At 73.4% G+C, this 115343-nt stretch carries 116 protein-coding genes and 3 tRNA genes (1 of these 119 running past the window's edge); 78 read left to right on the plus strand and 41 right to left on the minus strand.

The window, feature by feature from the left end; translation table 11 throughout:
* The 6 genes from NF338_RS18480 to NF338_RS18505 all read right to left on the minus strand — a co-directional run.
* The coding region (locus NF338_RS18480; RefSeq protein WP_318783152.1) for a ClpX C4-type zinc finger protein at positions 1-396 on the minus strand (396 nt) is incomplete at its 3' end.
* 212 nt (positions 397-608) lie between these two features.
* Complete coding sequence (locus NF338_RS18485) at positions 609-1325, minus strand: ATP-dependent Clp protease proteolytic subunit (RefSeq protein ID WP_087471689.1); 717 nt, start codon at positions 1323-1325, stop codon at positions 609-611.
* Between the two features lie 37 nt (positions 1326-1362).
* Complete coding sequence (locus NF338_RS18490) at positions 1363-2010, minus strand: ATP-dependent Clp protease proteolytic subunit (protein ID WP_087471688.1); 648 nt, start codon at positions 2008-2010, stop codon at positions 1363-1365.
* Between the two features lie 258 nt (positions 2011-2268).
* Entirely contained in the window at positions 2269-3678 is a 1410-nt protein-coding gene (tig, locus tag NF338_RS18495; protein ID WP_264032276.1) for a trigger factor, read from the minus strand.
* Positions 3679-3787: 109 nt separating this feature from the next.
* Complete coding sequence (locus tag NF338_RS18500; protein ID WP_264032101.1) at positions 3788-4741, minus strand: DMT family transporter; 954 nt, start codon at positions 4739-4741, stop codon at positions 3788-3790.
* An 85-nt stretch (positions 4742-4826) separates the two neighbouring features.
* Positions 4827-4900 (minus strand) — tRNA-Pro (locus NF338_RS18505).
* Between the two features lie 193 nt (positions 4901-5093).
* On the opposite strand from NF338_RS18505, the gene NF338_RS18510 reads away from it, so the two are divergent.
* From NF338_RS18510 to NF338_RS18535, 6 genes are all read left to right on the plus strand, one after another.
* Positions 5094-5164: transfer RNA gene (locus NF338_RS18510), tRNA-Gly, on the plus strand.
* A gap of 526 nt (positions 5165-5690) precedes the next feature.
* Positions 5691-6626 carry a cysteine synthase A gene (gene cysK, locus NF338_RS18515; protein ID WP_047232611.1) on the plus strand — a complete coding sequence of 312 codons (936 nt, stop codon included), beginning with the start codon at positions 5691-5693 and terminating at the stop codon, positions 6624-6626.
* Position 6627: 1 nt separating this feature from the next.
* A complete protein-coding gene (gene epsC, locus NF338_RS18520; RefSeq protein ID WP_264032102.1) occupies positions 6628-7257 on the plus strand; it encodes a serine O-acetyltransferase EpsC in 630 nt (209 codons plus the stop codon).
* Between the two features lie 93 nt (positions 7258-7350).
* Positions 7351-7704, plus strand: coding sequence for a GntR family transcriptional regulator (locus NF338_RS18525; protein ID WP_264032103.1), 354 nt, complete (start codon positions 7351-7353; stop codon positions 7702-7704).
* A complete protein-coding gene (locus tag NF338_RS18530) occupies positions 7701-8723 on the plus strand; it encodes a DUF1648 domain-containing protein (RefSeq protein ID WP_264032105.1) in 1023 nt (340 codons plus the stop codon). Before NF338_RS18525 ends, NF338_RS18530 begins: the two co-directional genes overlap by 4 nt.
* A 164-nt stretch (positions 8724-8887) precedes the next feature.
* On the plus strand, positions 8888-9931 hold the full coding sequence (locus NF338_RS18535) for an LLM class F420-dependent oxidoreductase (RefSeq protein WP_264032106.1): 1044 nt from the start codon (positions 8888-8890) through the stop codon (positions 9929-9931).
* A 52-nt stretch (positions 9932-9983) separates the two neighbouring features.
* Here NF338_RS18535 and NF338_RS18540 read toward each other — a convergent pair whose 3' ends face one another.
* Positions 9984-10400: an MGMT family protein gene (locus NF338_RS18540; protein ID WP_264032107.1), complete on the minus strand. Its 417-nt coding sequence runs from the start codon at positions 10398-10400 to the stop codon at positions 9984-9986.
* A gap of 66 nt (positions 10401-10466) precedes the next feature.
* Here NF338_RS18540 and eis point away from each other — a divergent pair, with 66 nt between their 5' ends.
* Entirely contained in the window at positions 10467-11807 is a 1341-nt protein-coding gene (eis, locus tag NF338_RS18545; protein WP_264032108.1) for an enhanced intracellular survival protein Eis, read from the plus strand.
* A gap of 3 nt (positions 11808-11810) precedes the next feature.
* Here eis and NF338_RS18550 read toward each other — a convergent pair whose 3' ends face one another.
* Positions 11811-12782 carry an Fpg/Nei family DNA glycosylase gene (locus tag NF338_RS18550; protein ID WP_318783155.1) on the minus strand — a complete coding sequence of 324 codons (972 nt, stop codon included), beginning with the start codon at positions 12780-12782 and terminating at the stop codon, positions 11811-11813.
* Between the two features lie 73 nt (positions 12783-12855).
* Positions 12856-13317, minus strand: coding sequence for a ribose-5-phosphate isomerase (locus NF338_RS18555; protein WP_087471678.1), 462 nt, complete (start codon positions 13315-13317; stop codon positions 12856-12858).
* A 60-nt stretch (positions 13318-13377) separates the two neighbouring features.
* Between NF338_RS18555 and NF338_RS18560 the strand changes: the two genes are divergently transcribed.
* Positions 13378-15441, plus strand: coding sequence for a M13 family metallopeptidase (locus NF338_RS18560; RefSeq protein WP_264032110.1), 2064 nt, complete (start codon positions 13378-13380; stop codon positions 15439-15441).
* A gap of 98 nt (positions 15442-15539) precedes the next feature.
* Here NF338_RS18560 and NF338_RS18565 read toward each other — a convergent pair whose 3' ends face one another.
* Both NF338_RS18565 and NF338_RS18570 read right to left on the minus strand, forming a co-directional pair.
* Positions 15540-16724, minus strand: coding sequence for a hypothetical protein (locus tag NF338_RS18565; protein WP_264032111.1), 1185 nt, complete (start codon positions 16722-16724; stop codon positions 15540-15542).
* A gap of 163 nt (positions 16725-16887) precedes the next feature.
* Positions 16888-17532 carry a DsbA family protein gene (locus tag NF338_RS18570; RefSeq protein WP_374059016.1) on the minus strand — a complete coding sequence of 215 codons (645 nt, stop codon included), beginning with the start codon at positions 17530-17532 and terminating at the stop codon, positions 16888-16890.
* 233 nt (positions 17533-17765) lie between these two features.
* Here NF338_RS18570 and pepN point away from each other — a divergent pair, with 233 nt between their 5' ends.
* Positions 17766-20345: an aminopeptidase N gene (gene pepN, locus NF338_RS18575; protein ID WP_264032112.1), complete on the plus strand. Its 2580-nt coding sequence runs from the start codon at positions 17766-17768 to the stop codon at positions 20343-20345.
* Between the two features lie 261 nt (positions 20346-20606).
* Here the strand turns inward: pepN and malQ are convergent, their stop codons facing one another.
* Positions 20607-22790: a 4-alpha-glucanotransferase gene (malQ, locus tag NF338_RS18580; protein WP_264032113.1), complete on the minus strand. Its 2184-nt coding sequence runs from the start codon at positions 22788-22790 to the stop codon at positions 20607-20609.
* A gap of 90 nt (positions 22791-22880) precedes the next feature.
* On the opposite strand from malQ, the gene NF338_RS18585 reads away from it, so the two are divergent.
* Positions 22881-24017: a mechanosensitive ion channel family protein gene (locus NF338_RS18585; RefSeq protein WP_264032114.1), complete on the plus strand. Its 1137-nt coding sequence runs from the start codon at positions 22881-22883 to the stop codon at positions 24015-24017.
* 69 nt (positions 24018-24086) lie between these two features.
* Here the strand turns inward: NF338_RS18585 and NF338_RS18590 are convergent, their stop codons facing one another.
* Positions 24087-24368 (minus strand): PTS glucose/sucrose transporter subunit IIB, encoded by a 282-nt coding sequence (locus NF338_RS18590; protein ID WP_264032277.1) that lies wholly within the window; start codon positions 24366-24368, stop codon positions 24087-24089.
* A 209-nt stretch (positions 24369-24577) separates the two neighbouring features.
* Here NF338_RS18590 and ptsP point away from each other — a divergent pair, with 209 nt between their 5' ends.
* From ptsP to NF338_RS18605, 3 genes are all read left to right on the plus strand, one after another.
* A complete protein-coding gene (gene ptsP / locus NF338_RS18595; protein WP_264032115.1) occupies positions 24578-26281 on the plus strand; it encodes a phosphoenolpyruvate--protein phosphotransferase in 1704 nt (567 codons plus the stop codon).
* 185 nt (positions 26282-26466) lie between these two features.
* Positions 26467-26853 carry a globin gene (locus NF338_RS18600; protein WP_087472887.1) on the plus strand — a complete coding sequence of 129 codons (387 nt, stop codon included), beginning with the start codon at positions 26467-26469 and terminating at the stop codon, positions 26851-26853.
* A 145-nt stretch (positions 26854-26998) separates the two neighbouring features.
* Positions 26999-27844 (plus strand): acyl-CoA thioesterase, encoded by an 846-nt coding sequence (locus NF338_RS18605; RefSeq protein WP_244286426.1) that lies wholly within the window; start codon positions 26999-27001, stop codon positions 27842-27844.
* A 43-nt stretch (positions 27845-27887) separates the two neighbouring features.
* Here NF338_RS18605 and NF338_RS18610 read toward each other — a convergent pair whose 3' ends face one another.
* Both NF338_RS18610 and NF338_RS18615 read right to left on the minus strand, forming a co-directional pair.
* Positions 27888-30611 (minus strand): glycoside hydrolase family 48 protein, encoded by a 2724-nt coding sequence (locus tag NF338_RS18610; RefSeq protein WP_264032116.1) that lies wholly within the window; start codon positions 30609-30611, stop codon positions 27888-27890.
* Positions 30612-30717: 106 nt separating this feature from the next.
* Positions 30718-33486 (minus strand): substrate-binding domain-containing protein, encoded by a 2769-nt coding sequence (locus NF338_RS18615; RefSeq protein WP_264032117.1) that lies wholly within the window; start codon positions 33484-33486, stop codon positions 30718-30720.
* A gap of 80 nt (positions 33487-33566) precedes the next feature.
* On the opposite strand from NF338_RS18615, the gene NF338_RS18620 reads away from it, so the two are divergent.
* From NF338_RS18620 to NF338_RS18630, 3 genes are all read left to right on the plus strand, one after another.
* On the plus strand, positions 33567-34673 hold the full coding sequence (locus NF338_RS18620) for a LacI family DNA-binding transcriptional regulator (RefSeq protein ID WP_264032118.1): 1107 nt from the start codon (positions 33567-33569) through the stop codon (positions 34671-34673).
* 109 nt (positions 34674-34782) lie between these two features.
* Positions 34783-37086, plus strand: a complete 2304-nt coding sequence (locus NF338_RS18625; protein WP_264032119.1) for a glycoside hydrolase family 6 protein — start codon at positions 34783-34785, stop codon at positions 37084-37086.
* A gap of 88 nt (positions 37087-37174) precedes the next feature.
* Complete coding sequence (locus NF338_RS18630; RefSeq protein WP_264032120.1) at positions 37175-38845, plus strand: endo-1,4-beta-xylanase; 1671 nt, start codon at positions 37175-37177, stop codon at positions 38843-38845.
* A 103-nt stretch (positions 38846-38948) separates the two neighbouring features.
* On the opposite strand, the gene NF338_RS18635 is transcribed toward NF338_RS18630, so the two are convergent.
* The gene (locus tag NF338_RS18635) at positions 38949-40319 is read right to left on the minus strand and encodes a hypothetical protein (RefSeq protein ID WP_264032121.1); all 1371 of its coding nucleotides are present in this window, start codon (positions 40317-40319) and stop codon (positions 38949-38951) included.
* A 144-nt stretch (positions 40320-40463) separates the two neighbouring features.
* Between NF338_RS18635 and NF338_RS18640 the strand changes: the two genes are divergently transcribed.
* From NF338_RS18640 to NF338_RS18650, 3 genes are all read left to right on the plus strand, one after another.
* Positions 40464-41450, plus strand: a complete 987-nt coding sequence (locus tag NF338_RS18640; RefSeq protein WP_264032122.1) for a DNA topoisomerase IB — start codon at positions 40464-40466, stop codon at positions 41448-41450.
* The gene (locus tag NF338_RS18645; protein WP_264032123.1) at positions 41447-43012 is read left to right on the plus strand and encodes an SDR family oxidoreductase; all 1566 of its coding nucleotides are present in this window, start codon (positions 41447-41449) and stop codon (positions 43010-43012) included. The genes NF338_RS18640 and NF338_RS18645 overlap by 4 nt, the downstream gene beginning before the upstream one ends.
* A 73-nt stretch (positions 43013-43085) precedes the next feature.
* Positions 43086-45686, plus strand: coding sequence for a glycoside hydrolase family 9 protein (locus tag NF338_RS18650; RefSeq protein WP_264032124.1), 2601 nt, complete (start codon positions 43086-43088; stop codon positions 45684-45686).
* Positions 45687-45743: 57 nt separating this feature from the next.
* On the opposite strand, the gene NF338_RS18655 is transcribed toward NF338_RS18650, so the two are convergent.
* From NF338_RS18655 to NF338_RS18690, 8 genes are all read right to left on the minus strand, one after another.
* On the minus strand, positions 45744-46241 hold the full coding sequence (locus NF338_RS18655) for an acyl-CoA thioesterase (protein WP_264032125.1): 498 nt from the start codon (positions 46239-46241) through the stop codon (positions 45744-45746).
* A 142-nt stretch (positions 46242-46383) separates the two neighbouring features.
* Positions 46384-48171 carry a dynamin family protein gene (locus NF338_RS18660; protein ID WP_264032126.1) on the minus strand — a complete coding sequence of 596 codons (1788 nt, stop codon included), beginning with the start codon at positions 48169-48171 and terminating at the stop codon, positions 46384-46386.
* The gene (locus NF338_RS18665) at positions 48168-50210 is read right to left on the minus strand and encodes a dynamin family protein (RefSeq protein ID WP_264032127.1); all 2043 of its coding nucleotides are present in this window, start codon (positions 50208-50210) and stop codon (positions 48168-48170) included. Before NF338_RS18665 ends, NF338_RS18660 begins: the two co-directional genes overlap by 4 nt.
* A 147-nt stretch (positions 50211-50357) precedes the next feature.
* Positions 50358-51359, minus strand: coding sequence for a phosphotransferase family protein (locus tag NF338_RS18670; RefSeq protein WP_264032128.1), 1002 nt, complete (start codon positions 51357-51359; stop codon positions 50358-50360).
* Between the two features lie 186 nt (positions 51360-51545).
* A complete protein-coding gene (gene ettA, locus NF338_RS18675) occupies positions 51546-53228 on the minus strand; it encodes an energy-dependent translational throttle protein EttA (RefSeq protein WP_087471658.1) in 1683 nt (560 codons plus the stop codon).
* A 135-nt stretch (positions 53229-53363) separates the two neighbouring features.
* Positions 53364-54062 carry a single-stranded DNA-binding protein gene (locus NF338_RS18680; protein ID WP_264032129.1) on the minus strand — a complete coding sequence of 233 codons (699 nt, stop codon included), beginning with the start codon at positions 54060-54062 and terminating at the stop codon, positions 53364-53366.
* 44 nt (positions 54063-54106) lie between these two features.
* Positions 54107-55693, minus strand: coding sequence for an ABC transporter (locus NF338_RS18685; RefSeq protein WP_264032130.1), 1587 nt, complete (start codon positions 55691-55693; stop codon positions 54107-54109).
* Entirely contained in the window at positions 55690-57372 is a 1683-nt protein-coding gene (locus tag NF338_RS18690) for a GTPase (RefSeq protein WP_264032131.1), read from the minus strand. Before NF338_RS18690 ends, NF338_RS18685 begins: the two co-directional genes overlap by 4 nt.
* 133 nt (positions 57373-57505) lie before the next feature.
* Between NF338_RS18690 and NF338_RS18695 the strand changes: the two genes are divergently transcribed.
* A tRNA-Arg gene (locus tag NF338_RS18695) sits at positions 57506-57578 on the plus strand.
* Positions 57579-57680: 102 nt separating this feature from the next.
* On the opposite strand, the gene NF338_RS18700 is transcribed toward NF338_RS18695, so the two are convergent.
* From NF338_RS18700 to NF338_RS18715, 4 genes are read right to left on the minus strand one after another with little or no spacing between them, the layout of a single operon-like run.
* A complete protein-coding gene (locus NF338_RS18700) occupies positions 57681-57854 on the minus strand; it encodes a hypothetical protein (RefSeq protein ID WP_264032132.1) in 174 nt (57 codons plus the stop codon).
* An 11-nt stretch (positions 57855-57865) separates the two neighbouring features.
* Positions 57866-58144, minus strand: coding sequence for a DUF6221 family protein (locus tag NF338_RS18705; protein ID WP_264032133.1), 279 nt, complete (start codon positions 58142-58144; stop codon positions 57866-57868).
* Positions 58141-59313, minus strand: a complete 1173-nt coding sequence (locus tag NF338_RS18710) for a tyrosine-type recombinase/integrase (protein WP_264032134.1) — start codon at positions 59311-59313, stop codon at positions 58141-58143. The genes NF338_RS18705 and NF338_RS18710 overlap by 4 nt, the downstream gene beginning before the upstream one ends.
* A 37-nt stretch (positions 59314-59350) precedes the next feature.
* Entirely contained in the window at positions 59351-59740 is a 390-nt protein-coding gene (locus tag NF338_RS18715) for a helix-turn-helix domain-containing protein (RefSeq protein ID WP_264032135.1), read from the minus strand.
* A gap of 138 nt (positions 59741-59878) precedes the next feature.
* Here NF338_RS18715 and NF338_RS18720 point away from each other — a divergent pair, with 138 nt between their 5' ends.
* From NF338_RS18720 to NF338_RS18755, 8 genes are all read left to right on the plus strand, one after another.
* Positions 59879-60139: a helix-turn-helix domain-containing protein gene (locus NF338_RS18720; protein WP_186810365.1), complete on the plus strand. Its 261-nt coding sequence runs from the start codon at positions 59879-59881 to the stop codon at positions 60137-60139.
* Complete coding sequence (locus NF338_RS18725; protein WP_264032138.1) at positions 60136-60303, plus strand: hypothetical protein; 168 nt, start codon at positions 60136-60138, stop codon at positions 60301-60303. Before NF338_RS18720 ends, NF338_RS18725 begins: the two co-directional genes overlap by 4 nt.
* The gene (locus NF338_RS18730) at positions 60284-61216 is read left to right on the plus strand and encodes a YqaJ viral recombinase family protein (protein WP_264032139.1); all 933 of its coding nucleotides are present in this window, start codon (positions 60284-60286) and stop codon (positions 61214-61216) included. The genes NF338_RS18725 and NF338_RS18730 overlap by 20 nt, the downstream gene beginning before the upstream one ends.
* A 2-nt stretch (positions 61217-61218) precedes the next feature.
* Positions 61219-61989, plus strand: coding sequence for an ATP-binding protein (locus NF338_RS18735; protein WP_264032141.1), 771 nt, complete (start codon positions 61219-61221; stop codon positions 61987-61989).
* On the plus strand, positions 61986-62177 hold the full coding sequence (locus tag NF338_RS18740) for a hypothetical protein (RefSeq protein ID WP_264032142.1): 192 nt from the start codon (positions 61986-61988) through the stop codon (positions 62175-62177). The genes NF338_RS18735 and NF338_RS18740 overlap by 4 nt, the downstream gene beginning before the upstream one ends.
* An 83-nt stretch (positions 62178-62260) precedes the next feature.
* On the plus strand, positions 62261-62599 hold the full coding sequence (locus tag NF338_RS18745) for an HNH endonuclease (RefSeq protein WP_264032143.1): 339 nt from the start codon (positions 62261-62263) through the stop codon (positions 62597-62599).
* Positions 62596-62919: a hypothetical protein gene (locus NF338_RS18750; protein ID WP_264032144.1), complete on the plus strand. Its 324-nt coding sequence runs from the start codon at positions 62596-62598 to the stop codon at positions 62917-62919. The genes NF338_RS18745 and NF338_RS18750 overlap by 4 nt, the downstream gene beginning before the upstream one ends.
* Positions 62920-62943: 24 nt before the next feature.
* Positions 62944-64590 (plus strand): DNA cytosine methyltransferase, encoded by a 1647-nt coding sequence (locus tag NF338_RS18755; RefSeq protein WP_264032145.1) that lies wholly within the window; start codon positions 62944-62946, stop codon positions 64588-64590.
* A gap of 132 nt (positions 64591-64722) precedes the next feature.
* On the opposite strand, the gene NF338_RS18760 is transcribed toward NF338_RS18755, so the two are convergent.
* Positions 64723-65355, minus strand: coding sequence for a hypothetical protein (locus NF338_RS18760; RefSeq protein ID WP_264032146.1), 633 nt, complete (start codon positions 65353-65355; stop codon positions 64723-64725).
* 39 nt (positions 65356-65394) lie between these two features.
* Between NF338_RS18760 and NF338_RS18765 the strand changes: the two genes are divergently transcribed.
* The 12 genes from NF338_RS18765 (at position 65395) to NF338_RS18820 (ending at position 71647) form a co-directional block, all read left to right on the plus strand.
* Positions 65395-65826: a hypothetical protein gene (locus NF338_RS18765; RefSeq protein ID WP_264032147.1), complete on the plus strand. Its 432-nt coding sequence runs from the start codon at positions 65395-65397 to the stop codon at positions 65824-65826.
* Positions 65823-66773 (plus strand): helix-turn-helix domain-containing protein, encoded by a 951-nt coding sequence (locus tag NF338_RS18770; RefSeq protein ID WP_264032149.1) that lies wholly within the window; start codon positions 65823-65825, stop codon positions 66771-66773. The genes NF338_RS18765 and NF338_RS18770 overlap by 4 nt, the downstream gene beginning before the upstream one ends.
* Positions 66770-67366: a hypothetical protein gene (locus NF338_RS18775; protein WP_264032150.1), complete on the plus strand. Its 597-nt coding sequence runs from the start codon at positions 66770-66772 to the stop codon at positions 67364-67366. Before NF338_RS18770 ends, NF338_RS18775 begins: the two co-directional genes overlap by 4 nt.
* A 164-nt stretch (positions 67367-67530) precedes the next feature.
* Positions 67531-67797, plus strand: coding sequence for a hypothetical protein (locus NF338_RS18780; protein ID WP_264032151.1), 267 nt, complete (start codon positions 67531-67533; stop codon positions 67795-67797).
* Between the two features lie 87 nt (positions 67798-67884).
* The gene (locus NF338_RS18785; protein WP_264032152.1) at positions 67885-68100 is read left to right on the plus strand and encodes a hypothetical protein; all 216 of its coding nucleotides are present in this window, start codon (positions 67885-67887) and stop codon (positions 68098-68100) included.
* The gene (locus NF338_RS18790) at positions 68097-68261 is read left to right on the plus strand and encodes a hypothetical protein (RefSeq protein ID WP_264032153.1); all 165 of its coding nucleotides are present in this window, start codon (positions 68097-68099) and stop codon (positions 68259-68261) included. The genes NF338_RS18785 and NF338_RS18790 overlap by 4 nt, the downstream gene beginning before the upstream one ends.
* Positions 68262-68302: 41 nt before the next feature.
* Complete coding sequence (locus NF338_RS18795) at positions 68303-69064, plus strand: hypothetical protein (protein ID WP_264032154.1); 762 nt, start codon at positions 68303-68305, stop codon at positions 69062-69064.
* On the plus strand, positions 69061-69387 hold the full coding sequence (locus NF338_RS18800; protein WP_264032155.1) for a hypothetical protein: 327 nt from the start codon (positions 69061-69063) through the stop codon (positions 69385-69387). The genes NF338_RS18795 and NF338_RS18800 overlap by 4 nt, the downstream gene beginning before the upstream one ends.
* Positions 69384-69647, plus strand: coding sequence for a hypothetical protein (locus NF338_RS18805; protein ID WP_264032156.1), 264 nt, complete (start codon positions 69384-69386; stop codon positions 69645-69647). The genes NF338_RS18800 and NF338_RS18805 overlap by 4 nt, the downstream gene beginning before the upstream one ends.
* Before the next feature lie 89 nt (positions 69648-69736).
* Complete coding sequence (locus NF338_RS18810; protein ID WP_264032157.1) at positions 69737-70450, plus strand: DUF2637 domain-containing protein; 714 nt, start codon at positions 69737-69739, stop codon at positions 70448-70450.
* Positions 70447-71061, plus strand: a complete 615-nt coding sequence (locus tag NF338_RS18815) for a hypothetical protein (RefSeq protein WP_264032158.1) — start codon at positions 70447-70449, stop codon at positions 71059-71061. The genes NF338_RS18810 and NF338_RS18815 overlap by 4 nt, the downstream gene beginning before the upstream one ends.
* A 40-nt stretch (positions 71062-71101) precedes the next feature.
* Positions 71102-71647 carry a GNAT family N-acetyltransferase gene (locus NF338_RS18820; RefSeq protein WP_264032159.1) on the plus strand — a complete coding sequence of 182 codons (546 nt, stop codon included), beginning with the start codon at positions 71102-71104 and terminating at the stop codon, positions 71645-71647.
* Between the two features lie 2 nt (positions 71648-71649).
* On the opposite strand, the gene NF338_RS18825 is transcribed toward NF338_RS18820, so the two are convergent.
* From NF338_RS18825 to NF338_RS18835, 3 genes are all read right to left on the minus strand, one after another.
* Entirely contained in the window at positions 71650-72465 is an 816-nt protein-coding gene (locus tag NF338_RS18825; RefSeq protein WP_264032160.1) for a hypothetical protein, read from the minus strand.
* 47 nt (positions 72466-72512) lie between these two features.
* The gene (locus tag NF338_RS18830) at positions 72513-73388 is read right to left on the minus strand and encodes a hypothetical protein (protein ID WP_264032161.1); all 876 of its coding nucleotides are present in this window, start codon (positions 73386-73388) and stop codon (positions 72513-72515) included.
* 461 nt (positions 73389-73849) lie between these two features.
* On the minus strand, positions 73850-74281 hold the full coding sequence (locus tag NF338_RS18835) for a DUF4429 domain-containing protein (protein ID WP_264032162.1): 432 nt from the start codon (positions 74279-74281) through the stop codon (positions 73850-73852).
* Between the two features lie 251 nt (positions 74282-74532).
* Here NF338_RS18835 and NF338_RS21060 point away from each other — a divergent pair, with 251 nt between their 5' ends.
* The 3 genes from NF338_RS21060 to NF338_RS18845 all read left to right on the plus strand — a co-directional run bounded on the left by NF338_RS21060 (position 74533) and on the right by NF338_RS18845 (position 75576).
* A complete protein-coding gene (locus tag NF338_RS21060) occupies positions 74533-74739 on the plus strand; it encodes an HNH endonuclease (RefSeq protein WP_412847305.1) in 207 nt (68 codons plus the stop codon).
* Positions 74736-75062: a hypothetical protein gene (locus NF338_RS18840; protein ID WP_264032163.1), complete on the plus strand. Its 327-nt coding sequence runs from the start codon at positions 74736-74738 to the stop codon at positions 75060-75062. Before NF338_RS21060 ends, NF338_RS18840 begins: the two co-directional genes overlap by 4 nt.
* Positions 75063-75147: 85 nt before the next feature.
* On the plus strand, positions 75148-75576 hold the full coding sequence (locus NF338_RS18845) for a hypothetical protein (protein WP_264032164.1): 429 nt from the start codon (positions 75148-75150) through the stop codon (positions 75574-75576).
* Between the two features lie 99 nt (positions 75577-75675).
* Here the strand turns inward: NF338_RS18845 and NF338_RS18850 are convergent, their stop codons facing one another.
* Positions 75676-76578 (minus strand): hypothetical protein, encoded by a 903-nt coding sequence (locus NF338_RS18850; protein WP_264032165.1) that lies wholly within the window; start codon positions 76576-76578, stop codon positions 75676-75678.
* Positions 76579-76630: 52 nt separating this feature from the next.
* Between NF338_RS18850 and NF338_RS18855 the strand changes: the two genes are divergently transcribed.
* The 22 genes from NF338_RS18855 to NF338_RS18960 all read left to right on the plus strand — a co-directional run bounded on the left by NF338_RS18855 (position 76631) and on the right by NF338_RS18960 (position 94854).
* Positions 76631-77086 carry a phage terminase small subunit P27 family gene (locus NF338_RS18855; RefSeq protein ID WP_264032166.1) on the plus strand — a complete coding sequence of 152 codons (456 nt, stop codon included), beginning with the start codon at positions 76631-76633 and terminating at the stop codon, positions 77084-77086.
* Positions 77055-78869, plus strand: a complete 1815-nt coding sequence (locus NF338_RS18860) for a terminase large subunit (RefSeq protein ID WP_264032167.1) — start codon at positions 77055-77057, stop codon at positions 78867-78869. The genes NF338_RS18855 and NF338_RS18860 overlap by 32 nt, the downstream gene beginning before the upstream one ends.
* Before the next feature lie 35 nt (positions 78870-78904).
* Positions 78905-79084 carry a hypothetical protein gene (locus NF338_RS18865; protein ID WP_211933820.1) on the plus strand — a complete coding sequence of 60 codons (180 nt, stop codon included), beginning with the start codon at positions 78905-78907 and terminating at the stop codon, positions 79082-79084.
* The gene (locus NF338_RS18870; protein WP_264032168.1) at positions 79084-80316 is read left to right on the plus strand and encodes a phage portal protein; all 1233 of its coding nucleotides are present in this window, start codon (positions 79084-79086) and stop codon (positions 80314-80316) included. The genes NF338_RS18865 and NF338_RS18870 overlap by 1 nt, the downstream gene beginning before the upstream one ends.
* An 8-nt stretch (positions 80317-80324) precedes the next feature.
* Complete coding sequence (locus NF338_RS18875) at positions 80325-81080, plus strand: HK97 family phage prohead protease (protein WP_264032169.1); 756 nt, start codon at positions 80325-80327, stop codon at positions 81078-81080.
* A 1-nt stretch (position 81081) separates the two neighbouring features.
* Positions 81082-82302, plus strand: coding sequence for a phage major capsid protein (locus NF338_RS18880; protein WP_264032170.1), 1221 nt, complete (start codon positions 81082-81084; stop codon positions 82300-82302).
* A gap of 108 nt (positions 82303-82410) precedes the next feature.
* A complete protein-coding gene (locus NF338_RS18885; RefSeq protein WP_264032171.1) occupies positions 82411-82944 on the plus strand; it encodes a hypothetical protein in 534 nt (177 codons plus the stop codon).
* Entirely contained in the window at positions 82941-83276 is a 336-nt protein-coding gene (locus NF338_RS18890) for a hypothetical protein (protein WP_264032172.1), read from the plus strand. Before NF338_RS18885 ends, NF338_RS18890 begins: the two co-directional genes overlap by 4 nt.
* 14 nt (positions 83277-83290) lie before the next feature.
* Positions 83291-83593 (plus strand): hypothetical protein, encoded by a 303-nt coding sequence (locus tag NF338_RS18895; RefSeq protein WP_264032173.1) that lies wholly within the window; start codon positions 83291-83293, stop codon positions 83591-83593.
* Positions 83586-83978 (plus strand): hypothetical protein, encoded by a 393-nt coding sequence (locus tag NF338_RS18900; RefSeq protein WP_264032174.1) that lies wholly within the window; start codon positions 83586-83588, stop codon positions 83976-83978. The genes NF338_RS18895 and NF338_RS18900 overlap by 8 nt, the downstream gene beginning before the upstream one ends.
* Before the next feature lie 93 nt (positions 83979-84071).
* Positions 84072-84704 carry a hypothetical protein gene (locus tag NF338_RS18905; RefSeq protein WP_264032175.1) on the plus strand — a complete coding sequence of 211 codons (633 nt, stop codon included), beginning with the start codon at positions 84072-84074 and terminating at the stop codon, positions 84702-84704.
* Between the two features lie 92 nt (positions 84705-84796).
* On the plus strand, positions 84797-85162 hold the full coding sequence (locus NF338_RS18910; RefSeq protein WP_264032176.1) for a hypothetical protein: 366 nt from the start codon (positions 84797-84799) through the stop codon (positions 85160-85162).
* A gap of 29 nt (positions 85163-85191) precedes the next feature.
* The gene (locus tag NF338_RS18915) at positions 85192-85590 is read left to right on the plus strand and encodes a hypothetical protein (protein ID WP_264032177.1); all 399 of its coding nucleotides are present in this window, start codon (positions 85192-85194) and stop codon (positions 85588-85590) included.
* A 9-nt stretch (positions 85591-85599) separates the two neighbouring features.
* Positions 85600-89307, plus strand: a complete 3708-nt coding sequence (locus NF338_RS18920; RefSeq protein WP_264032178.1) for a phage tail tape measure protein — start codon at positions 85600-85602, stop codon at positions 89305-89307.
* Positions 89304-90152, plus strand: a complete 849-nt coding sequence (locus NF338_RS18925; protein ID WP_264032179.1) for a hypothetical protein — start codon at positions 89304-89306, stop codon at positions 90150-90152. Before NF338_RS18920 ends, NF338_RS18925 begins: the two co-directional genes overlap by 4 nt.
* Positions 90153-90162: 10 nt before the next feature.
* Positions 90163-91341 carry a hypothetical protein gene (locus NF338_RS18930; protein WP_264032180.1) on the plus strand — a complete coding sequence of 393 codons (1179 nt, stop codon included), beginning with the start codon at positions 90163-90165 and terminating at the stop codon, positions 91339-91341.
* A complete protein-coding gene (locus NF338_RS18935) occupies positions 91331-92284 on the plus strand; it encodes a hypothetical protein (protein ID WP_264032181.1) in 954 nt (317 codons plus the stop codon). The genes NF338_RS18930 and NF338_RS18935 overlap by 11 nt, the downstream gene beginning before the upstream one ends.
* Before the next feature lie 48 nt (positions 92285-92332).
* Positions 92333-92953: a hypothetical protein gene (locus tag NF338_RS18940; RefSeq protein ID WP_264032182.1), complete on the plus strand. Its 621-nt coding sequence runs from the start codon at positions 92333-92335 to the stop codon at positions 92951-92953.
* Positions 92950-93387, plus strand: coding sequence for a hypothetical protein (locus NF338_RS18945; RefSeq protein ID WP_264032183.1), 438 nt, complete (start codon positions 92950-92952; stop codon positions 93385-93387). The genes NF338_RS18940 and NF338_RS18945 overlap by 4 nt, the downstream gene beginning before the upstream one ends.
* Positions 93388-93396: 9 nt before the next feature.
* Positions 93397-93711 carry a hypothetical protein gene (locus NF338_RS18950; RefSeq protein ID WP_264032184.1) on the plus strand — a complete coding sequence of 105 codons (315 nt, stop codon included), beginning with the start codon at positions 93397-93399 and terminating at the stop codon, positions 93709-93711.
* A 70-nt stretch (positions 93712-93781) separates the two neighbouring features.
* Positions 93782-93910, plus strand: coding sequence for a hypothetical protein (locus tag NF338_RS18955; protein ID WP_264032185.1), 129 nt, complete (start codon positions 93782-93784; stop codon positions 93908-93910).
* The gene (locus NF338_RS18960) at positions 93910-94854 is read left to right on the plus strand and encodes an N-acetylmuramoyl-L-alanine amidase (protein WP_264032186.1); all 945 of its coding nucleotides are present in this window, start codon (positions 93910-93912) and stop codon (positions 94852-94854) included. Before NF338_RS18955 ends, NF338_RS18960 begins: the two co-directional genes overlap by 1 nt.
* A gap of 4 nt (positions 94855-94858) precedes the next feature.
* Here NF338_RS18960 and NF338_RS18965 read toward each other — a convergent pair whose 3' ends face one another.
* Positions 94859-95278, minus strand: coding sequence for a hypothetical protein (locus NF338_RS18965; protein WP_264032187.1), 420 nt, complete (start codon positions 95276-95278; stop codon positions 94859-94861).
* On the opposite strand from NF338_RS18965, the gene NF338_RS18970 reads away from it, so the two are divergent.
* The gene (locus NF338_RS18970; RefSeq protein WP_264032188.1) at positions 95268-95726 is read left to right on the plus strand and encodes a hypothetical protein; all 459 of its coding nucleotides are present in this window, start codon (positions 95268-95270) and stop codon (positions 95724-95726) included. The genes NF338_RS18965 and NF338_RS18970 overlap by 11 nt on opposite strands.
* A gap of 64 nt (positions 95727-95790) precedes the next feature.
* Here NF338_RS18970 and NF338_RS18975 read toward each other — a convergent pair whose 3' ends face one another.
* The 6 genes from NF338_RS18975 to NF338_RS19000 form a co-directional block, all read right to left on the minus strand.
* Entirely contained in the window at positions 95791-96738 is a 948-nt protein-coding gene (locus NF338_RS18975) for a hypothetical protein (protein ID WP_264032189.1), read from the minus strand.
* Entirely contained in the window at positions 96735-97268 is a 534-nt protein-coding gene (locus tag NF338_RS18980; protein ID WP_264032190.1) for a DUF6932 family protein, read from the minus strand. The genes NF338_RS18975 and NF338_RS18980 overlap by 4 nt, the downstream gene beginning before the upstream one ends.
* A 51-nt stretch (positions 97269-97319) precedes the next feature.
* Positions 97320-97697, minus strand: a complete 378-nt coding sequence (locus NF338_RS18985) for a hypothetical protein (protein WP_264032191.1) — start codon at positions 97695-97697, stop codon at positions 97320-97322.
* A gap of 702 nt (positions 97698-98399) precedes the next feature.
* Entirely contained in the window at positions 98400-98681 is a 282-nt protein-coding gene (locus NF338_RS18990) for a hypothetical protein (RefSeq protein ID WP_264032192.1), read from the minus strand.
* A 30-nt stretch (positions 98682-98711) separates the two neighbouring features.
* Complete coding sequence (locus tag NF338_RS18995) at positions 98712-99128, minus strand: PPOX class F420-dependent oxidoreductase (protein ID WP_264032193.1); 417 nt, start codon at positions 99126-99128, stop codon at positions 98712-98714.
* Positions 99125-99865 (minus strand): SDR family NAD(P)-dependent oxidoreductase, encoded by a 741-nt coding sequence (locus NF338_RS19000; RefSeq protein WP_264032194.1) that lies wholly within the window; start codon positions 99863-99865, stop codon positions 99125-99127. Before NF338_RS19000 ends, NF338_RS18995 begins: the two co-directional genes overlap by 4 nt.
* Positions 99866-100170: 305 nt before the next feature.
* Between NF338_RS19000 and NF338_RS19005 the strand changes: the two genes are divergently transcribed.
* The 10 genes from NF338_RS19005 to NF338_RS19050 all read left to right on the plus strand — a co-directional run bounded on the left by NF338_RS19005 (position 100171) and on the right by NF338_RS19050 (position 113168).
* Positions 100171-101388, plus strand: coding sequence for a toxic anion resistance protein (locus tag NF338_RS19005; protein ID WP_087471651.1), 1218 nt, complete (start codon positions 100171-100173; stop codon positions 101386-101388).
* 77 nt (positions 101389-101465) lie between these two features.
* On the plus strand, positions 101466-102038 hold the full coding sequence (locus tag NF338_RS19010; RefSeq protein ID WP_264032195.1) for a hypothetical protein: 573 nt from the start codon (positions 101466-101468) through the stop codon (positions 102036-102038).
* Entirely contained in the window at positions 102035-103765 is a 1731-nt protein-coding gene (locus NF338_RS19015; protein ID WP_264032197.1) for an AAA family ATPase, read from the plus strand. Before NF338_RS19010 ends, NF338_RS19015 begins: the two co-directional genes overlap by 4 nt.
* A complete protein-coding gene (locus tag NF338_RS19020) occupies positions 103762-105120 on the plus strand; it encodes a hypothetical protein (protein ID WP_264032198.1) in 1359 nt (452 codons plus the stop codon). Before NF338_RS19015 ends, NF338_RS19020 begins: the two co-directional genes overlap by 4 nt.
* On the plus strand, positions 105117-106145 hold the full coding sequence (locus tag NF338_RS19025; RefSeq protein WP_264032199.1) for a glutamate ABC transporter substrate-binding protein: 1029 nt from the start codon (positions 105117-105119) through the stop codon (positions 106143-106145). The genes NF338_RS19020 and NF338_RS19025 overlap by 4 nt, the downstream gene beginning before the upstream one ends.
* Complete coding sequence (locus NF338_RS19030) at positions 106142-107248, plus strand: hypothetical protein (RefSeq protein ID WP_264032200.1); 1107 nt, start codon at positions 106142-106144, stop codon at positions 107246-107248. Before NF338_RS19025 ends, NF338_RS19030 begins: the two co-directional genes overlap by 4 nt.
* Entirely contained in the window at positions 107245-109602 is a 2358-nt protein-coding gene (locus tag NF338_RS19035) for a serine/threonine-protein kinase (protein ID WP_204540907.1), read from the plus strand. Before NF338_RS19030 ends, NF338_RS19035 begins: the two co-directional genes overlap by 4 nt.
* Positions 109599-110870 (plus strand): PP2C family serine/threonine-protein phosphatase, encoded by a 1272-nt coding sequence (locus tag NF338_RS19040; protein WP_264032201.1) that lies wholly within the window; start codon positions 109599-109601, stop codon positions 110868-110870. Before NF338_RS19035 ends, NF338_RS19040 begins: the two co-directional genes overlap by 4 nt.
* 94 nt (positions 110871-110964) lie before the next feature.
* Positions 110965-112248 (plus strand): VWA domain-containing protein, encoded by a 1284-nt coding sequence (locus NF338_RS19045; RefSeq protein WP_264032202.1) that lies wholly within the window; start codon positions 110965-110967, stop codon positions 112246-112248.
* Entirely contained in the window at positions 112245-113168 is a 924-nt protein-coding gene (locus tag NF338_RS19050) for an FHA domain-containing protein (protein ID WP_264032204.1), read from the plus strand. The genes NF338_RS19045 and NF338_RS19050 overlap by 4 nt, the downstream gene beginning before the upstream one ends.
* Before the next feature lie 6 nt (positions 113169-113174).
* Here NF338_RS19050 and NF338_RS19055 read toward each other — a convergent pair whose 3' ends face one another.
* Entirely contained in the window at positions 113175-113663 is a 489-nt protein-coding gene (locus NF338_RS19055) for an Hsp20/alpha crystallin family protein (protein ID WP_374614547.1), read from the minus strand.
* A 358-nt stretch (positions 113664-114021) separates the two neighbouring features.
* Between NF338_RS19055 and NF338_RS19060 the strand changes: the two genes are divergently transcribed.
* Positions 114022-114702: a biotin transporter BioY gene (locus tag NF338_RS19060; RefSeq protein WP_264032205.1), complete on the plus strand. Its 681-nt coding sequence runs from the start codon at positions 114022-114024 to the stop codon at positions 114700-114702.
* 19 nt (positions 114703-114721) lie between these two features.
* Positions 114722-115343, plus strand: the 5' end (the start) of a protein-coding gene (locus NF338_RS19065) for a class I adenylate-forming enzyme family protein (protein WP_264032207.1). 845 nt of this gene lie beyond the right edge of the window; only the first 622 of its 1467 coding nucleotides appear in the window; it begins with the start codon at positions 114722-114724; its stop codon lies off the right edge, out of view.

A 115343-nucleotide genomic window follows, 5' to 3' on the forward strand; every position in this document is an offset into this window, starting at 1 on the left:
ATACGTCTTGCCCGTCCCCGTCGGACCGATCAGCAGGATGTTCGACTTCGCCAGCTCCACGTAGTCCGGGTCGTCGGGGCTCGACGGCTTGGACTGCTCGCCCGCCTGGACGCGCTTGTAGTGGTTGTAGACGGCGACGGCCAGGGCCCGCTTGGCGGCGTCCTGGCCGATGACGTACTGCTCGAGGAACTCGAAGATCTCCTTGGGCTTGGGCAGCTCCGTGAGGCCGAGCTCGGTCGCCTCGGCGAGCTCCTCCTCGATGATCTCGTTGCACAGGTCGATGCACTCGTCGCAGATGTACACACCCGGGCCCGCGATGAGCTTCTTGACCTGCTTCTGCGACTTGCCGCAGAACGAGCACTTCAGCAGGTCGGCGCCGTCTGAGATACGAGCCACTACGCGTCTCCTTGTCCCGGTGCCGAGGCCTCCTGCCGTCGGGGTCGACGGCGCGGGGCCCGGGCACGGCCGAGCGAGTCCTGCTCCCCATTCCACACCACGGGGCCCCCGTTGTCAGGTGGGCTCCCCGGACGGGGCGCAACGTGTCGCGCCGCCGGCCCCCGGCGGGGGACGGCGGCGCGGCGTGAGGTCATGCGGGTGAGGCGGTCGGATCAGGGCTTGTTGATCGCGACGGCCTTGCGGCTCTCGAGGACCTGGTCCACGAGGCCGTACTCCTTCGCCTGCGCGGCGGTGAGGATCTTGTCGCGCTCGATGTCCTGACGGACCTGCTCGACCGACTTGCCCGAGTGCAGGGCCAGCGTGTCCTCGAGCCACTCGCGCATGCGGATGAGCTCGTTCGCGTGGATCTCGATGTCGGACGCCTGCGCGTAGCCGCCGCCCTCCATCGCGGGCTGGTGGATGAGCACGCGAGCGTTCGGGAGCGCGAGGCGCTTGCCCGGCTGGCCGGCGGCGAGCAGGACGGCGGCGGCGGACGCCGCCTGGCCCAGGCAGACCGTCTGGATCTGCGGCTTGATGTACTGCATCGTGTCGTAGAGCGCGGTCATCGCGGTGAACGACCCGCCCGGCGAGTTGATGTAGAGGATGACGTCGCGGTCGGGGTCCTGGCTCTCGAGCACGAGGAGCTGGGCCATGACGTCGTCGGCGGACGCGTCGTCGACCTGGACGCCCAGGAAGATGATGCGGTCCTCGAACAGCTTGGTGTAGGGGTCCTGCCGCTTGAAGCCGTACGCGGTGCGCTCCTCGAACTGCGGGAGCACGTAGCGGGCCGACGGCGCGCCGCCCGGCAGCGCGATGCCGCCGGGGCGCGCGCCCGCGCCGGCGAGGCGCTGCGCGGTGGACAGGTACTGGGACTCGGCGCTGAAGCTCACGGGTTCTCCTCGGTGAAGTCTGGTGTCCGGTGCGGGGTCAGGAACCCGTGGTGCCGCCGCCGCCGGTCACGGACGACGCGTTGGTGACGACGTGGTCGATGAAGCCGTACTCCAGCGCCTCCTCGGCCGTGAACCAGCTGTCGCGGTCGTTGTCCTTGAGGATCTGCTCGAGCGGCTTGCCGGTCTGCTCGGCCGTCAGCTCGGAGAGCACCTGCTTCATGTGCATGATGAGCTGCGCGTTGATCCGCACGTCGGTGGCCGTGCCGCCGATGCCGCCGGAGGGCTGGTGCATCATGACGCGCGCGTGCGGCGTCGCGTACCGCTTGCCCTTGGTGCCGGACGAGAGCAGGAACTGCCCCATCGAGGCCGCCATGCCCATGGCGATCGTCGCGACGTCCGGCTGGATGTACTGCATGGTGTCGTAGATCGCCATGCCGGCCGTGATCGACCCGCCGGGCGAGTTGATGTACAGCCAGATGTCCTTCTCCGGGTCCTCCGCGGCGAGCAGCATCATCTGGGCGCAGATGGCGTTCGCGTTCTCGTCGCGCACCTCCGAGCCGAGCCAGATGATGCGCTCCTTGAGGAGCCGGTTGTAGATGGAGTCGTTGAGTCCGAAGCCCGGACCCTCCGCGCGGTTGACCGGGGCCGTCGCGTCGGACGGCAGGTACAGCTCGTTCACTTCCATCTCCTTCGTCGCTCCCGCGGGTCGCCCCCGCCTGCGCTGCCCTGGCCGGTGCCGGGAAGGTGTCCCGGTCCAGCCGTGCTGCAGTGACCCTAACGCGGTCCGTGCCCGGCGTTCGTCCCGATAGCGCGCGTTTTCGCTGACGGCGCACCAGGCGGCCGGTGCACGCCGGCACGGCACGGGCACGACGACGGCCCGCCCCCTCGCGCGAAGGGTGCGGGCCGTCGTGGGACCTGCTCCGGCCGAGCGGCCGGTGCCGTGTCAGGCCTTCGTCGAGTCCTTCTCGTCGTCCTCGACCGGTGCCGCGGCGGCGGCGTCGGCGGAGTCGTCGACGAGCGCCTCCTCGACGGGCTCGGCCGCGACGTCCTCGACCGACTCGTCCGCGGCGGCGTCCTCGTCGTCCGAGCCGATGAACTCGGTCAGGTCGACGACGTTGCCGGCGGAGTCCTTGACCTCGATCTGGCGCAGCGCGACGGCGAGCGACTTCGAGCGCGCGACCTCGCCGACCATCGCGGGGATCTGACCGCCCTGGTCGAGCGACTGGATGAACTGGTTCGGGTCCATCCCGTACTGGCGCGACGCGCTCACGAGGTACTCGAGGAGCTCGTTCTGCGCGACCTTGATCTCGAGCTGCTCGGCGAGGGTGTCGAGCAGGATCTGGTTGCGGATGGCGTCGGTCGCCTCGACGGTGACCTCGGCGCGGTGCGTCTCGTCCTCCAGGCGGCCCTCGGACTCGAGGTGGCGGTGCACCTCGGCCTCGACGACGCCCGCCGGCACGGGGATCTCGACGGCGTCGTTGAGCGCCTTGAGGAGCTCGTCGCGCGCGGCCACGGCCTGGTTGGAGGTCTTGATGCTCGCGACCTGCTCGCGCAGGTCGGCGTTGAGCTCCTCGAGCGTGTCGAACTCGGACGCGAGCTGGGCGAAGTCGTCGTCCGCCTCGGGCAGGTCGCGCTGCTTGACGGAGGTCGCCGTGACGGTGACGGACGCCTCCTTGCCCTCGTGCTCCCCGCCGGCGAGCGGGGCGTTGAACGTGGTCGTCTCGTCGGCCGAGAGGCCGGTCAGCGCCTCGTCGAGGCCCTCGAGCATGTTGCCCGAGCCGATCTGGTAGCTGACGCCGGAGACGGAGTCGACCTCCTCGCCGTCGATCTCGGCCGTGAGGTCGAGCACGACGAAGTCGCCCTCGGCCGCGGGGCGGTCGACGCCGACGAGGGTGCCGAAGCGCTCGCGCAGCGCGTCGAGGCGCTCGGTGACGTCCTCGTCCGTGACCTCGGCGGGCTCGACCGTGATGGCGAGCGAGTCGAGGGAGGGCAGCGAGATCTCGGGGCGGACCTCGACCTCGGCGGTGAAGACCAGCTGGCCCTCGCCGGCCTTCGCCGGGATCTCGGTGACCTCGACCTCGGGCTGGCCGAGCGGGCGCAGGCTCTCCTCGCTCGCGGCCTGGCGGTAGAAGCCGGAGAGGCCGTCGTTGACGGCGTGCTCGATGACGGCGCCCCAGCCGACGCGCTGGTCGATCACGCGCGGCGGGACCTTGCCCTTGCGGAAGCCGGGGATGTTCACCTGCTCCGCGATGTGCTGGTAGGCGTGCTCGATGCTCGGCTTGAGCTCGTCGTACTCCACCTCGACGGTCAGCTTGACCTTGGTGGGGTCCAGGGTCTCGACGGCGCTCTTCACTTCGATGATCTCCAACTGATCGGGGTGGGCCGGCGTCCGGCCAGGGACGGCTCCGCACGCAGGCGTACGGGCAACCGTTCCATCGTACGCGAGCGGTCAAGCGTCGCGGTCAGGCGGACGTGCGCGCGCCCGGGCGCCGGACGACGAGCAGGACCGCCACGCCGACGACGGCGGTCGCGACGACGGTCTGCCACCGCAGCCCCACGACGCCCAGGACGTCGAGCAGCACGGCCATGACCATCTGTCCGCCGACGACCGTCAGCGTGAGGACGAACGTGCCGAGGTGGCGCACCGCGAACGCGGCCGCCACGGTGATGAGCGTCCCCAGCGGGCCGCCCAGGTAGAGCCACCACTGCCCGGGCAGCGTGACGCCGTCGAGCCCGCCGAGGGGCGCGGCCAGCGCGCAGACGACGGAGATGCCCACGAGCCCGCCCGTGACCGAGGTGAGCGTCGCGACGACCGGGTCGCCCGTGAGCTGCGTGACCCGGCCGTTCCCGGCCTGCTGCCCGCAGAGGACGGCGCCGCCGACGAAGAGCGCGACCCCGGCGACGACGGCGCCCCACCCCGCGTCGGTCGTCGCGCCGCCGAGCACCGCGACGCCCAGGCCGACGAGCGCCGCGAGACCCGCGGCGGCGCGGCGAGGCGTGAGCCGCAGCGGCGCGGGGAGGCCGACACCCCGCGCGTCGAGGGCGAGGCCGGCGACCGTCTGGCCCGCGACCGAGCAGACGGACGCGACCGCCACGCCGACGAGCGGGATCCCGGCGGCCATGGCGACGACGATGGGGACGCTGCACAGCCCGACCGCGAACCACCACCAGGACGCGGAGGTGCGCAGGACGTGGAGCGTGGAGCGGACCCGGCGGCGGGCGACCACGACGAGCACGGTCGCGAGGAGGGTCCCGACGTAGGAGAGCCATGCCGCGACCACGGGCCCGGTCCCGGCAGCGGCGAGGTCGCCGTTGAGACGGCCTTGGAGCGACAGCACCGCGCCGCTGCCCGCGGCGACCAGCGCCGCGAGGGTGACGCGGGTCGCAGGTCCGGCCGCGGGCGTGGACAAGGTCACGGGCACCTCTCGAGGACGAGGCCGTCGACGCGGCCCGGACGTCGTCGACGCCCCGCGACGCCCCTGGAGGGGCGCCGCGCGAAGGTCGGGGTGACAGGATTTGAACCTGCGACCTTCCGCTCCCAAAGCGGACGCGCTACCAACCTGCGCCACACCCCGTCGCCCGCCGCGGCGGCGGGCCAGGGCAAGTGTACTGGCGGGAACGGGTCGCTCTCGTCGGCGCGCGACCGCTGCCGCAGGTGGGCGGCGCGTCCACGCCACCGACGTTTGCTAAGGTTGCGGCCGCAGGTCGGCGCCGCGCCGGTCCTCGCTCCTCCTGCCGAGGGGCGCGGGCCCTGGTTCCACGGCCCGCGCGGGCGTAGCTCAATGGTAGAGCCCCAGTCTTCCAAACTGGCTACGCGGGTTCGATTCCCGTCGCCCGCTCCCCCACGCTCGGGCTCCGTCCCGGACGTCGATCCGTACCGTCACGAGGGGCGCCCGCCAGACCGGCCGGGCGCCCCTCGTCGTCTCGCCCGCACACCGGCGGTCCACCGACCGGACGACCGTCTCGTGGACGGCGTTGCAGGGTCCGGACGCGGACCGATAGCCTCGGGGGCACACGCGCCGCCCGCAGGCCCGGACCTCCGGGCCACCGCGGCGCGACCGACCAGGAGGAGCGAGGAATGACCGCGACGATCGCGCGTCCCGCACCGCTGCACCGCGCCGTGTCGCGCGTCTCCTGTTGTCGCTGTCTCGGCTGTCGCTGACGACCCGCCGCCGACCCCGCGCGCGCCGCCGCGCCGCACCAGGCCGCCCCGTCCGCCCGCGCCCGCCCCCGCCGTCGTGCCCGCGCGCCCACCGCGTCCCCGCGAGACGCTGAGCACCGTGGCCGCGGACCGCGACGGACCACGTCCCCTGATCGGTACCCCCACCCCCGGCTCACCCCGAGCCGTCGACAGAAGAGGAAGACATGGCACGCATCTACGACGACGTCACGCAGCTCGTCGGCAACACCCCCCTGGTCCGTCTCAACAAGCTCACGGACGGCCTCGGCGCCACCGTCGTGGGCAAGCTCGAGTTCTACAACCCGGCGAACTCGGTCAAGGACCGCATCGGCGTGGCGATCATCGACGCCGCGGAGGCGTCGGGCGAGCTGAAGCCGGGCGGGACGATCGTCGAGGCCACCTCCGGCAACACCGGCATCGCGCTCGCGATGGTCGGTGCCGCGCGCGGGTACGACGTCGTGCTGACGATGCCCGAGACGATGTCGAAGGAGCGGCGCGCCCTGCTCCGCGCGTTCGGCGCCGAGCTCATCCTCACGCCGGGGTCGGAGGGCATGAAGGGCGCCGTCAACCGGGCGGACGAGATCGTCGCCGAGCGCGAGGGTGCGATCCTCGCCCGTCAGTTCGCGAACGAGGCGAACCCGGAGATCCACCGCCGCACGACGGCGGAGGAGATCTGGGCCGACACGGACGGCGCCGTCGACATCGTCGTCGCGGGGATCGGCACCGGGGGCACGATCACGGGCGTCGGCCAGGTGCTCAAGGAGCGCAAGCCCGGCGTGCAGATCGTCGCGGTCGAGCCCGAGGAGTCCGCCATCCTCAACGGCGGCCAGCCCGGCCCGCACAAGATCCAGGGCATCGGCGCCAACTTCGTGCCCGAGATCCTCGACACCTCGGTCTACGACGAGGTGATCGACGTCAACGCGGAGACCGCGGTCGAGTACGCGCGCCGCGCCGCCAAGGAGGAGGGTCTCCTCGTCGGCATCTCGTCGGGCGCCGCGATCGCCGCCGCGCTCCAGCTCGCCGCACGCCCCGAGAACGCGGGCAAGCTCATCGTGACGATCATCCCGTCCTTCGGCGAGCGCTACCTGTCCTCCGTGCTCTACGCCGACCTGCTGGACTGACGTGACGGACCCGCGTCCCCACCACCGGACGGCCGGCTACCGGCTGCGCCGGTTCGTGCGCGTGCTCGGCGAGGACCTCGAGGCCGCCCGGCGGCGGGACCCCGCCGCCCGCAGCCGCCTCGAGGTCGCGCTGGCGTACCCGGGCGTGCACGCCGTGTGGGCCTACCGGCTCGCGCACCGCATGTGGCGCGAGCCCCTGCTGCGCCTCCCGGCGCGGCTCGTGTCGCAGGTGGCGCGCGCCCTGACCGGCGTGGAGATCCACCCCGGCGCGCGCATCGGCCGGCGCCTGTTCATCGACCACGGCATGGGGGTCGTCGTGGGCGAGACGGCGGTCGTCGGCGACGACGTCGTGCTCTTCCACACGTCGACGCTCGGTGGACGGTCGATGAAGCGGGGCAAGCGGCACCCGACGCTCGGGGACCGCGTCGTCGTCGGGGCGGGAGCGAAGATCCTCGGGCCGGTCTGGATCGGCGACGACGTGCAGGTGGGGGCCAACGCCGTCGTCGTCAAGGACGTGCCCGCAGGGGCGGTCGCGGTCGGGGTCCCGGCGACGATCCGCATGCCCGCCGGCGCGCCCGCGGCACGGGACGCCGTCGAGGACCCCTCGCTCCTCATCGAGTACGTCATCTGAGCGCACGGACGAGAGGGCCGCCGTCGGGCACGACGGCGGCCCTCTCCTCGGCCCTGATTGTTCTAGTTACGCTAGAACAACTAGACTGGACTCGTGATGTTCCGCATCGACCCGCAGGCCGACCAGCCGCTGTTCGCGCAGCTCGTCGCCCAGGTGCGCCTCGGCGTCGTCCAGGGGCGGCTCGCCCCCGGCGAGCGGCTCCCCGCGGCCCGCGAGCTCGCCGAGGCGCTGGACGTCAACGTGCACACCGTGCTGCGCGCCTACCAGGAGCTGCGCGACGAGGGCCTCGTCGACCTCCGCCGCGGGCGCGGCGCCGTCGTCACGGCGCCGCCCGCCGTCGACCTCACGTCGCTGCGGTCCGCCGTCGACCGCGTCGCGGCCGAGGCCCGTGCACTCGCGCTGCCCCCCGAGACCGTCCTGACCCTCGTGAAGGAGGCCCTCCGATGACCCGAGCCGCCCCGCGCCGCTCCCCTGGACGACCGACCGAAGCGGGTCGCCCGCGCCCGGACGACCACCGCACCCTCGCGCTCCTCGTCGGCGCCGCGGGCGCGGCCGTCACCGTGGTCGCGGCGCTCGTCGCGCTGACCTGGTCCGCGGACCTCCCCGACCCCGTGGCGATCCACTGGGGCACGGGCGGCGCCGACGGCTTCGCGTCGCTCGGTGCGGCGGTGGCGGGAAGCACGGCCCTGGGCCTGCTCACCTCCGCGGGGTTCGCCGCGATGACGGCGTTCCTGGGGCGCTCGGCCGCGAACCGGCGGGTCGCCGCGGGGGTCGCCGTCGGCCTCCCGGTCATGCTCGCCGTCCTCACCCTCGGGTCGCTCTGGATCCAGCGTGGCCTCGCCGACGCCCACGACGTCGGCGGCGTGAGCGCCGTCACGGCCGTCGCGCTGGGCGCCGGGCTCCTGGTGGGCGTCGTGGTCGGGGTGCTGGTCCCGGGCGACCGCCCGGACCCGACCGACGCCAAGGTCCCCGACGACGCGCCCCGGGTCACGCTCCGACCGGGCGAACGGGCGGCCTGGGTCGGGCGCGCGAGCGGCGGGCCGACGGTGCTCGTCGCGATGGGCGCGATCGTCCTCACCACGGTCCTGGCGCTCGTCCTGCGCGAGTGGGCGCTCCTCCTCGTGCCGGTGGTCCTGGGGCTGCTGCTCGCCGCGATGATGTCGTGGGTCGTCCGCGTCGACGAGGGCGGGCTCACGGTCCGGTCGACGCTCGGGTTCCCCCGCACGCGCGTCCCGGCGGACGAGGTCGTGCGGGCCGACGTCGCCGACGTCTCGCCGCTGCGCGACTTCGGCGGCTGGGGCTGGCGCGCCGGCCGGGGAGGCGCCGTCGGCATCGTCGTGCGGGCCGGCGAGTCGCTGCGCGTCGAGCGCACCGGCGGTCGCGCGCTCGTCGTCACGGTCGACGACGCCGGGACCGCGGCGGCGCTCCTCAACACCCTCGCCGACCGCGCACGCCGGATCGGCTAGTCTGGAGCCGGGCGGTACCCGAGACTCCGCGTACCGGATACCCCCTGCCCGGCGCGCGACCGGGTACCGCCCGCACCCGTCCCCGCGCACGACGCCCCGGCACGACGCCGGCGCCCGGTGCGCGGGCGCACCCGTACGACGACCCTCGACGAGGAGGAGCCCGCATGCGTCTCGGCATCCACACCGGCTACTGGTCGGCCGGTCCCCCGGCCGGCATCCAGGACGCGATCGTGGCGGCGGACCGCCTCGGCGTCGACTCCGTGTGGACCGCGGAGGCCTACGGCTCCGACGCCTTCACGCCGCTCGCGTGGTGGGGCTCGCGCACGACCCGGATCCGGCTCGGGACCGCCGTCGCGCAGCTCTCCGCCCGCACCCCGACCGCGACGGCGATGGCCGCGCTGACGATGGACCACCTCTCGGGCGGCCGGTTCGTCCTCGGGCTCGGCGTCTCGGGACCGCAGGTCGTCGAGGGCTGGTACGGGCAGCCGTACGCCCGCCCGCTCGCCCGCACGCGCGAGTACGTCCAGGTCGTACGCGACGTGCTGCGCCGGGAGGCGCCCGTGACGTCGTCCGGCCCGCACTACCCGCTCCCCCTGCCCGAGGGCACGGGGACGGGACTCGGCAAGCCGTTGCGCGCGACCGTGCACCCGCTGCGCGCGGACCTGCCGATCCACCTGGCGGCAGAAGGACCCAAGAACATCGCGCTCGCGGCAGAGATCGCCGACGGGTGGCTCCCGCTCTTCTACTCGCCCCGCATGGACGCGACGTTCCGCGAGCTCCTCGCCGACGGCTTCGCGCGCCGCTCTCCCGAGCGCTCCCCCGAGGCCGCGTTCGAGGTGAGCGCGACGGTGCCTGTCGTCGTGCGGGAGCACGTCGAGCAGGCCGCGGACCAGGTGCGCCCGTTCCTCGCGCTGTACGTGGGCGGCATGGGCGCCAAGGGCGCGAACTTCCACCGCGACGCGCTGGACCGGCTCGGGTACGCCGAGGCGTGCGACGAGATCCAGGCGCACTATCTCGCCGGGCGCAAGGACCTCGCGGCCGCCGCCGTCCCGACGGCGATGGTCGAGGACGTCGCGCTCGTCGGCCCTCCGGAGAAGATCGCCCGCGACCTCGCCGCATGGCGCGAGACCGCGGTCACCACGCTCCTCGTCCAGGGCGACGCGACGGCCGTCCAGACGCTCGCCCCGCTCCTCGCGTCCCCGCGCTGAGCTGGTGGGCCTGCGTCGTCCCGCGGTCGCTCGGACGACAGACACCCCGCACTCAACGGTCGGGGGTGTCGTCCTCGGGGAACCAGACGGCGCGGCGCAGGTCGACACGACGGCCGTCGCGCGACAGCGGGCACCCCTCGGCGCGCAGCTCGGTGAGCGCCGCGTCGAGGTGGTGCGCGGGCGGAGAGCCGGCCGCGTTGACGACGCGCCACCACGGGACCGGCGCGCCGTCGTCGTCGACGCCGGACGACCCCGCGAGCACCTGGCCGACCTGGCGCGGTCCGCCCCGGTGCAGCGACTCGGCGACGATCTCCGCGACGAGCCCGTAGGTCATGGCGCGCGCGGCCGGGATCTGCCGGACGAGCGCGAGCACGGAGGTCGCGTACTCCGCCGCGAGCGCCGTGCGGTCGGCCGCCTCCGCACCGCCGTCGGCCGCGCTCGCCGTGGTGCCCCGCATGCGTCCTGCCATGGGTCCCGACCCTAGCCGCCGCATTTGTCCTGGCGCGACGCGTGCCGACCCAGGAGGATCGAGGCCATGAGCGACCACCGCCCCGCGCGCCTCCCCGACGGCTACGAGCTCGTCCCTCTCTCCGCGTCCGACCTCCGCGACGTGCTGGAGCTGGACACCACGACGTTCCCGTCCCCGGTCGAGGTCGACGAGCTCGTCGACCTCCCGTTCCCGCTCACGTGGGAGCGCACGCTCGGCGTGACGGTCGAGCACGAGGACGACGACGCGCCGCCCGTCGACGGCGCGCGTCCCCTGCGTCGCGAGCTCGTCGGGATGCACGCCTCGTACCCGTTCGCGCGGTTCCCCGTCCCCGGGGCGACCGTCCCGGTCGCCGGGCTCACGTGGGTAGGCGTCCACCCCGGGCACCGCCGCCGGGGGATCCTCTCCGCCATGATCGACACGCACCTCGCGCGCTGCGGCGAGCGCGGCGAGCCCCTGTCCGCGCTCTTCGCGGCGGAGGCGGCCATCTACGGGCGCTTCGGCTACGGCAAGGCCGCGGACGACGTCCGGCTCACCGTCCCGCGCGGGGTCGCTCTGCGCGACGTCCCCGGCGCCGACCGCCACACCGTGCGCATCGAGCGCGCCGACCGGGCACGGCACGCAGAGCTCGTCGCGACGCTCCACGAGCTCGCCGGCACGGACCCGACGGGCCAGGGCGCAGGGATCAACCGCCCGGGCTGGGCGACGCGCGAGACGCCCGAGCTCCAGGCCACGTTCTGGGACGACGCGAAGGTGTGGCGCAAGGACCGCGAGCCCACGCGCATCGCGATCGTCGAGCTCGACGGAGAGCCGCGCGGGTACGCGCGGTTCCACCGCAAGCTGTCCTGGGAGGCCACCGGCCCGCGTGGCCCGGTGAGCACGGGCGAGGTCGTCGCGCTCGACGCGGCGGCGGCGCGCGCGCTGTGGGGCGTGCTCACCGACCTCGACCTCACGCACGAGGTCACGCCCTTCATGCTGCCGGTGGACGACGTCGTCACGAGCCTCCTCGTGGACCCGCGCTCGGCGTCGCCGCGCCTCGCGGACAACCTCTGGGTGCGCGTGGTGGACGTGCCGGCCGCGCTGACCGCGCGCCGCTACGCGGCGGACGTGGACGTCGTCCTCCACGTGACGGACGCCCGCCTGCCGGACAACGCGGGCCGCTGGCGGCTGCGCGCCTCGGCGTTCGGCGACGCGGTGGCCGAGCGGACCGTGGACGCGGCGGACGTCTCGCTGGACGTGCGCGAGCTCGGCGCCGTGTACCTCGGCGGGACGTCGCTCGCGGCCCTCGGCGCCGCGGGTCTCGTCACCGAGCACTCGCCCGGCGCGCTCGCCCGCACGAGCGCGGCGTTCGGCTGGCCGGTGGCACCGGTGTGCAGCTGGGTCTTCTGAGCCTCAGGCCTGGCAGACGCCGCACCAGTAGAGGTTGCGACCGGCGAGCTCCTTGAGCAGCACCGGCGTGCCGCACACGCGGCACGGGAGCCCGTCGCGGTGGTAGACGTAGAACGCCTCGTCCGCCGGGACCGCGTCGGGCGCGTCGTCGGTGTTCTGCCGCACGCGGCGGCGCCCGGGTGGTCCGTCCGCGTCGTCCGGCGGCCCGTCGCCGGTGCTGGGGCCGTCGCGGTCCTCCGGCCGGGTCGTGACGATGGCGCCCGTCCGGGTGCCGTCGCGCATGAGCACGACGAGGTCGTCCCACAGCGCGCGCAGGTCCTCGCCGGGCACGTCACGGCCGGGGCGCATCGGGTCGAGCCGCGCGCGGAACAGGGACTCCGCGCGGTAGATGTTGCCCACGCCTGCGACGACGTCCTGGTTCATGAGCAGCAGCCCGACGGGGCTGCGTGAGCGCCGCACGGCGGTCACGAACTCCTCGCGCGGGTCGCCCTCGGCGGGCGCGGCGTCTCGGATCGGGTCGGGACCGAGACGGTTCTCGACGGCCCGCTTCTCCTCGCCGGTGACGACCTCGCACGCCGTGGGCCCGGTGAGGTCCGCGACGGCGTGCGCCCCGACGAGCCGCACCCGCACGGCCCCGCGCGGCGGCGGGGGCGACCACGCGTCGTCGGGCCCGACCGCGGCGGCCGCACCCGGGCCTGCCGGGACGGTCTCGCGCTCGCCGATGCGCCGCCGCGGCGCCCCGATCGCGTGCACGACGGCGGTGCTGCCGTCGCCCGCGAAGGTCCAGGCGCCGTAGAGGCCGAGGTGGACGCGGAGCCAGCGCACGTCGTCGGGCCGCTCGGTGGTCCCGGCCGCAGGGCGCGCCGGGTCGGCGAAGCCGAGGAAGAGCTGCTTGCCCCACGCCTCGCTCGCGACGAGCACGTGCCCGTCGAGCACGGCGGCGCCCGCGGCGAAACGGCCCTGCGGGCTGCTCACCGCGAGCGTCTCACCCGTGAAGAGCTCGCCGAAGGCTCGCGCGAGCCGGTGGACGGTGTGACCCTCCGGCACGTCAGGCGGAGGCGCCGCGCGTCGTCTCGTACGCCGCGAGCTGGTCGATCCGGCGCTGGTGGCGCGGGTCACCGCTGAACGGCTCGGCGAGGAACGCGTCGACGAGCTCGACGGCCTCGTCGACCGAGTGCTGGCGTGCGCCCACCGCGACGACGTTCGCGTCGTTGTGCTGGCGGCCGAGGCGCGCGGTCTCGAGGTTCCACGCGAGGGCGGCGCGCACCCCGACGACCTTGTTCGCCGCGATCTGCTCGCCGTTGCCCGAGCCGCCGATGACGACCCCGAGCGAGCCCGGCTCCGCGGCGACGGCCTCGCCCGCGGCGAAGCAGAACGACGGGTAGTCGTCCTGCGCGTCGTACGTGTGGGCCCCGTGGTCGACGACGTCGTGCCCCGCGGCCTCGAGGTGCTCGACGAGATGGGTCTTGAGCTCGTAGCCCGCGTGGTCCGCGGCGATGTGAACGCGCATGCGCCCATCATGCCCCAGCGGGACGCCTGGGCGTCGGGGGGAGGCCGTAGCCTGAGACGCATGACACAGACCTCCCCGACGTCCACGTCCGCGTCCTCGTCCGGCACCACCGGCACCGTCGGCACCGAGCGCTCCGGCATCGACCTCGGCGCGCTGGACCCCGTCGTCCGGCCGCAGGACGACCTGTACCGCCACGTCAACGGGCGCTGGCTCGCGACGCACGAGATCCCCGCCGACCGCGCCATGGACGGCGCGTTCCGCGCGCTGCACGACCAGGCCGAGGTCCACGTGCGCGAGATCATCACGGACCTCGGCGCGCAGGTGGCCTCGGGTGCCACGGACGTCGGTCCGGACGCCGCGAAGGTCGGTGCGCTCTACGCGAGCTTCATGGACACCGACCGGATCGAGGCCCTCGGCACGGCCCCGCTGCAGGCGGACCTCGCGCTCGTCGCGTCCGCGACGACCCAGGCGGAGCTCACCGGCGTGCTCGGTGCGCTGCAGCGCACCGGTGGCGCGGGCGCCGTCGGCTTCTGGGTCGACAACGACGCCAAGGACCCCGAGCGCTACGTCGCCTACCTCTACCAGTCCGGGCTGGGGCTGCCCGACGAGGCGTACTACCGCGAGGACCAGTACGCCCCGGTGCGCGAGAAGTACGTGCCGCACGTCGCGCGCATGCTCGCCCTCGCGGGCGTCACCGCCGAGACCTGGGGCGCGACCCCTGAGGACGCGGCGGAGCGGGTCCTGGCGCTCGAGACGAGGCTGGCCGCGAAGCACTGGGACGTCGTCCGCGACCGTGACGCCGACCTCACCTACAACCCGCGCACGCTCGCCGCGCTCGTCGACGAGGCCCCCGGCTTCGACTGGCGCGCCTGGGTCCTCGCCCTCGGTGCGCCGGAGGGCTCGCTCGACGACGTCGTCGTGCGCGAGCCCGACTTCGCGGCCGGGTTCGGCGCGCTCTGGGCGAGCGAGCCGCTCGAGGACTGGAAGCTGTGGATGGTGTACCACCTGGTCACCGCCCGCGCGCCGTACCTCACGGACGAGCTCGTCGAGGCGAACTTCGACTTCTACGGCCGCACGCTGTCGGGCGCGCAGGAGGTGCGCGAGCGCTGGAAGCGCGGCGTCTCCGTCGTCGAGGGCGCGCTCGGCGAGGCGGTCGGCGCGCAGTACGTCGCCCGGCACTTCCCGCCCGCGCACAAGGCGCGCATGGAGGAGCTCGTCGCCTACCTCGTCGCCGCGTACCGCGAGTCGATCACGACGCTCGACTGGATGACGGCGGAGACCAAGGAGAAGGCGCTCGCCAAGCTCGAGGCGTTCACGCCCAAGATCGGGTACACCGTGAAGTGGCGCGACTACTCGGCGCTCGTCGTCGAGGCGGACGACCTCGTCGGCAACGTGCGGCGGGCGCACGCGTTCGAGCAGGACCGCGAGCTCGGCAAGATCGGCAAGCCGCTCGACCGCGACGAGTGGTTCATGACGCCGCAGACCGTGAACGCCTATTACAACCCGGGCATGAACGAGATCGTCTTCCCCGCGGCGATCCTGCAGCCCCCGTTCTTCGACCCCGAGGCCGAGGACGCGGTGAACTACGGCGGCATCGGCGCCGTCATCGGCCACGAGATCGGCCACGGCTTCGACGACCAGGGCTCCAAGTACGACGGCGCGGGCCGCCTCGAGGACTGGTGGACGACGACGGACCGCGAGGAGTTCGAGAAGCGCACCAAGGCCCTCATCGCCCAGTACGACGCGTTCCGCCCCGCCCAGCTCGGCGAGGACGGGCCGCACGTCAACGGTGCGCTGACGATCGGTGAGAACATCGGCGACCTCGGCGGGCTGTCGATCGCGCTCAAGGCCTACCGGATCGCGCTCGGTCGCCCGCTCGCCGAGGCTCCCGTCGTCGACGGGCTCACGGGGATCGAGCGCGTGTTCCTCGGCTGGGCGCAGGTCTGGCAGTCGAAGGGCCGTGACGAGGAGGTCGTGCGGCGGATCGCGACCGACCCGCACTCCCCCAACGAGTTCCGCTGCAACGGCGTGGTCCGCAACGTCGACGAGTTCTACGCGGCCTACGACGTGCAGCCGGCCGACGCGCTGTACCTCGCGCCCGAGGAGCGCGTGCGCATCTGGTGACGCGAGAGCGCGAAGGGCCCGCGGCGGTTCGCCCGCCGCGGGCCCTTCGTGCGTGCCGGGTCGATCCCGGCGCCGTGCTCAGCGGTGCTCGGAACCTCTCAGAGGGTCCGGATGCCGGCGCGGGCGATCGTGAAGCCCTTGCCCGTCGCGTCGTCGCGGCACGTCATGCCCGTCTCGGCGCTGTCGCACGTGAACGGACCGACCGTCTTGGAGGTGCCGTAGTCCAGGATCGCGGTGTCGCCGGGCGCGGGCTGCGGCTGCTCGGCCGCCGGGACGCACGGCTGCTCGACGCTGCCGTCGGCGCCGAGGACCACCTTGTACCCGACGGTGCCGTCGCAGCCGTCCACCGGGACCGGCTGGGTCCCGAGCTGGGCGATCACGCACGTCGCGCTGACGTCGGTCACCTCGCACGTGATGTTGCGCGACTCCGACGCGAACGTCTCGGACACGGTGGGCTCGGCCGCGGGCGTCTCCTCGGTACCCTCCGTGGCGGTCGCGGACGGCGGCGTGGTCGCGCCGCCTGCGGGATCGTCGTCGCCACCCCCGAGCAGCGAGATCGCGAAGACGATCGCCCCGATCACGAGCAGCGCGTCGACCACGATGAACGCGATCCACCCGGGGCTCAGCCGGTCAGACCTGCCGCCACCGCCACCGTTGCTCCCGCCGCGTCCGGCCGGGGGTCGGGGCGTCGCGCCCGAGCCGCCCGCACCGGCCCCGGCGCGGGGCGCGGCCGCGGTCGGCGCGACCGCGGCCGGCGGGTGGTAGGCCGGCTGGGGCTGCTGGGGAGCGGCCGAGGCATAGCCCGCCTGCGCCCCGAGGTCGTACGCCGGGGCGCCGGGAGCCGCGTACGCACCCGCCGGCGCGTAGCCGGTCGCCGCGGCGTCCGCCGGCGCGTAGGCCGGTCGGCTCGCGGCCGTCCCCACGGGAGCGGCGACGCCGAACCCGTTCTGCTCGGTCGCGTAGCGCACCCGCTGCGGGGGCACCGGTGCGGGCACCGCGGGCTGGGCCGCGGTCGGGAGCTCCGTGATCGGTGTGACGTGCTGGACGGTCGTCGGCTGGAACGACGACGCGACGACGGTCGGCTGCCCGTCCGCCGGCGTGGACCGGGGCGCCTGGGCGGTCGGCCCGCTCGTGGGCGCGAAGGACGGCGGCGCGGCCGCCACGGCACCCGGTACCGGTCCGGCGAACGCCTGGGTCGGCTGCGCGTCGTCCCGCCCGACCACGGGCCCCGGCACGCCGCCAGGGGGCGGCGGCGGTGGTGGCACGGGTGCGTTCGGGGACATGCGGCTCCTCGCGGGCTCCTCGTCGGACTCACCCGGCACGACCGGGCGGCGGGCGCTCCTGACACCGCCCGCAACCTGACGAAGCATGGCACGAGGCACCCGTGCGGGTCGAACCCCGCCGACGGTCGGACCGTCCCGTCGGCGGGGTCCCGGGCGGCCGGCGTCAGTCGAAGACCGGCCCCTGGGTCCGCGTGCGCTTGATCTCGAAGAAGCCGGGCGTGCTCGCGACGAGCACACACCCGTCCCAGAGCCGACCTGCGGCTTCGCCCTTCGGCGCCGGCGTCACGACGGGGCCGAAGAACGCGGTGCCGCCGAACGCGACGACCGGCGTGCCGACGTCCTCGCCGACGCGCCCGATCCCCTCGGCGTGCGAGGCCCGGAGCTGCTCGTCGTACGCGTCGGACCCCGCGGCGTCGGCCAGCGACGCGGGCAGCCCTACCTCGGCCAGCGCCTCGGCCACGACGGCGTCGTAGTCCGTGCGTCCGCCCGGGTGCAGGCGCGTCCCGATCGCGTCGTAGAGCGGCTTCACGACCCCCTCGCCGTGCTCGACGCGCGCGGCGGTGACCACGCGCACCGGGCCCCACGCCTTCTCCATGAGCTCGCGGTACTCCTCCGGCAGGTCCCGGCCCTCGTTGAGCACCGCCAGGCTCATGACGTGCCAGCGGACCGTGACGTCGCGCACCTGCTCGACCTCCCCCATCCAGCGGCTGGTCATCCACGCCCACGGGCACACGGGGTCGAACCAGAAGTCGGCGACGCGCACGTCGTCGTCGGTCGCGGTGTTCTCGGTCGTCGCGGTGAGGGTCACGGACGTCTCTCCTTCGTGTGGGCGGCGCCCGATGGACCCGGGTCGCCGGAGGGGGCGGGGCGGCGTGCGCGGACGGCCGACGCCGTCGCCCACCCAGTCTCGACACCGGGCGCCCGCAGCGTATTCCCGGGAGGTCATCCCGGGGGCGGGCGCGGGTACGCGTGGGATGATCGTCCGTGGCCCACAGGCCGCCGTCGAGGCCGCCCGGCCCGACCCGAGACCGAGGAGATGCAGTGCCCGGAGAGAACCTCACCCGCGCCGAGGCGAGCGAGCGCGCGGCGACCGTCGACGTCCAGTCCTACGAGGTCGAGCTCGACCTCACGACGGGGGCGACGACGTTCGCGTCGACGACCGTGGTGCGGTTCACCGCGACCGAGGGGGCGAGCACCTTCGTCGACCTCGTCGCCCCGACCGTGCGCGAGGTCGTGCTCAACGGCCGCTCGCTCGACCCTGCGGAGGTCTTCGCGGACTCGCGCATCGCGCTCGACGGCCTCGCGGCCGACAACGAGCTGCGCGTCGTCGCCGACTGCGCGTACACGAACACCGGCGAGGGCCTGCACCGGTTCGTCGACCCCGTCGACGGCGAGGTCTACCTCTACACCCAGTTCGAGGTCCCCGACTCGCGGCGCGTGTTCGCCGTGTTCGAGCAGCCCGACCTCAAGGCGACGTTCGCGTTCACGGTCACGGCCCCCGCGGCGTGGCAGGTCGTGAGCAACCAGCCGACGCCCGCGCCCGAGGCGCTCGGCACCAAGCCCGACCCGACCGGCACCGGCGCGGGCGACGTCGAGGTCGCGCGCTGGGCGTTCGAGCCGACGCCGCGCATCTCGTCGTACATCACCGCGCTCGTCGCGGGCCCGTACGTCGTCGAGCGCAGCGAGCTGACGTCGTCCGACGGCCGCACGATCCCGCTCGGGGTGTTCTGCCGCGCGTCGCTCGCGGACCACATGGACGCGGACTACGTCTTCGACAAGACCCGCGAGGGCTTCGCGTTCTTCGAGTCCGCGTTCGAGCACCCGTACCCGTTCGACAAGTACGACCAGCTCTTCGTGCCCGAGTACAACATGGGCGCGATGGAGAACGCCGGGTGCGTGACGTTCACCGAGACGTACGTGTTCCGGTCCAAGGTCACCGACGCCGTCAAGGAGCGCCGCGTCGTGACGATCCTGCACGAGCTCGCGCACATGTGGTTCGGCGACCTCGTCACCATGAAGTGGTGGAACGACCTGTGGCTCAACGAGTCGTTCGCGGAGTACGCCTCCACGCTCGCGACCGCCGAGGCGACGGAGTGGCACGAGGCGTGGACGACGTTCGCCGCGATGGAGAAGTCGTGGGCGTACCGCCAGGACCAGCTCCCCTCGACGCACCCGATCGTCGCGACGATCAACGACCTCGAGGACGTCTTCGTCAACTTCGACGGCATCACCTACGCCAAGGGCGCGTCCGTGCTCAAGCAGCTCGTCGCGTGGGTGGGCAAGGAGCAGTTCCTCGCGGGCGTCGCCGCGTACTTCCGCAAGCACGCGTGGGGCAACACCGAGCTGCGGGACCTGCTCGTCGAGCTCGAGGCCACGAGCGGCCGCGACCTCTCCCAGTGGTCGGCCCTGTGGCTCGAGACGGCCGGCGTGAACACGCTGCGCCCGGAGTTCGAGCTGGACGCGCACGGCCGCTTCACGACGTTCGCCGTGCTGCAGTCCGCCGCCCCCGACTACCCGACGCTGCGTCCGCACCGCCTCGGCATCGGCCTCTACGACCTCGTCGACGGCGTCCTCACGCGGGTCCACCGCGTCGAGGTGGACGTCGACGGCGCACGCACCGAGATCCCCGAGCTCCTCGGTCTCGACCGGCCCCAGCTCGTGCTGCTCAACGACGACGACCTCGCCTACGCCAAGATCCGCCTCGACGACGCGTCCCTCCAGGTCGCCACCGAGCACCTCGCCGACCTGGCCGACCCGCTCGCACGCTCGCTCGTCTGGGGCTCCGCGTGGGACGCGACGCGCGACGGAGAGACCCCCGCGGGCGACTACGTGCGCCTCGTGCTCGGCAACATCGCCCGCGAGACCGAGTCGACGACGATCCGCACGACGCTCAACCAGCTCGCGCTCGCCGCGAAGACGTACGTCGCGCCGGAGCGTCGCGCCGCCACGCTCGCGCACGCCGGCGACGTCCTCTGGTCGCTCGCGCAGGACGCCGCCCCCGGCTCCGACCTGCAGTTCCAGCTCGTGAAGTTCTTCGCCCACCTCGCGTCGACGACCGAGCACGGGACCGCGCTGCGCGCCCTCCTCGACGGCACGCAGACCCTCGACGGGCTCGAGATCGACACCGACCTGCGCTGGGAGATCCTCGAAGGCCTCGTGCTCCTCGGGCTCGCGGACGACGCCGAGATCGACGCGACCCTCGCCGCCGACTCGACGGCGACCGGCCAGCAGTCCGCCGCGCGCGCCCGCGCGACCGTCCCGACCGCCGAGGCGAAGCGCGCGGCGTTCGACCGCCTCGTCGGCTCGGACGACGCGCCCAACGCGATCGTCCGCGCCACGACGCTCGGCTTCCAGCACGTCAACGACCCCGAGTCGCTCGCCCCCCTCGTGGGCGCGTACTTCGACGCGCTGCTGCCGCTGTGGGACCAGCGGTCGTACCACATCGCCGAGGCACTGGTCACGGGGCTCTACCCGGCGCCGCTCGCGAGCACCGTGCTCCGCGACGCGACGCAGGAGTGGCTCGACGCGAACACCGACGCCGCCCCCGCGCTGCGTCGCCTCGTCGTCGAGAACCTCGCCGGCGTCGAGCGCGCCCTCACCGCCCAGGCCGCCGACGCCTGACCAGCCCAGACGCGCCGAGTCGCTCCCACGTCGGAGCGGCCCGGCGCGTCGGACGGACGTCACCACGCGGGCAGTCATCAGGGGTGAGCACAGACCAGGGTGAGACGACGTCGGGCGGGGTGGGTGCACCACCACCCACCCCGCCACCAAGGCGACGGACCGCCGTCGGACACGCCGACCACACCTCTACCCGGACGAACCACGCCTCTACCTCGGCGGACACGGCTCTACCTCGGCCAACCAGGGTTGTACCTCGGCGGGTCAGAGGGCGTCGTTCATGGCCTTCGCGAGGGAGCGCAGGCGGGCGGAGTCGAAGAGGTCCTCCAGCAGGACGACGTTGCCCGACGAGTCGCCGAGCGGCACCTTCCAGTTGGGGTACTCCTGGTCCGTGCCGGGCTGGTTCTGCGAGCGGCGCTCCCCCACGGCGTCGGCGAGCGAGACGCCGAGCAGGACGGCGGGCGTGCTGCGGACGAGCCGGTGCAGGGCCTCGACGAGCTCGCGCTCGGACGGGTCGTCGCCGACGAGCCCGCGCTCGCGCAGGAACGCGACCATGGCGTCGCGCTCGGCACGGGCTGCGCGGCGCACGTCGGCGACGTCCTCGGTGAGGACGCCGAGACGGTCGCGCAGCTCGACGTGCTCGCCCGCGAGGTACCCGGCGGACGGCGGCAGGTCGTGGGTCGTGACGGTGGCGAGCGCGAGGCGACGGTAGTCCTCGGGCGGCAGCGGCGCGCCGTCGGACGTCTTCTCGAACCAGAGCACGGAGGTACCGAGCACGCCGCGGTCGGCGAGGTAGTCGCGGACCCACGGCTCGAAGACGCCGAGGTCCTCGCCGATGACGATCGCCCCGGCGCGCTGCGCCTCGAGGCAGAGGATGCCGATCAGGGCCTCGTGGTCGTAGCGGACGTAGGCACCGGCGTCGGCACGCGCCCCGCCCGGGATCCACCACAGGCGGAAGAGCCCGATGACGTGGTCGATGCGGATCGCGCCCGCGTGGCGCAGCACGGTCCGCAGCATGTCCCGGTAGGGCGCGTACCCGGCGCGGGCGAGCGCGCGCGGGTGCCAGGGCGGCTGGGACCAGTTCTGGCCCTGCTGGTTGTACATGTCCGGCGGCGCGCCGACGGAGACCCCGGTGGCGAGCACGCCGCGGTGCGCCCAGACGTCGGCGCCCTCCGGGTGCACCCCGACGGCGAGGTCGTGCATGATCCCGACGGACATGCCCGCCTCGCGCGCGGTGCGCTGGGCGGCGCGGAGCTGCTCGTCGGCGACCCACTGGAGCCAGCAGTAGAACTCGACCCGGTCGGCGAGCTGGTCCCGCAGGGCGGCGACGGTCGGCCCGTGCGGGTCGTACGCGCCGGGGGGCCAGTCGCGGTCGCCGTAGTGGTCGGCGAGCGCGCACCACGTCGCGAAGTCCTCGAGGCCCCGCCCCTGCTCGGCACGGAACGCGTCGAGCGACGCCTGACGCGCGGTCGAGCGCGGCGCCGCGAAGACGACCTCGAGCGCGGCCTTCTTGGCGTCCCACGCGGCGTCGCGGTCGATCGGTCCGGGGTCGGTGTCGAAGTCGCGCACGGGGTCGAACGCCCACTCGACGAGCGAGCGGTCCGCCGCGGACAGGTACCCCGTCTCGCGGATGTCCTCGACACGGACGTAGAGCGGGTTGACGAAGCGCCTGCTCGTCGGCAGGTAGGGCGACGGCGTCATCGGCGTGCGCGGCTCGGCGGCGTGCAGCGGGTTGACGAGCACGAAGTCGGCCCCGGCCTCGCGCGCGGACAGCCAGGCGAGGTCGGCGAGGTCGGAGAGGTCACCGACACCCCAGGAGGCGCGCGAGCGCACCGAGTAGAGCTGGGCCATGAAGCCCCAGGCGCGCCGCTCGAGGACCGCGGCGGGGAGCTCGAGGCGCTGCGGCGTCACGACGAGCGTCGCGCGGGCCTGCGTCCCGTCGCTCTCGGCGTGCAGGTCGTGCCACCCGAGGGGCAGGTCGGCGGGCACCTCGAACGTCGCGCGCCCCACGCGCCGGCCGTCGACCGTGCGCGGCTCGACGAACACGTCGAGCTGGCCGAGGTCGCGGCGCCCGCGTGCGGCCCGTGCCGTGTGCTGCCCGGCCGGCCGGGCGCCGTGGCGCGACGGCTCGGCCTCGAGCTCCACCCACACCTCGACGGCGGACCCGTCGGCGACGTGCACGGGGAGCGGGACGGCGTCGCCCTGCCGCACGACGACGGTCGGCGGCAGCATCTGGCGCCACGCGTCGTCGCGCGAGTGCTCGAGGCTCACCGCCACCTTCTCGGGCGACGAGGCGGGGACACCGAGGGCCTCGAGCACGGCGACGAGCGTCGAGGCGCGGACCTGGCGGCGCGACCCGTCGAAGTCCCAGAAGTCGGACGCGACACCGTGGGCGTCGGCCAGCTGCACCAACGGCTCGGGCAGGTCCGTCTGCGGGGGTTCGCTCACGCCTGCATCCTGCCAGAACGCAGGCCCGCGAGCAGCGCGTTCGCCCGGCGCGCCCAGGGGTCGCCCACCCGCCCCGGGTACCCTGCGCTCATGTCTCGACCTGCCCTCCTCCCTCTCGTGCCGCTCCCCGCGGCCCCGGACGACGATCCCCTGGAGCCCTTCGACCCGTCGAGCACCCAGTCGTGGATCGACTGGTTCGTGGGGCTCCCTCTGCGCGTCCTCCTCATCGTCGGGATCGGCTCGGTCGTGCTCGCCCTCGTGCGCCGCGTCATCCGGAAGGTCACCGAGCACATCGCCGAGGGGACCCCGACGCTGCGGAGCAAGCGCCTCAAGGGCATCGGCGAGAGTGCTGCGGGCAGCGTCCTGCTGCGCGCGAACCCGCTCGCGTCGGCGCGGCGGGCCCAGCGCGCCCGCACGGTGGGTTCGGTGCTGCGTTCGACGGCGAACATCGTCATCGGCGCCACGATCGTGCTCATGGTGCTCGCCGAGCTCGGCGTGAACATCGCCCCGTTCCTCGCGTCCGCCGGCATCGTCGGCGTCGCGCTCGGCTTCGGCGCCCAGAGTCTCGTCAAGGACTTCCTGTCCGGGACGTTCATGCTCCTCGAGGACCAGTACGGAGTGGGCGACACGGTCGACCTCGGTGAGGTGTCCGGCACGGTGGAGGAGGTCGCGCTGCGCGTGACCAAGGTCCGCGACGGCAACGGGACGCTGTGGTACATCCGCAACGGGGAGATCCTGCGCACGGGGAACAAGACCCAGGAGTGGGGCCGCGCCGTCGTCGACGTGCGCGTGGCGTACTGGGCGGACGTCGACGCGGTGCGCGCCGCGCTGCTCGCCGCGGCCGAGGACGTCGGCGCCGACCCCGTGCTCGGGACGTACTTCCTGGAGCCCCCGGAGGTCACGGGTATCGAATCGATGACGGCCGAGGCCCTGCAGCTCAAGGTGCAGGTGAAGACGCAGGCCGCGATGCAGTGGGAGGTGGCGCGCGCGCTGCGTGCCCGCGTCCGGCAGGGGCTGTCCGACGCGCGGATCCCGCTGGCGGGAGCGCAGCAGGTGGTGGTCCTCGACCACTCGCCGTCGGTGCCCGACGACCGCCCGGACGACCGGACCGACGACGGTCCGAGCGCGCCGGCGCGGGACGACCAGGCGACGCGCGACCGGCGCGGTGCCGCGGCGGCCGCCGCGGTGCAGGACCGGCCCGGCGGCCCGGCGGGCTCCTCCGCCTGAGCCGGGTGGCGCCGTCGGGCACGTCCGTCCCCGGCGGCGCCGGCCCCCGCGGCGGAGGGCCGGACGGGGTCAGCGCAGGCCGTCGAGCTCCGCGGCGAGGTTGTCGGCCTCCGGGCCGACGATGACCTGGACGACGCGGCCGGAGCGCACGACGCCGAACGCGCCGGTCGCCTTGAGGCGCGCCTCGTCGACGAGCTGCGGGTCGGTCACCTCGACGCGCAGGCGCGTGATGCACGGCTCGAGGTCGACGACGTTGCCCTGGCCCCCGAGGGCCTCGAGGATCTGCTGTGCCTTCTGGTCCGAGGGGGTGCTCATCGAAAGTGTCTCCTGAGGCGAGTCGCGGGTGGGGATCCGCGCGGGGGATCCGGGGTGTCGGGGTGCCGTGCACCTGGCAACAGCCTAGTCTCCTGGCGAGGTTGTCACCGGATCGACGCAGGAGCGCAACGGCACCGCAACAACGCTGTGCCGCGCGCGAGTCCCCTCGTCGGGCGGCGACGGGCACGCGTGCGCACCGGCCCGGGCACCCGGGTCGCACGCCCGAGTCGGACAGGAGCGAGGTCGTGACGGGCGGAACACAGGACGAGGCACGGCAGGTCATCACGGGCATCGGCGTGTGCCCCGGCACGGTGGTCGGACCGGTGGTGCTCATGCCGGAGCCGATCGCGGAGCCGGCACCCGGGCTGCGGATGGGCCCGCGCGAGGACCACGAGGCGCAGGCCCGTCGCGTCGACGCCGCGGCCGCGCAGGTCGCCGCCGACCTCCAGCGTGCCGCTGACGCCGCCGACGGCGAGACGCGCGACGTGCTCGAGGCGACCGCCGCGATGGCCGGGGACCCCACCCTGGCGGCCGACGCGCGGCGCCGCGTCCTCGACGAGCACCTGGTGCCGGAGCGCGCGGTGTGGGAGGCCGCGGAGGAGGTCGTGCGGCAGTTCACCGAGCTCGGCGGGTACTTCGCCGAGCGCGCCCGCGACGTCGCCGACGTGCGCGACCGGCTCGTGGCCGCGCTCACGGACCGCCCCGCGCCCGGGGTCCCCGAGCACGCGGAGCCGTTCGTGCTCGTCGCGCCCGACCTCGCGCCGTCGGCCACCGCTGCCCTCGACCCGGCGCGCGTGCTCGCGATCGTCACCGACGGCGCCGGCCCGACGTCGCACACCGCCATCGTCGCCAACGCCAAGGGCATCCCGGCCGTGGTCGCCGCGACGGGAGCGAGCGCGGCGCTCGCGCCGGAGGACGTCGTCCTCGTCGACGGCGCCGCCGGGACCGTGGTCGTGCACCCGTCCGAGGAGCAGGTCGCCGCGGCGCGGGCGCGCTCGCTGCAGGTACGCACGTTCGACGGCACCGGCCGCACGCGCGACGGGCACCGCGTCCAGCTCCTCGCGAACGTGGGCGACCCCGCGGGCGCGGCGCCGGCCGCCGCCGCGGGCGCCGAGGGCGTCGGGCTGTTCCGCTCGGAGTTCTGCTTCCTCGACCGCGAGCAGCCGCCGACGGTCGAGGAGCAGGTCACCGCCTACCGCACGGTGTTCCGCGAGTTCGGCGGGCGCAAGGTCGTCATCCGCACTCTCGACTCCGGCGCGGACAAGCCGCTCCACTTCCTCACGGTCGACGACGAGGAGAACCCCGCGCTGGGCGTGCGCGGGCTGCGCACCGCCGCGCGGTGGCCCGAGCTGCTCGAGCAGCAGCTCGACGCGATCGCCCAGGCTGCCGCCGCCGAGGAGGCCGAGGTCTGGGTCATGGCGCCCATGGTCTCGACCGTCGGCGAGACGGAGTGGTTCGTCGAGCGCTGCCGTACCCACGGGCTCGACGTCGCGGGCGTCATGGTCGAGGTCCCGAGCGCCGCGCTGCTCGCCGGGCCGATCCTCGCGCGCGCGTCGTTCGCGTCGATCGGCACGAACGACCTCACGCAGTACACGATGGCGGCCGACCGTCTCCTGGGATCGCTCGCCGAGCTGAGCGACCCGTGGCAGCCCGCGGTGCTGCGGCTCGTCGAGGCCACGTGCGCGGGCGGCGCGCAGCAGGGTCGGCCCGTGGGCGTGTGCGGCGAGGCGGCCTCGCAGCCGGTGCTGGCCGTCGTGCTCGTGGGGCTCGGGGTGTCGTCGCTCTCCATGACGGCCCGGGCGATCCCCGACGTCGCCGCGCTCCTGCGCGAGGTCGACGTCGACGAGTGCCGGCGGCTCGCGCGGCTCGCCGTCGAGGCCGAGAGCGCGGCCGAGGCCCGCGCCGTGGTCCGCGAGAACCTTCCGGTGCTCGCCGAGCTCGGCCTCTGACGCGCGCGGACGCGCGCTGTGACGTGCGTCCGGGTCGCCGCGCGCGGCCCGGACGGCGGCGACGCCGGTGCGATGATGGGCCGGTGACGACCGAGCCCAGCCCCCGCACGACGCTGCCCGTCGCCGGCCTGTCGAACGGCCCGACGACCGGCCCGGCATCCGGACCCGCGACCGACGCCGCGCCGGTGCGCCCGAGCCGCACGTTCTACGACGAGGTCGGCGGCCACGAGACGTTCGTGCGCCTCGTCGACGCGTTCTACGAGGGCGTCGCCGACGACCCGGTCATGCGCCCGATGTACCCCGAGGAGGACCTGGGCCCCGCGCGCTGGCGCCTCACGGCGTTCCTGGAGCAGTACTGGGGCGGCCCGACGACGTACAGCGAGCAACGCGGTCACCCCCGCCTGCGGATGCGGCACGCCCCGTTCAAGGTCAACCCCGAGGCGCGGGACCGCTGGCTCGCCCACATGCGCGCCGCCGTCGACACCCTCGACCTCGCGCCGATCCACGAGGCGACGCTGTGGGACTATCTGGAGCGCGCGGCGCACTCGCTCCTCAACACCTTCGAGGACTGACCGACCCGCCGCCCGAGCGAAGGAGCCCCCACCCGTGACCCCCGAGCCCACGCCGCCGTCGACCTCCCCGGCCTCCCCCGGCCCGACGTCGGACGCCGCCCCGCGCGAGCAGGTCCCCAACCCGCTGAACCACCTCCTCGACGTCCTGCGCCTCGAGCGGGTCGGTGACGGCGACGGGTCGGCCGCCGACCCCGAGCACTTCCGCGGCGAGAGCGTCCACCAGCCGACAGGCCGGGTCTACGGGGGCCAGGTGCTCGCGCAGGCCGTGCTCGCCGCGGGCCGCACCGTGCCCGAGGGCCGTCTCCCCCACTCGCTGCACGGGTACTTCCTGCGGCCTGGCGGCCTCGACGTGCCGATCGACTTCGCGGTCGAGCGGCTGCGCGACGGGCGCTCGTTCAGCGCGCGCCGGACGCACGCGATCCAGCACGGCAAGCCGATCCTGTCGATGATCTCCTCGTTCCAGGAGGACCAGGGCGGCATCGAGCACTCGTCGCCGATGCCCGACGCCCCGCCGCCGGAGGACGTGCCGTCCGCGCTCGACGTGCTCGGCGGCATCGACCACCCGATCGCACGCTTCTGGTCGCACCACTCGGCGTTCGAGCTGCGGCACGTCGGCGGCTCGCTCTACCTCGGTCCCGACCACGAGCCCACGGATCACCAGATGGTGTGGATGCGGGCGCGGGGCGACGTCGGCGACGACCAGCTGCTGCACCGTGCGCTCATGGCCTACGCGTGCGACCAGGTGATGCTCGAGCCGATCCTCCGCGAGTCGGGCACGAGCTGGGTCACGCCCGGCATCTCGATCGCGAGCCTCGACCACGCCATGTGGTGGCACCGCGACGCGCGGGTCGACGACTGGCTGCTCTACGTGCAGTCGGCGTCGAGCGCCCAGGGCGGCCGCGGGCTCGGGGCGGCGCGCGTGTTCGCGCAGGACGGGACGCTCGTCGCGTCCATCGCGCAGGAGGGCATGGTCCGCCTCCCGGCGCTGTGAGCACCGGGAGGCGGACCCCTCTCACGACGGTGTCAGCCAGGTGTCAGCCGCACGCGACCGTCGGTGACGACGGCGGCGCGCCCGTGCCGATGAACCCGAAGGACGTCGTCGCGCCGGCGACGAGCGTGCCGTTCCACCCGACGTCCGTCGCGGTCAGGACGCTCCCGCTCAGGCTCGTCGTCGCGTTCCAGGCCTGCGACAGGCCGCCGGGTGCGAGGTCGAGCGACACGGTCCAGCCCGTGACGCCCGACGCTCCGGCCGTCACGGTGACCTCGGCCTGGTACCCGCCCTGCCACGACCCGCGCGTCGCGTAGGTCGCGGTGCAGGCGCCGGGCTCGGGCCCGCCGTCGTCCGCGAGCGTCGTGGCCTGCGCCCCCAGGGACACCGGCGAGAGGTTGCCCGCCGCGTCGCGTGCCCGCACCGTGTACCGGTAGGTGGTCTCGGGCGCGAGGTCCTCGTCCGTGAAGGTCGTGCGCGCCGTGGAGCCCACCACCTCCCCGTCGCGCAGCACGTCGTACGCGACCACGCGGACGTCGTCCGTCGACGCCGTCCACGCCAGCGACGCGGTCGTGGCCGTCGTCCCCGTCACGGCGAGGCCGGCGGGCGTCGTGGGCGCCTCGGTGTCCGGCTCCGTCGGGACGTCCTCGCCGAACAGGCGGTCGTAGTCGGCGAGCGCCGTCGCGACCGCGGTCTGGGCCCAGAACCGGTGGTAGGTGAACTCGGGCGCGGGCCCGCCGTCGAGGTGCGCCTGGACCTTCGACCACTGCGGGTCGTCGAGGTAGAACGACCGCAGGTCGAGGAACGACGCACCGGGCTCGATGACGTCGCCGTTCGGCATGGTCCCCGTCCACCCGGCCGGCACGTACGTCCCGTCGCCCGTGGTCGACGTCAGGACGTCGTCGAAGCGCGCATAGTCGGCGCGCGTCTCGGTCGTCGCGACGCCGACCGGGTCGCTGTTCTGCTCCCAGATCGCGTCGAGCAGGTCGCGCGCGACCTGCTGCGCCGCGTCGTGCTGCAGGCCCTCGCCGCCGGCCGCGTAGTACATGAGCGTGCGCGCGAGCGCGCCGGCGACGCCGACGTCCTGGCCGTAGCCCGTCACCTCGACGCTCAGGCCCGCGTTGTCGCCCGGGTTCTCGGGGTCCCAGTCGTCGGGCTGGCCCGACCACGCGAGGTTGGACGGGATCTGCCAGGAGTCGTCCGTGACCGTGACGTGGTCGATCACCCACGGCACCCACTTGTCGAGGATCGCCTCGGCGCGCTCGTCGCCCGTCTCCTCGTAGAGCTGCGCGATCCGCTCGACCCCCCAGCCCTGCATGCCCATCCACGAGTTGGACGGCGGGTCGTGGTAGACGGGCGCCTCGGTGTACGCCATGCCGTAGAACGTCGCGACGTCGTCGGGGCGGTCGGCGTAGTGGCCGTCCCACGAGTTCGTGCTGCCGCCCGCGATCCCGCCCTCGGGCGACTGGAGCCACTGGAAGAGCTCGATCTGGCGGTCGAGGCTCGTGCCCCAGTCGTCGCTCGCCGTGGGCGAGGCCGGCTGGAGCGCGGGGTCGTTCGCGAGCGCCCAGGCCGCCATCGGGTTCTGGTACCCGAAGTGCGCGTGGCTCGACCCGATGCGCCAGGCCCACGGGCCGGACGTGTCGAGCGCCCCGCCCCACGCGTAGTACCAGGACAGCAGGTAGTGCGCGCTGCTCCGGCCCGACCCCGCGGCGCACGACGTGGACTCGCAGCCCGGCGTCTTGAAGTACTTGTCGAACAGCGCGTAGCGCAGGTAGTCGCCCATCTTCGAGGCCTTGCCGACCGTGTCGGCGACGGCCTCGGGCTGGCCCTGCTCGGTCGCGAACTTGTTCGCCCAGTAGGCCGCCTCGACCGCGCGCGCATCGGCGTCGGGCGCGTTGGTGTACTTCCACTGCTTCGCGTACGACGCGTCGCCCGTGAAGAGGTCGAGGTAGCCGTTCTCGCCGCCGTAGCTGAAGTCGTCGATCGACGGCTGGGGCACCGTCTCCCAGACGGACTCCTGCGGGCCGCGCTGGAACGTGTTGATGTACGACGTGCCCTCGTGGTCCGGCCCGAGCAGCGTCGAGGAGCCCGGTGCGGCGCCGAAGCCGTACACGTTGTCGACGTCCGCGAGCCAGTGCATGCCGTAGACCTCGGGCGTGCCGTAGGTCGACCGCAGCTCGGCCGCGATCGGGTCGGTGCCGACGGACACCGACGTGTCGAGCTGCGACGGGTACTGGCTCGGGTGGTTGAACTCCGGCGCGTACGTCGCGGGCTTGGCCGGGTCGTACGCCCCGTTGGTGGGCTGGTTCTCCGTGGTGGGGATCATGTACGCCTCGAGCGTGTCCCACGCGTGGTTGAACGGCTCCCAGTCGCCGGTCACCTGACCGTACGACGTCTCGAGCCACAGCCAGAAGGAGTACGCCTCCGACGTCGTCTCGTGCCCGTAGTCCGGCGCCTCCACCATGAGCGTCTCGACCGCGTGGTACGGGATGCCCTGGGGTGAGAAGTAGCCGTTCGCGGGGTCGTGGACCTTCGCGTACAGCTCGAGGAACCGCTGCGTGTACTCGCCGTCGACGAGCGCCGCGGCCGTGCCCGCCGTCGACGTGGACCGTGGTGCCGCAGGGTCGGCGCTCGCCGGCGGGACCGCGGCGAGGGCCGCGAGCACGACGCCCGCGGCGAGCGCGGCGGCCGTCGTACGCCGCCCCCGTGGGGCTCGCGCGTGCGGGGCGGTGGGTGGTGGCGCTGCGCGCCGGGACGTGCGTGGCATCGTGCTCCCTCTCGTCGTCGAGCCCCGCGGCGGCGATCACGAGGGCGCCGTCGTCGGCGTCCCCACCCCCGCGGGTCGATCGACTCTTGGCGGGGACGCCGGGCTCTCACAACGCGCGAAACGTTTCGGACGACGCCGACCACGGCACGACCGTGCCGAGCGCCCGCGCCCGCCGACGCGCGAGCGCCACCCCGGCGCGGCGCAGGACCTCGAGCGCGTCCGGCGCCCCGGTGACGTCCCCCAGGTGCTCGACGACGGCGGACCCGCACGCCCCCGCCGCACGCACCGCCGCGTGGCGGGCGGCGTCGTCGGACACACCGTCGAGGAGCGCGACGAGGTCGGTCGGCGCCAGCGCGCACAGCGAGCCCGCCGCGCCCAGCGCGCCGGCGAGCCGGTGCAGCGCGGGGACCGTCGGCGGCGCGTCGAGCCCGACGGCGAGCACGTGCGCGCCGTATCCCGGGACCCGCCCGCCACGGCCGATCGCCTGCTCGAGCCGGTCGACGAACAGCGAGCGGTGCAGCACGCCCGAGTCGGGGTCGACGAGCGCCCGCTCGCGCAGCTCGCTGCGGAAGCGCTCGACGTCGGACAGGACGGCGAGCGCGCCGACCATGCGGGCCGGGCGCCCGCCGGCGTCGTGCACGGTCACCGCACGGCACCGCACCCGCACGTGCTCGCCGTCGGCGCACCGTAGCCGGTGCTCGACGTCGAGGGGCTCGGTCGTGCCCGCGAGCTGCGCGGCGACCGCGGCGTGCACGGCCTGCAGGTCCTCCGGGTGCACCCGGCCGAGCCACTCCTCGGGGTCGTCCCGGAGGTCGGCCACGTCGCAGCCCACGATGCGGGCCCACGCCGGCGACCAGCGCACGGTCCCCGTCTCGACGTCCCAGTCCCACGTCCCGTCGTGGGACGCGATGGACACGAGCGCGGCGCGCTCGGCCCCCGCCTCGACCTCGAGCGCCAGCTCGCGCACGCGCTCGGCCGAGTCGGCGAGCGCGTGCTGCTGCTCCTGCAGCGAGGTGACCAGGGCCTCCCGGTCCAGCGCGACGGCGAGCATGGCCGCCCAGTGGTTGTACCGCTCGCGGGTGCTCGTCGTGCGCGTGTCCACGAGGCCGCCCACCACGAGGAACCCCCAGTCGGACCGACCGAACGCGACCGGCGCGACGACCGTGAGCGACCGCGGGTCGAGGAGCTCTCGGGGAGGGAACTGCGCCGTCGCGAGGACCGACCCCGCGAGCCGTTCGACGGCCGTCCCGCCGCCGCGGACGCCGACTACCCGCAGCACGCGGCGGCCGGAGCCGTCGTCGGCGTCCTCCCACAGCGCGAGCGCCGCCGTCCCGCCGACCCCGCGCGGCAGCCAGTCGAGGCGACGCAGCCCCTCCCCGTCACCGCGCAGCAGGCCGAGATCGACCTCGTAGAGGTCCACCAGGTCCTGCTCGAGCCGCCCCGTGCGCGCGACCGCGCCGTGCGCGCACCCCCGGGCGACGGCGACGACCACCTCGGCCGCGGTCGCCCGGACGGCGTCGGCCCGCGTGACCGCGGAGCTCGCCGGGGGGTCCCGGTGGGTGCCGCGCGACAGCACGGTCCGACCGAGCTGGGACGCGCGCACCACCGGGCGGCGCCGTCGCAGCTCCCGGACGAGCGCGGCGACCTCGGCCTCGAGCGCGGGCACGATCTGCTCGAGCGCCTCCTGCGACGGGCGCAGCGCCGCGGTCCGGTCCGCGAGCGAGCGCAGCGCCGCCGCCGGGGGCACCACGCCCGACTCCGCGGCACCCCGGAGCAGGTGCCGCAGCACCAGGAGCCACGCGTCGACCGGAGCCGGGCGCTGGCCGCCGTCCGACGCGCGCCGGCGCTGGACGCCGCGCACGTCGGACCGCTCCAGGACGGAGGCGAAGACCACCCGGGCGACCTCGTCGAGGGGCCGGTCCGGGTCCGCGGGCGCCGACACGGCCGCCACCCGGGCGGCCGGTGCGCCGATGAGCTCGCCCTGCGTGCCCTCCAGGCACCCGCACGACTCGCGCCGGATGAGGGCCGCGCGGCCCAGCCGGTGCTCCCGGCCGACGTTCTCCCCGCGTGCCCGCGCGACGAGCAGCTCGGCGACCCGCTCGCCGACCTGGTCGTGCAGCGGGTCGACGGTCGAGAGCCGGGGCCGCGCCCGCGCCCCCGAGTCGGCGTGGTCGAACCCGACCACGGCCTGCTCCGCGGGCAGCTCGAACCCGCTGGCCTGCAGGCCCCGCATGAAGCCGATGGCGTTGCGGTCGGTCGCGGCGAGCGTCGCCGTCGTCGGCAGGCCACGGGACGCGAGCCGACGCGCGGCGGCCTCGGCGCTCGCCTCCTGGTTGTCGCGCGTGCGGTAGACCCACGAGGGCGAGAAGGCGAGGTCGTGCGCGGCCAGCGCCGCACGGTACGCGTCGTACCGCTCGAGCGTGTCGCGCTGCTCGGTGTTGCCGACGAAGCCGATGCGGTCGTGACCGTGCTCCACGAGATGGTCGACGGCGGCGCGGACGCCACCCGCGTTGTCCGGGGACACCGCGGGCGCGCGCAGCCCGTCCGCGCGCACCCCCAGGAGCACGAGCGGGACGCCTGACGCGTCGAGCTCGCGCAGCTCGGCGTCGGCGAGCGCCGTCGTCATCACGACGAACCCGTCGAACGACGAGCGCCCCAGCAGGGGCCGCCGGCCCGGCGGTCCCGGGAACTCGTCGCGGTCGAGGTCCGCAGGGTAGGTCTGGAGGGCGACCACCCGGTGCCCGTGCGCCCGCAGGACCCGGGCGATCCCCGCCAGGGACCGCCCGAAGTAGAACCCTCCGACCACGGGGCACAGCACACCGAACGTCAGGTGCTCCCCCGCCTGTCTCGGGCGCCTCGTCGCGTCCGTCGACATCCTCGTCACCGTCCCCGTCACGTCATCGTCACCGAGTCCTGGTAGGCATCATGCACCCAAACCGGGCACAGTGTGGGAGCGTGACCACCAACTCGTCCCCGGGACCGGCCTCGCACGGCGCCGTCGGTCCGAGCGCACGGCGCATCACGATCACCGACGTCGCCCGTGCGGCGGGGGTGTCGATCGCCGTCGTCTCCTACGCCCTCAACGGCCGGCCGGGGGTGTCCGAGCGCACCCGTCGGCACGTCCTGCGCACCGCGGCCGACCTCGGCTGGCGGCCGAGCGCGGCCGCCCGCTCGCTGCGCTCCAGCGCCCGCAGCGTGGCGCTCCAGGTCGTCCACGCCGCCGAGGGAGCCGCCGGACCGAACCGCGCCCTGGCGCTCGCGGCGGGCATGCGTGCCGTCCTCGCGGAGCACGACCTCGCCCTCGGCCTCGAGGTCACCGACGACCGCGACGAGGGCGCCCGGGAGCTCGAGGCAGGCTGGTCCGAGCGGCGGCACGCGGCGTACGTCGTGGTCGACGCCCACGCGCGCGACCCCCGGATCCGGGCAGCACGCGAGGCCGTCATCCCGCTCGTCGAGGTCACGCCCGGCCCGTCCGACCCTGCCACGCCCGGCGTGCGGACCTGGTTCGCGGGCGACGCGGACGCCCGCGCGGCCCGCTACCTCGTCGAGCTCGGCCACCGCCGGATCGCCGTCCTCGTCTCGGACGCGCAGGACGAGCTCGCGCGCACCCTGGTCGCGGCGGCGCGCGACGCGGGCGGCCCGGAGACCCGGGTCGACGTCGTCGAGTGCCGCACGTGGGAGGAGACGCGCTCGCGCGCGGCGCGGCTGGTCGCGCACGACTCGCGTCCCACCGCCGTGCTCACCGACACGGACGTCGCTGCGCTCGCCGTGCTCGAGGCCGGGCGGGGCCAGGGGCTCGAGGTGCCGTGGGACCTGTCGGTGCTGTCCGGCGAGGACTCCGCGACGTGCCGGCTCGTCGCGCCCGCGCTCACCGCCGTGCACCGGCCGTTCCAGCGGCTCGGAGCGCACGTCGCGGACGTCGTCGTCGCACGGCTGGGCCTCGGGCGCCCGGTCGCGCGCCCCGACGCCGACCCAGCCACGACCCGCCCGGCGGTCGACCGCGAGCGCCCGGCCGCGCGCCTCCTCCTGCGGGGGACGACCGCGCCACCGCGCGGCGCCTAAACGTTTCAGGCGGTAGCCGACGACGGCCCGGGTTCGTCACGTTGTCCCCGCCGGGCAGAGCCGCCCGGTGCGCGGACCCGTCCGCGCTCCCGGACCCTTGGAGGACCACGTGCCATCCCGATCCAGTCGACCGCGCAGGGGCGCGGCCGTCGTCGCGTCGCTCGCGCTGCTCGCCGCCCCGCTGGTCGCGGCCGCCGCGCCGGCGAGCGCCGCCGAACCTCGCGTGAGCAACCCGTTCGCCGGGGCCACGCAGTACGTCAACGAGTTCTGGTCCGCCAACGTCGACGCCGCCGCCGACCGCGCCGGCGGCGATCTCGGGTCCCGCATGCGGGCCATCGCCGACGAGCCCACCGCGGTCTGGATGGACCGCATCAGCGCGATCGAGGGCAACGCCGACGGCCCGGGCCTGCGGCACCACCTCGACGCCGCGATCGCGCAGAAGCAGCCCGGCGTGCCGATGGTCTTCAACCTCGTGATCTACGACCTGCCCGGCCGCGACTGCTACGCGCTCGCGTCCAACGGCGAGCTCAAGCCGAACGCGACGGACATGGCGCGGTACGAGACCGAGTACATCGACGTCATCGCCGACATCCTCGACGACCCCGCCTACGAGGACCTGCGCGTCGTCGCGACCATCGAGCCGGACTCGCTGCCGAACCTCATCACGAACATCAGCACGCCCGACTGCCAGGCGTCGGCGCCGTACTACCGCGAGGGCGTGAAGTACGCGCTGGACGCGCTCCACGACGTCGGCAACGTGTACTCGTACATCGACGCGGCACACGCCGGCTGGCTCGGCTGGCCGAGCAACGCGGGCCCGGCGGCGAAGCTGTTCAAGGAGGTCGTGCTGTCGACGGACGCGGGCTACGCGTCCGTCGCGGGCTTCGTCACGAACACGGCCAACTCCACGCCGCTGCACGAGCCGTTCCTCGAGGACGTCCAGCTCGGCAGCACGCCCGTGCGCTCGGCGTCCTTCTACGAGTGGAACGCCGACTTCGACGAGGCCGACTGGACGGCGCACCTCTACGACCTGCTCGTGGCGGAGGGCTTCCCGACGTCGATCGGCATGCTCGTCGACACGTCGCGCAACGGCTGGGGCGGCGAGGACCGCCCGACGGCGGTGAGCACGTCGACGACCCTCAACACCTACGTGGACGAGTCGCGCGTCGACAAGCGCATCCACCGCGGCGCGTGGTGCAACCCGGCCGGCGCCGGGATCGGCGAGCGCCCGCAGGCCTCGCCCGCGGGCTTCCCCGAGTCGCACCTGCACGCCTACGTGTGGGTCAAGCCTCCGGGCGAGTCCGACGGCGCGTCGTCCGACATCCCGAACGACCAGGGCAAGCGGTTCGACCGCATGTGCGACCCGACGTTCGTCTCGCCCAAGCTCGCCAACCAGCTGACCGGCGCCCTGCCTGACGCCCCGCTCGCGGGCCAGTGGTTCGAGTCCCAGTTCCGGATGCTCGTCGAGAACGCCTACCCGGCGATCGAGGGCGACGGGAGCGGCGGGCCGGCGGACACGACCCCGCCGTCGGTCCCCACGGGCCTGACGGCCGGCGCGACCACGACGACGTCGGCGAGCGTGAGCTGGACCGCGTCCACCGACGACCGCGGCGTCACGGGCTACACCGTGCTCGTCGACGGCGTGGCCGTGGGCACGACGGCCACGACCTCGTTCACGGTCACCGGCCTCGACGCGGGCACGTCCTACGCCGTGACCGTCCGCGCGCGCGACGCCGCGGGCAACGTCTCCGCCGCGTCCGCGCCGCTCACCGTGACCACGGACGAGGACGGCGGCCCCGGCGGCGACGACCAGGCGCCGTCCGCCCCGACCGGGCTGCGCGTCTCCGGCGTGACGACCTCCACGGTCGCGCTCGCGTGGAACGCGTCCACCGACGACACCGGCGTCACCGGCTACCGGGTCTTCCGGGACGGGACGCAGGTCGCGCAGGTGACCGCGACGTCGTACACGGACACCGGCCTCGCGGCGGGCACCGCGCACGTCTACGCGGTGCGGGCGTTCGACGCCGCGGGCAACGTGTCCGCCACGTCGGGCACCGTGACCGGCACGACGGCGCAGGACGGGGGCGGCACCCCCGGTGCGTGCACCGTCGCGTACACCGCGAGCTCGTGGAACACCGGCTTCACGGGGTCGCTGCGGATCACCAACGACTCCGCCGCCGCCCTGCAGAGCTGGACCCTGACGTTCTCCTTCGCGAACGGCCAGACGATCACCCAGGGCTGGTCCGCCCAGTACGCGCAGTCCGGCTCGACCGTCACCGTGACCCCCGCCGCGTGGAACACCACCCTCGGCGCGGGCGCGAGCGTCGAGGTCGGCTTCAACGGGTCCCACACCGGGACCAACAGCGAGCCGACGTCGTTCACCCTGAACGGCGCCGCCTGCACCGTCAGCTGACCTGAGACGACCGGCGGCCGGGGCTCTCACGCCCCGGCCGCCGGTCCACGCGACGTTCGATATCGATATCGACCCGGAGGGTGCACCCATGAGCAGGACCAGCTTCAGACGATCTCTCGCGACGACGCTCGCGACCACGGCGCTCGTCGCCGCGACCGTCCTCCCGGTCGCCACGACCGCGACCGCCGCCACCGAGCCGCTCGGCGACGCCGCGGCGAGGCACGGCAGGACCATCGGCTTCGCGCTCGACCCCGGCCGGCTCTCCGAGAGCGGCTACCAGGCGGTCGCCGACCGCGAGTTCTCGCTCGTCGTCGCGGAGAACGCGATGAAGTGGGACGCGACCGAACCCTCCCGGGGCTCGTTCTCCTGGGGGGCCGCGGACCAGGTCGCGAGCTACGCGGCCGCGCAGGGCGCGGACCTCTACGGGCACACGCTCGTGTGGCACCAACAGCTCCCCGGCTGGGTCCAGGGCCTGACGGGCACGGATCTGCGTACCGCCATGACGGACCACGTCCGCGCCGTCGCCGGGCACTTCGCCGGCGACGTCGAGGCGTGGGACGTCGTCAACGAGGCCTTCGAGGACGACGGCTCCCGACGGCAGAGCGTCTTCCAGCGGCGGCTCGGAGACGGCTACATCGAGGACGCGTTCCGCGCCGCGCGGGCTGCCGACCCGGACGCCGACCTGTGCATCAACGACTACAGCACCGACGGGATCAACGCGAAGAGCACGGCGATCTACGACCTCGTCGCCGACTTCACGTCTCGCGGTGTGCCGATCGACTGCGTCGGGTTCCAGGCGCACCTGATCGTCGGCCAGGTCCCGTCGACGCTGACCCAGAACCTCCAGCGGTTCGCCGACCTCGGCGTGGACGTGCGCATCACCGAGCTCGACGTCCGCATGAGCACCCCCGCCGACGCGTCGAGGCTCGCGCAGCAGGCGTCCGACTACGCGAAGGTCTTCCAGGCATGCCTCGACGTCGACCGCTGCACGGGCGTGACGCTGTGGGGCATCACCGACAGGTACTCGTGGATCCCGGGCGTCTTCCCAGGTCAGGGCGCCGCGCTCGTCTGGGACGACGCGTACGCGCCCAAGCCCGCGTACGCGGCGATCGCCGAGGTCCTCGGCGCCCGGGACGACGGACCGGGCGGCGACGACCAGGCGCCGTCCGCCCCGACCGGCCTGCGGGTCTCCGGCACCACGACCTCCTCGATCTCGCTCGGGTGGAACGCCTCGAGCGACGACGTCGGCGTCGCGGGCTACCGCGTGTACCGCGACGGGACCCAGGTCGCCGAGGTCTCCGGCACGTCGTTCACCGACACCGGCCTCGCGGCGGGCGCCTCGCACGTCTACGCGGTGCGGGCGGTCGACGCGGCGGGCAACGCGTCCGCGACGTCCGGCACCGTGACCGGCGAGACCGCGGAGGGTGGCGGCGAACCCACCGGGGCCTGCACCGTCGCCTACGCGGCGAGCTCCTGGAACACCGGCTTCACCGGGTCCCTCCGGATCACCAACGACTCCGCCGTCGCGCTGCACGGCTGGACCCTGACGTTCGCCTTCCCGGACGGGCAGACCGTCACCCAGGGCTGGTCGGCGCAGTACGCCCAGCAGGGCTCGACCGTCACCGTCACGCCGGCGCCGTGGAACACCACGCTCGGCGCGGGTGCGAGCGTGGACGTCGGCTTCAACGGCGCCCACTCCGGGATCAACACCGAGCCGAGCTCCTTCACGCTCGACGGCGCCGCCTGCGACGTCGTCTGACCGACGAGCGACGTCCGGGGCGCGCAGGGGCCGCCCCGGGCGGCGTCCGCCCCCCGCGGCGGAAGGGGCTCCCGCACCGTGGTGACCCGGCCGCGCCCCCGGCTCAGTCCGCGAGGACGGGGACGGGGGTGCCGTCGGCGGTGCGACCCACCACGACCACCGGCGGCAGGTCCGTCGAGCCGACCTGTGCGACGTCGGCCGCGTCGCGGACCCAGGTAGACGGGTCCGGGCGCGGCCACGTGACCGTGGACCCCTCGACGCTCGTGCCGTCCACGGACGCGAGGACGTCGACCCGCACGACCTCGCTCCCGCCCGCCACCACGAGCTCGGGTCGCGGCTCGGCGTCGCCGCCGGGACCGCCGTCGACCCACTGCGCGACGAGCGGCGGGACGCGCGTCGCCAGCGGCGACCCCGGCGCGACCGCGCCGCCGCCGAGCCGGTCCGTCCGCGGGTCGCCCGGCTCCTCGCCGTCGACGGCCGCCGGGGCCGGCCTCGAGGCGTAGACCTCCCACCACGCCCGGGGGTCCCATGCGCTCGTCGTGACCGCGACGACCGCCAGGGGCGTGCCGTCGGAGAGCGCCGACCCGTCCCAGATCGCCGCGACCGGCGGGTCGGCCCGGCGCCGCTCCTCCGTGCCGTGGTAGGCGGCCAGGAGCGCGCTCCAGGTCGGAGCCCCCGCGGCAGGATCGAGGAGCCGGCCCCACAGCACGTCGAGGTCGGCCGTGGTCACCACGCCTCCGTCGGTGAACAGCAGACCCGGGTCGTCGCCGTCGGGGACGGCGCTCACCGAGGCCGCCCGGATCACGCCACCGCGCTGGCCGACGAGGAGTCCGTCGTCGACGGGCACGGTCACGAGGACCGGCACGTCGTCGTCCTCGCCCTCGGGATGCGCGACCTCGACGCCGTCCGGCTCCGCGCTGCGGGCGAGCGACTCGGCGAGCAGCAGCAGGCCGTCGTCGAGCTCGACGGTCGCGCGCGCGGGCCACCGCTGCTCGTCGCTGTCCGCGAGGATGCGGTAGGCGTCGGTGCGCTCGCCCTCGGCGTCGACCGGCGCGAGGAAGGTCGCGACGTGGTCGCCCGAGCGGAGCGCGACGAGACGGCCGGTGGGCGCGTCGTCGAGACGGAGCCCGTAGCGGCTCTCGAACGCGAGGTCGGCCGCGGGGACGTCCCCGGCCCACAGCACCTCGAGAGGCTCGTCGGCCGCGGGCGGCTCCTCCTGCCCGCCGACGTCCTCGCGCCGCCAGGCGTCGGCGGCGGCCTCGAGGTCCTCGGACGGCGCGCCGTCCTCGGTGAGACCGCCCCGGGTCGGGTAGCCCTCGAGCGTCGACGAGCTCACCGGTGCGTCGACGGGATCGGTGCCACCCCGCGCGACCAGCCAGAGGGTCAGCGCGCCGGCGAGCACGAGCACGACCGCTCCGCCGACCAGCACGCGTCCCCTGCGGCGCCGCCACCACGGGCTCTCCGACGTCGTCATGTCCCCTCCCTCGTCCGCGCCCGCCCACGCTAGCCGCGACAGGGCCCGGCCGGAGGCCCGGGCGATGAGGACCGCTCCCCATGCGCCGTGCGGCCTCGGCACCCCTGCCGCGCGAGCGGGCGACGCGTCCCGCACCATGACCGGGTGCGACTGCGTCGGGTGTCCGTGACCTCCCCCGGGTACTCGCGGCGCCCGAAGGGCGACTCCTGGGTGTTCCTCGACGTCGAGGGGCTCCCACTCGCCGACGAGGACGAGGTCGCCCGGTGCACGCGCCTCGTGGTCCCGCCGGCCTGGTCCGACGTCTGGATCTGCCGGTACCCGAACGGGCACATCCAGGCGTTCGGGCGCGACGTCGCCGGCCGCGGCCAGTACCTGTACCACGAGCAGTGGCAGGTGCGCCGTGCGCGGCGCAAGCACGACCACGTGCTCGACGTCGGCCGGCGTCTGCCCGCGGCCCGGCGCCGCGTCGCGCGCGAGCTCGCGCAGCCCGGCATGGGCCGCGAGAAGGTGCTCGCCCTCGCGTTCCGGCTCCTCGACCTCGCGTACTTCCGCGCCGGCGGGGAGATCTACGCCCAGCGGAACAACAGCTACGGCCTGGCGACGATCCGCAAGGAGCACGCGCGGGTCCGGCGCGACGGGAGCGTGCACTTCCACTACCCCGCGAAGTCGGGCCAGGTGCGCGACGTCGTCGTGGACGACCCGGTGGTCGCCGAGCTCGTCACGACGCTCAAGCGGCGCCGCGGCGGCGTCGAGCTGCTCGCGTGGCGCGAGGAGGGGCCCGACGGGCGCGCCGCGTGGCACGACGTCTCGAGCGCCGACGTCCAGGCGGGCATCAAGGAACGGCTCGGCGACGACGCGACGCCCAAGGACTTCCGCACCTGGCACGCGACGGTGCTCGCGGCGCGCGCGCTCGCGGACGCCGGGGCCGCGCCCGCCTCCGAGCGGGCGCGGCGCAGGGTCGTCACGGGGATCGTCAAGGACGTCGCGGAGGAGCTCGGCAACACGCCCGCCGTCGCCCGGTCCTCGTACATCGACCCGCGACTGTTCGACCTGTGGGAGCGCGGCGAGACCATCGGCTCGACCCGCTCCCAGACGCGCGCCGAGCGCGAGCTCCTGGAGCTCCTCTCGTGAGGGCCGCGGTCACCGGCGTCACCGGCTACGTGGGTGGTCGGCTCGTGCCCGAGCTGCTGCGCGCGGGGTTCGACGTGCGCGCGCTGGCACGCCACCCCGAGCGGCTCGCGGGGCGCGAGTGGGTGGACGACGTCGAGGCCGTCGCCGCGGACGCCGCCGACCTCGACCAGATCCGGGCCGCGCTCGAGGGCGCCGACGTGGCGTACTACCTCGTGCACTCGCTCGGCACCGGGAGCACGTTCGAGGCACGCGACCGGCGCACCGCGCTGACGTTCGCCCGGGCGGCGCGCGAGGCGGGCGTGGGGCGCATCGTGTACCTCGGCGGGATGTTCCCCGACGTCCCGGAGGGCGAGCTCTCGCGCCACCTCGCCTCGCGCAAGGAGGTCGGCGAGATCCTGCTCGCCTCGGGCGTCCCGACGACGGTGCTCCAGGCCGCGGTGATCCTCGGTTCCGGGTCCGCGTCGTTCGAGATGATGCGCTACCTCACCGAGCGGCTTCCGGCCATGACGACACCGAAGTGGGTCGACAACCACATCCAGCCCATCGCGGTGCGGGACGTGCTGCGCTACCTCGTGGGGTCCGCGACGATGCCGCCCGACGTCTCGCGCGCGTTCGACGTCGGCGGGCCCGACGTCCTCACGTACCGCGACATGATGCAGCGCTACGCGAAGGAGGCCGGGCTCCCCCGCCGCGCGATCGTCAGCGTCCCGGTGCTCACGCCGAAGCTGTCGAGCCTCTGGGTCGGGCTCGTCACGCCCGTGCCGTCGGGCATCGCGCGGCCGCTCGTCGAGTCGCTCCAGCACGAGGTCGTGTGCCGCGAGCACGACATCCGGCGGTACGTGCCCGACCCGCCCGAGGGCCTCCTCGGGTTCGACCGCGCCGTGGAGCTGGCCCTGGAACGCATCCACGACGGCGAGGTGGTGACGCGCTGGTCCTCCGCCTCGGTGCCGGGAGCGCCGTCGGACCCGCTGCCGAGCGACCCCGACTGGGCCGGCGGCTCGCTGTACGTCGACGAGCGGCGGACGGTCGTCGACGCGCCGCGCGACGTGCTCTGGCGCGTCGTCGAGGAGATCGGCGGGCAGGGCGGCTGGTACTCGTGGTCGCTCGCGTGGCGCGTGCGCGGGCTCCTGGACCGCGCCGTCGGCGGGCCCGGTCTGCGGCGCGGTCGGCGCGACGAGCGGCACCTGCGCGTGGACGACGAGCTCGACTGGTGGCGCGTCGAGGCGATCGAGCCGGGCCGTCGTCTGCTGCTCCGGGCCGAGATGCGCCTGCCGGGGCTCGCGTGGCTCGAGCTGCGCGTCGACGAGGCGGCCGCGGAGCTCCCGGACGCAACCGACCCCGACGCACCCGGGCCGTCGCCCGACGACGCGAGCGGACCCGGCCGGACGTACTTCGCGCAGCGCGCGCTGTTCTATCCGCACGGCCTCGCGGGCCAGCTCTACTGGTGGGCGGTCAAGCCCTTCCACGGCATCGTGTTCGGCGGGATGCAGCGCAACGTCGCCGCGGCGGCGGAGCGCGCCGCGCGCGACGGCGAAACGTTTCAGGGCCGCACGAGTCCTTGACCCCGGCTCCGCCGCCTCCGGACAGTGTCGACGACCTGCGTCGACGCGGACGCAGCCGGACCGAGAGGCAGCCATGCACCCACGACCCACCGCGGTCCTCGCCGCGGGCGCCCTGCTCGTCGCGAGCCTCGCGGCCACGACCCCGGCCTCGGCCGCGCCGGACCCGACACCGGTCCCGACAGCGGCCGCCGCTGCCGCCGCCGAGCCGAACTACGCCGAGGCACTCCAGAAGTCGCTCTTCTTCTACGACGCCCAGCGCTCGGGCGACCTCCCCGACGACTTCCGCGTGAGCTGGCGCGGCGACTCCGCGCTCGACGACGGCGCCGACGTCGGGCTCGACCTCACGGGCGGCTGGTACGACGCGGGCGACCACGTGAAGTTCGGGCTGCCCATGGCGTTCACCACCACGATGCTCGCGTGGGGCGCGATCGCGAGCCCCGACGGGTACGCGGCGTCGGACCAGCGGGACGAGCTGCTCGACTCGCTGCGCTGGGTCAACGACTACTTCATCAAGGCCCACCCCGAGCCGGACGTGCTGTACGCGCAGATCGGCGACGGCGACGCGGACCACAAGTGGTGGGGCCCCGCCGAGGCGATGCAGATGGCCCGGCCGGCGTACAAGGTCGACCGGTCGTGCCCCGGGAGCGACGTCGCGGGCGAGACCGCGGCGGCCATGGCCGCGTCGTCGATCGTCTTCGCGGACGACGACCCGGCGTACGCGGCCGAGCTCGTCGAGCACGCCGAGCAACTCTACGCCTTCGCCGACACGTACCGCGGCAAGTACTCCGACTGCGTGCCCGTGGGCGCGTTCTACAACTCGTGGTCCGGCTACCAGGACGAGCTCGTCTGGGGCGCGGCCTGGCTCTACGAGGCGACGGGCGACCCGGCGTACCTCGCCAAGGCTGAGCAGGAGTACGCCGGTCTCTCCCGCGAGAACCAGACGAGCACGCCGTCGTACCGTTGGACGATCGCGTGGGACGACAAGACGTACGGCGCGTACGCGCTGCTGGCCCAGGCCACCGGCAAGCAGCAGTACGTCGACGACGCGAACCGGTGGCTCGACTACTGGACCACCGGCTACCAGGGGTCGCGCGCGCGGTACTCCCCCGGCGGGCAGGCGTTCCTCGACTCGTGGGGCTCGCTGCGCTACGCCGCGAACACGGCGTTCGTCGCGCTGACCTACGGCGAGTGGCTGCGGGGTCGCGGCGACACGACCCGCGCGCAGACGTACCAGGACTTCGGGGAGCGCCAGATCGGCTACGCGCTCGGCGACAACCCGCGGGGTGCGTCGTACGTCGTCGGGTACGGCGAGGACTCCCCGCAGAACCCGCACCACCGCACCGCGCACGGCTCGTGGCTCGACTCGCTCGCCGAGCCGGTCGCGACGCGGCACGTCCTGTACGGCGCGCTCGTCGGCGGCCCCGGCGCACCGGACGACGCCTACACGGACAGCCGCTCGGACTACGTCGCGAACGAGGTCGCCACGGACTACAACGCCGGCTTCACGTCGGCGCTCGCCTTCCTCGTCGGCGAGCACGGGGGCGCCCCGCTCGCCGACTTCCCGCAGCCCGAGGCCCCGGACCAGGACGAGTTCTTCGTCGAGTCGCGCCTCAACCAGCCCGGCACAGCGTTCACGGAGATCAAGGCCGTCCTGCGCAACCGGTCGGCGTTCCCGGCGCGCGTGCTGGACGACGTGCGCCTGCGGTACTGGTTCACGCTCGACGACGGCGCCGACCCGGCGACCCTGCGCGCCACGACGAACTACTCCGAGTGCCCCGGCGCGACGGCGGGCGTCGGCCACGCGGGCGGCGACCAGTACTTCGTCGAGATCGACTGCTCGGGCTCGGTCGTCTCCCCCGGCGGCCAGTCCCAGCACCGCCGCGAGGTGCAGTTCCGCGTCACGGCGGACGTCTGGGACGCCGCGGACGACTGGTCCTTCGCACAGGTCGCGACCGGCGACGCCCTGACGAAGAACGCGCGCATCACGCTGTACGAGGGCGACGAGCTGCTGTGGGGCGACGAGCCGTCGGCGGGGCCGGTCGATCCGGACACCACGCCGCCGTCGACCCCGGGGGCGCCGACGGTCTCGGCCGTCACCGCGGCCGGGGCGACCGTCGCGTGGGCGCCGTCCACGGACGCCGGCAGCGGCGTCTCCGGGTACGACGTCCTGCTCGACGGCGTGCGGGTCGCGACCACCTCGGGCACGACGCTGGCCCTGACGGGACTCGCGCCCGAGACGACCTACCGCGTCGCCCTCGTCGCGACCGACCGGGCCGGGAACGCGTCGGCGCCCGGGCCGGCGGCGACGTTCACGACCCCGGCGACGTCGACGGGTCCCGCGCCCGGCGCCTGCGCCGTCCGCTGGTCGTCGAGCGACTGGGGCTCCGGCGGGACGGTGACCCTCCGGCTGACGAACACGGGCACGACGGCGCTCGACGGGTGGGCGCTCGCGTTCACCTTCCGGTCCGGGCAGACCGTGACGAACGGCTGGAGCGCCACCTGGACGCAGACCGGCGCCGACGTCACGGTGCGGTCCGCCGCCTGGAACGGGACGCTCGCCCCCGGTGCCTCCGTGGAGGTCGGCGCGAACGTCGCGCACGGCGGCGTGAGCACGCCGCCCTCGCGGTTCACGCTGGTCGACGGGTCGGGCGGGACGGAGTGCACCGTCGGGTGAGCCCTCGCCCACGAGCGTCGCTCGCGCCGGGACGCTGCTCCCCGGCGCGAGCGACGGTCACCTGCGGCGGCGGAAGGTCAGCGGCTCCTCGACGAACGGCTCCCACGCCGCACGCTCGGCCTCGGTGATGCGGCGGGGCGCCCCGGTCGCCGCGTCGACCACGACGATCGTGGTCACCGCCTTCGCGTAGGGGGCGCCGCCCGAGGTGGGGCCGGTGCGCTCGAAGCGCGCGGCGCCGTCGTGCACCTCGTAGCAGACCTCCAGGCTCGCGCCGCCGAGGTGCCCGATCCACAGCTCGACCCGCACGGGCGTGCGCGTGAAGCCGAGCGGGCGCAGGTACTCGATCTCCTGCCGCGCGACGAGCGTGTGGCTCGTCGCGGCCGGCCCGGTCTCCAGGACCGCCGTCGGCCAGGCGTCCTCGCCCGCGTCCGGGTGGGTCCAGAACGCCGTGATGCGCGCGTCCTCCAGCAGCCGGAACATCTCGACGTTGTTCACGTGCGCGTACGCGTCGAGGTCCGACCACCTCAAGGAGACGGGGACGTGCAGGCGGGTCATGGAGTGTCCTCTCGCTCGACGGCTGGCGCGACCATTCTCCTCCGACCGCTGACCACGACGTTCCGCGCCGTCGAGCACGACGTCGCTGTCGTTCTCGGCCCGATTTCGAGAGCAACCTCGTGTTCGGCGGGGAGGCGGGGCATCAGGACGCGGCGACGAGGGCCGCGGCGCGGCAGCTCGCGAGCGCGGACAGCTCCTCGCCCACCGGGAGCCGCACGAGGCGGTCCGCGACCTGGCCGACGGCGTCACGCAGCCGGCGTCGGGCGCGGGCGGCCCGGCGACGCCCACCCACCGCGGCGGCCGCGCGCGAGAGGATCGCGACGAGGATGCCGACGACGACCCCACCGAGCACGAGCAGCGTCGGCCACGGCATCTCGAGCGCGCCGGGACCGCCGAGCGTCAGGACGGGCGTCGGCGGCTCGGGCAGGCGCAGGTAGGTGAACCCCCACAGCGCGGCGAGCCACAGCAGCCCGACCACGAGCGCCGCGAGCACGAGCCACTGGAAGGCGCCGACGACGCGCCACCAGACCGGCCGGCGCGACGCCTCGAGCTCCGTCCCGGCGACGGCCTGGTCGAGCGCGTCCGCGAGGTCCGCCGCCCCCTCGGAGGCCCGACGCCGCACGGCCAGCGCCCAGTCGTCCGGCACCCCCGCGGTCGCGTCGCTCGCGTAGTCGCGCACGGCCGTCTGCGCGCCCGCACGGAGCGCGGCCGGGACCGCGGGCAGCGAGGTCCGGGCGAGCTCGGGACGGGCCTCGCCGGCCCCGGCGTTGAGGTCTTTCGTGGCGCGGGCCCGGGCCGACCCGGGCGCGGGGCCGGTACGGAGCCCGATGCGGCGCAGCGGGTCGGGCCGGAACCGCCCGACCCAGCGCGTGACGGGCCAGCCCGTCGCGGCGCGCGCGTCGCGCACGGCCGAGCCCCGCACCGCCGCGACGACGGTGGGCACGCCCGCCGCGGCCTCGAGCGCGTCGACGAGGCCGTCACGCGCCCGGCGTGCGGCACGCTCCGGGACGGGCTCGCCGCACGCGGCGGCGACGCGCCGGGCCACGGCACGGACGTCGGCGGCGAGCCGGTCGTTCGCCGCACGCCGTCGCGCCGCGGCGTCCGCGAGCAGACCGCGCAGCTCGTCGAGCCCCTGCCCCGTGCGCGCCGAGACCCCGAGGACGCGCGCGTCGCCGAGCCCGTCCTCGCCGGCGAGCCGGCGCAGGTCCGCGAGGCACGCGTCCGCGTCGGCGGGCGAGAGCCGGTCGACCTGGTTGAGCACGAGCACGACGACCGAGCCGTGCCCCGCGAGGGGGCGCAGGTAGCGCTCGTGCAGCGCGGCGTCCGCGTACTTCTGCGGGTCGACGACCCACACGAGCAGGTCCGCACGCTCCACGAGGCGCTCCGCGCGCACGCGGTGCTCGACGACGACCGAGTCGTGGTCGGGCAGGTCGAGCAGCACGAGGCCGCTCGTGACCTCCGCGGCGCGCCGGCCCTTGAGGAGCCCGCGGAGCCCGCCGCCCGCGCGCGCGTCGTCGGGGTCGCCCGACGTGAGCGGCGTGCCCATCTCGTGCCGGCGCCGCACCTCCAGCCAGTCGAGGAGGGCCCCGGCCCCGGCCGCGCCGGGCGCCGTACCGGACGGCGTTCCGCCCGCCGGGTGCGCCACAGCGCCGGTGCCCCACACGGCCGCCAGGGGGTGCGACGTCGTCGGGCGCTGGACCCCGACCGTCGCGAGCTCGTCCCCGGCGAGCGTGTTGAAGACCGACGACTTGCCCGAGCCCGTCGCACCGGCGAGCGCGACGACGGTGTGGTCGGCCGAGAGGCCCGCGCGCTCGCGAGCCCGGGCGACGACGGTGCGTGCGTCGGCGAGCAGGTCGGCGTCGAGGCGACCTTCGCCGGCACGGACGGCGGTCTCGAGCGCGGTCGTGCGCGCCGCGAGGTCGATCGTCATGCGCGCTCACCGCCCAGCAGCCGTCGCCAGAACCCGGGCCTGCGGCGCGGCTCGTCGTCGCCCTCGGGCAGGCTCGCGGGCTCGTCCTCCGCCGACCCGCTCCAACCCGCGCCCCGCAGGAGCCGCGCGGCGTGCCGCCCCGTGGTCGGGCGGGCCGTGTCCTGGTCCCGCCCGCGCGCGGTGCGCTCGACCCGCGCCGCCGCCTCGACCGCCCGCGCGGCCTCGCGCACGGTGCGCGCCGTCTCGTCCGCCTCCGCGGTGCCGAGCGCGTCGAGCTGGGCCGTGTAGCGCCGGACCTCGTCGTCGAGCACGGCGCGCACCCGCTCGGCGAGGCGGTCCCGCGCCGTCCGCGTGAGCCGCCGGACCGCGTCGTCGCCGAACACGGCCTCGAGGAGCTTCTGCGCGAGGATCGCGGTCCCCCCGGCGATGCCGACCTCGGCGCCCGTGAGGCCGCCCGTCGACGCGAACACCACGACCATGAGGCTCAGCCCGAGCCCGTTGATCCCGAACGACAGCGCCCGAGCCGCCCCACGCTTGCCCGCGCCCTGCTCGCGCACGAGGTCGAGGACGTCCGACTGCCAGCCCCGGATCTCCTCGGCGACCCTTGCCCGCACGCCGGCCGACGAGCGCGACAGGTCGAGCCCGTCCAGCAGCGCCGCGCCGGCCGGGTCGGCGCGCCACCCGCCGTACGCGCGCTCCGCGGCCACGTCGGTCGCGTCGAGCACGACGGCCTCCAGCCCGTGCGCGATCGCCTGCTCGACCTGCGGCGCCTGCGCCGGGCGCCCGCGGAAGAACGCCGCGACGGCGTCGCGCACGCGCCCGACCCCCTGCTCCACGGAGCGGAACAGCTCGCTCGTCCCGACGAAGTCCTGCCAGCGCGCGAGCACCTCGCCGCGCAGCAGGGCCCCGTCGCTCGTGGCGGCGTCCACGGTCGCCGCCGCCTCGTCGTACGCGCGCCCGACGACGGCCCGCAGGCGCGCGTCGGACGTCGCCTGGGCGTCGGCGGCGCCGGCCACGAGCACGGCCCGGCGCACGAGGTCGTCCACGACGCCGTCCCGCGTCGCGGTCGCGACCCGGTCGCGCGCGTCGCCGTCGGCCCCCAGCGCGGACAGCCACGACGCGACCTGGGCGACGGACTCCTCCGGGAGGAAGCCGTCGACCAGCTCGGACTCCCCCACGACGAACTGCGGCGCGGCGTCCAGCCCGTTCTCGTCCATCATGCGGCGCAGGTCGTCGGCCACCGCCTCGGCGCCCGGGTCGACCCGGTCGAGCACGATCGCGACCTGCGCGCGCCGCTCGGCCGCACGGTGCAGGAGGTCCCACGGGACCGCGTCGGCGTAGCGCGCGGCCGTCGTGACGAAGAGCCACAGGTCCGCCGCGGCGAGGAGCTGGGCCGCGAGCTCGCGGTTCGCCGTCTCCACGGAGTCGACGTCGGGCGCGTCCACGAGCGCGAGGCCCTGCGGGAGCGCGTCGCTCGCCACGAGCCGCAGCGTGCGCGTCGGGTCGGGCGGTGCCGCGGGCGCGGCCCGGCCCGGGGAGGCGTCGGCGCCCGGTCGCGGTGCGTGCTCGGTCACGCGCGCGAGCCCCGGCAGGACGCGGTCGGTCGAGAACCAGCGCTCGTCGAGCGGGTGGTGGACGAGGACGGGCGCGCGCGTCGTCGGGCGCAGCACGCCCGGCGCCGACACGTGCTCGCCGAGCAGGGAGTTCACGAGCGTGGACTTCCCCGCGCCCGTCGACCCGCCCACCACGACGAGCAGCGGCGCGGCGTGCGAGCGCAGGCGCGGCAGCAGGTAGTCGTCGAGCTGGTGCACCGCGAGGTCGAGGTCCTCGCGCGCGGCAGCCGCGCCCGGGAGATCCAGCGGCAGCCGCGCGGCGGCGAGCCGGCCGCGCAGGATCTCCAGGGACTCGACGAGCCCGGCCGTCGCCGCGGCGCCCGCGGCGACCGAGCCACCCGGGGCGGTGCCGTCCCGTGCCACGGCCTCCCCGGCGGACGCGCCCGTGCGGACCGCGTCGTCTCCGGGGTCACCGCTGGCCGTCATGCCGCCAGTCTGCCGGAACGCCGCTGGTCAGGCCCGGTGTGACACGGGCCGGCCGCCGGGTGCGCCGCACGAGATCAACCCGCCCGGTACCGGATCGGCCCTCCGAGGGTCGATCTGGAACGCACGGGTCGATCTCACGGTCGTGGCTCAGTCCTTGAGGCGACGTCGGAGCCACGCGACCCCGACCTCGGCCTGCGCCCGCTGGAACGCCCGGACGTGCGGGATGCCCGGGGGCGCCGGGTCGAGCGAGGACGTGAGGAAGTACCCCGTGAGCGCCGCGAGGTAGCAGGTCACGGCGTCGGGCTCGACGTCGCGCGGCAGGGGGTGGCGCCGCAGCACCTCCTCCGGCGGCGGCCCGCCCTCGACCTGCACGGCCGGGAGCATGCCGACCGCGTCGCAGAACGCGGCGCCGCGCGCGGCGTACGGCCAGTCGACGGCGACGGCGACGGGCCCGTCCCCGGCGCGCTCGTCGCGGTCGGCGATCCCGAGAGCCGCGCGGTCCACGAGCAGGGCGTTGTCGCCGCGGAGGTCGCCGTGGACCAGGTGGTCGCCCGCGGTGGCCTCGGGCCACGGCTCAGCGAGGGCGGCGAGCCGGTCGAGCCGGGCCACGACCCACGGGTCGTACGTGCCCAGGCCCTGCGGACGGCGGTCCGCCAGGTCCTCCCACTCACGCCACTCGACGGTCTCGGCGAACCGCGGGAGCGGCGCGTCCCCGGAGACCTCGACCTCCGCGACGCGGCGCGCGAGGTCGGCCACCGCGGCGAGCTCGTCGTCCCGCCACGGCGTGGCGACGGACCGCCCGGGCACGGCGTCGAACGCGAGCGCGACCCACTCGCCGGCCCCGTCGAGGTCGTCGTCGAGGACCCACCGGAGCGCGGGAGCCGGGGTCTGCGCGGGCAGCGCCGCGGCGACGCGCGCCTCGAGCCGGTACAGGTCGCGGGTGAACGCGTGCTCGGGCCCGACCGCCTTGACGAACACGTCCCCGCCGCTCGTCCGCAGCGTCGACGCGAGCCCCTGCGAGTAGCCGCCGTCGTGGCTCGTCCACCCCGAGACGGCGGCGCCCAGCCGGGACTCGACGGCGGCGCGTACGGCCTGCGGGAGGTCGGGCCAGGTGGGGCGTACCCGTGCGGGCGCCAGGTCGAGGGTCATGCCGCGCGATCCTGCCGAGGGCCCGAGGGCGGCGTCAACGGGATTCCGCGCCCCGGGGCAGCGCGGGCGCGGGACCGCGGGCTCCGGGACCCACGGGCACCCGGACGCACCCGGACGCACCCGGACGCGCAGACGCCGGGCGGGAACGCGTCCCGCCCGGCGTCGTGGTCGATCGAGGTCGCGACGTCAGTCGCGCGTGAGCTTGCGGTACGTCACGCGGTGCGGACGGGCCGCGTCGGCACCGAGGCGCTCGACCTTGTTCTCCTCGTAGGACGCGAAGTTGCCCTCGAACCAGTACCAGTTCGCCGGGTCCTCCTCGGTGCCCTCGTACGCGAGGATGTGCGTCGCGACACGGTCGAGGAACCACCGGTCGTGGGACACCACGACGGCGCAGCCCGGGAACTCGAGCAGCGCGTTCTCGAGCGAGCCGAGGGTCTCGACGTCCAGGTCGTTGGTCGGCTCGTCGAGCAGCAGGAGGTTGCCGCCCTGCTTGAGAGTGAGCGCGAGGTTGAGGCGGTTGCGCTCACCACCGGACAGCACGCCCGCGGGCTTCTGCTGGTCCGGCCCCTTGAACCCGAACGACGCGACGTACGCGCGCGACGGGATCTCGACGTTGCCGACCTTGATGAAGTCGAGCCCGTCGGACACGACCTCCCACAGCGTCTTCTTGGGGTCGATCCCGCCGCGCGACTGGTCGACGTACGAGATCGAGACGGTCTCGCCGACCTTGAGGTCGCCGCCGTCGAGCGGCTCGAGCCCGACGATCGTCTTGAACAGGGTCGTCTTGCCGACGCCGTTCGGGCCGATGACGCCGACGATGCCGTTGCGCGGCAGCGTGAAGCTGAGGCCGTCGATGAGCTGACGACCGTCGAAGCCCTTCTGGAGGCCCTTCGCCTCGAGGACCAGGTTGCCCAGGCGCGGGCCCGGCGGGATCTGGATCTCCTCGAAGTCGAGCTTCCTCGTGCGCTCCGCCTCGGCCGCCATCTCCTCGTACCGGGCGAGGCGAGCCTTCGACTTGGTCTGGCGGCCCTTCGCGTTGGAGCGGACCCACTCGAGCTCCTCCTTGAGGCGCTTGGCGAGCTTCGCGTCCTTCTTGCCCTGGACCTGGAGGCGCTCGCCCTTCTTCTCGAGGTAGGTCGAGTAGTTGCCCTCGTAGGGGTACAGGCGGCCGCGGTCGACCTCGCAGATCCACTCCGCGACGTGGTCGAGGAAGTACCGGTCGTGCGTGACGGCGAGGATCGCGCCGGGGTACGTCGCGAGGTGCTGCTCGAGCCACAGCACGGACTCGGCGTCCAGGTGGTTCGTGGGCTCGTCGAGCAGCAGGAGGTCCGGCTTCTCGAGCAGGAGCTTGCACAGCGCGACGCGGCGACGCTCACCACCGGAGAGCACCGACACGTCGGCGTCCGGCGGCGGGCAGCGCAGCGCGTCCATCGCCTGCTCGAGCTGGGAGTCGAGGTCCCACGCGTCCGCGGCGTCGATGGCCTCCTGCAGCGTTCCCATCTCGGCGAGGAGCGCGTCGAAGTCGGCGTCGGGCTCCGCCATGAGCGCGGAGATCTCGTCGAAGCGCTGCTTCTTGGCGAGGATGTCCGCGACGGCCTCCTGGACGTTGCCGAGGACCGTCTTCTCCTCGTTGAGCGGCGGCTCCTGGAGCAGGATGCCGACGGTGTAGCCCGGGGAGAGCCGCGCCTCGCCGTTCGACGGCGTGTCCAGGCCGGCCATGATCTTGAGGATCGTGGACTTCCCGGCACCGTTGGGGCCCACGACGCCGATCTTGGCGCCGGGCAGGAAGTTCAGGGAGACGTCGTCGAGGATGACCTTGTCTCCGTGCGCCTTGCGCGCCTTGTACATGGAGTAGATGAACTCAGCCACAGCCTGTCGTTCCACCGTTTCGGTCGGGAGAGGTACGGGATTCGTCGACCACTCAGCCTACGCGGTCGGACCGCCGGGCCGCGCCCGACGGCGCCGCGACCCGCCCGGGCCGCGGCACCGCCCGCGCGTCCCGGCTCAGGCGGACGCCAGCGCGCCGGACTCGACGTCGGCGTCGGCCGGCTCCTCGGGGTCGACGTCGGAGTCGGCGTTGGAGTCGGCGTCGGACTCCCCGCGAGGCTCGCCCGCGAGGGCCGCGCCGGAGTCCGCGAGCGTCCACGGGTCGTCGAGCACGGGTCCGTCGGGCGCAGGTCCGTCGAGCGGCGCGTCGCCGAAGGCGGTGCCGTCGTGCGCCGTGGAGCCCGGTCCGCCGGTCGACAGGTCTCCCCGGCCCGTCGCGCCCTCGCCACCGGCCGTCCCGGACGCGGCGACGCCGGTTCCGTCGGCACGGCGCGCGCCGTCGTCCTCGCGCCGGTGGACCGTCCGGGCGAACCGCGCCTCGCCGAGCGTGAGGTCGGGGCCGAGCGCGGTGGCCTCGACGACGAGGCTGGTGCGCGGGCCGTCGGGACCGTCCCACTCGTCGAGCGAGAGCCGCCCCGTGACGACCACGGGGTCGCCCTTGTGCAGGGACAGCGCGACGTTCCGGGCGACGTGCTTCCAGGCCTTGACCGTGAACCACAGCGTGCGGCCGTCGACCCACTCGCCGCGTTCGCGGTCGAGGTAGCGGCGCGTCTGGGCGATGCGGAAGCTCGTGAAGTCGTTGCCGGACTGCGATCGGAACAGCGTGGGCGTCGTCGCGACGAAGCCGGAGAGCGTGACGGTGACGTCACCGGGCATGGTTCCTCCTGAGGTCGGCGGCCGGGCTGGTCCCGGCCACCGCCTCAGGGTGCGGTGGGAGCGGCGGCGCCGTCCGTCGTCGTGCCGTCGCCTGTGGACGGGCCCGCGACATCCGGGCCTGTGGGTAGCCGTAGCGCCCCGGTGAGCGGCGCCGCGGGGGCCTTGTCCCGCGCGGACTGTGCCAGCTCGCGGACCTGCCGGTGGGTGTCGAGGAGCGCCTGCGTCGGCTTGCCCATCGCGTCCTGCACGACCCGTTCGATCGCTCCCCGGCCCGAGGCGAGCACCTGCTGCTCGCGGCGTCGCGCGAGCGTGCGGCGCACCTGGAGCGCGACGAGGAACGCGACCACCGCGCCGAGCACCGCGACCGCCGCGACGACCGCGCACACGGTGACGAGCGTCCGCCCGAGGTCGAGCACGCGCAGCGAGCCGAGCACGGCGAGCACGCCCGCCACGACCCCGACCGCGAGCGCGACCCACGCCCCGCGCCGCGTCGGGCGCGAGGACGACGGCCCGCGCGTGTCGAGGGGGATCTTCGCGAGCGCGGACCGCGTCGCCTCCGCGACCTTGCCGGACGGCGCGACCGCGTCGTCGAGCGCCTTCTGCCACCCCGGGCGCAGGGACCGCCCGGCGCGCGCGAGCCAGCGCGAGCGCGAGAGCGCGACGGCGTCGGGCTGCGGGGGCGAGAACTCGGGTCGACCGTAGCCGTTGCGCACCGCCGCGCCGACCTGCCCGGCGACGGCGGCGAGGCCCGTCGCGTCGGCGAGCGCGTCGACCTCCTCCTCGACGGCCGTGCTCATGGTCCACGGCACGTCGCCCGGGAGCTGCTCCAGCAGGAGCGCGCCCGCCCGGTCGAGCTCGCCCGCGACGCGGCTCGCGGCGACGCTGCGCCGTGCGACGGCCTGCTCCAGCAGCGAGCGCAGCTCGTCGAGGCCCTCGCCCGTGCGCGCGGAGACGGTCGTGACGTAGACGCCGTCGAGCCCGTCCTCCTCGAGCAAGCGCCCCATGTCCTCGACGAGCGCGGCACGCCGCGCCTCAGGGACGGTGTCGATCTGGTTGAGCGCGACGACCATCGACCCCTCGAGCCCCGCCGACTTCTGCAGGTAGCCCGAGTGCAGCGCGTCGTCGGCGTACTTCTGCGGGTCCACGACCCACACGAGCAGGTCGACGAGCGGGAGCACCCGGTCGACGACGTCGCGGTGCGCGGGCTCGATCGAGTCGTGGTCCGGCAGGTCGAGCAGGACGAGGCCGCCGAGCGCCGCCTCGTCCTCGGCGTCGAGCTCGCCGTCGCGCGTGATCCGGCGCTCGGGGTCCACGTCGAGCCAGTCGAGCAGGGCCGTCGCCGCGCCGCTCCACGAGCACGCGGTGACGCGCGCCGTCGTCGGGCGCTTCACCCCGACGTCCGCGAAGTCGAGCCGGGACACGCGGTTGAACAGGCTCGACTTGCCCGACCCGGTGCCGCCCGCGAGCGCGACGACCGTGTGGTCGACGCCGAGCGCGAGGCGCTCGCGCACGCCCCCGATCGCGTCGCGCACCTGGGCCGCGACCGCGGGGTCGAGGCGGTCCCCCGCGAGGTCCACCGCGCGCGCGAGGTCGTCGACCCGGGCACGCAGCTGGGCGTCGTGGGACGTCACATGAGCCTCCTCAGCTCGGCGAGTCGTAGGCGCAGCCCGACGGCGGCGTCCGCGGCGAGCGCGGGGTCGGCGAGCGCGGTGAGGACGGGCTCGGCCTCGCGCTCGACCATGGTCGCGGCACGGTCGGCGAGGTCCTCGCGCAGCGCGGAGAGCGCGTCGTCACCGGTGTCGGCGAGGACGATCCGCACGAGGCCGGCCGCGTCGTCGCTGCCCGCGGCGCCCGCGAGCAGCAGCGCGGCCAGGCCGGTCTCGCCGAACGCCTTCACCGCCGCGCGGGCGGGCTCGCTCGCCGTCGGCGCGGCGAGCTCGGTCACGACCTGCTCCGCCCGCCGGGACCACTGGAGCACCTGGGTCGTGGCCGAGGCCTCGCGCCGCGCCGCGGCGTCCTCCTCGGTCGGCAGGACGTCGGCGGCGCCCGGCAGCGGCCGGTCCCCGTCGAGCGCGGCACGCAGCGCGTCGTGGGCCAGGACACCGTCCGCGGCGAGCGTGCGGTGCGCGGCGTCGCGCGTCTCCTCGAGGAGCGGGGCGAGCACGAGGTCGCGCGCGCGTCCACGCCGCTTGGACGACCGGACCACGCCGCCGCGCACCTTCACGCGGTCCACGCGCTCGGCGCCCGTCACCTGGGCCCAGCGGGCCTCGAGCGACCCGTGCGCGACCGCACCGTCCAGCGCTGCCTGCCGCGCGGCATCACGCACGGGCGGGACCGCCTTCTCCACCGCCGAGCGCAGGTCGGCCGCGGCCTCCACCTGCTGCTCCACCGCGTCCGAGACGCCCGTGACCCACGCGGGCAGCGCGCCGAGCGCCCCCTTGAGCGTGCGCACGATCACCGCGCGCGACCGGTCCGGGCCCGCGAGCATCGTCAGCCAGCGCGCCACCGGCGCCACGACCGAACGGTCGAGCAGACCTTCGTGCGGCCCGACGTCGGGCACGACGAACAGCGGGGTCCCGTCCATGCCGTGGTCGCGCAGACGCTGGAGCAGGTCGCCGCGGATGGTCGTCAGCGTCTCGCGCGGGACGCGGTTGAGCACCATCGCGACGCTCGCGCCGCGCTCCTTCGCGCGCGACAGCGCCTGCCACGGCAGCGCGTCGCCGTAGCGCGAGGCGGTCGTGACGAACAGCCACAGGTCCGCCGCCTCGAGCAGCAGGCTCGCGGTGTCCCGGTTCTCCGAGAGGAGCGAGTCCAGGTCCGGGGCGTCGAGCAGGCCCGTGCCGCGCGGGACGCCGTCGTGGTCGACGACGCGCGCGACGCGCGTCACCGGGCCCTCGACGATCACGTCCGCGTCGAGCGGGTTGAACGCGAGGACCGGTTCGCGCGTCGTGGGCCGCAGCACGCCCGCCTGCGACACCTCCTCGCCGAGCAGCGAGTTGTACAGCGTCGACTTGCCCGCGCCCGTCGAGCCCGCGATCACGACGATCGCCGGCGACGACAGCTCGCGCAGCCGCGGCAGCAGGTGCTCGTCGAGCTGCGTGAGGAGCCGGCGCCGCGAGGCGTCCGACTCCGACGCGCCGTCGATCGCGAGCGGGAGGCGCACGTCCGCCACGTCGCGGCGCAGGTCGCGCGCGACGTCGTAGACGGTGACACCGAGCTCCTCGGTCGCCTGCGCGGGCCTCCACGAGCCCGGCGACCGGCCGGGCGCGGCGGGGCTCGCGTCGCTCGTGGCGGCGTCTGGGGTTCTCACTGGTTCATAGTGACGGCTGCCGGGGGCCCCGCCAAACGCACGCGCCGCACGGCGCGCGACCGCGCCACCTGCACGTCCGCCACCACGGCCTCCACCTCCCGAGCACGCCCCGCGCCCACTACGATGGGCGCGCGCCTCGATAGCTCAATGGATAGAGCAACGGCCTTCTAATCCGTAGGTTGCAGGTTCGAGTCCTGCTCGGGGCACCGTCGAAACGGCCCGTGACCAGCGCAAACGCTGGCACGGGCCGTCTACGGGTTTCGTCTACTTTCGCCTGTGCCCACGTTTTCCCCACGGAAACGCGCAGGTCAGGTCATGGAAACGACGACGTCCACGTCCGGAGAGTCCGGCGTCCACGTGACACCTGCCACGGTGAATCGCTTGGAGTCGATGTCGACGTAGTCCCCCGCTCTCGGAGCGGCGGGCATCTCCCGCTCGAACGTGTGCTCGCCGTAGCGGTCGCTGGACAGGTCGAGGCGCACCCGTAGGAGCATCACAACCCCCACTTCCCGTCGTAGTCAGGATGGTCGGCGTACCGTCGCACCATCTGCAGGAGAATCGCGTGGGTTGCGCTTCGCACCGCCACACGGGAGCTCTCGTGAGGAAGGCTCTCCGAGTCCTCATAGAGCCGCAGCAGGCCCGATGCTGTCTCGCGGCTCATTGCGGCCGTCTCGAGCACCACCTCGCGCAAGCGCGCCGGGCCAGGTGAACTACGCGCGCACGCTTCCTCCTCGTCGAGCCTTGCGAGCAGGAACTCATACAGCTCGATCACGCCGTCCCCCGCGGGACGATCGTGTCGAGCACAGCACGGACGTCGGGGCCGGCGTGCGTCCTCTGGACGTAGTGCCGCGCGGTGACATCGGTCCCGGCATGCCCGAGCTGCCCGGCCGCCGCGGCGAGGTCTGCGTTCGCGTCGATGAGGGTCGCGACGGTCTTGCGGAAGGTGTGCGGCGTGACCCACCCGAACCCGGCCTGGTCACGGACCTTCCGCCACGTCTTGCGGACGTTGTTCGGGTCCCGCAGCGCGCCGTTTCTGGACGGGAACACGAGGTCGTGCACGTTCCCCGCGGGTTGGGTGACGCGCCTACGCAGGAGGGTGTCCGTGGCGAAGCGCGGGAGGAGCAGGCGGCGGCGAGACGTCGACGTCTTGGGGTGCGCCTGCCGCTCGAGGTGCCAGCGGCCCGCGTCGTCCTTCACGTTGATGATCGTGCCGGTGATCGTCACGGCCGCGTGGTCGGGGTCGAGCTCGACGTCGGCCCACCGGATCGCGAGGAGCTCGCCGATGCGCGCGCCGGTCGCGAGGAGAACGTCGACAATGTCGAGGAGGTCGTCGGCTCGGCGGGGGCCGCGCGCGGGCTCGACGAAGCCGTTCGTCGGCTTGATCGGGCGACCCTCCTGCCACGCGAGCGCGGCGGCCCGCAGCGTCGCGACTTCCTCGAGCGTGAGCGCGCGAGACTCGGGCCGGGTCACGGTGATGTCGGCGACGTCGCGGACCGGGTTCGCGGTGGCCGCGCCGTGGCGTACGGCGAGCCCGAGCGTGCCGGACAGCACGGTTCGGCAGAGCTTCGCGGTGGGAGCGCCGACGCGGGTCGTGACGCCCTTGAGGAACGCGTCGAGACGGGACACGGTCGCTTCGCGCACGAGGAGCCCGCCGACGCCCGGGAGGACGTGGTCGTCGAGCACCTCGCGGTAGCGGCGCACGGTCCCCGCGGCGAGGTCGCGTGCGCGCACCTCGGCGTGCCAGACCTCCGCGACGACGCGAAGCCGCGTGTCGGCGGTGATGTCGTCGCCGGCGGGCGCGGAGCGTTCGGTGAGGTACGTCGTGAGCGCGGAGCGCGCGGCGTTCTTCGTGCGACCAGTGCGCTCGACGAGGCGCGTGACGCCGTCGTAGTCGCGGAACCGCGTCCGGGCCCGGTAGCCGCCTCGCGGGAGGGTGGTCACGAAGACGGTCCCCCACGTGCCGACGGGGAGGGGCGGCCTACCCATCCTTGGTCTCGCGCGCCCAGACGACGTCGACGAGGTCGGCGATGATCTGGCGCGACTGCGGGGTGATCTGCTGCAGGCGGTCCGCGATCACGCTGATGTCGGAGTCGGGGAACGTGTCGCTCTCCGCAATGCCGGACGAGACGAGCGCAGCGCGCTTCACGACCTCGGGCGGTAGCCGTAGGCCCTTGGCGAGCTTGCTCAGGGTCTCGTCGCGCGGGACCTTCGCGCCGCTGCCGATCGCGAGCTGCCCGACGCGCGCTTTCGAGAGGCCGGCGGCGCGAGCGATGTCCGCGTAGGAGTCCCCCGTCGCGTCTTGGTGTCGGCGGATGAGCTCGGCGAGGCTCAACCGCGTGGGCGTGCTCGGGTTCGCTCCATCTGTCATGCGCGGGAGTCTACAAGTTGTAGACGATCGCGTCTAGCAGTGGACGACACGCTGACCAGTACGGATAGACGATCACCCGACCCGGTGCTACCTTCGGAGCGTCTACTAGAAATAGACGCGCGACTACGAGGGGTGACCGTGACCACGAAGACCAGCAAGCTGACGGTGATCGCGAAGCGCGGTCCGCTCGCGGCGGCGATCAAGAAGAGCGGCCTGTCCTACCGCGAGTTGCAGGAGAAGACCGGGCAGTCGCGATCCGCGATCAACAACCTCGTGCGTGACGGCCAGCGGTACGCCATGGACGAGGAGCGCGCGAAGGCCCTCGCCAGCGTCCTCGGAGAGCCCGTCGAGCGGCTGTTCGCTCACAAGAACGGCGACCCGCTCGGCGGCGTCCAGTGAGCTACGAGTCCTTCCTCGCGAACGAGGTCGAGCGGCACGACGAGCGGCGGTGCCTGCGCTGCGACGACGAGCCCGTCGAGCAGGGCGGCGACCTGTGCCGCGAGTGCGTCGCCGCCGTCGAGAGCGAGTCCGAGGAGGCCGCCGGTGACGACGACGCTTCCTGACGGACTCCGCGGCCGGCTCGTCCTCCCCGCCGCCGAGTACCGCCGCGCGCGCCTCCCGTGGCTGCGTGCGCGCCGCACCGGGCTCGGTGCGTCCGACACGTCGGCCGTGCTCGGCCTCAACCCGTGGGCGACGCCGTACTCGGTGTGGGCCGACAAGGTCACCGCCGCGCGACCTGTCGACCGCGTCGTGTCCGAGGCCGCGGAGTGGGGTTCCGAGCTCGAGGCCGTCGTCGCGCGCAAGGTCGCGACCCGGCACCCGGAACTCGGGAAGATCGCGCCGACGCCGGGCCTCCTGGCGCATGAGGAGTACCCGTGGATGCTCGCGACGCTCGACCGCCTCCTCGTCCCGCGCGGCCAGCGCGACGCCGCACCGACGTGCCCGCTCGAGGTGAAGACGGTCAGCGAGCACATGTATCGCCACCACTGGCTCGACGGCGTCCCGCCGACGCACATCCTCGTCCAGGTGCAGCAGCAACTCGCTGTCACGGGCTACGACCACGCGTTCGTCGCGGTGCTCGTCGGCGGTCAGTACATGCCCGAGCCGTTCCGCGTCGAGCGTGACGACGCGGTCATCGCGCGGATGACGGAGTACGCGGGCGAGTGGTGGTCGCAGTACGTGGACGGGCGCACCCCTCCCCCACTGACCTACGCCGACCGGGCCGACCTCGCCGTCGTGCACCCGGGCGACCTCGACCTTGACCCGCTCGTCGCAGACGACACGGTCCTCGCTGCGTTCGCCGACTACGTCGACGCGCGCCGTCGTCGTGACGAGGCGATCGAGGACATGGACCGCAGCGGCTTCCTCGTGAAGCGCGCGCTCGGTGACCACACCGCTCTAGCCGACGAGTTCGGCACGATCCTCGCCACCTGGCGACCCACCAAGACGGGACGTTCGTTCCGCGTGAAGGGATGACCATGACCATCGACTCCCCCACCTCCCGCACGTCGCTCCTCGACGTCGTCGCGGCGCGCACGGGCAAGGCCCCGGCCGCTCCGCGCGAGCGTCGTACCCGACCGCTGACCGGCACCGCACAGCACCCGCTCGTGCTCCTCGCCGGCGGGCCGAAGGTCGGCAAGTCCTACGCCCTCGCCGCGGCGTCCGCCGACCGTCGCGTCGCCCGCCTCGCCGTCGTCGAGGTCGGCGGCGACCAGGGCGCGATGGACGCCTACGGCGCGATCCCCGGCGCGCGTGCCGAGCTTGTCGAGCACGACGGCACGTGGGCCGACATTACGGCCGCGATCCAGGCCGAGTGCGCCGCCGAGCCGACGCCCGGCGGGCTGAACGTCCTCGCAATCGACGGCGCGACCAGCCTCTGGGCCGTCCTGTCCCGCGAGGCGCAGCGCGGCGGGCGCGACCTCGGGCCCGGCGGGTGGGCCGCGGTTAACTCGACTTGGGCCGACTTCCTCACCGTGCTGCGCACGTTCCCGGGCCCGGTCGTCCTCACGGCCCGGGTCGACGGCGAGACGATCGTCGACGACGCCCTCGGCCGCATCCGCACGCAGCGCGACCTCACGTTCGAGACCGACGTCGTCGTGCAGGCCACCGGGCACCGCCGGTTCACGCTCGCCGGCGCGCGCTCCCTCGCGCTCTCCGACGTCGCGGAGTCCGGCCCAGTCGAGCTCGGCGACCTCGTGCTCGCCGACCTGTTCGAGCTGCTCGGCGCGGACGAGGCCGGTGCTCAGTGAAGCGCCCCCGGTTCCGCGTCCGTCGCTCGTCCGCCACGGGCCTCTGGTACGTGTTCGACCGCTCCGACGGCGCAGTCGTGTCCGCGCCGACGCACGAGGAGGCGATCGAGCGGTGCCGCATGCTCGCGGTGGCGTCTCCCACAACACGCCTCGTCTCCTACTTCCTCATCTCGGAACCGACGGCGTGAAGAGGTCGAAGCCGCTGACCCGACATACGCCGCTCGCGCGGTCCGCGACGCCCCCGAAGCCCCGCGCGCGGACGAAGCGGTACGTGCCGCACGTCATCCCCGCGCGGCTGCGCACGGACGTCTACGCCCGCGCGGGCGGGTACTGCGACCTGTGCCGCATCCCGCTCGCGGGCAACGCGTTCGACGCGCACCACCGCAAGCTGCGGTCGCGCGGCGGCGAGGACTCGCTCGAGAACCTCGTCGCGCTGCACCGGCACTGCCACGACTGGGTGCACCACCACCCGGCGGACGCGACCCGGCTCGGCTTCATGGTCGCCTCGCACGCCGACCCCGCCACCACTCCCTTGCACCTGCACGGCCGTACCTGGGTCCTGCCCGACGGCCGCGCGTTCGTCCCGACGACACGAAGGAGCACGACATGAGCACCGCCCTCGCCCGCCGCACCGACCCAGAGACGTCGCACCTCGCAGCGAAGCGCGCGAAGAAGCACGCGCCGACCGTCCGGGCTTGCGTCCTGACGGTCCTGACCGTGAACGGGCCTCTGACGCACGACGAACTCATCCGGGCGTTCACGCGCCGCGGCGTCGACGAACTCGACTGGCCGCACGCGACGGCGTCGTCGATCCGGACGCGCTGCCACGAGCTCGTGGACGACGGCCTGGTCGAGGTTGTGCCCGACGAGGTCGGGCGGTCGGCCAACGGCGGCAAGGCGCGGCTCTGGCGCGCCGTCAACGTCCACTAGTAATAGACGAAGGAGCGAACTTCGATGTCCAACCTCACCATGACCGACCTGTTCTGCGGCGCTGGCGGCTCGTCCACGGGCGCGGTGTCCGTCCCCGGCGTGTCCGTTCGGCTCGCCGCGAACCACTGGGATCGCGCGATCGAGACGCACAACACGAACCACCCCGACGTCGACCACCTGCAGGCCGACATCTCGAACACCGACCCCCGGTACGTCCCGACGACCGACATCCTCTGGGCCTCCCCGGAGTGCACGAACCACTCGCGCGCGAAGGGCCGCAAGGCCCACCGGCAGCCCGACCTGTTCGGGGACGTGCTCCCGGACGAGGCTGCCGAGCGGTCCCGCGCGACGATGTGGGACGTCGTCCGGTTCGCCGAGACCCACCACTACCGGGCTGTGCTCGTCGAGAACGTCGTCGAGGTCGTCGACTGGTCCGCCGAGTGGGGCGTCAAGGGCGGCCTCTTCCAGTCCTGGCTCGGCGCGATGCACGCCATGGGCTACCGGCACCACATCGTGTCGATGAACAGCATGCACGCGCAGGGGTACGGGCTGCCCGCGCCGCAGTCTCGCGACCGGGTCTACATCGCGTTCTGGCGCGCCGGCGAGCGCGCGCCCGACTTCGAGCGGATGCAGCGCCCGCGCGCGTACTGCCCGCGCTGCGACGAGGTCGTCGACGCCATGCAGTGGTGGAAGAAGGGCGACGGGAAGACGCGGCCGGGCCGGTACCGGTCGCAGTACCTCTACCGGTGCCCGAACGTCGCGTGCCGCAACGAGGTCGTCGAGCCCGCATGGCTGCCCGCGAGCTCGATCATCGACTGGTCGAACCCGGGCACGCGGATCGGCGACCGCGACAAGCCGCTCGCGGAGAAGACGATGCGCCGCATCCAGGTCGGGATCGAACGGTACTGGTCCCCGATCCTCGCGGAGAACGGCGGCAACCCCTACGACGCAGCCGACCCGAAGCACCCCGGGTTCGGCAACCCAGCGTCGTACTACCGCGCGTGGCCGATCACCGACCCGACGCAGACGATGCACACCCGCGAATCCAAGGGCCTCGCGTACCACCCGCTCATGGTCCCTGCGGGCGGCACGTGGAACGACCGCGCGAAGCCGACGGGCGACGTCATGACGACCAGGACGACCCGCGAGACGGACGGCCTCGCGTTCCCGCCGTTCCTCGCCGAGCTGCGCGGTGGCGGCTCGACCGCCCGCGCGGCGTCCGACCCGCTCGCGACCGTCACCGCGTCCGGGAACCACCACGGCCTCGTGATGCCGTACTACGGCACGGGCCGCACCGCCCCGACCGACGAGGCGCTCTCGACGGTCACGACGCTCGCGCGGCACGCGCTTATCCACCGGCACAACAACAACCGCGGCGACCAGTCGGCCATGACAACGCCCTCGTCGGAGCCCGTGCGGACGATCACCACGAGCGGCCACCAGTCTGTCCTCGCGGCCGACCGCCCGACCGTGAACATCGACGACGTCCGCTTCCGGATGCTCGAGCCCGACGAGATCAAGCAGGCCATGGCGTTCCCCGCCGACTACGTCATGGTCGGCAACCGGCGCGAGCAGGTGAAGCTCTCCGGCAACGCCGTCACCCCGCCCACCGCGCGCGACCTCGTCGCGACCGTCGCTGCCGCCATCACCGGAGAGGACGTGGCGGCGTGAAGGACTTCATCAACTCGCACTGCATCGACAACATCGTGACCCTCAACCAAGACGACGCACTCGAGGTCTGCACACGGATGAGCCCAGCCACGACTGCGAGCTCGACTCGGGGGGCCGACCGATGACCAGTGACTATCGAATGATCAACGTGCTGTGCGCAGATTCCAGCAGTTCGACGTCGTCCTGCTCGTGTCGGATATTCCCGGAGTCTGTCCAGGAGACCAGGACTTCCATGTCGTACAGCAGATCCTCGATCGAACACTCGACGGTGATCAGCAAGCGGTCATCGACTTCCATGACCTCGGCATACGACGCTCCCCGGACCTTGCAGTTGCCAAGCGGGTGTGTCGCGACCAGCACGTCGTGGGCTACGCCCGGACCGCGGTTGACGAGCATCGTCCGAACGACCGGGTCGCCGGACCTGGGATGCTCTCCAACGACCTCGAACTTCGCCGGCCGGACGAAGGGGCTTGGAGCAGGTCCACCAGCTGGCAGCGAGGACGTCGGCGGGCGAGCCGCAGGCCCGATTGCGGGGTCCAGCCCCTCGGCCGCCTCGTCCAGATGCGGCCGCTCGCAGGGCGTTGACCACTTGGCCCGCATCCGGTTGGCGTGCCACGCAGCGATTCGCCGGGCTGCGGCGCGAACGCCACCGAGTATCCGACTCCACGCCAGCGCGAGAACGGCGACGACGACGACAGTAACGACACCGCCCGGTTCGAGCAGCCAGTCGAGCACCGCCCTGCCAGCGGACTGCAGCCATTCCATGCCGCTGAATGCTAGTGGACCTGGCGCGGAGGTTGACCGGTGACCGCGCGTGGCCCGGCACGGGCGCGCAACGGCCCTTCGATGCTGCGCGTCGTCGTGCCGCCCGCGCTCTGGCTGACGTCGAACCGGCCCATCACGAACCACGCGTACAAGGCGCGCCTCGTGCGGGCCCTGCACGGGCTCGCGAAGGACGCGGCCGAGGAGCAGTCCCTCGCGCCCGTCACGGGCCGTGTGCACGCCGTCTGGCGCATCGCCTACCCGAAGGGCACCGGGTGGAAGCACGGCGACGCCGCGAACGGGCACCCGACCTGCAAGGTGCTCCTCGACGGCCTCGTCACCGCGGGCGTGCTCGCCGGTGACGGGCCCCGGCACGTGCGCCCCGAGACCTACGACCGATCCGAGAACCACACGGAGCGCGGCGACCACGTCGTCGTGCTCGAGCTCCACCCGGAAGGAGGCGGTGCACCGTGAGCGTGGAGTCCATGGCGCTCGCCTTGCATCACTCGCGGGCGAAGGGCACGACGAAGCTCGTTCTCCTCGGCATCGCGAACCACGACGGCGACGGCGGGGCGTGGCCCGCGCTGTCGACCCTCGCGCGGTACGCCGGCGGGGTCGACGAGCGCACCGTGCGGCGGTCGCTGCGCGAGCTCGAGGCGCTCGGCGAGATTCGCGTGCACGTCAACGGGGGCGGTGACCGGAGCACCCCGGGCGACCGTCGCCCGAACCTGTACGAGGTGCTCGTCGCGTGCCCGTCGAACTGCGACCGGACGGCGCGTCATCGCCTCGTCGACGGGGGGACGTCAGTGTCCGCCCGTCCCACGAACGGGGGGACACGCACGTCCTCCCGTGGCAGCGACGGGGGGACGCCAGTGTCCGAACGGGGGGACGTGGGTGTCCGGGACGGGGGGACGTGGGTGTCCGGGGAACCATCCTTTGAACCATCCACTAACCGTCCGAGGAGAGAGGCTCCCGAGGAAGCGTCACCAGCGCGCGACGACCTCGGCGACGCCCCCTCCCCGTTCGAGGACCTCGGAGGGAACACCGCACCCGGGCCCGTGCCGCTGACGCGGCCGGACCGGTGCCCCCGCCACCAGCTCGACGACGACGCTCCCCCGTGCTGGGGCTGCAAGGCCGCCCGGGAGCGCGCCGAGCAGGCAGCCAAGGACGCAGCGCATGCCGAGGCTGAGCGGCAGCGCCAGGAGCGCCACACGGCCGCCGTGCAGGCCCGGGCCGCGATCCGGTTCTGCCCACTGTGTGACGAGCGCGGGTACATCTCCGTGCCGGGCAAGGGCGCGCGGGTCTGCGACCACGACCTCAGCCCCGAGCAGGAGGAGCGGGCTCGGCTCGGGCGTGAGCTCGTCGAGCAGGCTCGCCGCGCGGCGGCCGAGGGCAACACGACGACGGAGGGGGACGAGTGAGCACGAGGCTGTACGAGGAGCAGCGGGCCCGCGAGCTCGCGCTGTACGTGACGAAGGCGGCGCGGGTCGTGCGCGAGGTCGGCGAGCGGTGGATCGAGCTGCACGGCCACGTGCCGGCGGGCTCGGGCGGGTCGACGGACGGCCCGTCCGGCCCGGCGCACGCCGGGCCGCGGGTCCCGGTCCGGGTGGACGTGATCGACCTCATGCGCGAGGTCGAGGCGTTCGTCGAGCGGTTCGTCCCGACGGTGCGCGGCACGCTGCGCATGGGCCTCGGCAGCACGAGGTCGGTGCCGACCGGGGTCGGATTCCTCGCCGCGAGCCTGCCGGGCGTGTATGAGCAGGACCCGAACCTCGGCGACGAGGTCGCCCGGGACGGGTTCCGCCTGCACCACCGAACCGGGGTCGTCCTCGGGATCGTCTCGGGCGCGTACCGGCTCGAGGCGGAGTGCCACGAGTGCGGGATGCCGTCGCTCTGGCTCGAGCCCGAGTCCGCGACCGTGGCATGCGGGATGCCGGGCTGTGGGGGTCGTTGGCCTCTTTCGGCATCGCGCCTCGTGCACTCCTCGGGGTCGTCGTCGCAGGTCGGGGGGTGATGTCCGGGCGAGTTGGGAGCCGGGTCCGTCCGCAACCCGCTATGGTTCGAACACGTGTTCGAACTAATACGGGTGTGCATGTTCGGATGCGACCGCGGCGAGAGGTAGACATCACAACGAACTGTGCACTATCGTCTACAACTAGTAGACGGGAAGGAGCGAACATGACCCACACCGCTTGGAGCCCGATCGACGACGACGGGTTCTCCCACAAGGAGCCTGTCACCCTCGGGTGGGGCCCGATCGGCCCCGACGGGGAACCCGCACGCGTCGTGACGGTCCAGGCAGTTTGGACCGACCAGGACGGCGTCGCGGTGAGCATCACCGTCACCGACGACGAGCCCATCCCGACGGCACTCATCCCCGCCGTCGCGGACGTCCTCGCCAACATCGCCAAGGCCGCGCCTCCCGGCGTGATCAAGGCGGCATGACCCGGGCGTGGGTCGACCCGACCACGGACGGTCGACCCGCGCCCACCCCGTCCACTGAAACTAGACACTCGTCCAGGGAGTGAACCCATGGCCCGACGCGCAGCCCTCAAGGGCACCGCCGACCTCACGCACTCCGCGCGCGTCACCGTCGCCGAGCACTCGACCAGCCTCGACGACGCTCGCGAGCTGCTGGCCATGCTCGGCATCGACACCGAGCCGCCGGCCGCACCGACTGCCGTCGACCAGACGATCGTCGAGCGCACCGAGGCCCGGCCCCGACTCACCGCCCGGAGGCTCGCATGAAGGCGCTCGCCCTCGCGGCGGTCGCCGTCATGGTCGGCCTGTTCGCCTCCGTGATCCTCGCCCCGCCCGCCGCCGGCGGGCTCGACGGCCGGGCAACCCTCGGCCTCGCGATCACCCTGGGTGTCCTCATCGCGTACCGCGCGCACCGACGCACGCCCTGAACGTCCACCTGTTGTAGACGATCGAACACATGGAGCGAATCATGACCAGCACCACCGACCGTGTGCCCACCGGCACTCGAGTCCGCTGCACCGACGGAGCGACCGCGACCGTCGTCGACCACCGCAACACGCCGGTCGTCGGGCGCACCTACGACTACGTCATCCGGCTCGACGAGCCCGACGCCGACGGCAACCGCATCCACTTCGCCGCACGCGACGCGTTCGACGTCATCATCGACGGCCCCGCAGCCCGAGCACCCCTGTGCCAGACCTACAGCGCCTCCGGGTCACGCCGCGGAGCCGACGCCCACCGCCCCGCGGTCGCGGCTGTTCCCGACGTGTGCGCCGTTGTCGCCGAGAACGGCGGCACGACACTCGTCGCCCCGCCCCCGCAAGCACGCCGCGCCTACTCGCCGGACGCCCTCGCGTCCCTCCTCGTCGGCACCCCGCCCGGCGTCGCGCACCAGGTCGACGTCGAGCACGCCGTCCGCATCGCGACGCTCGAGTCGATCCTCGCCGAGTCCCGGCAGGAGACGCAGCGCGCGCAGGACGCCCTCGTCGTCGCGCGCGCGACGGCCGAGGCGTTCGCCGCCGAGCTCGAGGCCGAGCGCGCGAACCACCTCGCGGCGCACCAGCGTGCCGCCGCCAACGGCTCCGCGCTGCTCGCGGCGCGCTCTGTCGTCGACGCCGCGCGCGAGCTCGTTGACCTGTGGGCCGACCCCGACGGCGGCAGCCTTCGGGAGTCCGCGCTCTCGACCGCGCTCACCACCGCGGTCCGCGCGCACGCAGAGGCGACCCGATGAGCACCGAGTACCTCAAGCTCGCGGAAGCGCCGAGCCTCGTCATCCACTACCCGACGTGCAGCACGTGCGACGTCGACCTCGAGAACGACGGCGGCGACGGGTGGACCTGTCCGTCCTGCGGCACCTCGTGGGACTACGGCGCTGACGACGGCGATACCGGCGAGCTGTACGAGTCCTGGTCCGGGGAGGAGCTCGTGGGGCCCGTGCTCGACGAGGACGAGGCGTTCCGGGTGTCCTACGGACGGAAGCGCGAGGAGCAGGAGCGATACCTCGAGTCCATCGGGATCAAGCCGTTGGCGACGAGGGCGGGGAATGCGCGATGAGCACGCTCGTCGTCGAGTTCCCGCTCGAGTACGCCGGCCTTGACCGCACGCTCGACGCGCTCCGCGAGGAGGCGGCCGAGCAGCTCCCCGAGCTCTTGTTCGAGCTCGGTGCCGCGTGGGCGTCCGACCCGTCGTGGCGTGTCGGCCCGTCGGAGCGCGCCGAGGACGGCGCGGAGGGCCTGTCCCTCTTCGCCGAGGGCCCCGGCGAGCCGTGGAGCGACCCCGTCCGCTACCGCGGCCGCGACTGGGTGAACGCGTGACCGCGTCCGCCCATCCGGCCCGGACGCCGGACACCACCACCGTCCCGGACAGCGCCCCGGACACCAACAACCGAGAGCGAGCGAGCATCATGCCCACCACGCACCACCGCCCGGCCCGCATCAACCCGGACACCCGTCACGCGCTCGTCGCGGCGATGTCCGCGACCGGACTACTCGTGGCCGTGTCCTTCGTCCTGTCGTTCGCCGGACTGTCCGCCCTCGCCCCGTGGGCCGCGGTCCCGTGGTTCCTCGCCCCCCTCGTCCCACTGTTCATCGACGGCGCGATCCTCGTCTACACGTACTCGGCCCTCGCAGCCCGGGCACGCGGCGAGTCCGCTGTCCGGCCGTGGACGTGGGTCGCGCTCTGGACGGCCGTGTCCAGCCTCGCGAATGCGGCGCACGCGTTCGGCATGGGCCCCGGCGGGTGGCAGGGAACCGTGGGCGCGATCCTCGCCGGGCTCTTCCCGATCGGCAGCCTCCTCGGCTGCCACGAGATCGCTGACCGGATGATCGCCCGCCCGGACACCCCGGACGCGGCAGCCACCCCGGACACCGGACGGCCCACCCGCACGGACTGGGTCTCCATCGTCGACGAGCTCGGCTCCCCTGCCCGTCGCCGACCCCGCACCGTCCGCCGACACCGCGTCGCCGGACAGCCCCGCCCCCCACGAGCAACCGACCACGCGGACACGATCGTCCGCCTCAAGGCAGACGGACTGTCCGTCCGCGCGATCGCCGACCACGTGGGCCTGAGCAAGACCACCGTGTCCGACTTCCTTCGCACCCAGGAGGTGCCCGCATGACGAACGCCGACCACCCCACCCTCACCAACGACGAGCTCGACGCGCTCCCGCTCGGCGCGCGCGTCGGCTTCACCGACGGCCGCGGCTGCCCGGGAGCCGCCGTGAAGGTCGGCACCCGGCCGTCGTCCGGCGCGGAGACGTTCTCGATCACCGGCCCGACCCTCGTCGGATCGTTCGCCGTCGCGCAGGCCGGGGCCGTGCTCCTCGAGCCCGCGCAACCTGGACCAACCGGCGACGACGTCCAGGTTCCGGCCGCAACTTTGACCAGCCCGGATCAAGTCGACAGCTTTCCGGCGCGCGCCGTCCTGCGCGACTCCAACGGGACTGTCGTCGAGAACGCCGGCGGGCCGCGCCCCTGGCTCCCGACCGGCTTCACCGACGGTGTCGAGTCCACCGACCTCGCCTACCCCGTCGCCATCCTGTGGCCGACCCCGCCCGACGCCGACCGCGCGCTCGCCGCGCACCACGTCGAGGCCGCCCGCCACCGGTTCGAGTCCGACGCGGTCGCGAGCAGGTACAACCCCGAGCTGCAGGCCATCCGCCGCGGCGTCCTACGCGTGCTCGACTCCGCCATCAGGACGATCTGCGACGGAAGCGGGACGGCCGAGTGAGCGCCCTATGGCCCCGCAGACGCGCAGTACGGTGACCGCTATGAATGTGACGCTTGCCGTGACGGATACCCAGCGCGCCGAAGTGCAACAGCTGTTTACTCAGACCTTCGACGACATCGCGCCAAACGCAGTGCCGCGAACGGCTCATGACGCGATCTACCGGCCAATCGTTGCCCAGGTGCGTGACGGCGACGACCTCCTTGGCGCAGCGCTCACATGTCGCCCTCAGAGGGCGGCTGGACTCGCCATGGCTTCGCAGTTGGGACACGCTGTCGGCGACCTGGACGCCGTCAGCGAACTGGACTTGATGGCAGTGTCTCCTGATGCTCGCCGCCGAGGAGTTGGAACGGACCTCATCCGATACCTCGAGCGCTCGCTCCGGCACCGTGGAACGAAGGTGTGGTTCGGCAACGCGACCGCCGACCTGGAAGTCAGAGGTCTGCGCGAGTTCTATGGACGCCACGGCTTCACGGTGCTCCAGGACGGCGAGCCGCTGCCGCCGTTCTTTGGCCGCGAGTGGACGACTCCTGGCACTGAGCAACCTGCGTTCTTCTTCTACAAGAGACTCAAGCCGGTCCGACGATGAGGCTACGACGCACGCGTGAGCGCCCCGGCGCGGAGCCACTCCACGATGGTGACCGCCTGAAGCACGACGATGCGCGCCTGCTCGATCGTCGCCCTCTTGGGATCGGTGCCGTGTCTGCCGGGCTCGTATCCAATGAGCTCGAGTGCTTGGAGAAAGGGACGCGCCGTCGTGTCGTCGTTCTTCGCCGCGATCTCGAACCGCCACTTCTCCGGCTTGTTGCGGAGTGCGGCGACCATGCTACCCAGCGTCGCCTTCGTGTTGTTTGGCTCGACGATGGAGTGCATCAGGTGTTCAACGGCCTTGACGGCGGAGTTCCACGCTGCGGTTGCGTCGCGGTGACGCCCAAACGCCGCGGCCCACGCGGCAGCGAGCTCGTCGGAGGCCCGGTCACGCTTGGACGTGGCGCTCGAGACCGCCGTACGCACTTCGTCGCCCAGGCGCTCCTCAAGGCCGTTAGGTTCCGTGCGCCGCACCCGATACATCGACATTCCGTTGTCCAGGAGTCCGTCAAGTTCGCGGAGTCGCGAGTCAGCCGCCACGATGCACAGCGCGTCCAGAACATCGAGAAAGAGATCGTCGTCGCGCACGATCATGCCGACAAGTGCCTCGTACCTCCTCGGTGCGTCCCTCTGGGCGACGGGAATCTGCAGCTTGATCAGCAACTGATTCAGGAGCTCTTCTCGGACACCGAACGTGAGGTCGATGAGCAGCGACTCTACCCACTCAAGGAGGGGCACCTTCAGATAGTCCGGGACCCCGTCGACGAGTTCGAAGGGGGCGCGGCGACCGCGTCGTACCGAGAGGGGAGTCCATGCCATGTGCGGAGTCTAGAAGTTGCGGACGAGACCCATGAGGGTGAAGTTTCTCAATCCGCCGCCCCCGGCGTCCACAGGCCCGTGAAGTATGCGGTCAGGACGGCAGCGACGAGGGTTGCGGCCACGGACACCGCGACAACCTTCGCGTCGCGGTGTCCGCTGGCACGTCGGGCTAGCATCTCCGAACGCGGGGTCAGGTCAACGAGGGGCGCTCCGTACACCCACGAGGTCGACCCACCCGCCATGGCCTTCGGGACCGAGACGGAGCGCAGCGTCGCGTACGCCACATACACAGTGATCGCTCCGGAGAACAGCCACACCGGGAGAACCGGTACCGACGTCAGCATTGCCCACAACCAGAGTGCGAGGATCACCAGCGGCATGACGATCGACCGGAGTTGAGCCCAGCGAACCGGCGGCGTCCGCCGCTTCAGACCAGCACTGAGCCCCTTGACCGCGGCGTCATGCGCCTCCCGGACAACCTGGTCAGCCGGAGGAACGCTGGCGGACGCGTCGTGAGTGACGTGGCTATTGACGTTTACGTCAGTCGGGCTGATCGAGAGGGTCACCGAGTGCGAAAACTGGTACCGGTTCCACTCGTCCCGGGCCAATTCGGCCTCGGTAGCGAACCCGACGGTGAAGCCGACACTCTCCCACTCCGCCGCGCTGATGTCGGCGGCAACGGGATCGTGGCGGATCGTGCCAGTACCCGAGTACGAGCGCACGACGACGACGCTGCCGGGCGGGGCATGATGAAGACCTCCTTTGAACGCTGACGAGGCGAGCGTCAGTGATTCCTGGACGTCCGTGACGCTTACGACCCCGCTGTGAATCCAGTCCTGGCGGGCGCTGCCCATCATGAGATCGATGTTCTGGCTGGTGTCCGGTCCGTACCAGAGTCGTCGAATCGACGCGATCATCCCCATGGCTGAGAAAGGTACTCCTACCCGATGACACAACTTGTAGACACCCACGCTGCGGCAGTCGCGGTGCACCGCTCCCCAGCGACGATCCGTGACTGGCTCCGCAAGGGCTGGATCACCCCGCACGGACGCAAGCACCGCCGAACCCTCGTCGACCTCGCGCAGGTCTACGAGGTTGCCAAGACACACGCGCCCAAACCGTCCACCACATCGCGCACGCACGGCTACTTGCAATAGACGTACAGGTCGGCCACACTTCGATGCAGCGCTACACGTGTGCCCGCTTCGCTCCCGGGCGTACTGGTGGCGCGACACCGTCCGCCCCCGGTCGAGCTGCACGAGCTCCCGGGGGCGGACCTTCGGGGCACCGAAGCGCACGCCGTCGGCCCGCTCGCGGCACACCCACAGCACGCCCCGCCCTCCGGTGACAGCGACGGCACCCGGACGGCGGGGCCGCCACCCGTTCACAGACCTAGCGCCCGCGCCTTCGCCGCCGTGAACTCCTCGTCCGAGAGGATGCCCCGCTGGTGCAGGTCCGCGAGCCGCGCGACCTCCTCCGCTCCCGACGCCGGCGCGGCCGGTGCCGACGGCGCGTGGTGCGCCGCGATCGCAGCCTCGACGGCCGCGCGTAGCGCCTCGAACTCCGGGCCCTGCTTCTTCGTCATGATGACGGAGTTCTCGTCCTTGCCCGCGTCGAACGTCTGCGACCCGAACGACGACCGCCGCTCCACACCGCCGCCCAGCGTGAACTGGATGAACCCGTTCACCAATGCGCCCGGCTGCTTCCACTGCACCGCGGTGATCGACGCGACCGGGATGCGCTTCGTGCCCTTCCCGATCGTGGCCCACGCGAGACCCTTCCGCTCGATCGTCACGAACGACCCGTCGAACGTCACGACCCGTTGACACCCTTGACCTGCAGCTCCTCGCTCATGGCCGCAGGGTAGCGACCGCACGGAGGTGACGCCCGGTGCCTGTCGCTCCCCCGTCCCGCTGCCCCGTCCCTGGGTGCCACCAACTCACCACCGAGCGAGGCCGCTGCGCCGACCACCAGCGCAAGCCGTGGGAGAACCCGTCCGCGAACACGCGCGCCCTCACGGGTGCCGAGCGCGGCCGGTTCCGCCGCCTCGTCCTGGAACACGACCCCGTGTGCCGCTGCACCGGCTGGTGCGGCAACCACCCCGGCCCCTGCACCGCCCCCGCGACACAGGCGGACCACATCGTCCCGATCGGCGAGGGCGGGGCACGCACCGACACCCGCAACGGGCAGGGCCTCTGCGAGCCGTGCCACGACGTGAAGACCTACCGCGACACCGAGCGCATGCGCGCACGACGACGAGGAGCGAACCGATGACCGACCCCCAGCCCACGGCCGCGACCGACGACGTCGTCGACCTCGTCCGCATCACGTGCGACGAGAAGTTCGGCAACCTCGTCGGCGAGCTCACGTCCCACCGGGACGCTGCCGCGTTCGTCGCCGCGCTCGAGCAGCGCGGCGTCGTCCTCACGCTCGAGGGCGAGCTCGACCGCGGCACCAAGCAGGGCGTGTTCGACGAGCCTGCCTCCCCCGCGTTCGACGTCGTCGTCAACGTGACGGTCCACGCCGAGCACGACACGCTCCCCCAGGTGCTCGACGCCCTCCGGGGCACGCACGCCACGGTGCGGGTGAACCCGTGACGGCCGCCGCTCTCGCCCTCGTCCTGGCCGCGATCAAGCGGGCGCGCGAGACGACGAAGGCTGACTACGTCCTGTGGAGCGAGTCATGAGCGACGTCGCCACCGCGCTCCTCGACCTCGGCGGGTTCTTCTTCTGCCTCTGGTTCGCTGTCGCTGCCCTGTTCGGGTACGCGGTCGGCCGGATGACCCGACGACGCGACGAGCAGCAGCCAACCGACACCGCGCCGACCACGCACCCTGCGCTGCTCGACCGAGGGCCGCTCGTGTTCATCGCCGCACCGACGCAGCAAGCCGCGCACCACTGGCGAGCAAGCCAGACGCTCAACCCGTCCCACGTCCGCCTGTGCACGACACCATCGACCGCGCGCGGCCTCCGCTTCATCGACGGCGACCGACTCGTCATCCTCGACGGCACGCCGGCCGACGTGCGCCTCGCGCTCGCCCACGTTCGCAACCGCCAGTACGACATCGACGTCACCGTCCAGGTCCCCGAGGTCGGGTACAGGAGCCGCTGACCACCCTCCCCAGGGGGGTGTCGCGATCCTGCCCGACCTCGGCTCCGGCCGCGCCGCCGATCGCCTCTTCCCGGCTGCTCACAAACGACGAAGGGGGTGTCAATCTTCTGTAGACAGCAACTCCCTGGACAACCTCTCGTCATACACATCCATGGCTTCATCTCGGAAGCGTCGCAGCGCGCCAAGTTCAGGTGGAAGTTGGCCCTGTGCGGTAGCCACTCGGGCAAGCCGCACCCCTTCGGGAGTCAACGTGTGGACACCGCCTTCGAGAGCCACAAGGCCCAGGTCGACCAACCGTGAAGAGTTCATCGAGCGCAATCCAGGACCCACGTGACTCCCGGGCTCGGAGAACTCCCAGAGATCATGCGCGAGCCGGAACAGTTGGTAGCGTTCCGACTGGGCGAGTGACGCTAGACGGGAGGCGATCTCGTCGACATCGGTCGCGTTTGGCCACAGCGCCAGCGTCGCTCTGACCCTGCTTGCCTCGGATGCGCTCAAAGCCGGCGGATAGCCCGTGAACGTTCCCGCTCCTCGGGACCTCGCACTACCTCCTCTAGCTGCCGTGTTGTCGGCTGAGTCCGGCAATGCAGTCACGGCGCTTGCGAGTTCGCGCGCCGTTTCTGCAATATCTAGCCCTTCGCTCCGTGACTTCCCGAGCAATCCAGCGAACAAGTGTTCATTCATCCGGTCCACCGTTACCTGGGTACCGTGGGTCCTTTCCTCGACTCGTGAGACGAGCGCCACAAGTTGCGCGTGCAGTTCTTGACCGTCGCGCGCCTGCCGACCGGCCTCGGCTGTCTGCACGATGAAGACGATGATCTGAACCACGAAGGCGAGAACGGCGAGAACCATCGCCACAACGCTCAGGACGTCAACATCCCGTATCGATGTGACGACAACCAACACGGCTAGGGACGCGATCGCAATCACGGTCGCGCCGAGAGCGAGATGGGCGTAGGGAATCGTTGCTGCGGCAACAGACCCCGTTCTAGTCCTGGTCACCGCGTAATCCTGCCTCATTGGGGGCCCCGCAGGAAGAGAGGTGGTGGGCGAAATGGCGAGGACCGCTGCTCCCGCGAAGTTGCGCCTCCTCAACGGTCGCGGCGAGGGCAAGGACTCGGGCGGCCGTCCCGTGGAGACGGGCCCAATGTTCCGGCGCATCACGCCGACGCCGCCTGACGACCTCGTCGGCGAGGCGCTCGACGAGTGGAACCGGGTCGTGCCCGAGCTCGTCCGGCTCGACCTCCTCAAGGAGGGCGACCGCGCGACGCTCGTCACGTACTGCGAGGCGTGGGCCGTGTTCTGCGAGGCGACGGACCAGATTCGCGTGCACGGCCTGTTCATCGAGGCGAAGCAGGGCCTCATCCCGCACCCGGCGGTCGCGATCCAGCGCAACGCCGCGAAGGAGGTTCGCGCGATCGCCGCGCACTTCGGCCTGACCCCGAGCACGGAGCAGGCGCTCGCAAGGGGTGACGGCCGTGGCAACGACGACGAGAACCCGTTCGACTAGCACGAGCCGGGCGGCGAAGTCGGGGAACCCGGCGAAGCGCGCGACCGCGCCCGAGCCTCGCGGGCCGTCGGCCGCGGCGCTGCGCCGTCTCAAGATCAGTCCCGAGGTCGCGGCGTACATGGAGGCGCGGGGCATCCCGCTCCCCGACTGCCCGCCGAAGGTCAAGACCCCCGAGCCGCGCACCGTGCGCGGCGCGCAGTTCTCGTTCGACCACGTCGACCGTGTGCTCCGCGCGTTCACCGCGCTGCGGCACGTCGCCGGCCAGTGGGCCGGGAAGCCGCTCACGCCCGACCCGTGGCAGGTCGCGTACATCATCGCGCCGACGTTCGGGTGGGTCCGGTGGGACGACGACGCCGGGGACTACGTCCGGATCATCCGCGACCTGTACGTCGACGTGCCGCGCAAGAACGGCAAGAGCACGCTCTCGGCGGGCCTCGCGATCTACCTCGCGTGCGCCGACGGGGAGGCGGGCGCGCAGGTCGTCACCGCAGCGACGAGCGAGCGGCAGGCCGGGTTCGTCTTCAACCCGATCAAGACCCTCGCGGAGCGCACGCCCGCGCTCAAGGGCAAGGTCAAGGCGTTCGCGAAGCGCGTCGTGCACGTGCGCTCCGGGTCGTACATCGAGGTCGTGTCGTCGTCGGCCGACGCGCAGCACGGCGCGAACATCCACGGCGGCATCATCGACGAGCTCCACGTCCACAAGACACCGGACCTCGTCGAGACGATCGAGACCGGCCGCGGGTCCCGCACCCAGCCACTCGTCGTCATCATCACGACGGCCGACTCCGGGAAGCCCGACACGATCTACGACCGCAAGCGGCGGTACGTCGAGCAGCTCGCCCGAGCGGTCATCAAGGACGAGTCGGTGTACGGCGTCGTGTGGGCCGCGGACGATGGCGACGACCCGCACGCGGAGACGACGTGGCGCAAGGCAAACCCGGGGTACGGGATCAGCCCGACCCGGGCGTACCTCGCGGCCGAGTCGCGGAAGGCGAAGAACAGTCCGGCGGACCTGGCCGCGTTCCTGCGCCTGCACCTCGGCATCCGCACGAAGCAGGAGACGCGGTACATCGACCTGGCCGTGTGGGACGCGAACGCGGGCATGACCGTGCGCGAGGACGAGCTCGTCGGCCGCGCGTGCTACTCCGGCCTCGACCTCGCGTCGGTGTCGGACCTGTCGGCGATGTGTCACCTCTTCCCCGCGGACGGTGGCGGGTTCGACGCCGTCTGGCGGTTCTGGACCCCCGAGGCGAACGTCGAGGCGCTCGACAAGCGGACCGCCGGCGCGGCGTCACGCTGGGTCAAGGAGGGGTGGCTCACGGTCACCCCGGGCAACGTCACGGACTACGACTTCATCGAGTCCCAGGCGCTGGCCGACACGGAGAAGTTCGACATCCGGTCGTTCGGGTTCGACCCCTACGGCGCGACTCAGCTCGTGAACAACCTCGCGGGCAAGGGACTGCCGATGGTGAAGGTGCGGCAGGGGTTCCTCACGCTCTCCCCCGCGCTCAAGGAGTGCCAGCGCCTGCTGCTGCTCGGCTCCCAGAAGGACGCCGCGCGCCCCATGCTCCGCCACGGCGGGAACCCGGTCATGCGCTGGATGACCGACAACCTCGCGGTCGAGACCGATGCGGCGGAGAACGTGAAGCCGTCGAAGCAGCGCGGCGGCACGTCCGGCAACAAGATCGACGGCTGGTCAGCGCTGGTCACCGCGATGTCGGAGGCGATCGCCGACGACGCCGGCATGTCGGCCTACGACGACCACGACCTGATCATCGCCTGAACCGAGGAGGCCCCGTGCGTTGCAAGACCGGAAGCGTGGTGCTTCTCACCCTCACGGATGGTGCGGCCGTGCGTGGTCGTGTCGTCCGGTCGTGGCGGTGGCGCGTCATGAAGCTCGTCGACGCGGAAGCCGTCACGCCGCAGGGTGTCGCGCCGATCGCCGGGCACGTCCTCGTGCCGCACCGATCCGTGCTCGTCGGGCAGGTGAGCGGCTGATGGTGACCTTCGCGAACCCCGACGGGCGCACCGTGACGTGGGGCACCGGCGTACCGGCGCGCACGACATGGGGCGACATCCCGGTTGTCGACCCTGGCACGCCGCTGTCCGTCATCACCGGGGGCGGCAAGCACGACCCGCTACGGGTCTGGAAGTCGCAGCCCTCGGTCCGCAAGGTGGTCGAGTTCGCCGCACGCGGCGTCGCGTCGGTCCCGCTCCACGCCTTCGAACGGGTGTCGGACACGGACCGGCGTCGCGCCGCTGGCTCGACGCTCGAGCGCACGCTGCACCTGCCGCAGCGGCACGTCACCGGGTACCGGCTCATGCACGACCTGACCGTCGACCTGTGCATGTACGACCTGTACTGCGTAGCGCTGATCGACGGCGTGCTGCAGCGCATCCCCCCGCGGCTCCTCGACGTCGAGTCGGACTTCCTCGGGGCCGTGACCCGCATCCGGATGCTCACTCCCGCCGGCAAGGTCACGCTCGACGACTTCCCGCTCGCGTTCGACGCCGGGTGGCACCCCGCGAAGGCGCACGGCGTATCGCCGCTGGCGACCCTGTCGAACCTGCTCGACGAGCAGGCACGGGCCGTGCAGTGGCGCTCCGCGCAGTGGGACGAGGGCGCGAAGGTGTCCGGCGTCCTCAAGCACCCGAAGTCGCTCGAGGGTACGAAGCGCGACCGGTTCGTCAACTCGTGGCGCGCCTTCCGCACAGTCGGTGAGCGTGCCGGCGGGACGCCGATCCTCGAAGACGGCATGGAGTACCAGCAGCTTGAAGGGCTCAAGCCGGTCGACGCTCAGGACATCGAGGGCCGCCAGCTCACGGACGCCGAGGTCGCCTCCGCGTACCACATTCCGCCCGAGCTCGTCGGTGCGCGCGAAGGCACGTTCGCGAACATTGCTGCATTCCGGCAGATGCTGTTCGGCCCGACCCTCGGGCCGGTCATGGAGGGATTCGAGCAGGCGTTCAACGCCGAGATAGTTCCCGCGCTCGCGGACCAGCAGGGCATGTACGTCGAGTTCAACCGTGAGACCGCAATGGCCGGGTCGTTCACCGAGCAGGCGGAGGTCCTCTCCCGGTCGACGGGCGGTCCCTGGCTCACGCGGAACGAAGCCCGCGCCCGGCAGAACCTTCCCGCGCTCGAAGGCGCGGACGAGCTCGTCGTCCCGAAGAACGTCACCGAGGGCGGCCTTGCGTCGCCCGCCGACACCGCGCCGACCGGCGCATAGGAGGGATCATGACCGACTCGCGCACCGGGGCCGCGGTCCTCAAGCGGTACGCGGCCACCGTGACGAAGGTCGACGCCGGGCCGAACGGCGGGTTCGACGCGCTCGTCGCCGTGTTCGGCAACGTGGACAGCCAGGGCGACGTCGTCCGCGAGGGCGCGTTCACCCGCACGCTCGAGGAGTGGGGCGACAACCCCATCCCCGTGCTGTGGTCGCACCAGTTCTACGACATGGGCGCGTTCATCGGGAAGGCGTCCGCCGAGGAGACCGCCGACGGGCTGCTGTTCCACGCCGAGTACCTCGACACCGAGTCGGGGCAGCTCTCTCGCAAGCTCATGGCCGAGGGCCTCGTCGTCGAGTTCTCCTGGTCCGGCCGCATCCGCGAGGGAGCGTGGGTCGAGAAGGAGGGCGAGGAGCCCTACTACGAGATCATCGACGTCGATCTCTGGGAGGCCGGGCCCTGCTTCAAGGGCGCGAACGCCGAGACCCAGCTCCTGGGCGTGAAGTCGCTCAGCGACCAGATCGACAGCGAGGGCACCGACCTCGCAGCCCGCCACGTCGACACCCTCAAGTCCGTGCACCACACCCTCGGCGCGCTCATCAGCGAGGCCGAGAAGACGGAGCGGAAGAACCCGCCCGACGAGCCCCCAGGCGACACGCCTGGCGCACCACCCACCCAGAAGGCCCCGGCGGACGCCGGGGCCTTCGTCGTTCCCGCATCACTCAAGGCGCGCCTCGCGCTGTCTACCACGGAAGGACGGGCCTGACATGGACCCGAAGCTCGAGCTGCAGCAGCTGGACGCCGAGCGCGCCGAGCTGCTCACCAAGGCCAACGAGGGGACCATCACCCCCGAGGAGGTCACCCGCGCCGACGAGGTCGTGAAGCGCATCGGCGAGCTCGCGGACATCATCCGCAAGCGCGACGAGACGGCCAAGGCACTCACCGAGGCCGGTCGCGGTCGCACGTCGGACGTCCGCACCAAGGACGACGACGGCGAGCAGCCCGCCGGCCGCACCCTCGGCCAGCGGTTCATCAACTCCGACGCGATGAAGGCCCACCGCGAGGCCAACCCGCTCGGGGTCTCCGGCAAGCCGGTTTCGATCAAGGCCGCTGGCCTCGGATCGTTCGCGGCCAAGGCCGAGGGCGACCCGACCCCACTCGGCACGAACCTCGGCGGAGCGATCGTCTACGACCGCCTCCCGGGCATCGTCGACCTGACCTACCCGAAGCCGCCCACGCTCCTCGACCTCATCACCCGCGGCACGACCGCGACGTCGTACGTCGAGTACAGGCAGCTCGTCGCCGCGACGGCCGCCGCCGCCGTCGTCCCCGAGCGCGGACTCAAGCCGCTGAGCGAGCTCACGACGCAGGTCGCCCAGGCCGCCGCGCACGTGGTCGCCGACGGCATCAAGGTCACGAACCAGGAGCTCGCCGACGACGGCATCATCGCCGCGCTCATCGACTCCGTGCTCACGCGGAACGTCTGGGCCAAGATCGAGGACCTCGTCCTCAACGGCACGGGCACCAACGAGCCGCGCGGCATCCTCAACACCACCGGCGTCCTGAACCAGGCGTTCGCGACGGACATCCCGACGACGATCCGCAAGGCGATCACCAAGCTGCGTGTCACGTCGGACACCGAGGTGCAGGCCGTGGTCCTCAACCCCGCGGACGACGAGAAGCTCGACCTGCTGCAGGACGCGAACCAGCGGTACTACGGCAACGGCCCGTTCGGCGCGGGCCCGTCGACGATCTGGGGTCGCCCCCGCTTCGTCTCCTCGAAGGTCACCGAGGGCTCCGCGGTCCTCGGCGACTTCTCCACCGTCCAGCTGCTCGAGCGCGAGGGGCTGACGATCGAGGCGTTCAACCAGAACGAGGACGACGCCCGTCACAACCTCACCTACATCCGCGCCGAGGTCCGCGAGCTCCTGCTCATCCGTGAGCCCGCGAAGCTCCTCGTCGCCGAGCTCGCCGACGAGACGCCGTGATCGTCGTCAACGGCGTCCGCTACCGCGACGAGGATGCGGCGCGCCTCGGGCTCGGCCCGAGCAAGGGACCTGAGCCCACGGAGAAGGTCGACGTGAAGGAGGCCGACGGTGGCGCAGCTGGCGAAGCCAAGCGACCTCGCAACACGTCTCGGGGTCGCGGTAAGCGATCTGGGTCTGCTGCTGGCTCTGCAGCGGGCGAGTGACCGTTTCGAGGGCGAGGTCGGGTACCCGATCCTGAAGGTGGAGGACGACGTCGTCCACCTCTCGGGAGACGGCACCCGCACTCTCCTCCTCCCTGCGGTCCCCGTCGTCGGCGACGTCACGGTCGTCATCGGCGGGTCGCCCGTGACCGACTTCGAGGTCGCGCGTCGCGCCGGAATCCTCCGGCGCGACGCGCGTTGGCCTGACGGGCTCGAGAACATCGAGGTCACGTACACGCACGGCTGGGACAGCGTCCCCGGAGACATCGCCGACGCCGTGCTTGAGCAGGCCGAGGCGACGTACTGGGTGCTCCCGTCCGTGGCTAACGTCGCCGCAGGCAGTGAGCAGATGGCGTTCTTCGCGACCGCCGCCAGCGGCGTCACGCAACGCTGGTCCGACGCCGTCGCCCGCTACGAACTTCGCCACGGGGACCGGTCATGAGGCTCCCTCGCCTGCTGCACCGCGAGACGCTCACGGTGCTCGTCGTGACCACCGGGGAACCGGACGACGACGGCGTCCCGACCGAGGACGTCGTCGAACAGGCCGTCCCTGGCTGGAACGTGCAGCCCGTCGGGACGAACGAGTCCCTCGGGGATGCGGAGGTCGTCACCGGTCGGTGGCGTGCCTCTGGGCCACTGACCGAGTGGTTGCAGGCCGGGGACCGCCTCCGGTGGCGCGGTACCGCGTACCGCGTCGACGGCGAGCCGCAGCACTACCGCGGCGGCTCGCTCGACCACACCGAGGTCGTCCTCATCGCGTGGAAGGGGGCGTGACCATGGCGAGGCCCATGAAGCCGTCGACCGAGCTGCTCGAGCGCGCGGCGTCCTCACTCGCGGTACGCGCGGCGCTGCGCGCGAAGGCGGCCCGCGCGCTGCCCCGGGCGCAGCGCCTTGCCGCCGCGGCAGGCGCGCAACGGTTCGGCCGCAGGCTGCGCGTCGAGGAGGGCACCCGCCCCGGGTCGAAGGCTGAGGGCGGGTTCCGCCGCCCCTACGCCCGCGTCACAGCGACCCTGACCGACGACGACCAGGCAGCCGACGCGGGCGCGAAGATCACGCGCCGGCAGATCCTGCGGAGGGCTTCCAGTGCCTGAGGTGCTGCGGTGGGCGAACGCCGAGCGCGAGGTCCGGGCGTGGCTCATCCCGCGCCTCTCCGTCGGGTCGGCCGGCGTCGTCACCGAGACGACGACGACCGTCCCCGAGAAGTACGTGAAGGTCGAGCGCGCGGGCGGGCGCGGAGACGGCCCGCTGGACAAGCTCGTCCAGATCGAGGTCGCCGTGCACGCGCGCACCCGCGGCGACATGTGGGCGCTCGTCGGCGAGGTCGAGACCGCGTTCGCGGCGCTCGCCACCAACGGCACGCCAGGCATGTACGTCGACGAGGTCGAGGAGACCTTCGCGTTTGCCGCTGACCCGATGCCTAGCCAGGACGTGCGCCGCGCGATCGCGACGTACACGCTCACCGTCCGCCCGCGCTGACGGGCGGATCCACGGCCCGCGGGCCGACCAACCCACCACCAGATCATCCGAGCCCCGCGCCGTCCGGCCGGGGCTCTCGTCACGGGAGGAACCATGCCGGACGTCCGCGAACTCATGGACACCAACGCGCGCCTCGTGCGCAAGTGGGGTCGCAAGCTCGTCGCCCTGCAGGACTACTCGGCCCCGGTGCCGACGTCGTTCTTCGACACGACCACGAAGACGCCGGTCCTGCCGGCCGACGCGAAGGTCCTCGGATACATCACGACCGACGGCGTGGTCCTGCCGTCTAACGTCTCGACCGAGCCGACCAACATGGACCAGGACCTCGAGCCGGTCCGCACCGACATCACCGGCATCGAGAAGTCGGTTACCGCCGCATTCGGTGAGTCGTCGAGCTCGTGGCTGCACGCGCTCCGCCACGGTCAGCCGTGCAGCGAGTGGCCCGCCAAGAAGGACGCCCCTTGGGTGTTCGACGACGGCGACTTCGTCGACTTCCCGTACTACCGGCTGTGGCTCATCTCCGCGGACGGTCCGGAGGAGGCGGCGTTCTACCGCATCGAGTACGGGTACCGGGCGAAGGTCACGGCCACGACCGACCGCACGCACGCGCGTTCGACCAACGAGTCGATCGGCTTCACGTTCGGCCTGTTCAAGGACCCCGTCGTCGGGAAGTCGCTCGCCACGATGGAGAACGGTCCGGGCTTCCCGGACGAGTCCGGCGACTGAGCGCATGAGCGGGTACGGCCGGGCGGTGCGGGGAGTCCCGCCCGGCCGCACCCAGCAGACTCCCCAGACTCCCCAGAATGTGAGACCAGAGCATGGGCAAGCCCAATCGCCGCCGTGTGCGGATGCAGCAGTTCAAGCAGCAGGTCGCCGAGCACGTCCTCCCCGAAGACCAGCTCGTCCCGGTCGACGTCGAGGTCAACGGCGAGGAGACGACCGTCTACGTGAAGGTCGGTCTCGCGCTCTCCGCCGACGACGACTTCGGAGAGCAGGTCAAGACCGCGAAGGACGCCGACGAGCTCGCACTCGTCGTGCTCGGCGGGCACCCGGAGATCTCCGCCGAGGACCAGCTCGCGACGTGGAAGGCGGCCGGGTACACGGTCGACGACCTCGCGATGCTCTTCGGCACCGAGTCCCGCGCGGCGCAGGAGCGCCTGGGAAACTTCCGCTACGCGGGCTGAGCGAACTACTCGGGCCTGAGCCCGAGGCGATGGAGGCGGCGCTCCTACAGGAGTACGCCCCGCGTGATCCGCTCGCCGAGTATCTCGACGGGCGGATCACGCTCCGCAAGCTCCGCGTCATGATCGAACACCTGCCCCCAGGCAGCGCCCTCCACCGAGCCCTGTACGGGCCGTGGAGCGACACCGAACGCCTGCTGCACGCGATCGCGAACCACGGTGGCGCGCTGCTCACCCTCACCAACAACATCCAGGCCGCGAAGGCGAAGCAGGAGCAGCAACAGTTCGTCCCGATCCCCGGGCCCGACCTCACCGAGTACCAGCACGACCAGCAGGAGCAGGAGCTCGACGAAGCCGAAGAGCGCGTCGACCTACTCGCCGTGCTGTCGCGTGCGCAGGTCGAGCACGGCGACGGAACCACAACCGCATAGGAGGTGCCCATGGCTGGCGACGTGACGTGGATCGATGTCCTCCCAGCCATGGACACCTTCGCGAAGGAACTCGCGACCGGCACGACGAAGGCCGCCACCGCGGCCGGGAAGTCGTCTGGCCTCGCATGGGCGAAGGGCTTCGACGGGACCGCAAAGAACGGTGCCGCGAAGTCTGCGGCCGACGAGCTCGAGGCCGCATCCAAGCGCACGAAGAAGATCGTCGACGACCAGACACAGGCGATCGCGAAGGCACGCGCCTCTGAGCGCGATGCGGCGGCGAAGGTGCTGCTCGCAGAGCAGGCGCTCACCGACGCCCGCCAGAAGGGCGGAGAGGACTCGGCGCGCGCTCAGGCCGCGGAGCTGCGCCTCGAGTCTGCTCGCGAACGTCAGCGCGCCGCCGCGGCGAAGGCGACCTCGGTCGAGGACCAGCTCGTCGCCGCGCAGCGCGAGCACCGGGAGGTCACGCGCCAGCTCGATAAGGCGACGTCGGACCTAAACAACGAGGTCGACGAGCAGCCGGGTAAGTGGGGTGCGGTCAAGTCGTCGGTCGCGCAGGCCAAGGACTCGTTCAACGAGGCGACCGGTGGTGTTGGCGGGCTCGTCGCCGGGCTCGCCGCCGCGGCGGGCGGTGCCGCGCTCTTCGGCGAGGCGTGGGCCCAGAACATGGAGCTCGACGCGGGGGTCGACAAGGTCGCCGCGTCGCTCGACCTGACCGCCGCGCAGTCCGCCACGGCGGGCCAGGTGGCCGGTGCCCTGTACGCCGACGCCTACGGCGAGTCTCTGACCGAGGTGTCCGGCGCAGTCGGCACGGTCATGTCGTCGATCGCGGGCATGCGCGACGCGTCCGAGGCGGACCTCGAGTCCGTGACGAGGAAGGCTCTCGACTTCGCGCAGGCGTTCGACGTCGACGTCGCCGAGTCGACCCGGAACGCGGGCATCCTCATCCAGACCGGGCTGGCGACCGACGCCGTGCACGCGTTCGACCTCATGACGGCGTCGCTGCAGCGGGTGCCGGAGGCGCTGCGCGGCGAGGTCGTCGACGCGACGCAGGAGTACAGCCAGTACTTCGCGCAGCTCGGCCTGACCGGTGAGCAGTCCATGAGCATGCTCGTCGCGGCGTCCGCGAACGGGCAGTACGCGATCGACAAGACCGGCGACGCGCTCAAGGAACTGACGATCCGGGCGACCGACATGTCGACGGCCTCGGTCTCGGCGTACGAGCTCGCGGGCCTGTCCGCGGAGGACATGTCCGCGAAGTTCCTCGCCGGCGGGGACGTCGCCTCGGGGGCGCTGTCCGAGCTCGTGACCGGGCTGCAGGGCATCTCCGATCCGACCGACAAGGCGAACGCGGCGATCGCGCTGTTCGGCACCCCGCTCGAGGACATCGGCACGGACAAGATCCCGGCGTTCCTCGACTCGCTCTCGGCGACCAGCGCCGAGCTCGGCGACGTCACGGGCAAAGCCGAGGCCATGGGTGACACCCTCAACGGGAACGCCTCCACCGGGTGGGAGCGGCTCAAGCGTGGCTTCGTCGACGTGCTCGTCGACGGCGTGCAGCCGCTCCTCGGCCCGGCCGAGTCGATCCTCGGATGGGTCCAGGAGAATCCCGCCGCACTCCAGGTCTTCGCGATCGCGCTCGGCGCGCTCGCCACCGCGTGGGGCGTGTACACCGCGGCGCAGTGGGCCGCGAACAGCGCCATGCTCGCAAGCCCCATGACGTGGATCGTGGCCGGTGTCGTCGCTGTCGGTGCGGCGATCTGGGCGCTGGTCGAGAACTGGGACTCCGTCGTCGCGTGGTTCAAGGACATCTGGGAGCCGATCGGGAACTGGTTCGGGGACCTGTGGCAGGGCATTCTCGACGCGGTCCAGCCGGTCGTCGACTGGTTCCAGGCCTCCGTCCTGCCCGTGTTCTCCGCGGTGTGGGACGGGATCAAGGCCGGCGGTGAGTTCCTGTGGACCGCGCTGCAGGTCGTGTTCGTCTCGATCCTCACCGCGTGGCAGCTTCTCGCGGACGGCTTCTCGTGGGTCTGGGAGACGTTCCTCTCCCCGGTGTGGGAGGCCGTGAAGGTCGGCGCGCAGATCATGTGGGCCTGGCTCGACGAGCACGTGTTCCTCCCGATGCGCGTCGGCTGGGAGCTCCTCGGCCAGGGCTTCGCTTGGGTCAAGGACAACGTGCTCGTCCCGGTGTGGAACACGCTCCTGCAGGCTGGCGTCAACGCGTGGAACTGGCTCGACCGGTGGGTCTTCCAGCCCATAAAGCTCGGGTGGCAGCTCGTCGGCGACGGGTTCCGCTGGGTCAAGGACAACGTCATCACCCCCGTGTGGAACGGGGTGCAGACCGTCCTCAAGACCGGGTGGGACTGGATCAACACCTGGGTGTTCTCCCCGATCAAGACCGGGGTCGAGGCGGTCGGAACCGTGTTCCAGAAGACCAAGGACGTCATCTCCGCCGCGTGGGACAAGGTCAAGGCGGCCGCGGCGGCCCCAGTGAACTTCATCATCGAGACCGTCTACACCAACGGCATCAAGAAGACGTGGGACTCGATCGCGTCCAAGGTCGGGCTCGACCTCAAGCTGCCCGTGGTGAACCCGATCAAGTTCGCCACGGGTGGCGTGATGCCCGGGTACACCCCGGGCCGTGACGTGCACCGCTTCGTCTCCCCCACCGGCGGGCTGCTCGAACTCTCCGGTGGTGAGGCGATCATGCGTCCCGAGTGGACCCGCGCGGTCGGCGGCCCCGCCGCCGTCGAGCGGATGAACGCCGCCGCCCGCACCGGGCAGGCGTTCGCCAACGGCGGCGTGTGGGGCAACATCACCGGCTGGGCCGGGGACGTCTGGGACGGCGTGGCGCGCGGTGCGTCCGCGGCCTGGAACTGGGCCGGGGACGCCGCCGAGTCCGTCGCGAAGTTCCTCAAGGACCCCGTCGGGGCGCTCGCGGACCTCATTACGAAGCCGATGAACGCGGTGCTCGGCGGGATCGGTGCCGGGGATCTCGGGACGATCGTCTCGGAGCTGCCGCGCAAGGCCGTGTCCGGTCTCGTCGAGACGGTCAAGGGTCTGGTCTCCCGGAAGAACGAGGAGACCGCCGCGGCGGCCGCTCCCGCGGCCGGTGCGCTCGGGTGGCAGCGCATGGCCGGGATCGTGAAGGACCTGCTCCCCTGGGCGCGGATCACCTCGACGTTCCGGCCCGGGGCGATCACCGCGACCGGGTTCCCGTCGATGCACGGGCAGGGTCGCGCGGTCGACATCGCGGGCGTGGGCTCGATGGACACCGTCGGCATGACGCGGATCTTCCAGACCCTCAAGGCCGCCTACCCCGGGTCCTACGAGCTCATCTACTCCCCGATGGGTGCGCAGCAGCTCTACAAGGGACGCTCGCACGTCTTCCCCGAGCCGACGAAGGGCATGCACTACAACCACGTGCACTGGGCCCTGGCGAACGGTGGAGTCCTGCCGCTCGAGTTCGACGAGGGCGGGTGGCTGCCTCCGGGCCCGTCGGTCGTGGTGAACAACACGGGCAAGCCCGAGCCGCTGGCGAGGGTGGACGTTGCCCCGTCGTGGGGTGGGAACAACACCAACGTCGGCGGGACCTCGCGCACGAAGGTCCGGCTCGTCGTGGGCGGCCGGGAGTTCGAGGCGTACCTCGAGGAGGTCGCCGACGGGCGGATCAGCGAAGCCCAGGCGCGTGGGCGCGGGCGAAGGGGGTACCAGCCATGAGCGGTCTCGACGTCGTCGCGCTCCTGGACTCCCCCGGCCCGCGCGCCGGGATCACGGTCGACGGCCTGGACATCTCCGGGCCGTCGGTCGTGACCTTGTGGCGGTCCTCCCCGGGCGGCAAGCGGCGCAAGGTCCGCGGCTGGTCGCGCAATGTCGTCTACGGGTCGGGGTACGTCGAGGACGCGGAGGTCCCGCTCGGGCGACCGGTGACCTACGAGCTGCAGGTCGTGGCGGGCGCGGTCGTGCCGGACACGCTCGCGGCGACGGTCACCCTCGACAACGGGTGGGGCCAGGTGCAGGACCCGCTCGTGCCGTCGAGCATGCTGCCGCTGTCGCCGCAGACCTACGTCGGCGGGGTCGGGTTCGTCACGCCGAGCCTGCAGGAGCTCAGCTACGAGATGGGCGTCGAGCTCGCCGCGATCCTCGGGTCGGACGAGCCGGTCGGTCTCGGTGGGCAGCGCCTGGCCGCGAACGGGATCGACTTCCGGATGGTGACTGACGTCGCCGAGCGCTCGACCGCGCTGGGCAACCTGCTGCGTCAGGCGTACCCGCTGCTGATCCGTCCGCTGCCGTCGTGGGGTGACCTGCCCGACCTGCTGTACGCGTCCTACCCCGCGGTCGTCGATGCGACACCACGGCGGGTGCTGGGTGGGCGGTTGTTCACGTGGCAGGTCTCGGGCGGCACGCTCGTCGCGCCGCAGTCGATCAACGTCGTCGTGCCGATCTGGACTTACGGCGACGTCGAGGAGCTGTGGGAGTCCTACGCCGACGTGCAGGCCGCGGCCGTCGCAGCGAACGCGACCTACATGGACGTGCTCAAGGACCCGACGGTGGGGGGTGCGTGACGTGCGCGCGATGAGCGAGGAGGCGCTGTCGATCCTGGCCGGGTCCCGGTCGGGCGACGGGGTGCGGGCGTTCGCCTGGTACGACGGGCAGCTCGTCGGCCCCGAGACCGGGCTCCCCATCTCCGACTGGGGACTCAACTACGCCGACCAGCAGGTGCAGGGCCAGTTCACCGCGACGATCGACGACCCCGACGGCGAGCTCGCCCCGTGGGCCGTGGACGACCCGCTCGGCGTCGGCGGCCCCCGGCTGCAGGTGATCTACACCCTGCCGCTGGGGTACACCGTCGACATCGGGTGGTTCCGGATCGCGTCGAACGCGCCCGCGGAGTCGTGGCGGGTGTACCGCCTCGGCGAGCACGGGGACGACCTGCGGTTCGTGTCCGGTGGCGGCCGGGTGCCGATCACCGCGGACGACCTGACCCGCCTCGCCGTGCGCGCCCGCCTGCTCGCCCCGGACTCCCCACCGGCCGGCGCGACGGTGCTGTCCGAGGTGCGCCGCCTGCTGCGCGACATCATGCCCGTCGCCGTCGCGCCCGGCGTGACGGACGTCGCGGTACCGCGCACCCTCGTCTACGAGCGCGAGCGGATGAACGCCGTAGAGGACCTCGTCGCGCGCATCGACGCCGGGTGCCGCATGACGAACGACGGGCAGCTCGAGGTGTACCCGCTGGCGAAGACCGACCCGGTGTGGCAGGTCGTCGGCGGCGACGAGGGCGTGCTCATCAGCGTGCAGCGCGAGCAGTCGATCGACGGCCTGAACAACGCGTGGGTAGTCGAGGGCCAGGACGACGACGGCCGCCAACTCATCGGGCGCGCGTTCGAGGACGCCGGCCCGCTGCGCTACACCGGGCCGCACGGCCCCGACCCCTACTTCCAGGCCTCCACCGGGCTGCTCAAGACCCAGTCCGCGGTCGACCTCGCCGCCCAGACGCTGCGCGCGAACCAGCGCGCCGCGCGCTCGGTCGACCTGGTCGTCGAGTGCCTGCCCCACCCGGGCCTGCAGATCGGAGACTGGGTGCTGGTCGCGAACCCCGTCGTCGCCGGCGACCCGGTCCCGCTCGTCGGGCGCGTCACCGCGATCCGCATGCGCGGCTCGGCCGCCGCCGGTGTCTCACCGATGGTCCTGACCGTCGCGTGCGGGTACGCCGAGGTCCAGGCCGTCGCCCAGGCGGTGCGCCGTGCGTCCTGACCCCCTCCTCGGCGCGCCGACCCCGGCCGACTCCGTGCGCCTGCTCAACGGCGTCGCGGTGCTCGACTCCGCGGGCAAGCTCGCCGCGTCCACGTCCGGCGTCATCGTCCCCGCGGCGTGGGTGGACCCGACCACGATTGTCGAGGGTGACCCGCTGCTGATCGCCATGTCGGCCGGTCCGACCGGCCCGTCCCAGGCGACCGTCCTCGGCCGCGTCACCGCGCGCCCGCGCCCCACCACTGGCACGGTCGCGTCCGTCCCCGTCGGTTCCCAGACCATCACCGTGAGCACGACCGAGGGCACCGTCGTCGCGACGTTCCTCGCGTCCTACTCCCCGGTCGTCGGCGACAAGGTCATCCTGTCCTGGGCGGCCGGCACGCCGAACGTGACGGGCAAGGTCGGCTCGACCGCCGCTCCTCCCCCACCCCCTCCGCCGCCGCCACCTCCACCGCCCGTCGCGACGTCGGGCACGGCGACGTTCGCCGCGATCGACTCCGGCACGTACCAGCTCGGGTCCGGGTGGCTCGACAGGTACGGCTTCGGGCAGAACCTCACCCAGGGCTCCTGGGGCTCGCGGTCCTACACCGGGTCCTGGTTCTACGGAACCGGGCCCTCCGGGCTGGGCGGCCGCGGTCTGTCCGGCTCGCGCATCTGGCTCGGACTCCGCCAACGCAAGGGCTCCTACAACGCGCCCGTGACGATCAACCTCTACGCCCACACCTCCACCCACCGCCCCGGCGGTGACCCCACCCGAGTCGCCGGGCCGTACCCGATCACGATCCCGCCCGGCTTCGGCGGCGACTGGATCGCGATCCCCACGGCGCTCGCGGCCGTCGTCGTGGGCGGTGGCGGGCTCGGGATCGCCGGCGGCAGCTACGCCGGGATCGTCGGCCGCGGGGAGAGCCCGCAGTCCGGCACGGTCGCCATCGACTGGACCCTCTGACCCCTGTCTCGCTGACCCCCGCACCGGCGGGGAGATCGGAGCTTCCTCATGCCTGTGATCCTGCCGGAGCGGACCCGCGTCCCGGCCGCCGGCGACTCCTACGCGCTCACCGAGGACCTGCGCAAGATGATGGAGTCGGCGCGCACCATCGTGCCCGTCTCCAACACCACCGACCGCCAGGCCGTCGTGTCCGCGCTCGCCGCGGCGTCGCGTCCCGTCTCGACGAGCACCCCGCTGATCGTCGAGCGCGCCGACGCGCCCGAGGGTGCCCAGCTCGAGATGTCCACCGACGGCGCGAAGTGGCGCACTCTCTCCTCGGAGTCCGCGCCGATCACCCCGACCCTCATGACGGGCTGGACGTCGGTCGCTGGTGCCGGGCACCGCCTGCGGATCCAGCGCATCGGGAACATGGCGTACCTGTTCGGCTCGGTGCAGCGCACGACGGGGTCTGTGGGCCAGATCCTGCAGATCCCGCCCGAGGCGCAGCCACCGACCATCGACACCCGCCCCGTCGGGGTCGCCGTCGCGAGCAACGCCACGTTTGGCGTGATGTTCCTCGGGTCGAACGAGCTCAAGGCGATCGCCGGGTACGGCAACCTCACCGGCTCCGGGAGCTTCGTCCTGCCGCTGTCCGGGCTGTGCTGGCCCCTGACCTGGCCCGAGTCGTGAGCGCCGCGCGCGCCCTGTGGGGCAAGATCCAAGAGCCCAAGGTCATCACGTGCCTGGTGTGGGTGATCTACCTCGTCACGCTCGTCGTCGGGCTCACCGCCCTGACCGACCCACCATCGTCGATCGAGGGCGAGATCGGGCTCGGCCTGACCCGGATGTGGGCCGGGTTCCTCGTGCTCGGCGGGACGATCGGCGTCGTCGCGACCCTGCCGGGCATCTGGTGGCTCGAGCGCGCCGCGGTGCTGTCCGTCGTCACCGGCCTGGCGATCTACTGCGCCGTCGCGCTCAACCTGCACTTCGCCGAAGCCTCGGGGAACCGGCTCCCGCAGGCGGGCGTCATCGCGATCGCGGCGCTCGGACTTGGTACCAGGTGGTTCCGCATCCGCCGCTACGCCTACGACCCCGAGCCGCCCGTCCACCGCCACGACGTCTGAGGGGGCACCGTGGGACTCGACCTGACGACGGCTCAGGCATGGGCGGCGATCCTCGCCGCGATCGGCGCAGGCGCGGTCGTGCGCGACCTCGTCGCTGGCTTCATCAAGTGGCTGTCGGGCGCGGCCGGGCGCGAGCGGGGGCGCAACGCCGACCTCGTCGCCCAGCGCGACGACGCCTACACCCGGCTGCGCGCCGCCGAGACCGAACGCGACGACGCCTACCGCGCACGTCGCCTGTACGCCGAGCACGCCTCCACCCTGCGCGGCATGCTCCTCGAGCGCGGCGTCCCACCCGCCGAGCTCCCGCCCTGGCCCGGCACCTGACCCCCACCCACCCCACGGCCCCGGCCGCCCTACGGCGACCGGGGCCTCGTCATGCCATGAGGAGGACACCATGAGCTCACCGACCGAGCGCGACGACCTGGACTGGTCGCGCGAGCGGGACGGGCGCATGCGCGACGCCGCTACCGAGGACGACGCAGTGACGACCCGCCCCTACGACCCCGACCAGGACGACGACTGATGGGGTACGCCACCGGCCTACCCGCGGCGCTCGCGGCCCGCGGGCTCACCGTCGAGGTCGTCGACGGCTGGCACAGGCGCGGCTCGTCGAGCTTCGCCCCGCGCGGCGCGGTCTGTCACTGGACCGCAGGCGCGCGGACCGGCGACCGGCCGTCCCTCAAGGTCGTGCGCGACGGGCGCGCCGGGCTGCCCGGCCCGCTCGCGAACGTGTTCCTCGCACGCTCCGGTGTCGTCGTCGTGGTGGCCGCGGGTCGCGCGAACCACGCCGGGGTGGGCGGGTGGCACGGCCTGGTCGGCAACTCCTCGGTCTTCGGGACCGAGGCGGAGTCCGCCGGCAACGGTGACTGGACCGATGCCCAGCGCTGGGCCTACCCACGCATCAACGCCGCGTTCTGCGACCTCGGCGGCTTCGGCCCCGACATGGTGTGTGGCCACAACGAGTGGGCCCCCAACCGCAAGATCGATATCCGCGACTGGGACATGGCGCGCATGCGCCTCGAGGTCGCGGCCATACTCGAAGGAGACGACATGCCCACCGCACAGGAGATCGCCGACGCTGTCTGGTCGCGCACCGTCAAGCGCAGCGTCGACGGCAAGTCCGTGAGGATCTCGGCGCTGCAGGAGCTCGCCGACGCCAAGACCCTCGCCCAGACCGCGGTCGCGCAGACCGGCCCGATCCGCCGCGCCGGACCGGTCTCGCTGCGCCAGGAGGTCGCCGACGCCAAGACGAACACGATCGCGCTGCGCGCCGAGCTGGCCGCTCAGAGTGCGCTCATCCAGCAGCTCGTCGACGCGCTCGCCGGAGGTGGCGCGCCGGTTGAGATCGACTACGACCGCATCCAGGCCGACACCCGCGCCGTGCTGCGCGCGGAGACCGTGCAGGTCGACGTCAACGTGCGTGTTCCCGAGACCGCGGACGCGGTCGACACCGCTCCGGAGGGCTGAGCCTTCACGCGTCCTGGTCGGCGAACGTCCCGTCGTCCCGCATCGCGGCCTCTTCCGGGATCCCCTGGTACGTATCGGGGTCGTCGTCCTTGCGGATCCGGGGCTGGGCTCTGGTGCTCACGAGCCTCAGCCCGGCGGTTTCGAGCGTCTCGTGCAGGTCGTTCCCGGACGCGCCTCGCCAAACGAAGCCCGTGAGGACGTCGGTGGCGTTGACGTCGTTCCGGTGCCCGGGCGGCGCGAAGTCGCCGGGTGCACCGACGCCCTCCTCGATCCCACCTCGCAGCACCGCCGCCTCGAGCGCGGTCTCGTCGACGACCTCTACGACGTACTCGACGTTGATCCGAACGAAGCGGTGTCCCTTTCCCATGGCCCCGCAGCCTGCCAGGCCACCAGCCCTTCCACCAGGAGGATCCATGTTCTTCACCCGACCCGCTCGACGGATAGCGGCGGCTCTCGCGACGCTCTGGCTCGCTACTGGCGCGTTCCTCACGGTTACGGCCACCAGCGCGACCGCCGTCGCGCTCGACACCGGGACCGCGACCGCCCCGCCGGCGTTCGCGTTCACGCTCGATCCCGCGACGGTCGTGCAGATCCTCGTCGCGATCGTCCTGCCCGTACTCGTCGGGCTCGTCACGACTCGCGTGACCTCGGGAGCGGCGAAGGCGTGGCTGCTCGCAGCACTCTCCCTGGTGACGTCGCTCCTCGTCGAACTCGGCCGGGCGGTCGCGCAGGGCGTGACCTACGACTTCGGCGTCGCACTCCTCGCCGCGATCCCCGCGTTCGTCGTCTCCGTCGCGACGCACTACGGCCTCTGGAAGCCGACCGGCGTTACGGACAAGGTCCAGGCCGTCGGCCGACACCGCGCCGGCTGACCCGCCTGCACGCGACCGCGCCCCCGCCCCTCCCATGTGGAGGGACGGGGGCGCTTTGCCGTCTCTACTGTTCCGTGCCCTCCTGCTCGACACCGTCCATCAAGGTAGGTAGCACGTCGAGGCGTTGGAGAGTGAAGACCCGTTTCATATTGCCGGATCGACCTCCCCCTAGGGTCTCGACGACCTCGAAGGTCGCATCGACTCGACGCCCAGGGTGCGCATTGGCGTCCGCGACGGCCAGCTGAAGGTCCCTGGGTACGAACGCCTCGATTGCAGCACCCGCGTCTGGTGAGAGCCTCATCGTTGAGGTCGACCAGCGCCATGCATCCACAACCCCCGGGACCACCTTCGGATAGGTCCGCGCTGGAGTACTCCCGGTAGCGTCGATGAGCCGGCGTGCCGCAGAACTGCTCAGCCTGACATCCCGCGTCGCGCCACTACGGGTAGTGAGCGAACCAGCCAAACCCCAGTCGTTCTCCTCAACCGTCTGTCCCAAGAGGCGCAGTGCGCGTCGCGACGGAAGATCGAGGTCGAGCAGCGCAGCGTCGAGCTCATCGCGTCCCTCGTCGGCAAGCTCGAACGTCGACGCGACCATCTCGAGGCCATTGGCCCAGGCAGCATCGCTGCGTCGGCGGACGCCCTCGACAACTCGATCGTGCTGCTCGACGAAGATGACACGAACCGAACCTTGGGACGGCGCGAGGACGTTGACGTCTCCCCAGATCCGCTGCATCCCCGACACGGACTTGGCAACCGCGCGTACCGCGTCCGAGACCCGGATCAAGAACTGACCGAGCGACTGCGCCGACGTCTCGTGAGCGGACTCACGCTCGCCCTCGACGTGTAGGTCTAGTTGGCTTCGACCCGCTAGCTGCAGAGCGCGCAGTGTCTCCACCTGTTCGGGCGCATCGGACGCGTGCGCCGCGAGGGACATCTGAAGGAGCTGGTCGAGCCCTTCGTCGCCGGTCGAGAGGTTCCAAGCATCGCGAAGTAGGCGAGAGCTCTCGTTCACGCCGTCATCACCTCCACGTAGCCCTTGCGGCGAGCTGGATCCTCGTTTCCCTGCCAGTCTCGCACCCTGGACCACTGGTGCGCCCAGTACGCCGTCTGGGCGTTTGGGTCCGGCTTGGAGTAGGTCAGGAAGCCGTCGACGAGGCCGCTCATCGGCTGGATACGTTCGCCCTCGGAGGTCGTCTGTGTCAGAAGTGGGCGAATGGCGGCGGCACCAACTGCAGCCATCTCCTCCCTCGTCGCGACGATGCAGACATCGACATCCTTCGGCGCACCCCACTGCTTGAGCGTTACGAAGCCACCGTCGAGCCAGAGTCGGGCACCCGGTAGCAGACGTCGAACTTCCGACTCGTAGACCTCGAAGGCGCTCCAGATGCGCCGCCGATCCGCCTCGTAGGGCGCGTTCAGGACGAACATGTCCTCGACCTCTTGCATCGTCGCCCGATGGCGTCCCGCCACCAGCAGTTCGCCGTCGTCGGCGAGTCGAAGCGGCGACGGTGCGCTGGCAGACTGAAGTTCGCTCCCTGCCATGGCCGAGAAGTTACACGTTCCCGTGTGCTTCCTGGACGGACGCTCCGGATTTCACCCACTGCGACCTCCACCTCGACTCCGCCGCGGGATACTGCGGAACACGTCCTCGACACGGAGCCAGGCGATCAGCTCGTGCTGGTTGTACGGCGGCTCGAGCGGCTTGATGACGACCATGACGTGGGTGTCGGTCCACCGGATCGCGCGCGCCGGAAGCAATTCCTCGTGCGTCTCCCAGAGCAGCCGCACGATCACGGGCAGGTCTCCCGAAGGCTTCACGGGAGAGCGCGGCGGGTTGTCGTAGTTCAGCGGTCGCCGCTCCGACCATGACCGGTCTTCGAGCTGATCGGGGCGCGGGGCTGACGCGCCGAACCCGGGCCGGTCGTCGCGCTTGCGACGGATCAGCCGCCGTCCTTCGTCATGCTCGCCCACGGCACGAGGGTACGCCGCAGTCGAACGCTTGTTCGAATCGTCAGGACGTGCGACGCCCTTCGCGCCTGCACGTGCGGCACCGCCGCCGCCCGTCCGAAGGGAACGCGATCGTGTTCTCATCGTCGTAGGGGTGCCCATTCGGGCAATGTGTCTTCGCCCGCTGGTGGTCCGCACCATCGCGGCGCTCGGTCGATCCGTGGCGGTCCCACCGGTTGTAATGCATCACGCACAGCCCTCGGCCCTTGATCGGCCGGTCGCACCCCTCGACCGTACACGCGGTCGGGCGCGCGGCGCGCGCTGCGGCAGTCGCGGTGAAGCGTGCGCGAACACGGCCTGCGAGGTCCTCGTCGAGAAGCCACGGACCGGACTCGCCGCCCCGGTCGACCTCGTCGCGCAACCATCGGCGCACCGCCGATGGGGAGACTCCGAGGCTATCGGCGAGCTCTGCGGGGGTCACCCGCCCGACCGTACCGCCCTCCCGCATCCATCCAGCACAGCTCGGCCACATGAGCCCACGGTTACCCCACGGAAACGACGCGTCGCTCTTTGCCGCAGCACGGCGGGCGTACAGTGCAAATAGACGCCTGTCCACAATCCCAGGGAGGATCGTCCACCACTGTCTATTTATCGTGGACCTGTGTCTATATATTCCGGCCTTGGGAATCCGTAGGTTGCAGGTTCGAGTCCTGCTCGGGGCACCACTCACGCGTCCGGTTCGACGGTGAAGCCCGCGCGCTCGACGGCGGCGAGGAACGCCGCGAGGTCGGGCGCCTCCCGCAGGAGCGACCCGAGCGTCCCCTCGTGCAGCGTGGCGGTGAACGTCGCCGTCGCGAAGGGGTGCGTGACCGGCGCGGTTCCGGGCAGCGGGGGCGGCACGGAGACGCTCACGAGCACCCCCGGCTCGCCGCGCACGACGAGCGCGACGCTCCCGTCCCGTAGGACCCGGTACCGCGAGATCGTCTCGTCCGTCCTCTCGTCGGCCACGTGCCTACGCTACGGCCCGGCCGTCCGCGCTCAGCCGAACGACGGCGCCGTCGCGTGGTCGATCTCGACCAGGTAGGCGTGCCGTTCCTCCCCGCGCGGGTAGGGGCCGCCGGTGTAGAGGACGGAGAGGCGGTCGACGACGGCCCAGCCCGCGTCACCGTCGAGCACCTCGACGACGCGCCCGCGCAGGGTCGCCATGACGTACGGGTTCCTGGTCTCCGTCACGGACACCGCGACGCGCGGGTCGCGCGCGAGGTTGCGCGCCTTGCGCGAGCCGGGGCCGGTGAGGAACGCGAGCCGGTCCCCCTCCCAGCCGACCCAGAGCGGCACGACGTGCGGGCCGCCGTCGGGCAGGACGGTCGCGAGGTGCGCGACGTGCGGACCGGCGACGAGCGTGCGGGCGACCTCGGGGACATGGGCGGGCCCGGGGACGAAGCCGGCGCTCATACGATCGCCCCGCAGGACAGGTCGACGACGACACCCGTGGTCGCGCCCGCGGCGTCGGACGCGAGGTACACGGCCGTGCCCGCGACCTCGGACAGGCGGGGCAGGCGGCCGAGCAGCGTGTCCTTGACGAGCATGGGCAGGTCGTCGTCCGACGCGCCGACGGTCTCGGGCGTGAAGTTGGGCCGCAGCCCGACGACGCGCACGCCGTGGCGGCCGACCTCGCCGGCGAGGCTGCGCACGAGGGTCTCGATCGACGCGCACGCGAGGCTGAACCCGCCCATCTCGTGCCGCGACTCGCGCGCGGCCGTCGACGAGAGCATGACGATCGCCCCGGACCCCTGGGCCACCATGTGCCGGGCCGCGGCGGTCGCGGTGAGGAAGTGGGTCGTCGTCGCGGACACGATGGGCGCCACGAAGTCCTGGAGCGACATGTCGACGAGCGGGACGTTCTGCAGCACGTCGTAGGCGACGGCGTTGAACGACGCGTCGAGGCTCCCCGCCTGCTCGACCACCGCGGCGGCGTGCGCGTCGACCGACTCCTTGTCCGTCGCGTCGACGACGGCGGCGTGCGCCTGCCCGCCGGCGGCGCGGATCTCGTCCGCGAGCGCGTCGAGCGTGGCGGCCGTGCGTCCGGCGAGGAAGACGCGCGCGCCCGCGGCGGCGAACGCGCGGCTCACCGCCGACCCCATCGACCCGGCGGCGCCGTAGACCACCGCGTTCTTCCCGGCGAGCTGCATCTGTCTTCCCTTCCCCGACGGCGGCGCGCACGTCGGCAGACGGCGTGCGCAGCGAACTCTCGCACACGGACGACGGCGCGGGCGGGCGGAACTCATCGGCCGCCCGGACGTTGGGTCTGGCATGGGGAGTTCTCACCCTCCCGATCCCCGGAAAGGGTAAAGATCAGGCCACCCGCCGTAGATATACTCGGCCGACCGGCGCAGGCCGGTTCCGCCCGGTTCGCCCGGGTCGAGGGGGAGCTCGCGAGAGCCGCCCCCACCCGCCACCGACGGCGTCCGACGGCACGCACGAGCGAAGGACAGACATGACCGAGGCAGCACCGCTCCAGCCCCCCGCTCCGACGGAGACGCTCACGCTCAGCGCCCCGGAGCCCGTCAAGCCCGTCGCCACCACGCAGGCGCCGTCGCTCGCGCCGCGCGTGGACGAGGCCGCGATCCCGGGACTTCAGTCGAAGGTCTCCTCGTACCTCGACCAGCTCCTCGCGACGGACACGCGCTCGCCCGAGTTCGCGGCGAAGGCCGACGACATCCGCAAGATGGGCGACAAGGACATCCGTGCGGCCTCCGACGTCTCGAACCGCATGCTCGAGATGCCGGTCCGCGAGCTGCGCGAGGGCGGCGTCTCCGAGAGCTCCAAGGTGAGCAAGTCGCTGCTCGAGCTGCGCCGCACGGTCGAGGACCTCGACCCCAGCGAGGCCAGCATGGGCAAGAAGTTCCTGGGCCTCATCCCGTTCGGCGGGAAGCTCCAGGACTACTTCCGCCGCTACGAGAGCTCGCAGAAGCAGCTCAACGCGATCGTCCAGTCGCTCTACAACGGCCAGGACGAGCTCCGCAAGGACAACGCCGCGCTCAACCTCGAGAAGCAGAACCTCTGGGACTCGATGGCGCGCCTCAACCAGTACATCTTCATCGCGGAGCGGCTCGACACCGAGCTCTCCACGAAGATCGCCGAGCTCGAGGCGAGCGACCCCGAGCGCGCCCAGGCGCTGCGCGAGGACGTGCTGTTCTACGTCCGCCAGAAGCACCAGGACCTGCTCACGCAGCTCGCGGTGTCCATCCAGGGCTACCTCGCGATGGACATCATCATGAAGAACAACGTCGAGCTCATCAAGGGCGTCGACCGCGCGACGACGACGACGGTCTCGGCGCTGCGCACGGCCGTCATCGTGGCGCAGGCGCTCGCGAACCAGAAGCTCGTGCTGGACCAGATCACGGCGCTCAACACGACGACGTCGAACATGATCGCCTCGACCTCGAAGATGCTGGCCGACCAGTCGGCGAGCATCCAGCAGCAGGCGGCGAGCGCGACGGTCGGGCTCCCCCAGCTCCAGCAGGCGTTCGCGAACATCTACGCGACGCTCGACTCGATCTCGACGTTCAAGACGCAGGCGCTCGACTCGATGGCGCAGACCATCGGCGTGCTGGAGACCGAGACGACGAAGGCGAACGAGTACCTCGACCGCGCGCGCCGCTCGGACCAGTCGCAGGTCGGCAACGGCTCGCTCGACATCGGGCGCCTGTGACCCCTGGCGAGGTACGCCCCCCGTCCTCCCGCGGCCTGACCGCCGCTCCCCGCACCACAGATCGGACCCCGAGCTAGATGGGCTGGTTCTCCGACGTGATCGGCCGCCTCGGCGGCCGGTCCCCCGCGCCCGAGCCCGCGCTCGAGCTGCCCGCCCCGCCGACGTCGACCGAGATCCTCGCCTCGGTCGAGCGCGTGGAGCAGCAGATCGAGGGGCGGGTGCCGCCCGCCGTCACGGCGCGCGTGCACCGCATCACCGGCACGGTCGAGGAGATGGTGCCGCGCCTCGACCGCCTCGGCGGCGGGTCGCAGCAGGCGCACACCGTCGTCGCGACGGCCACGAGCTACCTGCCCGAGGCGGTCGGCGCGTACCTGCGCCTGCCGCGTGACTTCGCCGACCGGCGGGTCGTCGCGCAGGGCAAGACGTCGCTCATGCTGCTGTGCGACCAGCTCGACCTGCTCGGCGTGACGCTCGACAAGATCTCCGACGCGGTCTCGCGCGCCGACGCCGCGGCGCTCGTCGCGCACGGCGCGTTCCTGGCGGAGAAGTTCCGCGACTCGTCGATCGCGCTCGACCCCGGGGCCGGCCAGGGCACGGCCCAGCCGCCGAGCGGCTCGACGTCGGACCCCGGACGACTGGAGGCGCCATGACCGGCCAGGTGACCCCGAGCCTCGCGGCGGCGCTCGACGCGCTGGACGCCGCGGCGCGCGCCGCAGGCGTGGACGAGGAGGCCGCGCGCGACGAGGGTGCCCGCCTCGCGGCGGCCGTCGCCGAGTCCTCTCCCGGGGCACCCGCCGCGTGGCTCGCCGCGCTCGGGCACGACCCCGCCGCGACAGGCGCGTTCTTCACCGCCGCGTCGAGCGCCAGGCGCTGGCGCACGTCGCCCTCGGACGTCCTCGCCGCGCTCGGTGCGGCCCGCTCGAAGCACGCCGCGACGTACGGGCAGGCGCTCGCCGACGTCGCGCGCGCAGCCGCGCACCTCGGCTCCCCCGGCCCGCACGTGGCCGGGGTCGCCGCGGCCACCGCCGCGGTGCAGCAGTCGGGCGGCGCCCCGGTGCCGCCCCCCGCAGCCTTCCCGGGTGCCGGTCGCACGCCGTCGGGCCCGACGGCGCTTCCCGCCGCGGGCGGGCCGGTCGTCGCGCGCCCGGCGACCGGCGGTGCGGACCCGTTCGACCTCGGCGACCTGCTCGCCGCGCAGGGCTCGCTCGACGCCCTGCGCAGGCCTGCGCCCGAGGTCCCGTCGGTCGAGTCCATCCTCGACGCGCTCGGTGCGCGCCTGGCCGCGGCGACGCCCGGCCCGACGCCCCCCGCGCCGTCGGGCACGGCGCCGGGCGGCGCGCCCGCAGACGGCGCCGACGCCACGGCCACACGGACCGAGGCGGCGACGACCGCCGAGGCCGCGGCCGAGGAGGAGCCTCCCCGCTCGATCGAGGAGCTGCTCGCCGAGCTCGACGCGCTCACCGGGCTCACCCGCGTGAAGGACGAGATCCACCGCCAGACCGAGCTGTTGCGCGTCGAGAAGCTGCGCACCGAGGCGGGGCTGACCCGTCCCACGCTGACGCGCCACCTCGTGTTCCTCGGCAACCCGGGCACGGGCAAGACGACGGTCGCACGGCTCGTCGCGGGCATCTACCGCGCGCTCGGGCTGCTCGAGAAGGGCCACCTCGTCGAGGTCGACCGCTCCGAGCTCGTCGCGGGCTACCTCGGGCAGACCGCCGTCAAGACGTCGGAGGTCGTCGCGACCGCGCTCGGCGGCGTGCTGTTCGTCGACGAGGCGTACGGGCTCGCGGAGGACCAGTACGGCGCCGAGGCGATCAACACGCTGGTCAAGGACATGGAGGACCACCGCGACGAGCTCGTCGTCATCGTGGCCGGCTACCCGGGCCCGATGGCGGACTTCCTCGCGACGAACCCCGGCCTCGAGTCGCGGTTCTCCACGACCATCACGTTCGAGGACTACGCCGACGCCGAGCTGCGCGACATCTTCGCCGGCATGGCGGCGAAGTCGGACTTCGAGCCGACGCCCGAGGCCCTCGACCTGTTCGCCCGCCTCGCCGCGGCGCAGCCGCGCACCGAGGGCTTCGGCAACGCGCGCTGGGCGCGCAACGTGCTCGACGGCGCGATCGCGCGCCACGCGTGGCGCCTCAAGGACACCGAGGCGCCGACGATCGACGAGCTCCGCCTCCTGCTGCCGGTCGACGTCGTCGACGGCGAGGGCGCCCCCGCGCTCCTCGCCACCCTCGACCCGCCCGATCCCGACGACGCCCCGGACGACGCCCCCACCGCGGACGCGCCCACCGACGACGCGCCGTCCCCCGACGTCGCGTCCCACGACGCGTCCGAGACCGCCCCCTCCACCGCCGAGGAGAACGCATGACGACCACCCCGGTCCGCCCTGCGGGCCAGCAGATCGTCCCCGCGGGCGGCCCCGCGCCGGGCGGCGCCCCCGGCCTGGCCGGCGCCCCAAGCGGCGCCCCGAGCGGAGCGCCGAGCGCCGGCGTATCCCGCGCCCGGGGCGCGCTGCGCCGCACGCCCGGCAAGCTGCGGCTCGTCATGGCGCTGTGCGTGCTCGCCGCCGTCGCGCTCGGCGTGCTCGGCTTCCAGGCGGGCAGCGTCCAGTCCCGGGCGCTCGAGGCCGCGAGCGAGGACACCGCGCAGCTCGTCGGGGTCCAGGAGGTGCGCAACGCGCTCGTCGCCGCGGACGCGACGGCGACCGGCGCGTTCCTCGTCGGGGGCCTGGAGCCCGCCGACCAGCGCGCTCGGTACGACGACCTCGTCGACCAGGCCGCGAGCGGCCTGGCCACGCTCTCCGGGAGCAACGAGGGCGACGCGGAGCTGCTCGGCCAGGTCGCGGCCGACCTCACGGTCTACACCGGTCTCGTCGAGCAGGCGCGCGCCAACAACCGCCAGGGCTTCCCGGTCGGATCGGCGTACCTCGACCAGGCGTCGACGATCCTGCGCGAGCAGATGCTCCCGGCGCTCGACGAGGTCGTGCTCGACGACGCGGACCGCGTCGCCGCCGACTTCTCGGGCGTCCGCAACGCGCTGTGGGTGCTCGCGGGCGGGCTCGTCGCGCTCGCGGTGCTCGTCGTGAGCCAGGTCTGGCTCGCGCGCCGCACCCACCGCGTGCTCAACGTCGGGCTCGCCATCGCCACCGCCGTCGTGCTCGTCGTCGGCATCGTCTCGACGGTCCTGCTGGCCCAGGCGAGCTCGCGCGCGCAGGACGTCCGCACCGGGCCGTACGCCGCGACGCTCGCCGCGTCCCAGGCGTACTCGCTCGCCAACGACGCGAAGTCGATGGAGGCGTTCACGCTCATCAAGCGCGGGTCCGGGCAGGCGTACGAGGAGGCGTTCGTCGCGGCCACCGACGACGCCACGGCGCGACTCGACACCGCGGCGTCCGAGGGGATCCTCGACGGGTCGACCGCCCAGGCGCTCGACGCGTGGGTGACCCGGCACGCGGACATCCGCGCGCTCGACGACGCGGGCAGGTGGGACGAGGCCGTCGCCCTCGCCACGGCGACGGACCCCGAGAGCCCCAACGCCGCGTTCGACGCGTTCTCCGCGTCGGCGCGGGACGACATCGAGACCAACGCGGCCGCGACGAGCGAGCGCCTCGACGGCGCGGCGACGACCGCGACCGTGGCGGGCTGGCTCCTGCTGGTCGCGGGCCTGGTCGCCGCCCTGCTCGCGTGGCGCGGTGTGACCGCACGACTGGAGGAGTACCGGTGACCACGACGCTCGCCACCCCCGACCGGTCCGTCCGGAACCGGCGCGCCGGCGCCCGTCGGCGCCGCACCGGCGCCGTCGCCACCGCGCTCGCCGCGGTGCTCGCGCTCGCCGCGTGCTCGGGCCCGTCCGGCGCGGACGACCTCCGCCTCACCGAGGCACCCCAGGACGAGGCCACCGAGGAGGCCCCCGCCGCCCCCGCGGCACCCGCGGAGTGTGCGGACCCGCTCGCCTCCTACGCGCCCGAGGGCGCGCTGCCCGGTCCGGACGCCCTGCCCGGCGGGAGCACCATGGCCGCGATCCGCGACCGCGGCTCGCTCGTCGTCGGGGTCTCCGCCGACACGCTGCTCATGGGCGCGCGCAACTCGCTGTCGGGCCAGATCGAGGGCTTCGACATCGACGTGCTGCACGAGATCTCGCGCGCGATCTTCGGCGACCCTGACCGGCTCCAGTTCCGCGTCATCACCTCGGGCCAGCGCCTGGAGGTGCTCGAGAACGGCGAGGTCGACCTCGTCGCCCGTGCGTTCACCATCAACTGCGAGCGGTGGGAGTCGATCGCGTTCTCGGCGGAGTACTACCACGCGGGCCAGAAGGTGCTCGTCACGCGCGACTCGACCGCGAACGGGATCGCGGACCTCGAGGGCCAGCGCGTGTGCGCGCCCGAGGGCACCACGACGCTCACCCGCCTCGAGCAGTTCTCCGGCATCGAGCCCGTCCCGGCGACCACGCACACGCAGTGCCTCGTGCTGTTCCAGCAGGGCAAGGTCGACGCGATCACGGGCGACGACACGATCCTCGCGGGCTTCGCCGCGCAGGACCCGTACGCGAAGGTGGTCGGCGAGGCGATCAGCGACGAGCCGTACGGCATCGGCGTCCCCGCGCAGAACGTGGACATGGTGCGGTTCGTCAACGGCGTGCTGGAGCAGATGAAGTCCGACGGGCGCTGGGCCGCGATCTACGGCGAGTGGCTCGGCGGGCTCGGACCGGCCCCGGCCCCGCCGACCGCGGTGTACGGCCGCACGCCGTGACCCGCACGACCGCACCCGAGGCGCCGGGACGACTCGGCGAGGCGATCCCCGCCGCCGATCTCCTGGCGTACCTCGCCGCGCTCGAGACGTGGCTCGACGAGCGCCGCACGGAGCTCGACCGGCTCGACGCCGCCGCGCAGGCCGCGGCGACGCCCGACGTCTACACGGCCGACCTCGTGCTCGCCCTCTCGCTCTGGCAGGCGATCCGCACGCGCGCGGACGAGATCCGGCCCGTCTGGGACTCCGGCCGGGCGGACGCCGTCGCGCGCGAGAAGATCTCCCAGCTCGTCTGGGGGCGCCTCGACTCCGGGTCCGGCGCCGCGCTCGTCTCGCTGGTGGAGGCGGTGAAGCTGTGCGACGCGCTCGTCGTGCAGCTGCGCACGCGGCTGTCGTTCGACCCGCACACGGCCGACCAGGTCGCGCGCCTGCGCGGTGTCCGCGCCGAGCTCGTGCGCTGCGAGGACCTGGCCGGGTCGGACGCGGACGCGCGGGGGCGTGTCGAGACCCTGCGTGGCCGCCTCGACCACCTCGTCGCCCAGGCCGCGCGCGGGGCCGACGTCTCGGGCCCGCTCGCGGAGCTCGAGACCGAGGTCGCGCGCGCCGAGCGCGACCTCATCGTCGCGTCGGCGCAGCGCCGCGAGCTGCGCCGCGACCGCGCCCGCACGGAGGAGCAGCGCGACGCGCTGGAGGCGCGCGAGCCCGCCCTGCGCGAGCTCGTCGCGCGGTGCCGACGCGAGATCGCGCACCCGCCGCGGCTCGCGGTCCCCGACGTCTCCCGGCTCGGCCCGGTGCCCGACTCCCGCTTCGAGCTCGACGCCTACACGGCGCGCCTGGCGACCGTCGCGCGCGCCGTCGAGACCGTCGAGGACGCCTACACCCGCCCCCTGCGCGCCCGCGCCGAGCTGCGCTACAGCCTGGAGCGGCTCGCCGCGAAGGCCGAGGCCAACGGGCGTTCCGCGTCACCCACCGTGCGCTCCGGCCACGCCGAGGCGCGCGACGCCGTCGAGGCCGTCCCGTGCGACGTGACGCTCGCCCGCTTCCTCGTCGAGCAGTACCAGTTCCTCACCCGCGACCTGCCCACCCCGGAAGGAGCGTCGTCGTGACCACCACCGCGACCGTCCCGTGCTCGGAGCCCGGCTGCCCGGGCAGCATCGAGGACGGCTACTGCAACGTCTGCGGCACTCCCGCGGGCGGCTCCGGCGGCACGCCGACGGGGACCTCGACCGGCACCACCGGCGCGCCGGCGCCGGGCACCGCCGCCGCCGCGTCGCCGTCCGCGATGCTCGGCACCGGGTTCGTCCAGGGCCGCCCCGGGACCGGGGCGACCGCGGGCCCGGACCCCGACGCCGAGCGCTCGACGCGCACGGGCCGCACGAGCTCGAGCCGTCTCGCGACGGCCGCGCTCGGCTCGGCGCGCACCGCCGCGACCGGCTCGAAGGCCACGCGTCGCGTCGGGACGTCGTCGACGCGCCTGCGCGGTCGCGGCCTCGGCGCGGGGCTGACGACCGTCCCGTCCGTCCCCGCGCGCGACCCGCTGCAGTCCGTCATGGCGGTGCCCGAGGTCGCAGAGCGCAAGCGCTACTGCCCCGCGTGCGGCGAGAAGGTCGGCCGTGGCCGCGACGGGCAGCCCGGCCGGACGTCCGGCTTCTGCCCCCACTGCGGCAACCGCTTCGACTTCACGCCCCAGCTCTCCCCGGGCGACCTGGTCGGCGGGCAGTACGAGGTGGTCGGCTGCCTCGCGCACGGCGGCCTCGGCTGGATCTACCTGGCCCGCGACCAGAACGTGTCGGGCCGCTGGGTCGTGCTCAAGGGCCTGCTCAACTCGGGCGACCCGGACGCCTACGCGGCCGCGATCTCCGAGCGGCAGTTCCTCGCAGAGGTCGAGCACCCGCTCATCGTCGAGATCTACAACTTCGCCATGCACGACGGCGCCGGCTACACCGTCATGGAGTACGTGGGCGGCGAGTCGCTCAAGGAGATCCTCCAGGACCGCCGGGACGCCAACAAGGGCGCGATCGACCCGATGCCGGTGGACCAGGCGCTCGCCTACGTGCTCGCGATCCTGCCCGCGTTCGCCTACCTGCACGACCACAACCTGCTGTTCTGCGACTTCAAGCCGGAGAACGTCATCCAGCAGGGCGACGGGGTCAAGCTCATCGACCTCGGCGGCGTGCGGCGCAGCGACGACCTCACGTCGGCGATCTTCGGGACCGTCGGGTACCAGGCGCCCGAGGTCGCGGAGGTCGGCCCGTCGATCGCCTCCGACATCTACACGATCGGCCGCACGCTCGCGACGCTCGTCCTCGACTTCCGGGGCAACACGACGACGTACGTCGCGTCGCTGCCCCCGGTCGCGGACACGCCCGTGTTCCAGCGGTACGACTCGTTCTACCGGCTGCTCGCCAAGGCGTGCGCGCTCGACCCGGCGGACCGCTTCGCGACGGCCGACGAGATGCGCACCCAGCTCCTCGGGGTGCTGCGCGAGGTCGTCGCCGCCGACGCGGGCCCGGGCAGCCCGGCGCTGCACTCCGCGGCGTCGGTGCTGTTCGAGGCCCCGGTCGCCGACGTGGCGGCCCGTCCGCTCGCCTGGGACGAGCTCCCCACGCTGCGCCGCGACGACCACGACCCGATGGCGAGCTGGCTCGCCGGCGTCAACGTCGTCGACCCGGACGCGCGCCTCGCCGCGCTCGCCGACGCGCCCGAGGACACGGTCGAGGTGCACCTCGCGCGCGCCCGCGCGGCGATCGAGGCGGGCCGCTTCGACGTGCTGCGCGGCACGATCGGCACGATCCTGGCCGACGACCCGTGGGAGTGGCGCGCCGCCTGGCTCGGCGGCCTGGGCGAGCTCGCCCAGGGCGACCCGGTCGCCGCGCGCGCGTCGTTCAACGCGGTCTACGGCCAGGTGCCCGGCGAGCTCGCGCCCAAGCTCGCGCTCGCCGCGGCCTGCGAGCTGAGCGCCGAGCCGGACATCGCCGAGTCGCTCTACGTGATCTGCGCGCGCACGGACGCCAACTACACGGCGCCCGCCGCGTTCGGTCTCATGCGGATCCGCGAGGCGCGGGGCGACCTCGACGGCGCCCTGCACGCGCTCGACCTCGTCGGGCCGACCCGTGGGTCCTACGTCGAGTCCCGCACCCTGCGCGCGCACCTGCTCGCCGAGTCGGGGCGCGGCCTGCCCGCGCTCGCCGACGCGATGGCGAGCGTCGCCGCGGTGTCGATCGCGCCGCGCGAGCGCGCCGAGCTCTCCGTCGGCGTGCTGCGCTCCGCGCTCGAGACCGTCACGCGGTCCGGGCCCGAGCCGACGACGCGGATCGCGGGCGTCCCCGCCGACGAGCCCGCGCTGCGCGACGCGCTCGAGGGTGCGTACCGCGAGCTCGCGGCGCTCTCGGACTCGCGCGACGAGCGCATCACGCTCGTCGACCGCGCCAACGAGGTGCGGCGGTGGACGGTCCGATGAGCGACGCTCCCGCCCCCTCACCCGTTCCTGACCAGGCCGTCCCGGACCAGGCGCTCCCGGCGTCGGCCGGGGTGCTCGCGTGCCCCGCGTGCGGCGAACCGTCGCCCGAGGGGGCGCGGTTCTGCGAGGCGTGCGGCACGCCGCTCGCCCCGCTCCCCCCGGCCGACGACGCGGCGGTCGATCCCCGGGCGGCTCGGCTCGCGCCGACGGACGGCCCGGCCGCACCCACGGACGGCTCGCACCCGGACCCGGTGAGCGGCGGGACGGCTCCGGGCGACGGCGCGCCGGACCCCGGTACCCGGCCGTGCGTGCGGTGCGGGGGCCGCGTCGCCGAGGACGGGTACTGCACCGAGTGCGGCGAGCCGGCAGCGTCCGAGCGGGACCACTGGGCCGAGCGGCCCGCGACGTGGGTCGCCGGCGTGTGCGACCGCGGCGTGCGGCACTCCCGCAACGAGGACGCGATGGCGCTCGCCGCGAGCCCGTCCGCGGCCGCGGACCGCGCGTTCGCCGCGCTCGTCGTGTGCGACGGGGTCTCCTCCGCGCCCGACTCCGACGTCGCGAGCCTCGCGGCCGCGCGGGCGGCGCGCGACCTGCTCGCCGCGGGCGCCCCGGAGGGCACCTCCCCCGTCGTCGGCGAGCCGACAGCGCGGGTCGCCGCCTGGTCGGCGCTCGTCGCGGACGCCTCGCGGGCCGCGCAGGACGCGATCCTGACGACCGTCGGCGCGATGGCCGACCGCGAGAACCCCCCGTCGTGCACGTTCGTCGCGGCGGTCGTGGACGGCCCGCTCGTCGTCACGGGCTGGGTGGGCGACTCGCGCGCCTACTGGATCCCGGACACGGGCGAGGCGCACCAGCTCAGCGTCGACGACTCCTGGGCGCAGGAGATGATGGCGCAGGGCATCCCCCGCGCCCAGGCGGAGAGCTCCCCCCAGGCCCACGCGATCACGCGCTGGCTCGGCCCCGACGCGCCGGACCCCGTCGCCCGGACGGCCGCGACGTTCCCCGACCGCGACGGCTGGGTGCTGGTGTGCTCCGACGGGCTGTGGAACTACTGCTCCCCCGCCGCCGACCTCGGGGCGCTGCTCCACGCCACTCAGGAGCGGGTCGGGCACGACCCGCAGTCGGTGGCGGGCGCGCTGGTGGACTGGGCGAACGCCCAGGGCGGCCGGGACAACATCACGGCGACGCTCGCGCGGTTCGACCGGTCGTCGGCCCCTGCGTCCCCGGAGCTCGACCCGGACCTCGAGACGACGATCCCCACGACCTGACGCCAGCCGCGCGCCACGGCGCGTCCCCGCCCACGCACGACCCACCCACGACCCGATAGCCTGCACGAACACCCGCACCACCGAAGGAGCCCCCATGGCCGAGTTCGCCGCCGAGGTCTACCAGAACGAGTTCCTGTCCGAGGGCGCCACGGACGTCCACGCGATCGTCACCGTGACGTGCACGGGGGCCGGGAGCGCGGGGAGCGTCGGCGGCGCGGGCGGGGTCGCCGAGATCATCATGGTCGACACGTCCGGGTCGATGTCGGGCCGGAACATGGAGGCCGCGAAGCACGCCGCCCAGGTGGCCGTGGACCAGATCCTCGACGGCACGTGGTTCGCGATCGTCGGCGGCAGCCACGTCGCCAACCGCGTCTTCCCCTACCCCAACGCGCGCATGGCGATGGTCCAGATGGAGCCGGGGGCGCGCGCCGAGGCGAAGCGCGCGATCTCCATGCTCACGCCGGGCGGCGGCACGGCGATGAGCACGTGGCTGCGCCTCGCGGACCAGCTCTTCGCGACGGTGCCGCAGGCGGCGCAGCGGCACGCGATCCTCCTCACGGACGGCAAGAACGAGTCGGAGCCGCGCGCGAACCTCTCCGCCGCCGTCCGCGACGTCACCGGGCACTTCCAGTGCGACGCGCGCGGCGTCGGCTCGCGCTGGCAGGTCGACGAGCTGCGCGAGATCTCGACCGCGCTGCTCGGCTCGGTCGGCCTCATCGCGGACCCGAACGAGATAGCGGCCGACTTCGAGACGCTCATGCAGGCGTCCATGGCCCGCGGGGTGGCCTCGGCCGACCTGCGCGTGTGGGCCCCGCAGGGCTCGCAGGTGCTGTTCGTGCGGCAGGTCGCGCCGACGGTCGAGGACCTCACGCACCGCCGCGCCGAGGTGAACCCGCTCACGGGTGCCTACCCGACCGGCTCGTGGGGCGACGAGTCGCGCGACTACCACGTCGCGGTCCGCGTCGCGTCGAAGCCGGTCGGCTCCGAGCAGCTCGCGGCGCGCGTCCAGCTCGCGGTGAACGGCGAGGTCGTCTCCTCCGGACTGGTGAAGGCCAAGTGGTCCGACGACGAGTCGCTCACCACGCGAATCAACCCCGAGGTCGCGCACTACACGGGCCAGACCGAGCTCGCCGCGGCGATCCAGGAGGGCCTCGCGGCCAAGGCGTCGGGCGACGAGGCGACGGCGACCGTGAAGCTCGGGCGCGCCGTGCAGCTCGCGCAGCAGACCGGCAACGAGGAGGCGACGTCGCGGCTGCGCAAGGTCGTCGACATCGACAACGAGGAGCAGGGGACGGTGCGCCTCAAGCGGAACACCTCGACCCTCGACGAGATGGCCCTCGACACGGCCTCGACGAAGACGACGCGGGTCCGCCGGTGAGCGCCGTCGTCTGCCCCAACGGGCACCCGTCGGAGTCGACCGACTACTGCGACGTGTGCGGCGAGCCGATCGGCGCGGCGTCGGCCCCGTCCGCGCCCGTCGCGAGCAGTGCGACGCCCGCGCCGGGCGGCGCCGGGGCGGCCGCGCCCGCGACGACGTGCCCGAACTGCGGGTCGCCGGCGCCCGGCGGCGCGCTGTTCTGCGAGAACTGCGGCTACGACTTCACCACGGGCGCCCTGCCCGACCCGGTCGAGCCGCCGTCCGCGCTCTCGCTCGACCCGCCGTCGCGCCCGACGCCCGCGCCCGCGACCTCCGCACCCCCGGTGCCGGGCACGCCCTCCGGGTCCACGCCGCCCCCGCTGCCGACCTCCGCGGCAGGGTCCGCCGCGACGTCCCCGTCGTCGTCGACCCCGCCCCCGCTGCCCGCCCCGAGCCCCGCCGCCCCGCCCGAGGCGGGCGCCCCGGGCGAGCCGGCGACGTCGGGCACCCACCTCCCGACGCCCCCGGTCCCGGGGCCGGACCAGTGGGTCGTGGAGATCTGGATCGACCCCGACTGGTACGCGGCGCAGCAGCCCGAGGACCCGATGCCCTCGGCGGGCCTGCCCGGCCTCGTCGTGCTGCGCGAGCGCAGCGTGCTCGTCGGCCGCCCATCGGTGTCCCGCGGCATCCACCCGCAGGTCGACTGCGGCGCGGACACGGGCGTCTCCCGCCGGCACTGCCAGCTCAGCACGGACGGTCAGCGGTGGTGGGTCGAGGACCTGCAGTCGTCGAACGGGACGTACGTGAGCCCCGCCGGCGAGTCGCTCCCCACGGACCCGGTCCCCGCCGGGCAGCGACGCGAGCTGTCCGACGGGGACCGGGTCTACCTCGGCGCGTGGACGCGGCTCGTCGTCCGCAAGGCGCTCCCGGGCGAGGTCTGAGCCGGCTCAGCCCTCGGTCGTCCGAGGCTCGGCCTCGGCCGTGATCTGGGTCGCCGCACCGCTGCTGCCCGCGCGGTGCGCGACCTCGATCCGGCGCGGCCGGGCCTCCTCGGCCACGGGGATCGTCAGCGACAGCACCCCGTCCTCGTACGACGCCGAGATCTGGTCGAGCGCGAGCCCGCGCCCCACCGTGAGCTGACGCGCGTAGGTCCCCGAGGGCCGCTCGCGCGCGAGCCACTGGACGTCGGGATCGGTCCGCGGGCTGCGCTCGGCGCGGATCGTCAGCGTGCGGTCCTCGACGGACACGTCGATCGTCCCCGGGTCGACACCGGGAAGGTCCATCGTCAGGACGTAGTGGTCGCCCGCCCGGAACAGGTCGAGCGGCATGCCGCCCGACGCCGACGCCGCGGTCGCGCGCGCCCCGGACGCGAGCTGGCCGACCAGGCGGTCCATCGCATCGAAGGTGGTCGTGAACGGGTCGATCATCGCAGCCACACCTCTCACCTCCTCGTCGGTCGGTCCCGGACCGTCCGGGACCGGTCGGTGGTCCCGCGAGGTAGGCACCTCGCGGGCGGCTACACCTCTGTTCTAGCACTCTCCCCCGGAGAGTGCCAAGAGCCGCCGTGGGCCGTCCCGGTGCACGCGGCAGAGGGGCGGTTGTCGACTTCCTCCGAGACCGGATCCCGCGACGACAGCCAGGTTGGTGGAACCCTCCAACCCGTTGTGCGATCCGTGCACGCGGCGACACCGTCGTCGTCCGCGACCCCGTCGTCGCGCACCGCGCAGGGCCGGGAGAGTGGACCTGGCCACGACGGGTCGGGCACCGATCCGTCACGACGACGCAGGGAGCACCATGACCGACGCACCGACCACGGCGACCCCCGGGACGCCCGCGCCCGCCACGCAGACCACCGGTCCGGGAGCGGGGCGCCGCGGGCCGTTCGCGCTCGACGCGGGCGACGCCGCGCGCGTCGCGACCTTCGCGGCGCTGATCGCCGCGCTCGGGATGCCGGGGTCGATCGCGCTGTTCGGGAACGCGGTCCCGATCACGCTCCAGACGCTCGGCGTCATGCTCGCCGGGACGATCCTCGGCGCGTGGCGCGGCACGCTCGCGGTCGCGACGTTCCTCGCGCTCGCGGCGGCCGGCCTCCCGGTGCTCGCGGGCGGGCGCGGCGGCCTCGGGGCGTTCGTCGGACCGTCCGCGGGCTACCTGCTCGGGTTCCTCGCGGGGGCGGCGGTCGTGGGCTGGCTCGTCGACCGGCTGCGCCGGGTGACGTTCGGCGGTGTGCTCGTCGCGTGCCTCGTCGGCGGGGTCGCGGTCGTCTACGCGTGCGGCGTGCCGGTCCAGTCGGCCGTCACGGGGGTGCCGCTCGCGACGACGGCGCAGCTCTCCCTCGCGTTCCTCCCGGGCGACGTCCTCAAGGCGCTGGCCGCCGCGGCGATCACCGTGGGCGTCGTGCGCGCCTACCCGGCCGCGCGCCGGTCGGGCCGTTCTGCGGGCCGTCCCATGGCCGCCGGCCGCACCGCCTCCTGACACCTGCGAGAGTGTCCGCGTGCCCGTCGCCCACCAGGTCCTGACGCACGCCGCCGACCCGGCGGTGCGCGGCCGTCCCGCCCTGCGCACCCCCGAGCGGTCGCGCACCTACGCCGCGCTCGCCGCGGACGTGCGCGCGGGCGCGACGCACCTCGGCGCGACGGGCACGCGCCCCGGCGACGTCGTCGCCGTGTCCCTGCCCGACCCGCTGGACCTGCTCACGGCGGTCCTCGCCGCCGACCACGCCGGCGCGACGCCGCTCGTGTGCGACCCGGCGTGGCCGCGCGCGCACCGCGCGGAGGTCCTGCGCACCCTCGCGCCGCGCACGTTCGTCGAGGTGCCCCTGCCGCGCGGGACCGGCGCCCTCCCCGACCTCGTGCCGGGGCTCGCGCCGCAGGGGGGTGCGGACCCCGGCACGGGCCACGAGCCCGGTCCGGACGACCTCGCGTGGGCGGGGTTCTCCTCGGGCAGCACGGGCCGGCCGCGCGCGGTCGTGCGCACGCGCGCGTCGTGGGCGGGCTCGTTCGACGACGTCACGCGGCTCCTCAGGCTGCGTCCCGCCGACACCGTGCTCGTCCCCGGCCCGCTCGCGTCGTCGCTCTACTGCTTCGCGGCCGTGCACACGCTCGCGGTCGGTGCGT

Source organism: Cellulosimicrobium sp. SH8, from assembly GCF_025818875.1.
In the GTDB taxonomy this organism is placed as follows: Bacteria; Actinomycetota; Actinomycetes; order Actinomycetales; family Cellulomonadaceae; genus Cellulosimicrobium; species Cellulosimicrobium cellulans_D.

Coding starts and splice junctions, on each gene's coding strand:
- NF338_RS18490 (WP_087471688.1), bottom strand. CDS start 2,010: ATGGAAGTGAACGAGCTGTACCTGCCGTCCGACGCGACGGCCCCGGTC.
- cysK (WP_047232611.1), top strand. CDS start 5,691: ATGGCACGCATCTACGACGACGTCACGCAGCTCGTCGGCAACACCCCC.
- NF338_RS18530 (WP_264032105.1), top strand. CDS start 7,701: ATGACCCGAGCCGCCCCGCGCCGCTCCCCTGGACGACCGACCGAAGCG.
- NF338_RS18535 (WP_264032106.1), top strand. CDS start 8,888: ATGCGTCTCGGCATCCACACCGGCTACTGGTCGGCCGGTCCCCCGGCC.
- NF338_RS18540 (WP_264032107.1), bottom strand. CDS start 10,400: ATGGCAGGACGCATGCGGGGCACCACGGCGAGCGCGGCCGACGGCGGT.
- eis (WP_264032108.1), top strand. CDS start 10,467: ATGAGCGACCACCGCCCCGCGCGCCTCCCCGACGGCTACGAGCTCGTC.
- NF338_RS18555 (WP_087471678.1), bottom strand. CDS start 13,317: ATGCGCGTTCACATCGCCGCGGACCACGCGGGCTACGAGCTCAAGACC.
- NF338_RS18560 (WP_264032110.1), top strand. CDS start 13,378: ATGACACAGACCTCCCCGACGTCCACGTCCGCGTCCTCGTCCGGCACC.
- NF338_RS18565 (WP_264032111.1), bottom strand. CDS start 16,724: ATGTCCCCGAACGCACCCGTGCCACCACCGCCGCCGCCCCCTGGCGGC.
- NF338_RS18585 (WP_264032114.1), top strand. CDS start 22,881: ATGTCTCGACCTGCCCTCCTCCCTCTCGTGCCGCTCCCCGCGGCCCCG.
- NF338_RS18610 (WP_264032116.1), bottom strand. CDS start 30,611: ATGCCACGCACGTCCCGGCGCGCAGCGCCACCACCCACCGCCCCGCAC.
- NF338_RS18615 (WP_264032117.1), bottom strand. CDS start 33,486: ATGTCGACGGACGCGACGAGGCGCCCGAGACAGGCGGGGGAGCACCTG.
- NF338_RS18630 (WP_264032120.1), top strand. CDS start 37,175: ATGAGCAGGACCAGCTTCAGACGATCTCTCGCGACGACGCTCGCGACC.
- NF338_RS18635 (WP_264032121.1), bottom strand. CDS start 40,319: ATGACGACGTCGGAGAGCCCGTGGTGGCGGCGCCGCAGGGGACGCGTG.
- NF338_RS18650 (WP_264032124.1), top strand. CDS start 43,086: ATGCACCCACGACCCACCGCGGTCCTCGCCGCGGGCGCCCTGCTCGTC.
- NF338_RS18655 (WP_264032125.1), bottom strand. CDS start 46,241: ATGACCCGCCTGCACGTCCCCGTCTCCTTGAGGTGGTCGGACCTCGAC.
- NF338_RS18660 (WP_264032126.1), bottom strand. CDS start 48,171: ATGACGATCGACCTCGCGGCGCGCACGACCGCGCTCGAGACCGCCGTC.
- NF338_RS18665 (WP_264032127.1), bottom strand. CDS start 50,210: ATGACGGCCAGCGGTGACCCCGGAGACGACGCGGTCCGCACGGGCGCG.
- NF338_RS18670 (WP_264032128.1), bottom strand. CDS start 51,359: ATGACCCTCGACCTGGCGCCCGCACGGGTACGCCCCACCTGGCCCGAC.
- NF338_RS18680 (WP_264032129.1), bottom strand. CDS start 54,062: ATGCCCGGTGACGTCACCGTCACGCTCTCCGGCTTCGTCGCGACGACG.
- NF338_RS18715 (WP_264032135.1), bottom strand. CDS start 59,740: ATGACAGATGGAGCGAACCCGAGCACGCCCACGCGGTTGAGCCTCGCC.
- NF338_RS18735 (WP_264032141.1), top strand. CDS start 61,219: ATGACCATCGACTCCCCCACCTCCCGCACGTCGCTCCTCGACGTCGTC.
- NF338_RS18750 (WP_264032144.1), top strand. CDS start 62,596: ATGAGCACCGCCCTCGCCCGCCGCACCGACCCAGAGACGTCGCACCTC.
- NF338_RS18755 (WP_264032145.1), top strand. CDS start 62,944: ATGTCCAACCTCACCATGACCGACCTGTTCTGCGGCGCTGGCGGCTCG.
- NF338_RS18760 (WP_264032146.1), bottom strand. CDS start 65,355: ATGGAATGGCTGCAGTCCGCTGGCAGGGCGGTGCTCGACTGGCTGCTC.
- NF338_RS18780 (WP_264032151.1), top strand. CDS start 67,531: ATGACCCACACCGCTTGGAGCCCGATCGACGACGACGGGTTCTCCCAC.
- NF338_RS18785 (WP_264032152.1), top strand. CDS start 67,885: ATGGCCCGACGCGCAGCCCTCAAGGGCACCGCCGACCTCACGCACTCC.
- NF338_RS18790 (WP_264032153.1), top strand. CDS start 68,097: ATGAAGGCGCTCGCCCTCGCGGCGGTCGCCGTCATGGTCGGCCTGTTC.
- NF338_RS18795 (WP_264032154.1), top strand. CDS start 68,303: ATGACCAGCACCACCGACCGTGTGCCCACCGGCACTCGAGTCCGCTGC.
- NF338_RS18800 (WP_264032155.1), top strand. CDS start 69,061: ATGAGCACCGAGTACCTCAAGCTCGCGGAAGCGCCGAGCCTCGTCATC.
- NF338_RS18805 (WP_264032156.1), top strand. CDS start 69,384: ATGAGCACGCTCGTCGTCGAGTTCCCGCTCGAGTACGCCGGCCTTGAC.
- NF338_RS18810 (WP_264032157.1), top strand. CDS start 69,737: ATGCCCACCACGCACCACCGCCCGGCCCGCATCAACCCGGACACCCGT.
- NF338_RS18815 (WP_264032158.1), top strand. CDS start 70,447: ATGACGAACGCCGACCACCCCACCCTCACCAACGACGAGCTCGACGCG.
- NF338_RS18820 (WP_264032159.1), top strand. CDS start 71,102: ATGAATGTGACGCTTGCCGTGACGGATACCCAGCGCGCCGAAGTGCAA.
- NF338_RS18825 (WP_264032160.1), bottom strand. CDS start 72,465: ATGGCATGGACTCCCCTCTCGGTACGACGCGGTCGCCGCGCCCCCTTC.
- NF338_RS18830 (WP_264032161.1), bottom strand. CDS start 73,388: ATGGGGATGATCGCGTCGATTCGACGACTCTGGTACGGACCGGACACC.
- NF338_RS18840 (WP_264032163.1), top strand. CDS start 74,736: ATGACCGACCCCCAGCCCACGGCCGCGACCGACGACGTCGTCGACCTC.
- NF338_RS18845 (WP_264032164.1), top strand. CDS start 75,148: ATGAGCGACGTCGCCACCGCGCTCCTCGACCTCGGCGGGTTCTTCTTC.
- NF338_RS18855 (WP_264032166.1), top strand. CDS start 76,631: ATGGCGAGGACCGCTGCTCCCGCGAAGTTGCGCCTCCTCAACGGTCGC.
- NF338_RS18870 (WP_264032168.1), top strand. CDS start 79,084: ATGGTGACCTTCGCGAACCCCGACGGGCGCACCGTGACGTGGGGCACC.
- NF338_RS18875 (WP_264032169.1), top strand. CDS start 80,325: ATGACCGACTCGCGCACCGGGGCCGCGGTCCTCAAGCGGTACGCGGCC.
- NF338_RS18880 (WP_264032170.1), top strand. CDS start 81,082: ATGGACCCGAAGCTCGAGCTGCAGCAGCTGGACGCCGAGCGCGCCGAG.
- NF338_RS18890 (WP_264032172.1), top strand. CDS start 82,941: ATGAGGCTCCCTCGCCTGCTGCACCGCGAGACGCTCACGGTGCTCGTC.
- NF338_RS18895 (WP_264032173.1), top strand. CDS start 83,291: ATGAAGCCGTCGACCGAGCTGCTCGAGCGCGCGGCGTCCTCACTCGCG.
- NF338_RS18905 (WP_264032175.1), top strand. CDS start 84,072: ATGCCGGACGTCCGCGAACTCATGGACACCAACGCGCGCCTCGTGCGC.
- NF338_RS18910 (WP_264032176.1), top strand. CDS start 84,797: ATGGGCAAGCCCAATCGCCGCCGTGTGCGGATGCAGCAGTTCAAGCAG.
- NF338_RS18915 (WP_264032177.1), top strand. CDS start 85,192: ATGGAGGCGGCGCTCCTACAGGAGTACGCCCCGCGTGATCCGCTCGCC.
- NF338_RS18920 (WP_264032178.1), top strand. CDS start 85,600: ATGGCTGGCGACGTGACGTGGATCGATGTCCTCCCAGCCATGGACACC.
- NF338_RS18925 (WP_264032179.1), top strand. CDS start 89,304: ATGAGCGGTCTCGACGTCGTCGCGCTCCTGGACTCCCCCGGCCCGCGC.
- NF338_RS18930 (WP_264032180.1), top strand. CDS start 90,163: ATGAGCGAGGAGGCGCTGTCGATCCTGGCCGGGTCCCGGTCGGGCGAC.
- NF338_RS18940 (WP_264032182.1), top strand. CDS start 92,333: ATGCCTGTGATCCTGCCGGAGCGGACCCGCGTCCCGGCCGCCGGCGAC.
- NF338_RS18955 (WP_264032185.1), top strand. CDS start 93,782: ATGAGCTCACCGACCGAGCGCGACGACCTGGACTGGTCGCGCGAGCGG.
- NF338_RS18960 (WP_264032186.1), top strand. CDS start 93,910: ATGGGGTACGCCACCGGCCTACCCGCGGCGCTCGCGGCCCGCGGGCTC.
- NF338_RS18970 (WP_264032188.1), top strand. CDS start 95,268: ATGTTCTTCACCCGACCCGCTCGACGGATAGCGGCGGCTCTCGCGACG.
- NF338_RS18980 (WP_264032190.1), bottom strand. CDS start 97,268: ATGGCAGGGAGCGAACTTCAGTCTGCCAGCGCACCGTCGCCGCTTCGA.
- NF338_RS18995 (WP_264032193.1), bottom strand. CDS start 99,128: ATGAGCGCCGGCTTCGTCCCCGGGCCCGCCCATGTCCCCGAGGTCGCC.
- NF338_RS19000 (WP_264032194.1), bottom strand. CDS start 99,865: ATGCAGCTCGCCGGGAAGAACGCGGTGGTCTACGGCGCCGCCGGGTCG.
- NF338_RS19005 (WP_087471651.1), top strand. CDS start 100,171: ATGACCGAGGCAGCACCGCTCCAGCCCCCCGCTCCGACGGAGACGCTC.
- NF338_RS19010 (WP_264032195.1), top strand. CDS start 101,466: ATGGGCTGGTTCTCCGACGTGATCGGCCGCCTCGGCGGCCGGTCCCCC.
- NF338_RS19015 (WP_264032197.1), top strand. CDS start 102,035: ATGACCGGCCAGGTGACCCCGAGCCTCGCGGCGGCGCTCGACGCGCTG.
- NF338_RS19020 (WP_264032198.1), top strand. CDS start 103,762: ATGACGACCACCCCGGTCCGCCCTGCGGGCCAGCAGATCGTCCCCGCG.
- NF338_RS19040 (WP_264032201.1), top strand. CDS start 109,599: ATGAGCGACGCTCCCGCCCCCTCACCCGTTCCTGACCAGGCCGTCCCG.
- NF338_RS19045 (WP_264032202.1), top strand. CDS start 110,965: ATGGCCGAGTTCGCCGCCGAGGTCTACCAGAACGAGTTCCTGTCCGAG.
- NF338_RS19060 (WP_264032205.1), top strand. CDS start 114,022: ATGACCGACGCACCGACCACGGCGACCCCCGGGACGCCCGCGCCCGCC.